A 94,680-nucleotide genomic window follows, 5' to 3' on the forward strand; every position below is an offset into this window, starting at 1 on the left:
CGGGCTTACGGCGCCGGCGCTTGCGCCGGGCGCCGCTTGCACGCCGAGCCGGGCGACCACGTCCGGGCTGCGCCGAAGGCGCCTTGATCTAGTACAGCCAGATTCGGCAACGACCAGCGCCAGACACCAGCGCCTGTCCTCTGGCCGGTCCGAGTCGACACTATTGGCGCACAAGCCGCATCGATCGAGGCAACCCTCTTCACGCCAGACGCACGATGCTGCAATGATGCGGCGAGTCGATGCAATCGACGCAGACCAACTTCAACACGACGGCGAGAATCTGTGGATCTTAGAATCGGAGTAAGTGGATCAGGGGCTGAAGTGCGCTCCCTCTATGACTGGCTGCGCCGCGAAACGGAGCTGAGAGGCTGCCGGCTCCGCGTGGAATCCGCAGCCAGCAACGATGAGCAGGCCATGGGAGCACCACTGGAGATTGTTCTTGCGGTCACAGCGGCCGTGGCGCCGGTGCTTGTACGGGTTCTTCCCGTTTGGTTTCAGAACCGCCACTCTGATGTTGAGGTGACAATTACAAACGCACAGGGCCGTGTGGTCAGCCTTTCAGGCAAGCGCCTTGCAAATCCGGAGGAGGTCGTCAATCGCGTCTTAGAGATTTCCCGTACTGAAATCGAGGATAGGAGCGGAGATCGCGGTGACGCTGCCACATCGTGACCGCTCACGAGCGATATTGATCGGATCTTCTACTTACTCTTCCCGGAAGCTGATAAACATTCCTGCGGTAACGAATAATATAACCGCTCTCGCCGCAATATTTACCGATCCCCTTCATGGACATCTTGCACACAAGAATTGCGAAGTAGTTCGCAATCCGGCAAATCCAGTGGACCTTTACAGGCAGATCAGGGAAACCGCCTCATCCGCGCTAGATACTCTCATCATATATTTTTCTGGGCATGGCCTTGTAAGCTCTAAGGGTGAGCTGTTTCTGGCACTCAAAGAGACAGACCCAAGCGACCTCCGGCATACGGCATTTACGTTTGAGGCCGTTCGGGAAATCTTGGCAGAGTGTCCCGCAGAGCGCCGCGTCGTCATTTTAGATTGCTGTTACAGTGGCCGCGCAATTGACTCATTCATGTCTGACCGCGATGGCGCCGTTGCGGGGCAGGTCCATATCGAGGGAACGTACACACTAACCTCTTCTGACGGCAATCGACTCTCGGTAGCGCCAAAAGGGGCAGAGTTTACCGCGTTTTCCGGTGAGCTAATTTCCACGTTGCGCCAGGGAATTCAGGGCGGGCCAGAGCTGATTAGATTGAGCTCGGATCTGTACCCGGTCGTTCGCGCCTCGTTGAGCGCTAAGGGACTACCGAGTCCTTTACAAGTCGGATTCCAAACGATTGGCAGCCTTGCACTCACGAAGAATCCTGCGTTCGACAGTCGAGCCACATCGCATCACAGTTCGCCAGGTCCTCGGTCTCGTCGCGATGAACCGTCGCGTACACGGCAGGCTTCCAGTGGCTCATGGCTCGACGGTATCGATACTTCGGCCGAGCTGACTTTCGTAAACCCGCCAGAGCGCACGACGACCGGAGAGGCGGGCTGCGCCGCTTTCGCTTCCACCACAATTGCCCTCTTTCTTTCTTTGTTTATCGCCTGGATTGACGGGTTTGGCAAACCCTCTACGGCCCTCTCTTTAAGTGCAATAGCGGCCTGCGTCACGGTAGCAACGGCATGGTTTTCGAGGAAACGAAAAATTGCTGGGAGCGTTCTCGCGCTTGGTACAACGGCAGGTTACATCTGGCTGTCGATCTCCAGCGGCATGTCAGACCATTGGGCGCTCATGACTCTCTCCGCAATCGAGGTTGTCGCCTTCTCCATTGCGGCAATCTTCTGTATCGCTATGGGAGCAGAAACAGAAGATGATATGCAGAGACGGGCCGTCGAACGGGAACTGGACCCCGACTCCATCATGCAAATGCGGATTGAAGCAACTCCACTAACGAACGCCATCCGCAACTCTCGCTGGTTTGGACGGCCTTCGGACCTTCCAATTTTTGACCATTTAGCCCATCTTCCTTCTGCTCGATTCATTGAAATCCCGGCCAGATTCTCACTAGCTGCTTCTCGCTCCGGAGTCTCACCTAGCAGCGGATTCGATTTTGGGGAGCAGATTGATGCTCCAGACCGTCAGATTGGACCAAGTTACGCAGTTATCTGCGGTACCAAGATTGTAATGGTATATTTGCTTCCGTGGGGCCCCGGCAGCTACCACCGGATGAACAACGCCTCGTCTGATCTCCGCTGCGATGGCGCACTCTTCGAAGCTGGCAAGCAGGACATAGAGCGCGTATCGCGGAACCTAGATGTTTGGCGTGGCCGCCTTAACGACGGAGCGGTAGTTGCTGGGCTCATGCTGGTCGTTTCGCCGCCCGAAAAGTCGAAAACAAAGCGTCGCAGTAATACGGGGGCTTACACGACGGTGGTCCGCGATGCCTCCAGCAGCGAAACTCGTCTCTCTACACCGGAGGCCGGAGGGGATGAGGTTGGCCACTTCTTGGCGACAGATGCACACTTGATTGATCTGCGAATCATGGGAAATCTATTGTCTTACGGATCATCTCGTGCCCGCTCGGTTCTAGACGCATCGACACTGGGAGCGGATTGAATTTGGATGCCGCTTCGGCCGCTTAGCTTATCAGGCGACTCGTATAGCCGGCCTTAACTAGATTGTTCAATGCAGCGCGAACCGAACTTGGCATTTCCTGCGCGACGGCGAAACCTCGGACCGCGTAGACGTCGATTCGCTGCGTATCGCCAACTATCATATCGATCACCTTGGTAGGACTTCCGATGCTCCGCACATAGTCATCCAAACACAAAGGCCGAGACGCACACACTACGTCTAAGTCGGGCCAGATCTTTTTGGCAGTCGCGTACGCTCGACGCTGCTGGTATGGCCTGGACATGACTATTGCCGATTGCACGCGGGCTCCGCGTTCGTCGAGCAGCTTGCGGGTCAGTTCGAAGTTCTGCTGTGTGTTGGCGGCGTTAGGTTCAACCAACACTGCGTTGTCGGGAACGCCGTGCTCGATGGCGTATTCGGCATAGTGGACTGCTTCGCCGCGGGGGAAGCGGTCAATCGTGGTTGGGGCGTTGGCGCCGGTGAAGACGATGCGGGGGAAGTAGCCGCGGTGGTAGAGGTCGGTGGCGATGATGGCGACGCCCAGGTCGTGGCTGCCGAGGCCGATGCCGATGTCGCAGGGGCGTAGTTCGTGGTGCATGTTGTGGTAGTCCCACAGGGTTTCGACGTCGGCGCGGTGTTCGGCGGGGATGGTGGTCGCCGGGGTGCTCTGGTCGGCATGCGTCACGCCAACACAGTAGGCGGGGACGGGCTGGCGCGCTCAGTCCATGACGTCGAGCCGGCGGGCCAGGTCGACCAGCACCGTTGAGGGCTTCGTACGCTGGTGGCGGATCCAGGAGAGAACCAGCTGGCGGCTCAGGACGTGGTAGCGGACCTGTTCGGGGGCCATCTTCTCGGCGGCGAGGACGGTGTCGAGGGCTTCGTCGGCTCGGTTCCAGGCGCTGAGGGCGCGGGCCACTTCGAGTGAGTGGCGTACGCGGCGTTCCATCGGCAGGCCAGATGTGTCGACGCGCGGGCCGAGGTCCACGGCGACCTGGATGTCGCCGAGCTCGGCGGCGGTGGCGACGCGGTGGATGGCGACATTGGTCGGGCCAAACGCGGTCCACAGGTGATTCGCGTCATGGCCGAGACGCTGGGCAGCCTCATCGGCGGCTGTCAGGAACGTGCGGGTGGCGATGGCGTCGTTGGCACGGGCGGCTGCGATCGAGCCGGCGAGGAACAGCGTCCCGTACACCGACAGCAGCTCGGGCGTCGCGTTGGACAGGTGCGGCTCCAGGTAGTTCGCCGCGTCGTTGGTGAGCTGCACGGCCTCGCGGTAGCGGCCCGTCGCCTGGAGCGCGTGAGCGACGGAGCGCAGCAGCGTCCCGGTCAGCACCACGTCGCCGGCGGCTCGGGCGGCGCCGAGACCTCGGTCGGCGGCGATCCAGGACAGGTCTGCTTCGCCGATCTTCGTCAGCTGCACGGCGGCCAGCTGGTACGCGAGGCCGAGCACCCGTCGCGCGTCGTCGAGCGCGTCACCAGACATCGCGCTTACTGCGGCTTCGGCGTGGGCGATGAGGCTCGGCAGGCGGCCGGTCACGTACCCGAACCGCGCGTCCTGGTAGGCGTCCCAGAGCGTCTTCAGCTCCTGCTGCAGAACGTCGATCGGCGGTGGCTCCACCGACGAACCCGTGCCGAACGGCGTCACCTTGCGGTAGTCCATGAGGGCGGCGCGGAGAGCGGGGACGGTGCGCATGCCGCTGTCGCTGGTCCAGGAGACGAGGGATGGTTCGGCGACCAGGTCGGCGAGGGCGACGTCGAGCACGTCGGCGAGGGATTTAATGACGGAGAGCCGGTCGAGCTGGATGCGGTTGTTCTCCACCTTGCTCAGCCAGTCCTCGGTGCGGTCGACAAGACCAGCGAGGACCTCTTGCGACATGCCGCGCCGGCGGCGGTACCAGGCGACCCGTTCGCCGATGGTCAAGGTGTTCGTCATCCCACGCATGCGGTTAGCGTCGCACCACCCTCCGAGTTGACCCCGGAACAATTTTCCGGGGTGAAGGGCGTGGATGGGTAGACGCTTCATCTATGTTTCGGGCGGTCTTGGTCCAGGGTGCCAGCGGCGGTGGCACGTGACGGTTCACCGCGCTTCGACTTCGACGTGCCGTTCGTGTGAGGGGCGCGGGGTGAAGCTGGTCAGTCGACGGGGGTCACTGACGATGGCCGAGGACGGTGTGGTGTACGCGGTGCGGCCGTGCGTCGACTGCGGCGGCGTTCCGGCTCTGGATCAGGACGGCTCTGGCCAGGAGACGGAGGCGACCGAATGAGAGCTACGACGTTCCGCGTGGCGACAGTGCCGGTGGCGCCACAGCCGGACCTCGACCTGGATGTCCGAACGCTGCGGTGCTGGGGCGCGGTCGACGAGGACGGCGACCCGGTCCTCGTGCTCAAAGACGACGACGTGACCGTGGTCATCGACTTCGGGTTTGGCGGCGCATGGGACACCGCGATCCGGGCAGCCGAACGGCTCAGTGACGAGGCATTGGCGTACGCGTCGAAGCTTCGGGAACTGATGGCCGCCCAGCAGACGCCGGCCGACAAGGAGCTGGCGCAAGAGAACAAGGAGGAACCATGCAGGTGACCAAGGACGGCGTGACCGTCGACCTGGCCGCCGCGAGCTGGGTCAAGAGCAGCAAGAGCGGTCCGTACTCCGACAACTGCGTCGAAGTGACCGGCCTCGACGGCCCGCTCGTCGCGGTACGGGACTCCAAAAGCCCGGACGGCGCGGTGCTGGCGTTCACGCCGGACGAGTGGAACGCGTTCGTCGCGGGCGCGCAGGGCGGCGAGTTCAACCGGACCCAGTAGCAGCGTGATGGCGTGGAGGCGGCCCCTCGATGCTGGTATCACCGAGGGACCGCCACCCATCGTGACACCTCCGGGCGACACCCGGAACACGTGGAAGGGCGGCGCAGCACGATCGTGCAAGACGACCTTCGCGGTGACGCGCTCCGGCTGGAGATCGCCATCGCGCTCCTGCCCCTCGTCGGCCGCGTGCAACAGGTCGACGGCAACGATCGGGTGCTCGGCAACCGGGGCAACCGGCTCACCGACCAGGAAGACCGGCGGCTCGTCATCGACGACGCGGCCCGCGGCTGGGAAGCGCTCGGCGCGACGCAGCAGCGAAGCTACGGCGCGGATCTGAGAGCGGCGCTGTACGCGTACACCTGCGACTACGTCGAAGCGGTCGAGGCCAGCGGTCCCGACCTCGACGAGGCGGATGCACGCACGTACGAGAGCGCGATGGAAACGCTGTGGCGAAGGCACGCTGACGCTCTGCGCGCAGCAAACACGAACTGATCAGGGCCTCGGCATCGTATGGTGTCGAGGCTTCACCGCGCCGCGCTCGTCCTTCCGAAGGATCGACAGCGCGGCGCTCACACAGTTAAGGTCTTGACAAGCTATGTTGTCGTCTTCGAATGGTGGGTCTCCGTGCCGATCGAGTACAGACCTCCCAAGTACATAACCATCGTCAACGCGCTCCAGGCGCGCATTGAGGACGGCACGTATGCGTCCGGCGAGATGCTGCCCAGCGAGACCGCGCTCATGAACGAGTTCGACACGTCACGGCCCACGGTCGTGCGGTCGTTGGAGATCCTCAGGCAGGCCGGCTGGATCGACACGCAGCAGGGCAAAGGCCGTTTCGTGCGGTCGAAGCCAGCTGAGCCGCGGTCGTTGCCGGCGCATGCGGCGTCGCTGCTCGCCAGTGAGGCTGAGGGCCGGCTGCGGATCCTCGACGTTGGCGAGCTGCCCGCTCCGGCGCGAGCGTCGTCGGCGCTGGATCTGGACGAGGGCGAGCTGGTCGTGGTCCGTCGTCGGCTGGTCAGCGTCGATGGGCTGGGTCCGGTTGAGTTGGGGACGGTGTACGTGCCGCTCGATCTCGCCAAAGGCACCGGCATCGGCTCGACGACGCCGCTCGCTGAAGGCGTCCTCCAGCATCTGGCGACCCGCAAGGGCATGCACTTCGATCATGTCACCGAGCGGATCTCGGCACGGCCGGCCACGGAGGAAGAGGCTGACCTGCTGGACATCGACCCGAACGGCTGGCTGCTCACGGCGCTGTTCGCCGTGTACGCCCGGGGAGGCAGGCCAGCCTTCGCGCTGGACATCGCGGTGCCGCCGGCCCGCCATGAGTTCGAGGACTCGTTCTCGATTGCTTAGGTGGATGGCTCGCATTACTCGAATGCGAGCCATCCACAAGTTTCTCAGTCCGAACACTTAACAAGCTAGGTTCCGTCGCTACACTTGAGTTGCACATAACAAGTTAAGTGGTTGTCTGAGAGGAAGTGTTGTGGCGCTCAAGGGTGGTAGTCGGTTCTCGATCCGGTTCGAGGACGTTTTCCCTGCTGGCTGCGTGCTGGTGCCGGACTCGATCGTCGAGGCGCAGGACTACAACGAGGTGACCAAGGCCCGTACGCCCGCGCTGGACAAGCTGACCGGCGCGCGGGTGTGGACGGTCCGGGTCGTGGACATGGACCCCGACCTCGCCGGCCGGTCGCGGGAGGTGGCGGTGAAGATCTCCGCCCCGGTGCAGCCGGTCCCGGCCAACGGTGCGCCGTTCGCGCCGGTGGAGTTCGAGGGGATGACGGTCACGCCGTACGTCGGTCCGACCGGTCGGCTCGCGTACTCGTACCGCGCGACGGGCTTCCGCTCGTCGGCTCAGGCGCGGAAGGCCGCCTGACAAGGAAGACAGCGCGGGGCGGTCTGTATGCCGTAGGAAGCCGGACCGCCCGCTGCCAACCAAGCCCATTGCTGAGGTGTGGAAGGCGGGTTTCATCATGCCCAGATCGGGTTGGCCGCGCAAAAGAAGCCAACCCTGCCCCGGCCAGACACAGCTGCTCATGCCTGTTGCGCGCGATGCGCGCGGTCGATTCACACGCCTGTTCGCCGGCATGCCGTTCCAGCTCCTCGCGTTCCGCCGCGATGCCCGTGGTCGGTTCGCGTGCCTGGCGGTGGCTGGTTGAGCAGCGTCTCTGGGGAGGGTCGAACCTTGAAGACAAACGTCCCGCTGGTCAACTTCCGCCGGCTGTCGCTGCCGATGCCGTGGTGGTTGGTCATGTGGTTTGTCGTGCCGTACCTGCTGTGGCAGGTCGCGAAGGCCACGGTCCGGCTGATGCCGGTCCTGTGGCGCAACCGCACCTCCGTCACCCTCGCCGCGCTGGCGGTGTGGCTATGGCACCGGCACGGCTGGGAGGTCCTGGCCTTGGTCGCTGGGGTCGCCGGTGCCACGGTCGGCGTCTGGTGGTGGCAGTGGCGGCCGTGGTGCGAGCGGTTCGTCGTGCTGCCGGCGCTCTCGTGGTGGCAGCGGCTGTTCGTGTACCAGCTGCACTGGCGCGAGGCCATGACCGTCTGCCGCCTGGCGGAACGCTTCGACGGCAAGCTCAACGTCCCGCGGCTGCTGCGGGTGCGCTGCACGTACGCCACCGATGAGGTGGTGCTGCGGATGCCGCGCGGGCAGAACCCCGACGACTACCACGCGGCGGCGGCGAACCTGGCGTACTCGTTCGGCGCGCGGATCTGCCGGGTCTACTCAGGCCGGCGAGACATGCCGCCGACTCGGCGCGGCCGGTGGGCGTGGCTGCTGCGGCTGGTTGACCGGGTCCGCTACCGGGACCGTCCGCGGGTGGTCTGGCTCGTGTTCGTCCGCCGCGACCCGCTGCGCCGCACCGTCCCGGCGTTCGACGTCCCGGAGACCACTGACCTGGAGGCGCTGCCGCTCGGGCTGCGTGAGGATCTCGTCCGGTACGTGCTGCGCCTGCTGGCAACCCACGTCCTGATCGTCGGCGCGACCAGGGCGGGCAAGGGCTCGGTGCAGTGGTCGCTGATCCGCGCGCTCGCCCCGGCGATCCGCTCCGGGCTGGTGCGGCTGTGGGGCATCGACCCCAAGGGCGGTGTGGAGCTGTCCCTTGGCCGGCAGTTGTTCAGCCGGTACGAGTACGCCACCGTCCCGCCGATGGTCGCCATGCTGGAGGAACTCGTTGCGGTGATGCGGGAGCGGCAGGCCCGCATGCAGGGCAAGACCCGCGCGCACACGCCCACCCTCGACGAACCGCTCTACGTGCTGATGGTCGACGAGATCCTCGCGCTCGTCGCGCTGCTGCAGGACGTCGACCTTCGTACCAGGGCCAAGGCCGCGCTCGCCATGCTGCTCACGCAGGGCGCCGGCCTCGGCGTGCTGGTCGTCGGCGCGACGCAGGACCCGCGCAAGGAGGTCGTCGAGCTGCGCGACTTCTTCCCGACCCGGATCGCGCTGCGGCTCAACGAACCCAACCACGTCGACCTCGTCCTCGGGCAAGGCTCCCGGGCACGCGGCGCGCTGTGCGACCAGCTCTCGGCGCGGCCGTCCATGCGGGGCATCGGGTACGTCGTCCTCGACGACCGGCCGGAACCGGAGCGGGTCCGGTTCGCGTACGTCACTGACGACGAGATCCGCGACATGGCGGTTGCCTACGCCGCACCCGAGGTCGTGAAGCCGAAACCGGCGCCGATCCCGCGGCAGGGACGCCACACCAACAAGCAGAAGCACACGGCCGGACCGCTGCTGCCCGACAGTCTCGCCGGCCTGCTCGACGAGGACCCGGCATGACCGACGACCGCCGGTTCTACCGGCTCCGCGCACCCCACATCACGGCCGGCTCGTCCGCCGTGACCGTCCGGGTCACCGACGGCGAAGACCTCTACCTCGCCGTCGGTGCGGGCCGCCGGCGGATGTACCTCACGCCCGCCGAAGCGTGGGCGCTGTGGCGGTGCCTGTCCGAAGCGGTCGCCTCCACCGGCCAACCGCCGGACTGGGTCCGCGTCCCCATCAACCCCGCCTGCCGATAACGAGAGGACCCGACCATGCGAACCCGACGTCCTCGCCCCAACCGGCGCGGCTGCCTCGACCTCTCCCACCGCTCGACGCACCTGCCCTGCCCGTACTGCACCGACGACCAGGCCGACATCGTCAACACCGCCCGGCGGCTCCACGCACGGCTCGACGCTGAGGACCGGTTCTGATGCGGCACGCCGAAAACGTCGTCCTGGTGCTGATCCTGCTCGTCGTCGCGGCCGTGGCCGGCGCGGCCTCGCTCGCCCACGTCCACGACTGGACGATGACCAACTCACCCGCCGGCACCCCGGACTGGTTCGGCTGGGCGAACGCCGTCATCTCCGAGCTCGTCCCGATCGCCTGCGCATTGGTCATCCGGCGCCGCCGCCGGACCGGGGAGTCGGTGGTGTACCCGTTCGCCGTCCTGCTGTCCGCGGTGACGCTGTCCCTGGCCGCTCAGCTCGCGGTCGCCAAGCCGGGCTTCTCCGGTGGCCTCCTCGCCGCGGTACCGGCGCTGGCGTTCATGGCGCTCGTGAAGCTCGTCCTCTCCACCAAACCGACCACCATCGCCCCGGCGCCCGTGAAGCTGCCCGGCCCGGCGCCCGTCGAGCCGGCCAGGCCGGTCGAGCACATCCCGACGCCGCTCGCCCGCGCGAACGGCGTCATCCCCTCCGGTGTCATCCGATGAAGGAGACCCAGACAACCTTGACCGTCACCACCGAAGCGCTGCCCGGCCTCGAACCAGAGGCCGGGCCACGCCCCGGCTCCCGCGCCGCCCGCATGCTGATGCCCCTCGCCGCAGACGTCGTCAAGGACATGGCCACCGAGTACGGCGTCTGCCTCCGCCCGATCGGCCTGCGCCGCACCGACCTCGCGACCGGCCAAACGGAGATCATCGACGTCCCGTGCGGCGCCACCCGCGAGGACAAGTGCGTGCCCTGCGCGAAGCGGGCTCGCAGGCTGCGCAAGACGCAGATCCGGGAGGGCTGGCACCGCGCCGACGAACCCGCCCCGGCACCGAACCCGGCCACGGAGGAGCAGCGGTCGCTGATCAGCCTTCGGGCGCACCTCGAGTACTTCCGGGATCAGGCGGTCCGGGAGTCGAAGTGGGACGAGGTCGGCGAGGTCGACGAAGCGATCCGCGAAGTGGAAGAGGCCATCGCAGCGGAAGGCCTCCGCGGCACGGTGGCGCCGGCGCACAGCAAGCACGAGGAACCGAAGCGGCAGCGCTCGACCCGCCGTCGCCAGGACGCCCCGGCACTTCCGCGGCAGAAGGTGCAGCCGCGTACGGTCGGCCGCGTCTACACCGCCCCGGACGGCACCGAGCACCGGCCGTCGATGTGGCTGACGATGACCCTCGACTCGTATGGCCCCGTACGGGAGGACGGCTCGCCGCTGGACCCGTCCCGCTACGACTACCGGCGCGCGGCCTGGGACGCGATCACGTTCCCTCGGCTGCTGGACCGGTTCTGGCAGAACCTGCGCCGCTGCGTCGGCTGGAACGTCCAGTACGCCGGCTGCGTCGAGCCACAACGCCGCCTCGCCCCGCACGCTCACTTCGCGATCCGCGGCACCATCCCGCGCACCGTCCTGCGCGAGGTCGCGGCGGCCACCTACCACCAGGTCTGGTGGCCTCGCGTGGACGCGCCCACCTGCCGGCCGGTCTGGGACGCAGACGCCGAGGTCTGGTGCGACGCGGACGGCCTGCCGCTGCAGACGTGGGACGAGGCGCTCGACGCGATCGACGCCGACCCCGACGCGGAACCGGCGCACGTGATCCGGTTCGGCAAGCACGTCGACGCCCGCGGGGTCGCGGCCGACAGCAAGGACATCGACCGCACGGTCGGCTACATCACGAAGTACATCACCAAGTCCGCCGCCGACTGCCACATCGTCACCACCGACCGGCAACGGGCGCACCTCGAACGGCTCTGGCAAGAACTGCGGGTCACGCCCTGCTCGGAACGCTGCGCGAACTGGCTCCTCTACGGCATCCAACCGAAGAAGGCGCACGGCAAGCTCCGCCCCGGCAACTGCAAAGGCAAGGTCCACCAACGCGCCACGCTCGGCATCGGCGGCCGGCGCATCCTCGTGTCCCGCGACTGGTCCGGCAAGACCCTTGCCGACCATCGCCACGACGCCCGCGCCTGGGTCAAGGCACTCCTCGGCGTCTCGGGCGGCGTCGACCAGGTCCCGGTCACCGAATCCGACGACGGAACACCGGCACCAGTGGCGTGGGAGCTGGCGAAACCGAACGACCCGGACATGCCGCCGATGCGGCATCGCCTCCTGCGCGCACTGGCGCAACGCATGCAGTGGCGCAACGCGCTCAACGCTGCCCGCGATCGGGCTGCCCAGTACGACGGAGTTCTTTCGGCAACGCACAACAACGGGGAGGAAGTGCAGCGTGGATGACCGTCCGTTCGCTCCTAAATGGCTGTCGCCGGCGCAGGTGGCGCTCCTGCTGGGGTTCGGGTTGTCCAAGGTCAAGATGAAGATCGCAACGGGTGAGCTGCGGTCGGTGAAGGACGGCAAGTACCGGCGCGTCCTGCCGGAATGGGTCGACGACTACATCCGCGAACAGGTCGAACGGCAGGAGGCCGCCTGATGCCCGCCCGTGCCCGCGCCAACGGAGAGGGCTCGATCTACCCGCACCGCAACGGCTTCGCCGCGTACGTGTGGGTGACGAAGCCCGACGGCAAGCGCACCCGCAAGTACGTCTACGGCAAGACCCGCGAAGACGTCCACGAGAAGTGGGTCAAGCTCCACGCGGAGGCCGCGAAAGGTCCGGTCGCCACGAAGACCCCGACGATCGCCTCGTACGCCGCGTACTGGCTGGAGGAGATCGTCAAGCCCAACCTGTCGCCGGGGACGTACGTCGCGTACGAGGTGGCGTGCCGCCTGTACATCGTCCCGGGCCTCGGCAAGAAGAAGCTGAACCTCCCGGCCCGCGACGCACAGACCTGGATCAACGAGGTCGCCCGGACCTGCCAGTGCTGCGCCCAGGGCCGCGACGAGCGCCGGCCGAAGGGCAAACGCCGCTGCTGCGCGGTCCGCCGCTGCTGCAAGTCGACGCTGTCCCCTTCGACGCTCGGCCACATCCGTCGGACACTCCGGTCGATGCTCGGCCAGGCGATGGTAGAGGAGACCGCCTCGCGCAACGTGGCGAAGCACCTGCGGCTACCGGTGCAGCGTGCTGCCCGGCGCAAGTCATGGGACACGGACGATGCACGGAAGTTCCTGGAGTCGGCTCGCGCTGACGGCGACCCGCTGTACGCCGCGTACGTCCTGGTCCTCGTGCTCGGCCTCCGCAAGGGCGAGATGCTGGGCTTGACCGATGATGCGATCGACTGGGCGGGCTGGGACAGGCGTTGCAAGGAACACCGAGAGACCTTCTGCGTGGACTGCGTCGCCGAGTACGACGTCACGCTCCAAATCGATCGGCAACTCCAGCGCATCGGCACGGAGCTGCTTCACCGCGAGACGAAGACTCCGACGTCCGACGCCGGCCTCCCACTTCCACCGATCTGCGCCGTAGCCGTTCGGCAACGCCACCTCGACACCGAACGCGACAGCGCAGAGGCCGGCCCGCTCTGGCACGGTCTGAGCCTGCTCTTCACGACGCGGTTCGGCACGCCGATCGAGCCGAGGAACTTCAACCGCTACTGGGACCGGCGATGCCTCGCAGCTGGCGTTCCGCGTATCACTGTCCGAGATGCTCGACGGACATGCGGCTCGCTGCTGGCGGATCTGGACGTTCACCCGAGGGTGGCGATGCAAATCCTGCGTCACGCAAAGTTTTCGATCACGATGGAGATCTACACGCAGGTCTCATCGAAGAAGACCCGGGACGCCTTGAAGCGTCTCGGCGCAAGTCTTGGTTAGCTCGGTCAGGTCAATGACCAGTAATGGTGCTCCGAATCGGGTCGACAACCTGCTCGTGGTAGGTACGGCGATCGTCTATCCAGCGCTCGACACGTCTGTTGGCTGGCGACGGAGGGTTGGCGGCCAACTCCAGCGCGCCAAGGGCGACCACCAGAGCCTTCCGGCTCTCCTGACCGTTGAAATGAGCCATCTCAGCACTAGTGTTGAGGCCAGCAGGGTGGACTTCGGTCGGCGCCATTTCGCTGTACGGATGCAGCCCTTCGTTACGTCGTTCGAAGAGCCACGTCAGGTTGTCGAGCAGCTGATCGTGCTCGGTCCGAGGAAGGCCGAACGCCTCGCTCAAGCAATCCGTGATGCGTTCGGCCGCATCGTCGATGCGGCGCCGATCGTCAATCAGGTATTTGACGTCCTCATAGAGCGCTTCGACAGCGCATGCAGCTGCCGTAATCGCCACAAGAGACTGCCGCAACTCTTCGGCCAGTTGCGGCTCACCAGCGCGTGCCGCATCCAGTGCTTTCATCGCATCGCGCTCATGCGAAGCAGCAATCTCGATCCAACGCGCCCACATGATCTGCTGAGTCTGAAGGTGAAACCCAGGCAGTCGCTTACCGCGACGGATGTCCTCCTCGCGGTGCCGAGTACGAAACTCCGCGAACTCCCTCATCAGGGTGTCGCGTTCCTCGGGCGAAGTCGCCGCAGCCTTGCGGCGCTCGTACTCCTCGCCGGCGTCCTTGAGGATGTGGATGCGCTCCACGGTCTCGCGACGGAGACGATCTCGGTCTCGGCGACTCACAGGAGGCATAGATGAATTGTTCATTGTCCGGTGTGCTCGCGCGAACGGGTTTCGAGCCGGACAACCCCGCGCCGCCTGTCAGTCGGATCATGCGACAGGACGCGGCGGCCTGCTGCTGTACTTTGCTGCTGTACGAGGCCTCAAACGGCAGAGCCGGCGCTCGTCGCACCGGCTCTGACCTGCACTTCGTGTGGGCCGCCAGGGACTCGAACCCTGAACCTACGGATTAAAAGTCCGCAGCTCTGCCATTGAGCTAGCAGCCCGCGCCTTGACAGGGTACCTGTGCGCGGTCAGCCGTTCCACGCGATACTCGATCCCCAGCATTCTCGCAGGTAAAGCCGGGTAAGGGCCCTAGAGGAATCAACCGCGCAGGCCGGCCTCGTGGGCGACGACGATCGCCTGGGCGCGGTCGCGGACGTCGAGCTTGGCCAGGATGTGCCGGACGTGGGTCTTCACGGTGGCCATGCTGATGAACAGGTCGGCGGCGATCTCGGCGTTCGACAGGCCGGCGCCGATGCGGGTCAGGACCTCCAGCTCCCGCTCGCTGAGGTCCGCGACGCCGGCGGGTGGTGCCGGTGGCCGGGGTGGGCGGGCCGCGAAGTGGTCCATCAGCCGGGCCAGCACGCTCGGCGCCATGACCGGCTCGCCGGCCGCCGCGCGGCGGACCGCGTCGGCGAGGCTCTCCGACGTCACGTCCTTGAGCAGGAAACCGACGGCGCCGGCGCGCAGGGCGTTGACGACGTGCTCGTCGGCGTCGAACGTGGTGAGCGCGATGACCCGGGTGCGGGCGGCGATGCGCCGGGTCGCCTCGACGCCGTCCAGCACCGGCATGCGCAGGTCCATGAGGACGACGTCGGGCGGCTGCTCGTCGACGGCCGTGACCGCGGCGGCGCCGTCGCCCGCCTCTGTCACGTCGAACCCGGCCAGTTCGAGCATCAGCCGCAGGCCCTGCCGCACCAGGGCGTGGTCGTCGACGACCAGGACGCGGGTCATCGCGAGCCACCGGCGGGCAGCTGCACCTGTACCTCGAACGCGCCGTCGCGGATGAAAGCGGTGAACGTGCCGCCGAGCAGCTCGGCCCGGTGGCGCATGCCGAGCAGGCCGCGGCCCGGCACCGGCTGCGCCCGGCCGCCGTCCACCGGGTTGGCCGCGGTGACGGTGACGGTGTCCGGCGCCCAGTGCACGCCGACGGTGACCGGGCGGCCGGGGGCGTGCCGGCCGGCGTTGGTCAGGCACTCCCGCACGATGCGGTGCACCGCCAGCCAGACCGGGGTCTCGCCCGGCCGCGGCACGCCGGTGAGGGACAGGGAGTTGGCCACCCCGGCCGCGTCCGCCCGGCGGGCCAGCTCGGCGAGGCCTTCGGCGGTCGCGTCGGTCGGGTCGGTCGGCGGTGCCACGACGTCGAGGGCCGAGCGGATCTGGCGCAGGGTCCGGTGCGAGGTCTCGCGGATCGCCTCGACGGGTGCGGCGGCCCGGTCCGGGGCGAGCCGCAGCGCCGCGGCCGCCGCCTCGGCCTGCACGGCGATGAGGGTCAGCTCGTGGCCGAGGACGTCGTGCAGCTCCTGGGCGATCCGGGCCCGCTCCTCGCTGACCGCGGCCTCGCGTACCTTGCGCTTCTCGGCCTCCAGCTCGGCGGCCAGCTGCAGCAGTACCCGGTGCTGCTGGCGCTGGTGGGCGACGAGCTGCCCGGCCGCCACCGGCGCCACGACGGACAGCACCGCGCCGATCACGGCCACCGGCAGCTCCGGGCCGAGCAGCGTGCCGGCGGCCCCGGCGACACAGCCCCACGCGGTGACCGCCCACACGGCGGCGCGCGGTGCGCCGTAGGCGCCGACGGCGAAGAACTGCAGCACGACGGCGACGAATCCCAGCACGGGATAGCCGTCGAGCGGGATGAGCCAGAACGCGCTCGACACGGCGGCGGACTCCAGCGGGTACCGCCGGCGCCAGGCCAGCGGCACGATCGACCCGAGCACGTAGAGCTCGCCGATGCCCCGGTGGGCGATCGGGAACGCGAGCGTCTGGGCGAGCGCGACCGCGGTCAGCACGGCGGCCAGGACGGCGTCCGACCGTGCCACCCGTAGCCGGGCCACCCACGCGTTCACGACGGCGAGCGTAGGACACCGCCGTCACGCGCCGCCTCATCCCACGGGCTGAGCTGCGAAGCCGCCCGCGGGTCGATGCCGCCCAGGTGCCCGCGTCCGTACGTTGCTCACACCCATCACCGTTGAGAGGAACCTCGATGACTTCGTCCGTGACGCTGCCCGCCGCCGACATCACCGCCGGGCCGGTGCGCAACAGCACCCGCTTCGGGCTCGCCTTCACCGTCTGCCAGCTGCTCGTGATGATCGCGATGGCGGTCTTCGTCCTGCCGCACGCGGGCTCGCCGTCCGACCCCGCCCTGGAGCGCGGGCAGGGCGTGCAGGAGGCGGCCGAGCTGTACCGCGTCGGCAACTTCGTCTTCATGGCCGCCGGGTCGCTGCTGCTGGGCTTCCTCGGCGCCGTCTGGGCGCGGCTGCGCCGGGCCGACAGCAGCGGCGTCCTCGCCACCGTCGCGGTCGGGTCGGGCATCCTCCTCGCACTGATCTGGCCGATGGCCGCCATGCTGCACGAGGTCGCCCTGGAGACCGCGGCCGCCGGCACCGATCTGCGCATCCTCGCCGGCTGGGACTCCGTGGCGCCGTTCAGCCTGGCGTTCTCGGTGTTCGCCCGGGTGTTCTTCATCGGCGCGATCGCGCTGGGCCTGCGCGCCACCGGCACCGCTCCGTGGCTGGTCCGCTCGGCGGGCGTGCTCATCCTGCTCAGCCTGTTCGGCAGCGCGACCGTCGTGTCCGGGGCGATGTTCCCGCTGCTGGCGCTGAGCACGCTGGGCTACGAGCTGTGGGTCGGCGCGTTGGCCTGGCACTGGCTGCGGGACGGCCGGTGAGCGCCGGGGCCTGGGCCGGGCCGGCCTGACCGGGACGGGACCGCCGCCCTGCGCCGCGTCGCGCAGGGCGGCGGACGCGTATCAGAGCGGGATCTGGTACAGGATGAAGCCGCGGTTGACGCCGACCTGGTCGTACAGGCGCCGGGCGGTCGCGTTGCTCTCGTGCGTCGACCAGTACACGCGGTTGCAGCGCCGGGCACGGGCCCAGTCGGCGACCGCGGCGATCAGCGCCGACGCCACGCCCTTGCCCCGCGCCGACGGTGCGGTGAACAGGTCCTGCAGGTAGCAGACGTCGTCCGTGGTGGTGCTGGCATGGGTGAGGAAGTGGGCGATGCCGACCAGTTCGCCGTCGAGCTTGGCACCGAACGCGTGGATGCGGGTGTCGTCCTGGAAGCCGGACCACGCGGTGTCGAAGCGGTCGGCGGGCAGGACCCGCTCGTAGAACGTGTTGTAGCCCGTGAACAGGACCTCCCAGGCGGGACGGTCCTCGGGGGAGAGCTTGGCCACGGGGATCATGGTCCGACCATAGCGGTGGATGAGAAGCTGTCCGGCGTGGCGGTGACGGAGGATGCCGAGGAGACGATCACCGGGGAGCTCCGGCTGCTGGCGATGCTGCTCGGGGCGGTGCTCGGCACGTGGATCGCGTGGACCAGCCCGCAGCACGGGCACGAGCCGCGATGGGTGCTGTTCGCGGTGCTGGCGGCGGTGCTCGGGGCGGCCAGCGGCGAGGCGTTCGGGTTCGGGGCGGCGCGGTGGCGGGACCTCGGCACGGTGCACCGGGTCCGGCTCTTCCACGTGCTGCACCTGGTGCTCGCGTCGGTGGCGGTGGCGATCGGGCTGGTGGCGGCCACCCCGTTCGTGCTGGGTGAGCAGGGGCTCACCAGCCGCGGGCTGGCGTTGTCCACGATCGCGATCTGCGGGGCGCTGCCGTCGGCGGCGACGTTGGGTGCGGTACAGCGGGTGGCGCGGCGCAGGATCGACGGCTCGCCCGGGCAGCAGCTCAACACGCTGCTCAGCCTGCGCAGGCTGGTGAGCCGGCTGCTCAACCAGCTCGGGCTCCTCGTGCTGCTCGTCACGCTGGTCAACGGGGCCGCGACCGGCTGGGGCGCGGAGCTGCCGAAGGCGGCGGTGCTGTTCTCCGGCGCGGTCGCGTCGTTCGTCGTCGGCGTCATGTACGTCCCGGCGAGCACCACCCTGCGCCGGCGCTGCGCGCTGTTCGTGGACCGGCACTTCCCGCTGACGGACGTGGCCCTCGACGACCTGGTCGACAAGGCGGAGGAGCGCTCGCGGCTGGAGAAGCTGCTCGGCATCGACCAGACGACGTTCGGTGAGCTGCGCTCCGGGCTGGTGATCATCAGCCCGTTCGTGGTGAGCGCGCTCGCCGCGATCATCCCGGCGAAGTTCTGACCGAACGACGAAAAGGGGCCCCGGAGGGCCCCCTTGGCTTTCAAGCTCAGTTCGAGGCGTACGTGCCCTCGGCGAACCCGGCGTCGAAGCGCGCCTGCAGCGCCTCCAGCTCGTGGAACTGGCTGGCGTCGTAGGACTCGGAGCCCTCGGCGGCGAACACGCTGTCGGTCTCGGCGGCCGAGTGGTCGTAGGAGGTGAAGTCCTGCTCGGCGTAGTGCGAGCCGTCCGCGCCGGTGAACTCGACGCTGTGGCCCTGGTCGAAGGACGTCGACTCGGCGGCCGCGTGGTCCTGCTGGAACACGCCGAACTGCGAGTCGTAGTTCTCCTGGCCCGCGTCGACCTGGTGCAGCTCGTCCAGGGCCTCGTGCTGCTCGCCCATCGAGAAGTCGCCGTACTCGCTCATGTCAGTTCCCCTTGTTGTGAAAGCTAGGTTTTATGTGGTGTGCGGTGCGTTCTTGCGATGTGCTGAACACTACGGACCCCGCAGGAGGGTCAAATCCCGAAAACGTGCCACGAGGAGAAGTGCCGATGCGGGTGGGCGAACTGCTGGTCGAAGGCTTCGGGCGGCTGCCGGATCTGGTGCGGGGCGCGGTCGAAGGGCTCAGCGCGCAGCAGCTGACCTGGGCCCCGGCGCCCGGCGCGAACACGGTCGGCTGGCTGGTCTGGCACCTCACGCGGGTCCAGGACGGGCACGTCGCGGAGCTGATCGACGGCGCCGAGCAGCTGTGGGTGACCGGCGACTGGGCGGGGCGCTTCGGGCTGGACCCGGACCCGGACAACACCGGCTACGGGCACACCGCGGCGCAGGTCCAGGCGGTGCGGCCGGACGGCCCCGAGGCGCTCATCGGGTACTTCGAGGCGGTGTCGGCGCGCACGGTCGAGTGGCTCGCGACGCTCACGGAGCAGGACCTGGACCGGGTCGTCGACGAGGCCTGGGACCCGCCGGTGACGCTCGGGGTGCGGCTGGTCAGCGTCCTGGACGACGACACGCAGCACGCCGGACAGGCGGCATATGTACGGGGACTCATTCCCTGACGTCATCGGCGGAAACGTCATGGACGACACACGGCCGGCGGCGCGATCCGGTGGTGTACTTGATCTGCACGATCCACACCCTGATCGGGAGACTTAGATGGACGAGCGTGCACAAGGACGTCATCGCGTCGTGGTCGTCGGCGCCGGGTTCGGCGGGTTGTTCGCGACGAAGGCGCTGAAGAACGCGCCGGTCGAGGTGACCCTCATCAACGGCACCGCCCACCACCTGTTCCAGCCGCTGCTCTACCAGGTGGCGACGGGCATCCTGTCCGAAGGGGAGATCGCACCGCCGATCCGGGAGATCCTCAAGCGGCAGAAGAACGCGAAGGTGCTGCTGGGCACGGTCACCGAGGTCGACCCGGAGGCGAGGACCGTCACCGCGGTCGCGCCCGGCGCCTCCTACACCGTGGAGTACGACTCGCTGATCGTCGCCGCCGGCGCGTCGCAGTCGTACTTCGGCAACGACCGGTTCGCCGAGCACGCGCCGGGCATGAAGAGCATCGACGACGCGCTGGAGCTGCGCGGGCGGATCTTCGGCGCGTTCGAGCTGGCGGAGCTGGAGACCGACCCGGCCGCGATCGAGCGGTGGCTGACGTTCGTCGTGGTCGGCGCGGGCCCCACGGGGGTCGAGATGGCCGGCCAGATCGCCGAGCTGGCGCACCGGCACCTGCCCGGGCAGTACCGCAACATCGACCCCAAGCAGGCGCGCATCATCCTGATCGACGCGCTCGACACGGTGCTGTCCAGCTTCGGCGACCACCTGTCGACGAAGGCGCTGCGCCAGCTGCACACCATGGGCGTCGAGGTCGAGCTGGGCACGAAGGTGGTCGACGTCGACGAGACCGGCATCGAGGTCGAGACCCGCAACGGTCACCAGCGCATCGAGTCGATGACGAAGATCTGGGCCGCGGGCGTCGCGGCGCCGTCGCTGTCGACGCAGCTGGCGAAGGCGACGGGCGCGAGCACCGACCGCGCCGGGCGGCTGGAGGTCAACCCCGACTGCACCGTCCCGGGCCACCCGGAGATCTTCGCCATCGGCGACATGATGTCGCTCGACCGGCTGCCGGGCGTCGCGCAGGTCGCGATCCAGAGCGGCCGGCACGCCGCCGGGCAGATCAAGCAGCGGCTCGCCGGGCAGCCGACGGGGCAGCCGTTCAAGTACTTCGACAAGGGCAGCATGGCGACGATCTCCCGCTTCTCGGCGGTGGCGAGCGTCGGCAAGCTGCACTTCTCCGGCGTCATCGGCTGGCTCATGTGGCTCGCCGTGCACCTGCTGTACCTGGTCGGCTTCAAGAACCGGGTCACCGCGGTCCTGCACTGGTTCGTCAGCTTCATCGGCCGCGGCCGCTCGGAGCGGGTCGCCACCTTCCAGCAGGTGTTCGCCCGACGCGCGCTGCAGGAGTACCGGCAGCACCTGCCGTGACGGCTATCGTGACCGGGTGGCAGCGTGTCCCGAGCAGACCAGCGATGGTCGCTCCGGGGTAACCCCGGGGACGCAGGATTGAGCACGGCAGCACATCGCCGGCGCGCCTCCGCGCTTCGCGCGACTCTGCGCAGGCACGACCGGGATTCGTCGGGGCACGCTGCCCGCGCCGTCGCCGGCGCGCTCGCCGACGCGTTCCTGACCGTCGACTGGGCGCGCGGGCCGCTGCTCGAGGTGGGCCGGGAGGTGCTGGGCCGCCGGCCGCGGTGGCTCGGCCCGGTCGTCACCGCCGTCCTGCGCGCCTACCGGGAGGCACCCGCCGACCGGCCCCGCGAGCTGGCCGAGCTGATCAGCGCGCCGGGGCGCCAGCCGATCCGCGTGCGCCGGGCGACCGCGACCCGCACCGTCCGGCAGCGGTGGGACTCCCCGCGCGTCGACGACCTGGCCGCGCTCGCGGAATTCCTGGCCGTGACCCCGGACGAGCTGGACTGGTTCGCCGACCGTCGCGGGCTCAACCGCAGGCACCCGGACCCGAGGGTGCGGCACTACGCGTACACCTGGATCGGCGACAGGCTCATCGAGGCGCCCAAATCCCGGCTCAAGGCGCTGCAGCGCCGCGTGCTGGACGAGCTGCTCGGGCCGTTGCCGGTGCACCCGTTTGCGCACGGGTTCGTCCCCGGGCGGTCGGTGCACACGTTCGCGGCCCCGCACGCCGGGCAGGTGACCGTGGTCCGGATCGACCTGCGCGGCTACTTCTCCAGCGTCACCGCCGGCCGCGTGTACGGGCTGTGGCGCACCGCCGGCTACCCGGAGCCGGTCGCGCACGCCCTGACCGCGCTGTGCACCACCGCCACGCCGCACGCCGTGTCGCGCCGCGTCGAGCACCGCACGCCGCACCTGCCGCAGGGCGCGCCGACGTCGCCCGCCCTGGCGAACCTGGTCACGTTCCGGCTGGACCGGCGGCTGGCCGGCCTCGCCGCCCGGTTCGGCGCCACGTACAGCCGCTACGCCGACGACCTCGCGTTCTCCGGCCCGCTGCGGCAGCCGGCGCGGCTGGTCGCGGCCGTGACCGCGGTCGCCGCCGAGGAGGGGTTCCGGGTCAACCCGGCGAAGACCCGGGTCCGCGGCCGCGGCGACCAGCAACGGCTCGCGGGCCTCGTGGTCAACGACCGTCCGGCGGTCCCGCGCGCCGACTACGACCGGCTCCGCGCGGTCCTGCACCACGCCGCCCGCGACGGCCTCGACGCCGCGAACCGCGACGGCCACCCGGACTTCGCCGCCCACCTCACCGGCCTGGTGGCGTGGGCGGCACACGGGCACCCGACCCGGGCGGCGCGCCTGCACGGCCTGCTACGGGCGGCCGGCATCAACCGGCGAACCGCGACACCGCCCTGATCTGCTCCGCCCGCAGCGGCGCGAGCGCGAGGAGCAGCGCACCGACGGCCCGCAGGCCCGGTATCTGATCGCGCACCCAGTCACCCGGCGGCGGTCCCGGCGTCTCCCGGGCGACCATCGCCTCGACGTCATCGGCCCGCAGGCACAGCAGCGCGGCCATGAGCTCGTACCGCTCCCGGCTCAGCACGCCGCCGCCCCGGGCCTTGGCCACCGTGCTCATGGCCGATCCGGTCGCGTACGCCATGCCCTTGACGGTGAGGTTCCGCAGCTGCATCAGCCGGCTGAACACGCCTCCGAACGTCACCGGCTCCAGCGGCGGCAGGTCGTCCGGCCCGCCGGCCGCCGGGAGGGCCAGAGCGTGGTCCCGGACGGCGGTGAGGTCCGCGCGGTGCAGCTGGTTGCGCAACAGCGACTCGACGACGTCCTTCGCGTCAGGGTCGGCGGGGACGAACTCGGCTGGTACGGAACCGCCGGCGATGGCCAGCAGGTCGGCGGGTCGCATCCGCAGGACCGGGGCGAGGGCGAGCAGCTGACCGTCGCCGGGCAGCGCGACCCCACGATGCGCGCACAGCCGCGCCAGGGGCGTGTCCGTCATCGACGCCTCCACCTGTGGGTACCGGTCCCGACGAGTACATCGCACGGTGGCGCCGGGTGCACCACCGGTTGTCCGCGCACGGCTCCGCCGCGCTCCCCGGCGGGGAAGCCGCGCTCCACCCACACCCCCTCAGCCCCGTAGCCACCCGGACGGGTCACCCCAACTCCACGATCTCGGCGTCGAGCGCGACACGATGTTCCTCGACCCAGCGGTCAAGCGGGGCCTCAGCGAACAATGCCGACACCTGACGCACGTCATCCGGAGGCATGGTGCCAACCAGCCATGCCTCGTCCCAGTCCCGTGGTAGACGTCTGAACAGCGCCGCGGCCGGAGCCTGGAATGCGTCCGTCACCCCGAAGCGGATCAGCGCTTTCATCAAGTCGCCGGTGTCCTGGGCGCAGGCCACGACCGCTTGACGCTGTTCGCTGAGGAACAGGTCGCTGCCCTCGGATGGGACCAGGTCTGCGCTTGTGTGCGCGGTCGCGGCCCGTAGCTCTGAGAGGGTCGCCTGCCCCCGCGTGCTCGGCGTCCGGGCCGCGTCGACGAGGCCCTCGGCATCGTGCCCGCTGCCGGGAAGACGGCTCTTGGAGGGTCCGCTGCTACATGATCAGCCGCCAGCTGATCGATGCGCCGCGACCAGGTCCCGGCCCGGGGTGCCGCGGAGCTGCTGCGGCTTGACGATGCCCTGATGCCGGATGTCCTCGATCAGGGGCATTCACCTCGCCGCCGCCCGTCTCGTGCCGGAGCGGGTGACGGCGCCCGAGGTCCCGAAGGCTGGGGGTGGAGGCGGTCCGCCAGCCAGGAGTGCAGCAGGGCGACCTGGTCGCGGCTCAGCACGCGCACGACGGCTGCCAGCACGAACATCATGGCGGCCAGGCCCAGTGCGGCGCCCGCGCCCACCGCCGCGTTCCCCGCGGCGTCGAGGTGGCCCTTGGCGAGCTGCCGAGCGGCCGTGACCGCCGCGAGCAGGAAGACGAGGGTGAGCGCGCCGAGGATGACGCCGGCGAAGAGTTGGACGTGGCGGGGCCAGGTCAGGGTGTAGCGGACCTGGCAGCCGGTGGCCGTGGCGGTGAGCCGGCCGCGCAGGACGGTGGGGGAGCCGGAGCCGAGGCCGGCGTGCATGGCGACCAGCTTGACGGTGTCACCGCGGAGGTCGCCCCGCACGACGCCGGCCGGGCCGAGGGCGGCGCCGAACGAACGCCCGGCGAGGCCGTCGTGCAGCCGGCCGCGCGCCTCGTCCACCGGCAGCGGCGAGGAAAGCAGGTAGGCAGCCACGAAGCCCAGTGTGGCAGGGCTCAGGCGGAGGGCGGTGCGGAGAAGATCAGCCGGACCTCCGTGGTGTGGTAGCCGCACCGGTCGAAGGCCGCGGCCATCGGGTGGTTGCCCAGGTCGGTGGTGGCGGTCACGCGGTCGGCGCCCGCGGCGGCGTGGAAGCGGGTCAGGTAGGACAGGATCTCGGAGACGTGGCCGCGGCCCCGCAGCTCCGGGACGACGCCGAGGTAGCCGATGTTGCGGTGGTACGGGGTCGCCGACGGGATCGCGAGGCCGGCGAGTGCGCCGTCGGCGGTGTGCGCCAGCCGCCACCAGTCGCGTTCGCCGGGGCGGTCGCGGTAGAAGGCGAGCGCCTCGCGGGCCGCGGTGACCGGGCCGTGCGCCGCGTGGCTCTCCTGGGTCTGCGCGTCGAGGGTGGACTCGGCGACCCGGACCATCGCGGCCAGGAACGTTTCGTCGTCCGGCTCGGGGGTGAACACCAACCGTGACGGGGCGGCGGGGAGGCCGGCGGCGGGGGTCCACTCGTACTGGAGCCGCTCCACCTCGCTGGTCAGGCCGGCCCGGTGGGCGGCCTCCCGGCGCCAGGCGACCCCGGCGGCGACGGCCGGGTCGGTGCGCCAGGAGCGGGGCAGCCCCATCAGGTTGTACAGCGGCGGGTGGGGTGCCTGGATGGCGGCGTGGCCGGCGTCCAGCAGCGCGGCGGCGAGGGCGGCCCGCTCGGCGGCGGGCACCTCGTCCGCGGTGAGCAGGCAGTCCAGCGCCAGCGGGAACGTGCTGTCCCGCTGGCCCCACCACAGAGCACGGGCGAGCACGCGGCCGCCGTCGTCCTCGGCGATCCACGTCCACTCGGAGCGGTACTGCCCGGCGGCTGCCTCCGCGCGGTACCGGTCCGCGGGCAGCGACCAGACCGGCTCGACCGAGGTGAGGGCGAGCACCCGGTCCAGATCGGCCCCGAACGGCGCGACGGGTCGGAACCTCATCCAACTCCTTCTGTCAAAAGTTTCCGCAAGCACGCCGGGAAACAGGCAAATAGTACCATTACAGGGATCGAAATTCTTGACTTCAATGGGGCGTTCTGTTCAATATTTGCGGAACATGGGGGATTCAGTCCAGCGCCCGCCAGCGCTTCACCATCGGAGCCGCACCGATGCACACCACAGCCAAGCGACTCGCCGCCCTCACCGCCGCCGCCCTCCTCGCGACCACCCTCGTGCCCGACCCGGCCGCCGCCGCGATCCCCGACTACAGCACCGCCGAGGCGGGCAACCCGTTCGTCGACGGGTGGTACGCCGATCCTGACGTCGCGGTCTACAACAACACGTTCTGGGTATACCCGACCACGTCGAAGGGGTACTCGGAGCAGACCTACCTCGACGCGTTCTCCTCCACGGACCTGGTCACCTGGACGAAGCATCCCAATGTGCTCACCAAGGCCGACGTGGCATGGGCCGGCTACGCGATGTGGGCGCCGGCGCCCGTCCAGCGCGACGGCAGGTACTACCTGTACTTCGCCGCGAACGACATCCAGAGCAACAGCGCGCTCGGCGGGATCGGGGTGGCCGTCGCCGACAACCCGGCGGGGCCGTTCCGGGACGCGATCGGGCGGCCGCTGATCGGGCAGTTCTTCAACGGGGCGCAGCCGATCGACCAGGACGTGTTCATCGACGACGACGGGCAGGCCTACATCTACTACGGCGGCTGGGGGCACGCGAACGTGGCCAAGCTCAACGCCGACATGGTCAGCCTGGGGACGTTCAGCGACGGCAGCACGTTCAAGGAGATCACGCCGGCGGGGTACGTCGAAGGCCCGCAGATGTTCAAGCGCAACGGCAGGTACTACCTGATGTGGTCCGAGGGCGGCTGGACCGGGCCGGACTACTCGGTGTCCTACGCCATGTCGAGCTCGCCCACCGGGCCGTTCACCAAGCTGGACAAGGTCCTCGCGCAGGACCCGGCGGTCGCCAAGGGATCCGGGCACAACTCGGTGATCAACGTGCCGGGCACCGACACCTGGTACATCCTCTACCACCGGCGGCCGCTGTCGGAGACCGACGGCAACCACCGGCAGCTCGCCTACGACCGGATGACGTTCAACGCCGACGGCACGATCCAGCGCATCGTCATGCGGGTCAAGGACAACTTCGCCGACGGCAACGCGCTGGGCTGGCGCACGTTCGGCGGCTCGTGGGGCACCGCCAACGGCAGGTACACCGCCGGCAGCTCCCTGGGCGGCAAGGCGCAGCTGGACACGAACTTCGGCGACTTCTCCTACGACGCCGACGTCAGCGTCACCTCGGGCGGCGGCGACGCGGGCCTCACGTTCCGCGTGACGAACCCGACCACCGGCACCGACGGCTACAACGGCTACTACGCGGGCATCAGCCCGGCCGGCCGGGTCGTGCTGGGCCGCGCCGCCAACAACTGGACCCAGCTCGGCGCCGCGAACCTGACCGTCACCACCGGGACCAGCTACCACCTGCGGGTCACCGCGATCGGCTCGTCGATCAAGGTGTACGTCGACGACCTGGCCACCCCGAAGATCAACGTTACCGACGGCACGTACGCCTCCGGCAGCGACGGCGTGCGCGTCTTCAACGCTGCGGCTACCTTCGACAACGTGGTGGTGGGGGCGCCGGTCGGCGCGGGGGTCAACGTCGCGCAGGGCAGGCCCGCCACGGGCACGACGCCCTGCGCCGCGTCGGAAGGGCCGGAGAAGGCGGTCAACGGCAGCGTGAGCGGCGGCAACGCCGACAAGTTCTGCTCGTCGGTCGCCGGTGCCTGGCTGCAGGTCGACCTGGGCGGCGCCAGGAGCATCAGCCGGTTCGAGCTGGCGCACGCGCAGGCCGGCGGCGAGGCGGCGAGCATGAACACCAGGGCGTTCACGATCTCGGTGTCCAACGACGGCGCGAGCTGGACCCAGGTGGTGAACGTCACCGGCAACACCGCGGCGAACACCACCCACCCGGTCAGCGGCGTCACCGGCCGCTACGTGCGCCTCAACGTGGGTACCCCGACCCAGACCACCGAGATCGCCACCCGCATCTACGAGCTGCGCGTGTTCAGCTGACACCCGGAAGGGTCCCGCATGTCTGTGCGTCGCCGTGCCTCGGTCTGGATGACCGCGGCCGTCCTCGCCGCGAGCTCCGTCACCGTCATCCCCGCCCCGGCGGCGGCAGCGGGCGACTTCAGCTCCGGCTTCGAGGCCGGCGACGCCCAGCCCACCTGGACCAACACGGCCGAGCGCGGTGCCGGCGCCGGCGGGTACTGCTGCGGCCTCACGAGCATGGAGAGCGGGGTCCGGGCCGAGGCCGCGCACACCGGCAGCGCCGCGCTCATGTACTCCGGCGCCGGCGCCACCTCCTACAACCGGGTCTTCGACGTCGACATCCCGGTCGGCGCCGCCTCCACCCTGTCGTACTGGGTGTTCCCGCAGTCCGGCGGGAACCTCGACGTGGCCGTCGACCTCGCGTTCACCGACGGCACGTACCTGCGCGACTCCGGCGCCGTCGACCAGCACGGCGTCGGGACCGGCCCGCGCGAGCAGGGCAGCGGCGGGGTCCTGTCGTTCGACACGTGGAACTACGTGACGTCGGCCATCGGCGCCAAGGTCGCCGGCAAGACGATCGACCGGATCCTCATCGGGTATGACAACCCGGACGGGACCGCCAGGTTCCGCGGCTACTTCGACGACATCCGCATCAGCGCCGGTACCGCCGGCGGGCTGTCCGACCTCGTCGACACCCGGCGCGGCTCGAACTCCGACTTCGCGTACTCGCGCGGCAACACGTTCCCCGCCGCGGCGGTCCCGCACGGGTTCAACTTCTGGACCCCGGTGACCAACGGCAACCACGACGGTTGGCTGTACCAGTACCAGGACACCACCGTTCAGGGCTTCGCCGTCAGCCACCAGCCCAGCCCGTGGCTCGGCGACTACGGCCAGCTGCAGGTCATGCCGATGAACGGCGGCGTCAGGACGAGCCCCGACACGCGGCGGTCGTCGTTCAGCCACGCCGCCGAGATCGCGAGGCCGCACTACTACCGCACGCGCCTGGACACGTACGGCATCACCGCGGAGCTCGCGCCGACCGACCACGCGGGCGTCATGCGGTTCACGTTCCCCGCGGCGTCATCATCCACATCCGCCCCGACGATCCTGTTCGACACCGTCGACAGCGCCGGGGGCGAGATCGGCGTCGACGCCGCCGCGCGGACGATCTCCGGTTACGCCGATCACCGCGGGCAGAAGCTGTACTTCTCCGCGACGGTCGACGCCGGGATCGCCGCGTCCGGCGCGGTCACCGGCGAGGGCGCGACGAGCTGGATCCGGGTCGCGACCCCGGTCAGCCGGCAGGTCACCCTGCGGATCGGCACGTCGTGGATCAGCGTCGCGCAGGCCGCGGCGAACCGGGACCAGGAGGTCGGCGCCAAGAGCCTGGACACCGTGCGGGACGAGGCCGCCGCCCAGTGGGACGCGGTGCTGGGCAAGGTCAGGGTCGAGGGCGCCTCCGCCGACCAGCTCGTCACGTTCTACTCGAACCTGTACCGGGCCTTCATGTACCCGAACAACCGCGCGGAGATCGTCGGCGGGGTGCGCCGGTACCGCAGCCCGTACGACGGCCTCCTGCACGACGGCCAGATGTACGTGAACAACGGGTTCTGGGACACCGCCCGCGCCGAGTGGCCGCTGCTGGCGCTGCTGGAGCCGGGGCGCACCGGTGAGATGCTGGACGGCTTCGTCAACGCGTACAAGACCGTGGGCTGGACGCCGAGCTGGTCGGGGCCGTGGAACCGGGCCGTGATGCCCGGCACCAACCAGGACCTCGCCTTCGCCGACGCCTACGTCAAGGGCGTGCGCAACTTCGACTACCGGGCCGCCTACGCCTCGATGGTCCGCAACGCCACCGTGTACTCACCCGCGGTCGACGGCCGCCCCGGGCTGGACGTGTCGACGTTCAAGGGTTACCTGCCCTCGGACGTGCGCGGGGACTCGGCCTCGTGGACCCTTGAGGACGCCACGAGCGACTTCGGCATCGCGCAGCTGGCCGAGGCGCTCGGCTACCCGGAGGACGCCGCGTACTTCCGCAACCGGGCCCTCAACTACGCGAACCTCTTCTCGCCGTCGGTGGGCTTCTTCCGGGGCCGGCGCGGCGACGGCGCGTGGCGCACCAGCGACGCCGACTTCAGACCCAACCTGTGGGGCTGCGAGTTCGTGGAGGGCGCCGCGTGGCACTACGCGACGCCGGCGCCGCAGGACCCGCAGGGGATGGCCAACCTGTACGGCGGCCGGGCGGGTCTGGCGGCGAAGCTCGACGCGATGTTCGCCGCGCCCCGCGACTACCTGCCCGGCTGTTACAGCGACCCGATCCACGAGATGCGCGAGGTGTACGCCAGCGACATGGGCCAGTTCGCGCACGCCAACGAGCAGACCCACCACATGCTGTACATGTACAACTACGCCGGCGTCCCCGCGAAGACCCAGGACCGCGTCCGGCGGGTGCTCACCACGCTGTACGACTCGGGCGCCGGCACCGGCAACGGGTACTTCGGCGACGAGGACAACGGTGAGATGTCGGCGTGGTACGTGTTCTCCGCGCTCGGCTTCTACCCGGCACGGATGGGCTCGACCGACTACGCGATCGGCGCGCCGCTGCACCCGAAGGCGACCCTGACCCTGGAGAACGGCCGGACGTTCACGGTCACCGCGCCTGGTGTCAGCGACGTCAACCGGTACATCCAGCGCGCCACGCTCAACGGTGCGCCGTACCCGAAGAACTACCTGACGCACGCGGACCTGACCAAGGGCGGCACGCTCGACCTCGTGATGGGCCCGGACCCGTCCGGCTGGGGGACCGGGGCGGCGGACGTCCCCGGCTCGATCACCACCGGCACCGCCCCGCCGCGGCAGCTGGTCGACCGGGCCACCGGCGCCCCGCCCGCACTGGTCGACGACACGTCCATGACGAAGTGGGTGACGGAGGGCGCCACCGCCACGATCACCTGCCGGCTCGCCGCGCCGGTGGCGGTGCGGCAGTACACGCTGACCTCCGCCGACGACCTGCCCGGCGGGGACCCGCGCAGCTGGGTGCTGCAGGGCTCCGCCGACGGGGTCACCTGGACGACCGTCGACGCCCGCACGGACGTCGACTTCGCCGACCGGCGGCAGACCAGGGCGTTCGGCGTGGCGGGCGGCGAGACCTACGCGTGGGTGCGGCTGCAGGTGACCGCCAACCACGGCGCGGGGCAGCTGCAGCTCGCGGAGCTGCAGCTGCTCGGCTGACCGTGGTGTCTAGCGGGTCGCGTTGTCGTCGCGGTCGCGCGTGTAGTAGTCCACCGCGTCCGTGTCCTCCGGCTCGGGGAGGTGTACGCCGGCGAGCTCGTGCTGGAGGGCGGTGAGGTCGGTCGGCGGGGTGAAGTACTTCAGCTCCCGGGCGATCCGCGTCTGCTTGGCCTTGGCCCGTCCACGTCCCATGTCGGCTCCCCGTCTCGCGCGCGCCGAGGGGCGGTGGCAGTGCCGCGCCCGGCGTCGTGACAACTCGATTTCATCCTCGTGCCCGACACGGTACATCCCCTTCGCAGCTGTCGTCTGCCGGCGATGGGACAAGAGTCCGACGCCACTGTTTCGCGGTCGGGTTTCGCGGGTCCGGGTGGCTTTCCGGGCGGCTCCCGGCCGTTGCTATGCGGCGCCGCCGTTGACGTAGATCGTCTGGCCGTTGACCCAGCGGGCCGGCCCGGCCAGCGACGAGACGACCTCGGCGATGTCCTCCGGGGTGCCCAGGCGCTCCATCGGGTTCATCTTCGCCATGCGCTCGACCGTGGCCTCGTCCTTGCCGTCGAGGAACAGGTCGGTGGCGGTCGGCCCGGGCGCGACGGCGTTGACGGTGACGTCCCGGCCGCGCAGCTCCTTGGCGAGGATCGGGCTGATCGCCTCCACGGCCGCCTTGCTCGCCGCGTATCCGGCGTACGTCGGCAGCGACAGGCGGGTGACCGAGGTGGAGAAGTTGACGATCGCGCCGCCGCGGCGGACCCGGCGGGCGGCCTCGCGGCCGACGACGAACGTGCCGCGCACGTTGGTGCGGTGCATCCGATCGAGGGCGTCGAGGTCGAGCTCGGCGACCGGGGCGAGCACCATGACGCCGGCCGCGTGCACGACCACGTCGACCCCGCCGAAGCGCTGCTCGGCGGTGTCGAAGAGGGTGGCGACGGCGGCCTCGTCGGCGACGTCGGCGCGCACCGCGACCGCCTGGCCGCCCTTGCCCTCGATCTCGGCCACCACGGCTTCGGCGGCGTCCGAGGCGTGGGCGTACGCGATGACCACGGCCTGCCCGTCCGCCGCCAGCCGCAGCGCCACGGCCCGCCCGATCCCGCGCGACCCACCGGTGACGACAGCAACCCGGTTCATGACTACCTCCTGCGTGTTAGCGCCGATAACAATTCGACGTTAGCACTAACTCGCTAACGTGCAAGTGTTAACGTTGTTACCGTGACCGCTACCCGCGACCGGATCGTCGAAGCCGCCGCGACCCTGCTGAACGAGGGTGGTCGCGAGGCGATCTCCACCCGGGCCGTCAGCGCCGCCGCCGGCGTGCAGGCGCCGACCATCTACCGGCTCTTCGGCGACAAGCAGGGGCTCCTCGACGCCGTCGCGAGCCACGGGTTCGTGTCGTACCTGAGTGGCAAGATGTCGCTGGAGCACAGTGAGGACGCGGTCGAGGACCTGCGGCGGGGCTGGGACCTGCACGTGGCGTTCGGGTTGGCGCACCCCGCCGTCTACACGCTGATCTACGGCGAGCCCCGCCCGGGGGTCGAGTCGCCGGCGGCGCGGGCCGCGGCCGAGATCCTGGCCGGGCAGGTCCGGCGGATCGCGGCGGCCGGGCGGCTGCGGGTGAGCGAGGAGCGCGCGGCGCACCTGATCCACGCGGCGGGGTGCGGGCTGACCTTGACGCTGATCGCGCTGCCCCCGCAGCGCCGCGACCCGGCGCTGTCGGTGCTGGCCCGCGAGTCGGTCCTGGCGGCCGTGACCAGCGACCCGCCGCCGGCCGCGGATGCGCCGGCGGCGGCCTCGGCGGGTCCGGCGGAGGCACTGCGGGCGGTGTTGCCCGAGGTGACGGTGCTGAGTGACGCCGAGCGGGCCCTGCTCGACGAGTGGCTGACGAGGATCGCCAGGGGCTGAACACTCGGGACCGCTCTTGCCTGCCTCGCGGTGGAGGTCGCGGTGTCCGTGCCTTCGACCGTCCACGCCTCGGCTGGCCCGCCGTGGGTCGGCCGGAAGCGTCGCAATGATGGCGGCAGTTTTGTGCAACAAACCGACAAGGCGACGACAATTCCGTCCCGTTCGTTGCGTAAATATTTCGCAAGACCTTGTGGAGCGGGGGACGGGGGTCCTAATGTCACCTCACCCTCACCTCATGGCGCCGCCCCGCCGTAGAGCGTCTCGGGCGTCCGCCCCCCTCCCGAGAGAATCGAGTCATCGATGTCACGGAGCACAGGACCCTTACCGCGGTGGTCCAGCGGACCGCCGCGGTGGGCCGCGGCGGCGACGGCCGCAGCCGTCGGTCTCGGCGTCGTGGTCACCGGTGCCGCACCGGCCGCCGCGGCCGGGGCATCACCAGCGGTGACCCGCGCCGCCCTCGACCCAGCGCTGACCGCGGGCCGCGGCGCCGCCGTCGCGTTCGTCGAGCAGGAGGCCGAGAAGGCCAAGACGAACGGCACCGTCATCGGCCCGGACCGCACCGCGTACACGCTGCCGGCGGAGGCGTCCGGGCGCAGCGCGGTCAAGCTGACGCCGGGGCAGTACGTGGAGTTCACGCTGCCGAAGTCGGCCAATGCCATCAACGTCCGGTACAGCATTCCCGACGCACCCAACGGCGGTGGCATCACGTCGCCGCTGGATGTGACGGTCAACGGTGGCAAGAAGACCACGATGACGCTCACGTCGCAGTACTCGTGGCTGTACAACCAGTACCCGTTCTCGAACGACCCGAACGCGGGCCTGCTGCACCCCGACTGGTGGATCACCGAGTGCGCGTGCGTGCCGGCCGTCACGACGCCCGCGCCGACGATCACCACGCCGTTCCGGCCGAACCACTTCTACGACGAGCAGCGGCTGCTGCTGGGGCGTACGTATCAGGCCGGGGACAAGGTGCGGCTGACGGCGCCGGCGAACAGCGCCGCGTGGACCGTCATCGACCTGCTCGACTCCGAGCTGGTCGGCCCGCCGAAGATCAGCATCATCGCGGCGAACGTGCTGCTGTTCGGGGCGGACCCGACGGGGCGCCGGGACTCGGCCGACGCGATCGACAAGGCCGTCGCCTTCGCGAAGAAGACGCACCTGAAGGTCTACATCCCGCCGGGCACGTACCAGGTCAACCGCCACATCATCGTCGACAACGTCACGATCGAGGGCGCCGGGTCCTGGTACACCGTCATCAAGGGCAAGGAGGTCGCGCTCAGCGAGCCGGCCCCCGACAACTCGATCCACACCGGCGTCGGGTTCTACGGCAGGTACGCCCAGGACGGCGGCAGCAGCAACGTGCACCTGTCCGGCTTCTCGATCATCGGTGACGTGCGTGAGCGCATCGACACCGACCAGGTCAACGGCATCGGCGGCGCGCTGAGCAACTCGACCGTCGACGGGCTGTACATCCAGCACACCAAGGTCGGCCTGTGGTTCGACGGCCCGATGACCAACACGAAGATCACCAACAACGTGATCGTCGACCAGATCGCCGACGGGCTCAACTTCCACACCGGCGTGACCAACTCGACCGTGTCGAACAACTTCGTGCGCAACTCGGGCGACGACGGTCTGGCCATGTGGTCGGAGAAGACGGCGAACGCCGGCAACACGTTCGACCACAACACGGTGCAGACGCCGGTCCTCGCCAACGGCATCGCGATCTACGGCGGCAAGGACACCACGGTGTCCAACAACCTGATCGCCGACCCGATCCGTGAGGGCAGCGCGATCCACATCGGCTCCCGCTTCGGCGCCGAGCCGTTCACCGGCTACGTGAAGGTCACGGACAACACCACGGTCCGCGCCGGCACGTACGAGCTGAACTGGAACATCGGCCTCGGCGCGATCTGGTTCCTCGCGCTGGAGAAGAACATCGACGCCGACATCCAGGTCGTCGGGGACCACTTCCTCGACAACACCTACAACGCGATCATGCTGGTCGCCGACTGGCCGGTGAAGGACCTGTACTCCATCACCAACGTCCACTTCAAGGACATCCGGGTCGACGGCACCGGCACCTCGGTGCTCAGCGCCCGGGCCGCGGGCTCCGCCACGTTCCAGAACGTGGACGCCCGCAACGTCGGCGCCGTCGGCATCAACAACTGCGGCACGTTCCACTTCACCCCGGCCGGCTCCGAGTTCTCGGTCGTCGACCTGGGTGGCAACGACGGCGGCGGCACCACGGGTCCGTGGCTCGCCCCGTGGGAGCTGCCGAACACCATCACCTGCGACGACCGCCCGCCGGTCGTCGTGCCCCCGGCGCCCGCGCCGTGGTGACGGAGCGAGAGTAAGCGAGGGGCGGGCGTCCGGAGGGCGCCCGCCCCTCCTTGTCCGGTGGGGTTTTCACCACCGGCAACCGGCCCGCTGGCGGCAGTGACCCGCGCCCGCCGATGGCGAAGAGTCGACGCCATGGACATCACCGTTTCCCGTCGCGCGGTCCTCGGCACCGGCGTCGGTCTCAGTGCCGGCCTCGTCGTCGGCGCACCCGCCGGAGCCGCCGCACCCGCAGCCGCCGGTACGAATGCCGCGGGCGCCACACCCGAGGCCGTCGCGATCGTCGGCTGCACCGTCATCGACGTGACCGGCGGGCCGCCCCGCCAGGACATGACGGTCCTCGCCCGCGGCGACCGGATCACCGCGCTCGGCCCGTCGCGCGGCGTCCGCGTCCCCACCGGCGCCGCGGTCGTCGACGGCCGGGGCCGCTATGTGATCCCCGGCCTCACCGACATGCACGTGCACAGCAGCGGCGTCGACACGCTCGACCCCCCGCTGTACGTCGTCAACGGCGTCACCACGGTCCGGGAGATGTCGGGGTACCCGACACTGCACGAGTGGCGGCAGCGGGTCACCGACGGCACGCTGCTCGGGCCGCGGTCGGTGATCGCCAGCCCGCTCATCGACGGCTCGCCGTCGCTGTGGACGGGGCTCGGCGCGCCGTACGTCGAGGTCGCCGACGCCGCGCAGGCCAGGGCGGCGGTGCGGCAGGTCGCGGCCGACGGCGCCGACTTCGTCAAGGTGTACAGCCGGCTGTCGCGGGAGTCGTTCGCCGCGATCGCGGACGAGTCGGCCCGGCTGGGGCTGGAGTTCGCCGGGCACTGCCCCGACGACGTGCCGGTCACCGTCGCCGCCGAGCACGGGCAGCGCAGCTTCGAGCACGTCTTCACCACCTGGTACGCCACCTCCCGGCACGAGGACGAGATCCGCCGCGAGCTGTCCCGGCTCACCGTCGAGGCCGGCGACTACAACGGCTGGCTGCACCGCGTGCACCCGCTGGAGCTGGCCGCCGCCCGCGGCTACGACCCGCGGCGCGCGGCGCGGGTCTTCGCCCGGCTGCGGGCCGCCGACGCCCACCAGACGCCGACGCTGGCCATGCACCGCGTGCTGGACCTGCCGGGCAGCGTCGACCAGGACGACCCGCGGCTGCGGTACATCCCGGCCGAGGTCCGCGCCGTCTGGGACTTCGCGATGCGGGAGATCTACCTCGACGGGCGCACGCCGCGGGAGCAGGCCGAGCACCAGGAGCTGTTCGGGCACCGGGGCCGTTTCGTCGGCGCGCTGCACCGCGCCGGGGTGCCGCTGCTGGCCGGCACCGACACCGGCACCTCGTACGTGTACCCCGGCTTCAGCCTGCACGACGAGCTCGAGCTGCTGGTGCGGGCCGGGCTGCCGCCGCTGCGCGCGCTGCAGGCGGCGACCCGGGACCCGGCCCGGTTCCTGGGCCTCGGCTCCGGCACCGTCCGCCAGGGCGCGGCCGCCGACCTCGTGGTCCTGGACGCCGACCCGCTCGCCGACATCCGCAACACCCGGCACATCCACGCCGTCGTCGTGCGGGGGCAGCTGATCACCGCCGAACGCCGCGACGCGATCCTCGACGCGGTGGCCGCGGCGGCCGGCACGGCGACGCCGGTCCCGGTCCGCGCCGCGTGCCGTTGCTAGAAGTCCTGCAGCACCGGCGGCTGCTCCGGCGCCGGCGGCGGGGGCAGGAACAGCAGGCGGTCGGACGGCAGCACATCGGCAGCGGCACCGCAGTGGGAACCGGCAGCATTCCGGCAGTCGGGACGGGCCGGCGACGCAACGGGGGGTCGCCGTCCCGCTCACCGGCGGCGCCGGCGCGTCAGCGGGCGCGGGCCCGGGTCAGCGGGCGGAGGCCCGGGTCAGGCGGTCGCGCACGGCCAGCCAGTCGTCGCCCTCGGGCGGGGCCTGCGCGAGGATCGTCGTCACGCCGGCGTCGTCGAGGCGGTGCAGGGCGGCGTACAGGTCGGCGGCGTACTCGAGCGGATCCGCGGACAGCAGCTCCACGTGCGCCCCGGGCGGCGCCGCCGGCAGGTGGGTGAGGACGCCCAGGGTGCCCGGGTCGGCGTCCTCGGCCCGCTCGGCCAGCACGGCCGGGTCGTCCACCAGGTGCAGCCGGGCCCGGGGCGCGTAGTGGCGGTGGGCGAGCCCGGGCGAGCGGACCCCGGAGGTCGGGTCGGCACCTGGCCCGGGGTCGCCGGGCAGCGCCAGCGCGCCGACCACGTCGCGGATCGCCCGCAGGCTCAGCGCGCCGGGGCGCAGCAGGCGCGGCGGCGACACGGTCACGTCGACGACCGTGGACTCGATGCCGAGCCGGCACGGGCCGCCGTCGAGGACCAGCGGCACGTCGGGCAGGCTGCGGATCACGTGCTCGGCGGTGGTCGGGGAGATGCTCTCGGACCGGTTCGCGCTCGGCGCGGCGAGCGGCAGCCCGCACTCCTCCAGCAGCGCGAGCGCGACCGGGTGCGCGGGGACCCGGACCGCGACCGTCGACGGGCCGCCGTTGGCCGGCAGGTGGTGGGCCCGCTCCACGACGAGGCTGAGCGGGCCGGGCCAGAACCGGGCCGCCAGCCGCCGCGCCGCCTCCGGCCACTCGTGCGCGAGCGCCTCGGCGTCGGCCGCCGACGCCACGTGCACGATCAGCGGGTTCCACGAGGGGCGGCGCTTCAGCCGGTACACCTCCGCGACGGCCTTGGCGGAGAAGGCGTGCGCGCCGAGCCCGTACACGGTCTCGGTGGGGAACACGCAGACGGACTCCTGCCGCAGCAGCTCGGCGGCCCGGCGCAGCCCGGCGGCGTCGGCGGCGACCACCCCGTCAGTCATGTGCGCAAGGTTAGAGGGTGGCCGGGGCCACCGGCGGGCGCAGGTCGACCCCGTTGAGCATGGCGGCCGGGCCTCCCCCGAACGAGGTGAGCTTCCGCTGCAGGAACCCGGGCAGCCGGGGCAGCAGGCGCATCGCCTGGGCCATCGTCCACACCTGCAGCTCGCTGCGCGGGATCAGGGTCGCCAGCACCGACGGCCCGATGGTCCGGCTGGCCGCGACCGCGTCGGCCATGGCGCGCTCGTACGCCGGGAACGCCACCGCGTGGTCGTCACCGGCGGCGGCCAGCTCCGAGGCGAGCACGTACGCCCCGACGACCGCGAGGCTGCTGCCGCCGCCGACCGCCGGCCCGGGCCCGTAGCCGGCGTCGCCGGCGAGCGTGACCCGGCCGCGCGACCAGGACGGCAGCCGGATCTGGCTGATCCCGTCGAGGTAGAAGTCGTCGGCGGCGTCGAGGTGCTCCAGCAGTCGCGGCACCTGCCAGCCGAGCCCGGCGCAGACCTCGCGCAGCAGGCGCCGCTGCGCGGCCGGGTCGCGGTGGTCGGGCCGCGGGCCGCGGAAGAGGATCACGACGCGGACCCGGCCGGGCGTGCGGGTCGGGTAGAGGGCGACGGCCCGGTCGACGGTGTGGTAGCCGAGGACCCGCCCGGCGAGCCCGACGAAGTCCGGCACGCTGAACACGGCGAGGCCGCCGCCGAGGAAGTGGCTGTAGGCCTCCTCCGGGCCGAACACCAGCCGGCGCACCCCGGAGTGCAGCCCGTCGGCGCCGACGACCAGGTCGTAGGTGCCCCGGGTCCCGTCGGAGAAGGTCGCGTCCACCCCGCCGTCGTGCTCGCGCAGCCCTTCGATGGTGGTGCCGAAGGTGTACGTGACGTGCTCGCGGGTCGCCTCGTAAAGGATCTTCGCCAGGTCGCCGCGCATGATCTCGACGTGCCGGTCGGAGACCCCGGCGAGGAGCTGGGCGGCCTCGATCGTGACGTCCGGGCGGCCCGGCCGGATCAGCGTCATCGTGTCGGTGCTGGTCCGGGCTGCCTCGAGCTGCGGCAGCAGGCCCATCCGGTCGATGACCTCGACGGCCGGGCCGAGGATGTCGACCGCCTGCCCGCCGTCGCCGACCCGCAGCTCAGGGGTGCGTTCCACGACGGTGACCCGGTGCCCGTTGCGGCGCAGCCAGTAGGCGAGGACGGGGCCGGCGACGCTCGCACCGCAGATGAGCACGTGCATGACTCCCCCTACGTTGGTTTACTTACCGATAGGTAAAGGGAATCACTTACCTTCCGGTAAGTAAAGTAGAATGTGACGCGTGCCAAGGGTGAGGACCACAGAGACCGCCGACCGCATCCGCGCCGTCGCGATGGAGCTGATCGCCGAGAAGGGCGTCGCGCAGGCCAGCCTGCGCGAGATCGCCGAGCGCGTCGGCATCAGCAAGCCCGCGCTGTACTACCACTTCGCCTCGCGCGAGGACCTGGTCCGCAGCCTGTTCCAGCCGCTGGTCGACGACGTGTCCGCGCTGCTCGACGACCTGGAGTCGGGGCGCTGGCCGGGAGACCTCACCGACCGCCGCGCGGTGCTCGGCGCCTACTTCGACGTCACGTACGCCCACCGCGACATCACGAAGATGGTCATGCAGGACCCGAGCGTCCTGGCCGACCTGAACCTCGCCGCGGCCGTCACCGACTGGGGCCGCCGCCTCACCACCCTGCTGTTCGGCCCGGCGCCGACCCTCGCCCAGCAGACCAGAGCCAGGGTGGCCGTCGGCGGCCTGGGTGACTGCACGGTGATGTTCACCGGCGTGCCGAAGGAGGAGCTCAAGACGGCCGTCCTCGACGCCGTCTGCGCCACCCTCGGCTAGCGCTGGACGATGTTGACCATCCACGGGATGCCGAACTGGTCGGTGCAGGCGCCGAACTCGTCGCCCCACATCTGCTTCTCCAGCGGCACGCTCACCTTGCCGCTCGCGGACAGCTTGTCCCAGTACCGGCGAAGCTCCAGGCCGTCGTCGCCGCTGAGGCTGACGGTGATCGTGTCGCCCAGGTTGTGCGCCATCTCCGGCGGCGTGTCGGCGCCCATGATCGTGTAGCCGCTGGGGGTCTCCAGCAGGCCGTGCATGATCTTGTCGGCGATCGGGCCGGCCTCCGGGTCGAACTCGCCGAACGTGTTCAGCCGCAGGGTGCCGCCGAAGACGCCCTGGTAGAACTCCATCGCCTGGCGGGCGTTGCCCTGGAAGTTCAGGTACGGGTTGAGCCGAGACGCCATCACAAACTCCCCTTGGCTGCGAGGTCCGACCGCCCGACACTATTCGCCGACCAACCGGCGCGAAGCCGAATCGGCGAGCCTGGTCCGGCAGGGTCGGCCCGCCGCCACTCTTCTAGGGTAGGGCGATGCGACGGTTGTCATCCCTCCGTTCGGCCGGTCGCCTGCTCGTGGCGGCGCTGTGCGCGCTGGCGCTGCTGCAGGCGATGCGCCCCGCGGTCTACTCGACCAGGGTCGGCATCGACACCGTGCGGACCGCCGGGGAGCAGCACCCGGCCCGGCAGTACCGCGAGAAGCTGGAGTACCTGAGCCGCGAGCTGCACCGCCAGGTCCCCGCCGGCACCCGGGTCCTGATCGTGGAGGAGGTCCCCGACCTGCAGCTGAGCCTGGTCGAGTTCGCCTCCATGCACGGCATCGTCGTCGTCGACCGCACCGGCCGCGCCGACCTCGAGGTGTACCTGCATCCCGACCCCGCGGCCCCGCACGGCGTGCGGTTGCTGACCCGGAAGCCGGCCGCGTGACCCAGACCCTGCTCGCCGTGCTCGTCCTGCTCGTGGCCGGCCTGCCGCTCGGCTACGCCTTCACCCGCGCCGTGCCGCTCGCGCTCGTCCTGGCGCCCGTCGCCGGCGCCGCCGTCGCCACCGCCGCGGTGCTGCTCATGCTGGCCTTCACCGGCCCGCTGCTGCTGTGGTTCGTACCGGTGTACCTGGCGACCGGGTACCTCGCCTGGCGCCTGCGCGACCGCCCCCGCCTGCCGGTCAGCCGCTGGCGCGACGCGGCGCTCACCGCCCTGCCGCTGGTGCCGCCGTTGCTGCGGCTCGGCACCGAGCCCGTCAACTGGGACACGCACCTCATCTGGTGGCTGCACGCCGGGTACTTCACCCAGGGCGGCGACTTCGCCCGCGAATCCATCGGCAACCCGGTCCTCGTCTTCAGCCACCCCGACTACCCGCCGCTGGCGTCCGCGCCGGTCGCACTGGTGTGGCAGCTGCTCGGCATCCGCGACTTCTACCCCGCCGGGTTCGTCACCGGGTTCCTGAACTGGTCGGCGATCGCGATGCTCGTGTACGCCGTCCGCGTCGCGACCGTGCGCGGCCGGCCGCTGCTGTCCTGGCCCGCCGCCATCGCCACCGGCTACGCCGCCTGGACCCCGCTGTGGGTCATCCCGACCGCCGGCTTCAGCGACGCCATGTGCGCCTGCGCCTTCGCCGCCGGGGCGGTGCTCGTGCTCTTCGCCCGCCCGTGGCCCGGCACGCTGCCGCTCGCGCTGCTGCTGCTGTCCGCGTCCGCGCTCATGAAGAACGAGGGCCTCAGCCTGGTCGTCGCCCTCGCGCTGGTCGGCACCGTCAGGTGGTGGCGCGACCGGCGCCGCGCCGCCCTGCTCTGGCTGCCCGTCGGCGTCGCCGGGATCTGGTCGGTCACCGCCCGCCTGCTCGGCGCGGAGACCGACGTGCTGGCCGGCGGCCGCTTCTCCGCCCTGCTGCACGGCGATGCCGACACCCTCGGCCGGCTGCCGATGATCATCGAGTTCATGGCCGGCCGGGTCGGCTGGATCCTCCTGCTCACCCTCGCCGCCGCGCTGCTCGGGCACCTGCTGCTGCGCCGGGCCCGGGCGGGCCTGGAGCTCGGCGCCGACGGCTGGCTGTGGGCCGTCACCGCCGTGCACACCGCCGGGCTGATCTTCATCTACCTGATCACGCCGTACGACATCCACTGGCACCTGAGCACCTCCGTCGACCGGGTCGTGATCGCCGTGGCCGTGCTGGCCTGCGCGAGCGCCGCCTGCTGGGGCGTCACCGCGCTGACCCCCGACCCCGTCGCCGGACCCGACCCCGAACCTGCCGGACCCGACCCGCTGCCCGCCCGCGAGCCCGCCGGGGAACCGGCCTGACCGTCGTGTCGTACGGTCGGCGGCATGATCCTGCGCTTCGCCACCCTGGACGACGTGCCGGCCGTGCTCGCCTTCTGGAAGCTCGCCGCCGAGGACACCAACCGGGGCGGTGACGACACCGCCGCCGTGCGGGCGCTGATCGAGCGGGACCCGGCGGCGCTGCGGCTCGCGGTCGACGGCGGCGACATCGTCGGCTCGCTCATCGCCGGGTTCGACGGGTGGCGGTGCCACCTGTACCGCTTCGCCGTGCACCCCGACCGGCGCCGGCAGGGGATCGGCGCGATGCTGCTCGCCGACGCGGAGGACCGCTTCCGCGGCTTCGGCGGCCGCCGCGCCGACGCCATGGTCCTCGACGACAACGGCCTCGCCCACCGCGCGTGGGCCGCCGCCGGATACGCGCCGCAGGACGAGTGGCGGCGCTGGGTGAAGAGCCTCTGACCGCCGATTGGCACTCGACCCGCGACCCGCCGGCTGGCAGCCTCGGCACCGTGATCACGTTCGGGGCGGCGGCAGGGGTGGCGCTCGTGGCGTTGGGCATGGTGCTCACGCCCGGGCCGAACATGATGTACCTGGTCTCGCGCAGCATCTCGCAGGGCCGGCGGGCCGGGCTGATCTCCCTCGGCGGGGTCGCCGCCGGGTTCCTCGCCTACCTGGCGCTCGCCGCCGCCGGCCTGTCGGTGGTCTTCGCGACCGTCCCGGCCCTGTACGTCACCGTGAAGCTCGCCGGCGCCGCCTACCTCGCCTACCTGGCCTGGCAGGCGGTCCGCCCCGGCGGCACGTCGGTGTTCACGCACCAGGAGCTGCCGCCGGACTCGACCCGCAGGCTGCTCACCATGGGCCTGATGACCAACCTGCTCAACCCGAAGGCCGCGATCATGTACGCGTCGCTGATCCCCCAGTTCGTCGACCCCGCCGCCGGCCACCTCATGGCGCAGAGCTTCCTGCTCGGCGGGGTGCAGATCGCGGTGAGCCTGCTGGTCAACACGGGCATCGTGCTGGCCGCCGGCACGATCGCCGTCTTCCTCGCGAAGCGGCCCGCGTGGCTGCGGGTGCAGCGGTATGTGACGGGCACGCTGCTCGGCATGATCGCCGTGCGGCTCGCGACCGACAAGGCGCGGCCGTTGCCGGTGCACTGAGGTCAGCTTCGCAGCGCCGCCGCCTTGGACAGCAGGTAACGCTGCTCGGGGAGGCTGGTCGTGCGGCGGGCGGCCAGCTCGTACGCCGACCGGGCCGCCGCGGCGTCGCCGGACATCTCCAGCAGGTGGGCGCGGACCGCGGCGAGCCGGTGGTGCCGGGCCAGCCGGTCGTCGCCGTCCAGCGTCGACAGCAGCCGCAGGCCGGCCGCCGGGCCCTGCGCCATCGCCACGGCCACCGCCTGGTTGAGCGTCACCATCGGGTTCGGGGCGACCCGTTGCAGCAGCTGGTACAGCGCGACGATCTGCGGCCAGTCGGTGCCGGCCGCCGAGGGCGCCTCCGCGTGGATCGCGGCGATCGCGGCCTGCAGCTGGTATGGCCCGGGCGGCCCCTTCGGCAGCGTCCGCGTGATGAGGTCGACCCCTTCGGCGATCATCGCCCGGTGCCACCGCGAGCGGTCCTGCTCGGCGAGCGGGACCAGCGTGCCGTCGGGCCGGGTGCGGGCCGCCCGGCGGGCGTCGGTCAGCAGCATCAGCGCGAGCAGCCCGGCGACCTCCCCGTCGTCGGGCAGCAGCCGGTGCACCTCACGGACCAGGCGGGTCGCCTCGGTGGTCAGCTCGGGCCGGTGCAGGTCCTCGCCCGACGACGCCGTGTAGCCCTCGTTGAAGATCAGGTACAGCACCTGCAGGACCACCTGCAGCCGGCCGGCCCGCTCGTCCGCCGGCGGCAACGTGAACTGCGCGCCGGCCGCCCTGATCTTCTGCTTCGCCCGGCTGATGCGCTGCGCTACGGTCGCCTCCGGCGCCATGAACGCGTGCGCGATCTGCGCGGTGGTGAGCCCGCCCACGGCCCGCAACGTCAACGCGAGCTGCGACGCGCTCGACAGCGCGGGGTGGCAGCACAGGAACAACAGCAGCAAGGTGTCGTCTTTGTCTGAGATGTCCGGCGGTTCCGATGTTTCATGTGAAACCTCGTGGGCAACGGCGAGCTCGCGCCGCCGCCGCGCGTCCTCGCTGCGGAACTGATCCGTCAGCCGCCGCCCGGCCACGGTGATCAGCCAGCCGCGCGGGTTGTCCGGCATCCCTTCGGCCGGCCACTGCACGGCCGCCGCGAGCAGCGCCTCCTGCACCGCGTCCTCGCAGGCGTCGAACTGTCCGTGCCGGCGCACCAGCACCCCGAGCACCTGCGGCGCGAGCCGGCGCAGCTCCTCCTCGACCCCCACGGCGTCCAAGATGCCACGCGCCGGGACCGCCGCGTCGACCTTGGCGACTTCGCCACGTCCTGGCGTGCCGAAAGTCGCCAAGGTCGACAGGGGCCCCAGCCGTCAGGGCCGCAGCGGTCAGCGCACCGTGCCGGCGGAGCCGGTGCCGCGGCGGACCGGCTCGGCGCAGGCGAGGAGCTTGCCGCGGGGCAGGAACTCGATCGCCGTCGCGGCGCCGATCTCGGCCATCGGCGTGAACGTGTGCCCGAGCGCGCCCAGCGCCGGTCCCGGGCCGGCGATGAACGCCGGCTCGGCGACCACCGCCGCGGTGTTGCGCTGGGTGGCGCGCGGGGCCGCCAGCGCCTCGGGCAGCGTCATGCCCAGGTCGATCCGGTTGATCAGGATCTGCAGGACGGTGGTGATGATGGTCGAGCCGCCGGGGGAGCCGAGGGCGAGGAACGGGTGGCCGTCGCGCAGGACGATCGTGGGGGCCATCGAGCTGCGCGGGCGCTTGCCGGGGCCCGGCAGGTTCGGGTCGTCGGCGGTGCCCTGGGTGTTGGTGAAGTTGAAGTCGGTCAGCTCGTTGTTGAGCAGGAAGCCGCGGCCCGGCACGACGATGCCGTTGCCGCCGATCTGCTCGATGGTGAGCGTGTACTCGACCACGTTGCCCCACTTGTCGGCGACGGTCAGGTTGGTCGTCGACTTGCCGTAGTCGGTGCTCGCGCCGCCGGTGGTGGTGGCGCACGTGTCGTAGCGGCCGTCCGGGTCGCCGGGCGGCACCGGCTTGGTCGCCGCGTGCAGCGGGTCGATCCGGCAGGCGCGCTCGGCCGCGAACCCGTTGGTCAGCAGCGCGTCGAGCAGCCGCCGCGGGGTGTAGTCGCCGACGTAGCGGTTGCGGTCGGCGAAGGCGAGGGCGCTCGCCTCCAGGTACCGGTGCAGCGCCTGGGTGCGATCGAGGGAGCCCAGGTCGGAGCGTTCGAGGATGTTGAGGGCCTCGCCGACGGTGGAACCGCCCGAGGACGGGGTGGCCATGCCGTAGACGTCGTAGCCGCGGTAGACCATGTGCGTCGGCGCGGGCTGGCGGACCTCGTAGGCGCGCAGGTCGGCCAGGGTCATCCCGCCGGGGCGGATCTCGTACTGCCACGGCCGGGAAGGCGCGGCGGCGACCGGCGGGTGCTGCACGGCCTGGACGATGTCGCGGCCCACCTCACCGCCGTAGAACGCGTCGATGCCGCGGCGCGCGACCAGGTCGTAGGTCGCGGCCAGGTCGGGGTTGCGCAGCGTGCTGCCGACCGCCGGCGGCTGCCCGCCCGGCAGGAACAGCGCCGCCGTGGGCGTGAACTGCGCGAACGCGGCCGCGTTGTCGTTGACCTGGGTCGCGAACGTCTGGTCGACGGTGAACCCGCGCCGGGCCACGTCCGTCGCGGGCGCCAGGTTCGTGGCGAGGGACCGCTTGCCCCAGCGGCGCACCGCGGTGTCCCAGGTGGCGAGGCTCCCCGGTACACCGGCGGACAGGCCGCTGACCCGGGCCTCCTGGAACGCGTACGGCTGGCCGGTCGCGGGGTTCACGAACGCGGTCTGCGTCATCGACCGGGGCGCGGTCTCGCGGCCGTCGAGGGTGGACACCCTGCCGCTGCGGGCGTCGTAGTAGACGAAGAAGCCGCCGCCGCCGATGCCGGCCGAGAACGGCTCGGTCACGCCGAGCGTGGCGGCGACCGCCACGGCGGCGTCGACCGCGTTGCCGCCGCGACGCAGCACCTCCAGGCCGACCGCGGTGGCCGTCGGATCGACAGAGCTCACCGCGCCGCCGTAGCCGCTCGCGGTGGGTCCGGTGGCCGGTGGCGCGCCGGCCTGCGCGGGCGCGGCGGGCACGAGCAGGACGGGGATCAGGACGAGCGGGACGAGCCTGCGCACGGTGCCTCCCGAGGATCGACGGTGATCGCTCCTCCTGCCTACCGCCCCGGCGCGTCCGGCACAACCCGGAACGTGCGGCGGTACGCGCTCGGCGCGACCCCGATCGTGGTCTGCAGGTGCTGACGCAGCGACGCGGCGGTGCCGAGCCCCGCGCGGCGGGCGATCTGCTCGACCGCCAGGTCGGTGCTCTCCAGCAGGCCGCGGGCGTGGTCGACCCGCTGCTGCAGCAACCACCGGGCCGGGCTCACCCCGGTCTCCTCACGGAAACGCCGGGTGAACGTCCGCACACTCATCGTGGCGTACGCGGCCATGTCCTGCAGGGTCAACGGCTCGCTCAGCCGCTGCAGCGCCCACGCGCGGGTCGGTGCGGTGGTGGTGTCGGTGACCCGCGGCAGCGGCCGCTCGATGTACTGCGCCTGGCCGCCCTCCCGCCACGGCGGCACCACGCTGCGGCGGGCCGCCCGGTTGGCGACCTCGCTGCCGAAGTCGGTGCGCACCACGTGCAGGCACAGGTCGACCCCGGCGCCGACGCCGGCGGAGGTGAGCACGTCGCCGTCGTCGATGAACAGCACGTCCGGGTCGAGCTTGACCCGCGGGTACAGCGCCCGGAACTGCTCGACCCAGCCCCAGTGCGTGGTCGCCGGGCGGTCGTCGAGCAGGCCGGCCGCGGCGAGGACGAACGCGCCCGTGCAGATCGACATGACCCGGGCGCCGCGGGCCTGGGCGGCGCGCAGCGCCGCGGCGACCTCGGGCTCGATGCTCGCGTCCTCGACCGGCCCGCCGCGGTGGATACCGGCCACGACCACCGTGTCGGCCACCTCGGTGATCTCCAGGCCGTGGTCCGGCAGCACCTGGAAGCCGGCCGCGCTGCGGACCGGGCGGCCACCGGGGGTGCAGACCTGGACGCGGTACCTGCGGCGGCCGTCGTCACCGCGGGCCGCCCCGAAGATCTGCGGCGGGGTGCCCAGGTCGAACGCCACGACGCCGTCCAGCGCGAGCACGGCCACCAGATGCTTCTCCATGGCCCAATTCTTGCGCACTATGGCTGTCGGGCCACTCGTCCGGCCGTACCGAGTCCAACATCATGGTCTCGTGAAACGAATCCATCCGGCCTGGCTGGTCGCCGCCGTCGCGTTCGTCGCGCTGGTCGGCGCGGCCGGCTTCCGCGCGACCCCCGGCGTGATGCTGCACCCGCTGCACGAGGAGTTCGGCTGGTCGCTGGGGACCATCTCCCTCGCCGTGTCGATCAACCTGCTGCTGTTCGGGCTCACCGCGCCCTTCGCCGCCGCGCTCATGGAGCGCTTCGGCATCCGGCGGGTGGTGGCCTACGCGCTGCTGCTCGTCTCCGCGGGCAGCGGCCTGACGGTGTTCATGCGGCACAGCTGGGAGCTCATCGCGCTCTGGGGGGTCCTGGTCGGCCTCGGTACCGGCTCCATGGCCCTCGCGTTCGTCGCCACCATCACCGGCCGCTGGTTCGTCAAGCGGCGCGGCCTGGTCACCGGCGTCCTCACCGCCGGCGGCGCCGCCGGGCAGCTGGTGTTCCTGCCGCTGCTGGCGCTGCTCGTCGACGCCCGGGGCTGGCGGGCCGCCGCGCTGACCGTCGCCGCCGCCGCGCTGGTCGTGGTGCCGCTGGTCCTGTGGCGGCTCCGCGACCACCCGTCCGAGCTGGGCGTGACCGCCTACGGCGCCGACAGCGACCTGCCGCCCGCGCCGGTCGCGCCCGGCGGCGCGGCCCGGCGGGCGCTCGGCGCGCTGCGCGACGCGTCCCGCGTGCCGGCGTTCTGGCTGCTCGCCGGCGGGTTCGCGATCTGCGGCGCGACCACCAACGGCCTCATCGGCACCCACTTCATCCCCGCCGCGCACGACCACGGCATGACCGAGCCGGTGGCCGCGTCACTGCTCGCGCTCATCGGCCTGTTCGACATCGTCGGCACCATCGCGTCGGGCTGGCTCACCGACCGGATGGACAGCCGCATCCTGCTCGGCTGGTACTACGCGCTGCGCGGCGCGTCGCTGCTCGTGCTGCCGGCCCTGTTCGCCGCGACCGTCCGGCCGAGCATGGTGGTGTTCATCCTCTTCTACGGCCTGGACTGGGTGGCGACGGTGCCGCCGACGGTCGCGCTGTGCCGGGAGTACTTCGGGGCCAGCGGCCCGGTCGTCTTCGGCTGGGTGTTCGCCTCGCACCAGTTCGGCGCGGCGATCGCCGCCACCACCACCGGCCTGCTGCGCGACCGGCTCGGCAACTACGACCTCGCCTGGTACGTCGCCGGCGGCCTGTCGATCTCGGCGGCCGCGCTGTCGCTGCTGCTCTTCCGGGCCCGGCGCGGCCTGCCGGTCCCCGCGCCGGTGGCCGTCGCCGCCGCCTGACCACCCACGAGGACGCCGGCCGAGCACGATCGGCCGGCGTCTCGTGCGTTACTGGCTGAGCCGATACTCCAGGTCCGGCGTGATCTCCAGGGTGTCCATCTGGGCGCGCTGCAGGCGGCCGGAGTAGTCCCAGTTCATCGACTGCCAGCGGGTGAACTGGTCGAGCACCCACACGCCGGACTGGCGGCTGCCGTTGCCCGACTTGCCGTTACCGCCGAACGGCAGGTGCGCCTCGGCGCCGGAGGTGGAGTTGTTGACGCTCACCATGCCGGCCCGGGTGCGGCGCCGGAACGTGAACGCCTTGCGCGGGTCGGTCGTGTAGATCGCCGCGGACAGCCCGTACCCGGGGGCGTCGGCCAGCTCGATCGCCTCGTCCAGCGTGGTGTAGCCGGTCACGCCGACCAGCGGGCCGAAGGTCTCCTGCTGGAAGATCTTGTCCTCCGGTCGTACGCCGTGGACCAGGACGGGGTGGTAGAAGAGCCCGTTTTCGGGGTCGCCGACGAACCCCTCCCGCGGGCTGGCGGCGCTGATCCGGCCGGTCGGGCCCGGCACCCGGTGGTGGTCCTCGACCCAGCCGAGGTAGTCCTCGAACCGGGCGGCGAACCGCTCCGTCATCAGCGGGCCGTAGAGCACCGACGGGTCGGTGGGGTCGCCGATGGGCGCGCGGCGTACCGCCTCCTCGAGCCGGGCGGTGAAGTCGGCCAGGACGCTGTCGTGCACGATCAGGGTGCCGAGCGACGTGCACCGCTGGCCCGCCGTGCCGAACCCGGCGAACAGCGCCCCGTGCACGGCGAGGTCGAGGTCGGCGTCCTCGGTGACGATCATCGGGTTCTTCCCGCCGAGCTCCAGGCAGGCGCTCTGCAGGTGCCGGCCGGCGAGCTCACCGATGCGCGCGCCGACCTCCGACGAGCCGGTGAACCCGATCTTGTCGACCAGGCCGGCGTCCAGGGCCCGCTCGAGGCCGGCGTACGTGGTCGCACCGTCGGCGTACACCACGTCGAACACCCCGTCGGGCACCCCCGCCCGCCGGATCAGCTGGGCGAACGCGTCGGCGCAGGCGGCGGAGTACTCGGCCGGCTTCCACACCACCGCGTTGCCGCACAGCAGCGCGGGCACCAGGTACCAGCTCGGCACCGCGACCGGGAAGTTGCCGGCCGTGATGATTGCCGCCACTCCGACCGGCACCCGGAACGTGAACAGCTGCTTGTCCGGCATCTCGCTGGGCACGGTCTGCCCGTACATGCGGCGGCCCTCACCGAGGAAGAAGTCGCAGGTGTCGACGATCTCCTGCACCTCGCCCCGGGCCTCGGCGGCCGTCTTGCCGACCTCGCGGGTGACCAGCGCCGCGAGGGCCTCGAAGTTCGCCTCGACGAGGCGGCCCAGGTTGGCGATCACCCGGCCGCGGACGGGCGCCGGTACGTCGGCCCAGTCCCGCTGCGCGCGGCGGGCGGAGCGGCACGCGGCCACGAACGTGTCGGCGTCGGCCAGTGCGACCTCGGCGACGACCTGATCGAGGCGGGCCGGGTCGGTGGAGACGAAACGGGCTTCGCCGGGCGCGTCGACGGATCTGCCGCCGACGGTGGAGACGAGGAGGGTGCTCATGCCTCCATCTTGCCGTGGGGCGTGTCCGCCGGGTGCTGCGACGCCGGCGGCGGCGTGAACGCCAGCTCGCCGCCGAACTGCTCACGCAGCCGCACGTCGTAGTAGTCGGCGGCGTCGGCGACCCAGTCGCAGGCGTTGCTCAGCTCGACCGCGTCGAGCGTCTCGGCCATCAGCTCGTAGGAGGCGATGACGGAGTCGTCGCGCCAGAACAGCCGGACGAAGTTGAGCCGGCCGTTGAGGTCGTTGAGCTCGCGCAGCAGCTGCGGGGAGCACTCGAGGTGGCGCAGCAGCGGCGAGAAGACCCGCACGAACGGCGGATCGTTGGCCACCAGGCGCAGGTAGACCACGGCGGTGCCGCTGCGGATCGCGGCCGGGGTGGCGCTGAGGTCGGCGGGCACCGACTGCCCGCCGAGGTAGTCGGTGAGCAGGCGGTGCACCCGGGCGCGCACAGCGGCGTCGATCGACACGCCGCCACCCTATCGAACCGCCGCACGCCCGCCGGCTCCCCGCCGATCGGCCGGGTCTTCGCAACCGCGTGGCCGCCAGCCGATCGGCCGGGTCTTCGCAACCGCGTGGTCGTCAGCCGCTCTTGCCGGGGCGGCCCGGTGGCAGGAACCCGCGCCGGCGGGCCTCCTTCACCCACCGGTGCGCGGTGCTGACCGGCACGCCGTGCTGGTCGGCGAGGTCGCAGGCGGGCCGCGGCGAGTCCTGCGCGAAGTCGAGATAGACGTCGGCGACCTCGCGGTAGAACACGTCGGGCCGCCCCCGGGACCTGGTGCCGGCGGTCGTCGCCGCGCGCGGCACCGCCAGGGCCGGCTCGATCATGTCCCAGCCGCCGGCGGTGACCGGCGGTGCGACGGGCCGTGCCCGCGGGTTGAGCACCGGCGGCGTGTCGATCGCCTCGTGCGCCACGGCGAGCTGCGCGTTGGCGGTGGCCTCGATGCGCCCGACCGGGATGGCCCGCAGCAGCTCCGCGCTCGGGCTGCCGTCGATGCGCAGCCCGGTCAGCACCAGGCGGCCACCCGCCGCGACGCCGACCCGCACCTGCACGCTCTGCGCCAGGGGCGGCTCCTGGCGCCATTCATACCAGCCGTCAGCGACTGGAAGGAGCCGGCCACGCACCTGGCAAATCTAGACCACCGTTCCGCAAATCAACAATTGCGCGAACCTAGACGTCTAGATACGCTGATCTGGACCCGCCGGCCAGACGGCTTCAACGGGGGGTGTTCGGAGTGGACGATGCATGGCCGTGCATCGTCCAGCTCCGGCCGAAGCCATCGGCACGTCCGCGTTCACATGGGGGACAGGGGGAGGACGCGGACGGGCGGTCGCCGGGCGGATCGCGCCGCAGTGCGCGTCCCGCCCGGCGGCGTCGGTGACGAGCCGCGGTCGCGGGGTCTCGCCGGGCCCCGCGGCCGTTCGCCCGCACGGGTGAACAGGCCGGAGCCGACGTCTGCGCAGGTGTGCCGGATGCGTGACGACGACGCCGTGGTCAACGGCCGGTGCGGCGGTCTGCGGCGGTCAGCGGCGGTCAGCGGCCGGTGAAGAAGAGGAACGCGGCCGCCAGGACGACACCGACGCACAGCAGTGAGACGGTCGAAGCCGTGATCAGGACCCAGATGAGGGCGCCCACCTTGCGACCCGCGGTGATCTCGATCGGCGGCGGGTCGGCCGGCGGCGGGTCGAACGCACCGGCCTCCAGGTCGGCGGCGACGTCCGCCGGGTCGCCGAGCAGGTCCAGGACCGAACGCACCTCGGCCTCGGCCACCTCGGGCGGGGCAGGCGAGGCCACGGCTCGGGTCTCGGCCAGCTTGGCGGCGATGTGGTCGCTCAGGTCGGCGAGCAGCTCGTCGCGACGGCTGGCGGGCACACCGTCCAGCGCCTGCTCGACAGCGCGCAGATAGTCGTTGACCAGGTCATCGTAGGTGTTCACGGGCTCCCCGTCCGGAAAAGCTGGCACTCTCCAACATGATCAGTAAGACTTTTCGCGCAACGCCGTGGTGCGCGCCGCGCACTCGTGGAGGGAGTGACGTGAGCCCACCGACCCGCTGGCTCGACGCCGACGAGCAACGTGCCTGGCGTGCTTTCTACACCGCCGCGACCCAGCTTCTCGACCGGCTCGACCGGGAGCTGCAACACGACGCGGGCATGCCGCACGCGTACTACGAGATCCTCGTCGTGCTGTCGGAGTCGCCGGGGCGCACCCGGCGGATGAGTGAGCTCGCCGACCTCACCAGGTCCTCCCGCAGCCGGCTCAGCCACGCCGTCACCAAGCTCGAAGGCCGCGGCTGGGTGCGCCGGCGCGACTGTGACGACGACAAGCGGGGACAGTTCGCCGACCTGACCGAGGCCGGGTTCGCCGCGCTCGAGGCCGCCGCGCCCGGGCACGTCGAGACGGTGCGCACGCACCTGTTCGACCCGCTGACCCCGGAGCAGATCGAGCAGCTGCGCGCCATCAGCGAGGCCATCACCGCGACGCTGCGACGGGACTGACCGATCCCGGCAAGCCTTGTGTCGATCATTGTGTGTCGATACGTTCACGGCCTGCCGCGAGATGATGAGGCCCCGCCATGAAGCGTCTGAAACTCACGCAAACTGTTGCCGCCGCGGCCTTCGCCGTGGCCGTGCTCGCCGCGGTGCCGGGGAGCGTCCCCACGCTGCCCGACCAGGCGAAGGCGCCGAGCGGTTACGCCGGCGGCATACCCCAGTGGGAGGGCGAGCCGTCGATCGCGAGCCTGCTCGCCGGCAGCACCGCCCAGCACGCCGAGCAGTTCTACTTCGTGCTGCCGGACCGCTTCGCCGACGGCGACCCGGCCAACAACACCGGCGGCCTGCCGGGGGACCGGCTCAGCACCGGCTACGACCCGGCGGACAAGGGCTTCTACCACGGCGGCGACCTCAAGGGCGTCATCGACCGGCTCGACTACATCGAAGGGCTCGGCACCACCGCGATCTGGCTCGCGCCGGTGCTGAAGAACCGCCCCGTGCAGGGCAGCGGCGCCGACATCTCGGCCGGCTACCACGGGTACTGGACGACCGACTTCACCCAGATCGACCCGCACTTCGGCACCCGGGACGACCTGCGGCGGCTGGTCCGGCTGGCGCACGGGCGCGGCATCAAGGTCTACCTCGACGTCATCACCAACCACACCGCCGACGTCATCCGGTACGCGCAGGACCAGTACTCGTACCGGAACAAGACCGACTACCCGTACAAGGACGCGGCCGGCAACAAGTTCGACGACCGGGCCTTCGCCGACGGCCGGCACGGCTTCCCGCCCGTCAACACGCAGTCGTTCCCCTACACGCCGGTGTTCGCGAACGAGGCGGACAAGACCGCCAAGAAGCCGGCCTGGCTCAACGACCCGCTCATGTACCACAACCGCGGCGACTCCACGTTCAGCGGCGAGAACAGCGAGTACGGCGACTTCTTCGGCCTCGACGACCTGTGGACCGAGCGTCCCGAGGTGGTCCGGGGCATGACGAAGATCTACGCCGACTGGGTCAGGGACACCGGCATCGACGGCTACCGCATCGACACCACCAAGCACGTCAACCTGGACTTCTGGCCGCAGTTCGTCGACGGCATCGACAAGGTCGCCAAGCCCGACTTCTTCATGTTCGGCGAGGTGTACGACGCCGACCCCGAGTTCGACTCGGTCTACGTGCGCAAGGGGCGGCTCCCGGCGACCCTGGACTTCCCGTTCCAGCAGGCGGCGACGGACTACGTGGCGCGGGGCGGCTCCGCCGCCGGCCTGGCGAACGTGTACGCCAAGGACGACCTGTACACCTCGGCCGGCACCAGCGCCGGCACCCTGCCGACGTTCCTGGGCAACCACGACATGGGCCGCATCGGCATGTTCGTCGCCGGCGGCGGCACCGACCCCGCCACCCACCTGCGCCGCGACCTGCTCGGCCACGAGCTGATGTTCCTGACCCGCGGGCAGCCGGTCGTCTACTCCGGCGACGAGCAGGGCTTCACCGGCGCCGGCGGCGACAAGGACGCCCGGCAGGACATGTTCCCGAGCGTGTCGCCGGACTACCTCGACGACGACCTGCTCGGCACCGACACGACCCACGCCACCGCGCACTACGACCAGACCCACCCCATCTACCGCACCATCGCCGACCTGGCCAGGCTGCGGCAGGCGCACCCGGCGCTCAAGCAGGGCATCCAGGTGACCCGGTACGCGGCGCAGGGCGCGGGCGTGTTCGCGTTCTCCCGCATCGACCCGAAGCAGCGCGTCGAGTACCTGGTCGCGACGAACAACGCCACCACGACGCAGACCGTCACCGTGCCGACGGCCATGGCGAGCACCACGTTCGACCGGATCTACCCGGCCGGCGGCGGCATCGCCGCGTCCGCCGGTGACGGCCGGCTGCGGCTGGACGTCCCGCCGCTGAGCACGGTGGTGTTCAAGGCCCGCGGCGCGATCGCCAAGCCGGCCGGCAAACCGACCGTCACGCTGGTCGCGCCCACCGCCGGGCAGAGCGTCCCGGCCCGCGCCGAGGTCAGGGCCGAGGTCACCGGCGACCCCCTGGCCACCGTCACGTTCGCCGCGAAGGTCGGCGACGGCCCGTGGAAGCTGCTCGGCACCGACACCGCCGCGCCGTACGCCGTCTACCACGACCTCGACGGGCTGCCCGCCGGCACGCCGCTGGAGTACAAGGCGGTCGTCCGGGACGGCTCCGGCCGCGCCGCTGAGACGAGGGTCACGGCGAAGGTCGGCACACCGCCGAGCGCGGCGGCGCCCGACTACGCGGTCGTGCACTACCAGCGCCCGACCGGCGGCTACGACCCGTGGAGCCTCTACGCGTGGGGCGACATCGAGACCCCGATGACGTGGCCGGCCGGTGCCCCGTTCGCCGGCGAGGATTCCTACGGGCGCTTCGCATGGGTCAAGCTGAAACCGGGAGCGACGAACGTCGGCTTCCTCGTGGTCGACTCGGGCGGGGTGAAGGACGTCGCCGTCGACCGCTCGCTCGACCCGACGAAGACGCCGGAGATCTGGCTCAAGCAAGGAGACGCGACCATCTACACCTCACAGGCCGCGGCCACCGGCACCGTCGCCGTGCACTACGGGCGACCCGACGGCGACTACACCGGCTGGGGCCTGCACCTGTGGGGCGACGGTCTGGCGCCCGGCACGGCGACCGAATGGACCGCGCCCCGCCAGCCGGACGGCACCGACGCGTTCGGCGCGTTCTGGCACGTACCAGTGAGCGACCCCGGCAAACCGGTCAACTTCATCGTGCACAAGGGCGACGTGAAGGACCCGGGCGTCGACCAGTCGGTCCTGCCGGGCCGGCAGGGTGCCGCGTGGATCCGCTCCGGCGAGGCGACCGTCCACCCGACCCGGGCCGCCGCCGAGCACACCGCCGTGCTGCACTACCGCCGCCCGGCCGGCGACTACGCCGGGTGGGGCCTGCACGTGTGGACCGGCGCGGCGACGCCGACACAGTGGGCGAGCCCGCTGCCGCCGGAGGGCACCGACGCGTTCGGCGCCACGTTCCGCGTGCCGCTCGCCGACAACGCGACGACGCTCAACTACATCGTGCACAACGGCGACACCAAGGACCTGCCCGCCGACCAGGCACTCGACCTCGTCACCGTCGGCCACGAGGTGTGGATCCTCTCCGGCCGGGAGCGGTACCTGCTGCCGGTCCCGCCGCAGGGCACCCCGGACACCGACCTGACCAAGGCCAAGGCGGTCTGGGTCGACCGGGACACGGTCGCCTGGCGGGCCGGGCCGACCGACGGGCACACCTACGAGCTGCTGTCCGCGCCCGCCGGCGGGCTGTCCGTCGTCGACGGGCAGGTCGTCGGGGCGGCGACGGCGCTGCCGATGCGGGCGACCGGCAGCCTGACCGAGCCGCAGCGGGCGAAGTACCCGCACCTGTGGGCCTACCAGGCGTTCCACGTCACCGGCGACCGGGCGGCGATCGCCGCGGCGCTGCGCGGGCAGGTCGTCGTGGTCGAACGCGACGCCGCCGGCACCGTCACCGAGGCCAGCGCCGTGCAGCTCGCCGGGGCGCTCGACGACCTGTACGTCGGCGCGGTCGGCGCGAAGCTCGGGCCGCACTTCGAGGGTGGCCGGGTCGCGGTCAGCGTGTGGGCGCCGACGGCGCAGAACGTCGCGCTGGAGCTGTTCGACGACCCGGGCGCGCAGCCGGTGCTGAAGCCGATGAAACGCGACGAGCACACCGGAGTGTGGACGGCGACCGGCGACCGCGGCTGGAAGGGGCGCTACTACCGCTTCCGGGTCACCGCCTGGCAGCCCGCGGTGCGGGGCGTGACGACGGCGTCGGTGACGGACCCGTACTCGGTGTCGCTCGCCGCCGACTCCACCCACAGCCAGATCGCCGACCTGTCCGACGCCGCGCTGCAGCCACCCGGCTGGTCCGCGGTGAGGAAGCCGCCGGCGCCGGCCCGGCCGCAGATCCAGGAGCTGCACGTCCGGGACTTCTCCATCGCCGACACCACGGTGCCGCAGGAGCAGCGCGGCACGTACCTCGCGTTCACGCAGGCGCAGTCGGCGGGCATGACCCACCTGCGGGACCTCGCCCGCGCCGGCACGTCCTACGTGCACCTGCTGCCGGTCTTCGACATCTCCTCGATCCCCGAGCGGCGGGCCGACCAGCAGCAGCCGCCGTGCGACCTGGCCACGCTGCCGCCGGACTCCAGCCAGCAGCAGGCGTGCATCGCGCAGATCGCCGAGCGGGACGGCTACAACTGGGGGTACGACCCGTTCCACTACTCGACCCCGGAAGGCTCCTACGCCACCGACCCGCAGGGCACCGCGCGGATCAACCAGTTCCGCCAGATGGTCGCCGGGCTCAACGGCGCCGGGCTGCGGGTCGTCGTGGACGTGGTCTACAACCACACCACCGCCGCCGGCACCGACCCGCACTCGGTCCTCGACCAGATCGTGCCCGGCTACTACCACCGGCTCCTCGACGACGGCACCGTGGCCAACTCGACCTGCTGCGCCAACACCGCGCCGGAGAACGCGATGATGGGCAAGCTCGTCGTGGACTCGGTGGTGCTGTGGGCCAAGCAGTACAAGGTCGACGGGTTCCGCTTCGACCTGATGGGCCACCACCCGAAGGCCAACATCCTCGCCGTGCGGGCCGCCCTCGACCAGCTCACCATCGGCAAGGACGGCGTCGACGGCAAGAAGATCCTGATCTACGGCGAGGGCTGGAACTTCGGCGAGGTCGCCAACGACGCCCGGTTCGTCCAGGCCACCCAGGCCAACATGGCCGGCACCGGGATCGGCACCTTCAACGACCGGCTCCGCGACGCGGTCCGCGGCGGCGGCACGTTCGACGGCGACCCGCGCATCCAGGGCTTCGCGTCCGGCCTGTACACCGCGCCGAACGGCGACCCGGCCAACGGCACCGCCGCGGAGCAGCGGGCCAGGCTGCTGCACTACCAGGACCTGATCCAGGTCGGGCTCACCGGCAACCTCGCCGCCTACGAGTTCGTGGACTCCACCGGCCGGCACGTCACCGGCGCGCAGGTCGACTACAACGGCTCACCCGCCGGGTACACGAGACTGCCCGCCGAGGGGGTCACGTACGTCGACGCGCACGACAACGAGATCCTGTACGACGCCCTCGCCTACAAGCTGCCGACCGGCACGACCGCCGAGCAGCGGGCCAGGCTGCAGGTGCTCGCGCTGTCCACGACGGTGTTCGGGCAGGGGACCGGGTTCGTCACCACCGGCTCCGACCGGCTGCGCTCCAAGTCGCTGGACCGCAACTCGTTCAACTCCGGCGACTGGTTCAACCAGATCCGGTGGGACTGCACGATGGGCAACGGCTTCGGCGCCGGCCTGCCACCCGCCGCCGACAACCAGGACAAGTGGCCCTACGCGCGGCCGCTGCTGGCCGACCCGGCCCTGGTGCCGGACTGCGCCGCGGTCGACCTCGCCGCGGCCCGCTTCCAGGAGCTGCTGCGGATCCGGGCGAGCTCGCCGGTGTTCGCCCTCGGCACCGCCGCGCAGGTCCAGCAGCGGGTCGCGTTCCCGCTGTCGGGCCCGTCGGCGACGCCCGGCGTGATCACGATGACGTTGGATGCCCGCGGCCTCGACCAGCGCTACCGCACGATCGTCGTGGTCTTCAACGCCGGCCCGGCGGCCGCCACCCAGACGGTCGCCGGTCTGGCGGGCGCCGGGTTCGTCCTGCACCCCGTCCAGGCCGCCTCGGCGGACCCGCTGGCGCGGCAGGCGACGTTCGACCCGGCCGGCGGCACGTTCACCGTCCCGGCCAGGACCGTCTCGGTGTTCGTCCAGCCCGCGTAGCCACCGCACCACCGACGGCACCGGCCGCCCAGAAGTTCTCAGGAACGGGCGGTCGGTGCCGTTTCGTCCGGTGTGAAGGCGTTCACTGTCGCGGGGGTGCTGCTCGTCGCGCTGCTCACCGGCGCGAGCGGCAAACCGTCGCCGCCGCCCGGGCCGCCGCTGCCCGGGCCGCCGGCCGTCATCGAGCCCGGCGCGCCGCCCTCCACGCTGCCGACGCTCAACGACCTGCCGTCGCTGCGCGAGCCGTCCGGGCGGTCCGTCGCGCCGTCCGGCTCGGCCGCGGCGCCGCCCCCGGCCGGCGGCCCGGACGTTAAGACAACCTCAACGCCGGGCCCCGCGGAGACGACCAGGACCAGCCGCCGCTCGTCGGGGTGGATCGGCCTCGGCGTCGTCATCGTGATCGCCGCGACCGTCGCCTTGCTGGTTCTGCGACGGCGCCGTCACACGTAGTCGCATTTCGCGGGCCGTTTGGCTTGTGCCGGGCGCCGTTCGGCGAATGAAGTCTTATCGGGGAAGCACTCTTCCAGTAGCGTGCCCTTTCGTGCTCCTTAACAACCTTTCCCGCTCCAGTGGGCTGGGGGAGCACGCTCGTCTTCACTCTCCGCATCCGTGTGCGGACATCGCGTGTCCTCTGTGACAGGTAGGGGATGACGGTGGCAGGCAACAGCTCCCCCCGAACAACCGGAGCCGACACGCCCCGGGCGATCGGCGCCGGCGGCAAGCGGCGGTCGGGCCCGCCTGACACGTCGGTCGCCGGTCACCGCCGCGGCGGCGCCGCCCGCCCCAGCCGCCTGCGCTCCGTCCGTACCCAGCTGCTCGCCCCCATCGCCGTGGCCATGATCGGTCTTGCCGTGCTCAGCACCGCGCAGGCCACGACCGCCACGTCCGCCGCGCAGGACGCGGTGCGCGCCCGCACCCTCGCCTCCACCGCGACCAGCGCCGTCGGCTTCGTCTACGAGCTGGAACGCGAGGTCGCCGAGACCGCCGCGCTGCGGCAGCGCGGCGGCAAGTCCGGCGTCTCCCTCGTCGTCGCCCAGCGGCAGCGCACCGACGCGGCCGCCGCCCGCTACCTCAACGACAGCCGCGCCGCCGTGAAGGCCGTACCCGCCCTCGAGCTCGCCGTCCGCGCCGTCAGCGACATCTACAGCCGGCTCGGCGCCACCCGCGAGGCCGCCGACACCAACCCGGCGGTCACGCTCATGACCGACCCCGTGTACCGGCCGCTCGCCGAGGCCCTGCTCGCCATCGCCGACGCCGTGCCGGCGCAGATCGCCGACATCGAGCTGGCCAACGCCGCCCGCGCGGTCGCGTCCGTCGGCGCAATCGAGCACTTCGCCGCCCTCGAACGTGACCTGCTGCGCGCCGTGTTCTCCCGGGGCGCCGTCGACCCCGGCGACCTCGGCGCCATGTCGGAGCTGCGCGGCGCCCGCGACCAGCGGCTCGCGGAGTTCCAGCGGGCCGCGACGCTCGCCGGGCGCACCGTGTACGACGACGAGATCCGCGGCATGGACGTCGACCGGGCCGAAAAGCTCAGCGCCGCCGCCCGCAACGCCGAGAAGGAACCGGAAGGGCTGAAGGTCGACGCCGACACCTGGTTCGTCGCGCAGTCCGGCTTCATCCGCCGGCTCAACACCGTCAGCCTCGACCTGTCCGACCGGCTCGACGGGCGGGCCGAGCAGATCGCCGTCACCGCGCAGCGGCGCGCCTGGGCCACCATCATCGGCACCGCCCTCATCGGGCTCGCCGCGCTCGCCATCGCGATCACCCTCGCCGTGCGGACCGCTCGCCGGCTGCGCCGCCTGCGCGCCGCCGCCCTCACCGTCGCCCGGCAGGAACTGCCCGACGTCATCCACTCCGTGACCACCGGCGCGGCGATGCCGACCGGCACCGCCGCCGCGGCCGCCACCCGCAGCATCGCCGCCACCAACGACGAGATCGGCCAGGTCGCCGACGCCTTCGCCACCGTCCACCGCACCGCGCTGCGGCTCGCCGGCGAACAGGCCGAGCTGCGCGTCGACGTGTCACGCATGGCCGAGGTCCTCGCCCGCCGCATCCGTACCCTCATCACCCGGCAGCTGCGCCTGCTGGACGAGTTCGAACGCGACGAGACCGACCCCGACGTCCTGGCCCGCCTCTTCGCGCTCGACCACATCGCGGCCCGCCTGCGCCGCAACGGCGAGAACCTGCTGGTCCTCTCCGGCGGCGAGCCGGGCCGGCCGGCGACCCAGGCCGTCGGTATCGGCGCCGTCATCACCGCCGCCGCCTCCGAGATCGAGGACTTCCAGCGCGTCGAGGTCCAGCCCGCCGACCTGGCGATCGCCGGGCCGGTCGTCGGTGACCTCGTCCACCTGCTGGCCGAGCTGCTGGAGAACGCCACCGCCTTCTCCCCGCCGACGCAGCAGGTCCGCGTCGACGCCCGGCCGACCGTCGACGGCGCGATCATCCGGGTCCACGACAGCGGGATCGGCATCGCACCCCGGCGGCTCGCCGAGATCAACTCGCGGCTCGCCACGCCGACGACGCTGAGCAGCGCCGCAGCCGGCACGATGGGGCTGCACGTGGTGTCGCACCTCGCCGCCCGGCACCGGATCCGGGTCGAGCTGCACGCCACCGGCACCGGGACCGTCGCGTACGTGGCGCTGCCGCACCGGGCCCTGGAGCGGGTCAGCGCGCTGCCGCCGTCGACCGTGACCTCCGCGCCGGTGACCTCGCTGGCCGCCGCCCCGGTGTCCTCCGCCCCCGTTTCGTCGGCGCCGGTTTCCGGGGTGCCCGTCTCCGCCGCGCCGGTGTCGTCGGCGCCGATCTCGGCCGTGCCGGTGTCCGCCTCGCCGCGGCCCGGGCCGCCGCCGGTGGTCGTGCCGTCGACGGTCGGTGCGCCGCTCGGACGGCCCCGCGTGCCGCAGCCGGCCGTGCCCGCGCCGGCCGCGGCGTCGTCCGCGTTCGTCCCGCCGCCGCCGGCGCCGCCCGCCCCCGCGCCGCCGGCACGTCCCGCGCCGTCGACCCGTCCGGCGCCGTTGACCCGTCCGGCGTCGTCCGCTTCGCCGCCTTCGACGTTTTCCGCGCCGCCGGCTGTTCCTGGGCCGCCGGCGTCGTCCGGGCCGCCAGCACCCTGGTTCCGCCCGTACCTCAGCGGTGGCGAGACCCCACAGCCACCCGCCTCCGCCGCGCTCCTTCCGCCTGCCCCCGGCGCCTGGCCGCCACGGTCCGGGGTCCTGTCCAGTGCCGGAGGTGCCGCGATGACCGAGGGCGACCTACCCCGCCGCCGCCCCGGAGCGCAGCTCGCACCCGGAGCCACCGAACCGCAGCCACCGCCCACCCGCAGCACCGCGGTCGACCCCGAGACCGTCCGGTCCCGGTTGTCCGCGTTCGCGGAGGGCGTGTCGGCCGCCGCGCGCCGCAGGAACAGCACCACCCCAGGACAGAAGGACCAGTGATCGCGATGCAAGACGCTCAGAACCCGACCGGCGCGGGCCAGCTCGACTGGCTGATGGCGAGCTTCGCCCGGCAGGTCCCCGATGTCGCGCACGCGATCACCGTCTCCGGCGACGGGCTGCGCCTGGCCTGCTCCGCCGACCTGCCGGTGGACCAGGCCGACCAGCTCTCCGCCGTGATCAGCGGCCTGGCCAGCCTCACCTTCGGCGCCGCCCGCGTCATGCAGGCGGGCCAGGTGCGCCAGACCATCGTCGACATGGACGGCGGCGTCATGATCGTCATGGCGGTCGGCGACCGCGCGCTGCTCGGCGTCCTCGCCGCGCCCGGCTGCGACCTCGGCCAGGTCGGCTACGAGACCGCCATGCTCGTCCACCGGGTCGCCGACGCGCTCGACCCCCTGCCGCGGGATGCGATGCTGCGGTGAGGCGGCTCGCGCTCGTACTGGCGGTCGTGGCCGTGCTCGCGGGCTGCGGCGCCACGGCACCACCCCGGGCCGGCGCCGGCCTGTGGCACGGCGGGCGGATCTACATCGCCACCGGCAACACCACCGGCGTGTACTACCAGATCGGCGGCGGCTACGCCGACCTGATCACCAAGTACGTGCCCGGCTACGAGGCGCGCGCCGAGGCGACCGGCGCCTCCGGCGAGAACATCCAGCGCGTCGCGACCGGCGACATGGACGTCGCGTTCAGCATCGCCGACACCGCCGCCGACGCCGTCGCCGGCAAGGGCGCCTTCGACGGCGGACCGCGGAAGGTCGTCGCCCTGGCCAAGGTGTACCGCAGCTACGCCCAGGTCGTCGTGCGCAACAGCGCGCGCATCACCAAGTTCGCCGACCTGCGCGGCAAACGGGTCTCCACCGGCTCGGCCGGCTCCGGCGCCGACGTGTTCGCGGGCCGGCTGCTCGCCGCCGGCGGCCTCAACCCGGACACCGACATCGTCCGGGAGCGGCTGTCGCTGCCCGAGACGACCAAGGGCATGCAGGCCGGCACCCTCGACGCGCTCATCTTCACCGGCGGCCTGCCCACACCCGGCATCGCCGACCTGCTGGCCAGCGCGCCCGGGCAGTACTCCCTGCTGCCGCTCGGCGAGGTCTACCGGGCGCTCACCTCCCGGCACGGCGCGGTCTACGGCAGCGGCAAGCTGCCCAGGTCCGCCTACCAGACCCCGACCGACATCGACACGATCGTGATCGGCAACCTGGTGCTGGTCTCCCCGGACATGCCCGAGCAGCTCGCGTACGACCTGACGAAGATCCTGTTCGAGCACCAGGTCGAGCTCAGCCGCGTACACCCGGAAGGCGCCAACTACGACAAGGAGGGCGCATCCGGCACCGACCCGGTGCCCCTGCACCCGGGCGCCGCGAGGTTCTACAGCGGCGGCTGACAACTGACGTTATGGATCTCTCATTCAGCCGATGCGAGAAGGGTGATCAAGCCCGTGGGCTGTCAAGATGACCTCGTGACCGCCACCGCACAGGACCTTGTCCGCCTGGACGACATCCGCGACGCCGCCGCGCGGATCTCCGGGCTCGTGGTCCGCACCCCGCTGCTGCCGTGTCCCTGGGCCGACGAGCTCTGGCTGAAACCCGAAAGCCTCCAGCCGATCGGCGCCTTCAAGCTCCGCGGCGCCACGAACGCCCTGCACCGCCTCGACCTCGACCAGCGCCGCGCCGGCGTGGTCACGCACTCCTCCGGCAACCACGGCCAGGCCCTCGCCTACGCCGGCCGCGCCCTCGGCGTCCCCGTCGCCGTCGTCATGCCCGACGTGTCCACCCCGCTGAAGATCGAGGCCACCCGCGGCTACGGCGCCGAGGTCATCCTCGTGCCGCAGGCCGAGCGCGAGACCGTCGCCAAGCAGCTCGTCGCCGAACGCGGCATGACCCTCATCCCGCCGTACGACCACCCCGACATCATCGCCGGCCAGGGCACCGTCGGCCTGGAGATCTTCGAGGACCTCTCCAACGTCGACGTCGTCGTCGTCCCCGTCGGCGGCGGCGGCCTCTCTTCCGGCGTCGCGACCGCCGTCAAGGCCCTCGCCCCGCACGTCGCCGTGATCGGCGTCGAACCGGCCGTCGCCGCCGACGCCGCCGAGAGCCTCGCCGCCGGGGTCGTGCGCATCTGGCCCGAGCAGCGGATGCTCAGCACGGTCGCCGACGGCCTGCGCACCCCGCTGTCGGAGCTGACCCTCGCGCACCTGAGCGCCCATCTCGACGCGATCGTCACCGTCGCCGAGGACGAGATCCTCGACGCGGTCAAGGTCCTCGCCCGCCGCGGCCGCCTCATCGCCGAACCCAGCGGCGCCGCCGCCACCGCCGCCGTCCTGCACCACCGCGACGAGCTCCCCGCGGGCCGCACCGTCGCCGTCGTCAGCGGCGGCAACATCGACCCCCGCCTGGCCGCCACCCTCTTCACCACCTGACAGTTATCCACAGGCTGTGGGTAACCCCTGTGGGCATCGCCACCCCCAGCGCCCGCCGACCCGGTGACCACCAGGCAACACGCAGGCGGATCCCAGGCGTACCCCACGTGGTTATCCACAGGCGTGCACACATCCATCCACAGGCCCGCGCGGAGTTATCCACAGCTGGGGACAGATCGCTGTGGAAACCGGTCCGGGTTATCCCCACCCTTTCGGGTGTCACCCCGCCGTGTGGAAGGCCTTGCCGGACGCGGGCCCCGGGCCGGCGGCGCGTGCGTTCAGGTGTCCCACGGCCGGCCTGAGGCAGCCTGCCGTTCGTCCTCCTCGGCCGGGCGTCAGCGGCCGTCCTGCTCGGCTGGCGTCCGCGCCCACCCTGCCTCGACCAGGGCAGGCGTCCTCGCCGGCGAGCCGGGTCCGGCACCCGTCAGCCGCGCCGCGCGCGACGGTACGAGCGCCGGACCCCAGCGCCTCAGCGAGCCGGCACCGACCCGGTCAGGCGAGCCCGACCCGGTCCAGGACCCACGCGGTGATGAAGGCCTCCTCGCGCCAGGCGTCGTACCGCCCGCTCGGGCCGCCGTGGCCGGCGCCCATCTCCGTCTTCAGCAGCACGTCCGACTCCGGGGACAGGGCACGCAGGCGGGCGACCCACTTGGCCGGCTCGTGATACAGGACCCGGGTGTCGTTCAGGCTGGTCACGGCCAGGATCGCCGGATACGGGCGGGCCGAGAGGTTCTCATACGGCGTGTACGACTTCATGTACGCGTACACCTCGGGGTCCTCGAGCGGGTTGCCCCACTCCTCCCACTCGGTGACCGTCAGCGGCAGCGACGGGTCGAGGATGGTGTTGAGGGCGTCGACGAACGGGACCTGGGCCACGATGCCGGCGAAGGCTTCCGGGGCGAGGTTGGCCACGGCGCCCATGAGCAGCCCGCCGGCCGAGCCGCCGCGGGCGACGAGCTTGTCCGACGACGTCCAGCCGGCCTTGACCAGGTGCTCGGCGCAGGCCACGAAGTCGGTGAACGTGTTCTTCTTCGCCAGCAGCTTGCCCTGGTCATACCAGCGGCGGCCCATCTCGCCGCCGCCGCGGATGTGGGCGACGGCGAAGACGACGCCGCGGTCGAGCAGCGTCAGGCGCGGGATGGAGAACCACGGGTCCATCGAGGCCTCGTAGGAGCCGTAGCCGTAGAGGACGGCGGGGGCGGAGCCGTCACGGGGGGTGCCGGCGCGGGCCACGATCGAGATCGGGACGCGGGTGCCGTCCTCGGCGAGGGCCCACTCGCGGTGCTGCTCGTAGCGGGCGGGGTCGAAGTCGCCCAGGACCGGCTTCTGCTTGCGCAGGGTCAGCTCGCCGCTGTCGAGGTTGCAGTCGAACACCGAGTCGGGCGTGACGAGCGAGACGTAGTGCAGGCGGAACGAGGTGGTGTCGTATTCGAGGTTGGCCTCGGGGCCGACGGCGTAGATCGGCTCGGGGAACGCGATGTCATACGGCGCGGCGCCCTGCAGCGGCACGACCCGGATGCCGGTGAGCCCGTCGCGGCGCAGCGAGACGACCAGGTGGCCGGAGAACGCGTCGACGCCGAGCAGCCGGGTGCCGGGCTCGTGCTCGATGAGCGTGGTCCAGGCGCCGGGCGCGTCGGCGGAGGTGTAGGACAGCGCGAAGTCCTCGGCGCCGTCGTTGTGCAGGATCAGGAACCGGTGGCCGTGGTGCTCCACCGAATACTCGATGCCCTGGCGGCGGGGCGAGATCGACAGTGGCGGGCTGGTCGGCGCGTCGGCCGGGACGGCCAGGACCTCGCTGGTGATCTTGCTGTGGATGTCGATGAGGATGAACCGCTCGGAACGGGTCAGCTCGACACCCACCCAGAACCGCTCGTCGGTCTCCTCGTGGACGATGACGTCCTCGCCGGCGGCGGTGCCCATGGTGTGCCGCCAGACCCGGTAGGGCCGCCACGCCTCGTCGACGGTGATGTAGAACAGCGTCGAGCCGTCGGCGGACCACGCGGAGCCGTAGAACGCGTCCTCGACGGTGTCGGGCAGCAGCTCCCCGGTGTCGAGGTCCTTCACGCGCAGGGTGAACCGCTCGTCGCCGGCGAAGTCGGTGCTGTAGGCCAGGCGGCGGCTGTCGGGGCTGATGTCGAACGTGCCGAGCGCGAAGAACTCGGAGTCGCCGGCCAGCTCGTTGCCGTCGAGGAGCACCTGCTCGCCGGGGAGGGCGCCGCCGTCGCCGAGGTCGGGCGGGGTCGTCTGGCCCGCGGCGGCCGGGACCCGGCAGTGGATCCCGTACTGCTTGCCCTCTTCGGTGCGCGTGTAATACCAGTAGGCGCCCTTGCGGGTGGGCACCGACAGGTCGGTCTCCTTGGTGCGGGACTTGATCTCGTTGAACGCCGTCTCGCGCAGGCTCTCCAGGTGCGCGGTCGCCGCCGTGGTGAACGCGTTCTCCGCCTCCAGATAGGCGACCGTGTCTGGGTCTTCCTTGTCCTGCAGCCAGAAATACTCGTCGACCACGGTGTCGCCGTGGTGCGTCCGCTCGTGCGGAACCTGCTTCGCCGTCGGCGGCTGAACGCCCGTCACACCTGAAGTCACGCTCCAAGACGTTACCCGCAACCCCTGACACTTTCCGCCGCGTCGGGGCCCCCGACGGCACCCCACGGGAAAACAAAAAGGCAACCAGGGGGGTACCTCGCCGGTCTGTCCTGTAGGAGAAAGCGACGCCGGTACCGTCATGGTCTCGAAGTTCGGGCGAGCCCATGGAGGAGCGCGGTGCGGCGTCGCGGGGTGTTGCAGATTGGGGTGGCGGGACTGGCAGCGATGCTGGTCCAAGCGTGCGCCGAGGAGTCGAACGCACCTGACGTGAAGGGCGGCGCGGCGCCGGGCTCCTCCGGCGCGGTCCAACCGGCCTCCACGTTCGACCCTTCGGCGTACGTGCCCGCCCCGGTGCCGATCGCCGAGCTCAAGAAGCTGTACAACTACGACGCCAAGGCCACGCTCAACGCCCAGCTGACCGACAAACGGACCGGCGACGGCGTGATCCTCGAGGACATCACGTACTCCGACACCAGGGGGCGCGAGGAGATCCCGGCGTACGTGGTCGGCCCGGAGAAGTTCACCGGCCGGCTGCCCGCGATCGTCTACGCGCACGGCAGCGACGGCAACCGTGACACCCTGCTGGCCGAGGCGATGGCGGTCGCCCGGCTGGGCGCGCTGGTCTGCGTGCCGGAGCTGCCGCTCAAGCCGTCCGGCGACCCGGTCGCCGACAGCAAGGTGGTCGCGGACTCGGTGGTCGCCCTGCGCCGCGCCTTCGACCTGCTGATCCGCCGCTCGGACTGTGACGGCTCCAGGGCCGGGTTCGCCGGGCACAGCTGGGGCGCCGTCCAGGGCGCCGTCCTCTACGGCATCGACTCCCGCATCACGGCGAGCGTCCTCGCGTCGGGGACCAGCCGGATCTCCCGGTGGATGGTCCGGCATCCGGTGCCGAAGGACTGGCACGCCTACCTTGACGCATTGTCGAGGTTCGACGCGCCGCCGTACGTGGCGGTGACCGGCCGCAAACCCGTCCTGCTGCAGTTCGGCAAGCAGGACACGGTGGTGCCGGAGGCCGAGCGCGCCGAGCTGGCGAACGGTGTCGCCGGCCCGAAGGAACGCAAGGACTATGACACCGGCCATGATCTGGTCGCGTTCGAGGCGGCGCGCACCGACCGGGTGGCGTTCCTCCGCAAGCAGTTGCGGCTGAAGTAACGACCCGTTACGCTTTCGAACACATGTTCGATGTCGCTTGGTGCACCATGTGCATGGTTCCGGCGCTCGATCATATTTGAACGCGTCGTTGGGAAAGCCTGGATCAAGCCTGCACCGGCTGGCCCTGGCTGCCGCGAATCCCGCCGGCGAGCACTTCCCCGTGTGGTCGTCTCGTCGGACGGTCCAGCTGGTGCCGGACCGTGAGCAGGGAAGCGTGGGCTGCGGTGAGCGTGATCGAAGTGTTGGCGGAGGCGTGCGGGCCGGAGCACGTGTGGGAGGCCGGCCCGGGCGACCGGGTGGACGGTGTGCCGGCCGGCTGGGTCGTCGCGCCCGGCACCGCGGAAGAGGTCTCCGGCGTGCTGCGCGCCGCGGCCGCCGCGGGCCTGTCGATCGTGCCGTCGGGCGCCGGCACCAAGCTCGACTGGGGGCTCCCACCCGCCCACGTCGACATCCTCATGGACCTCGGCCGCATGTCGGGCGTGCTCGACCACGAGCCCGACGAGCTGACCGCCACCGTCGCCGCCGGCACCCCCATGCGGGCGCTGCGCGCCCACCTGCTGCGCAAGGGCCAGCGGATCCCGCTCGACGTCGCCTCACCCGGCGCGACCCTCGGCGGGGTCCTCGCCACCAACGAGGCGGGCCCGCTGCGCCACCGGTTCGGCACCCCACGCGACCTGGTCGCCGGCGTGCGGGTGGCGCTCGACGAAGGCAGCCTCGAACGCCAGCTGGACGGCCACGACCTGGCCCGGCACATCTGCGGATCGTTCGGCACCCTCGGCGTGATCACCGAGGCCACGGTCCGGCTGGAGCCGATGCCGTCCGCCCGCGCCTGGGTCGTGCGCCCCGTGTCGACCCCGCGGGAGGTCCAGCAGCTCACCGAGGCGCTCGTCGGCTCCTCGCTCGGCGCCGCCGCGATCGAGGCCGACCTGCCCGGCGGCACCGGCCGCCCCGCGGAGCTCGCCGCCCTGTTCGAAGGCAGCCGGGCCGGCAGCGCCGCCCGTGCCGAGGGAGCCGCCCACCTGCTCGGCGGCGGCGCCTCCGTCGAGCACACCCCACCGGACTGGTGGGGGCGCTACCCGTTCGACGCCGACGACGTGGCGCTGAAGATCTGGGGTCAGCCGAGTGAACTCTTCGCCGTCGTCTACGCGCTGCGCGACGCCGCCGGCATCCCCGTGCCGGTCCGCGGCTCGGTCGGCGCCGGCATCGCCCACGTCGCGCTGCCCGCCACGGTCCCGCCGGAGCGGCTCGCGGGCATGCTGACCGCCGCCCGGACCGTCCTCTTGGCCCGCGGCGGCGGTGGCTGCACCCTGCTGCGCGCCCCCGCCGACCTGCGCGAGCTCGTGGAGACCTACGGCCCCGGCCGGCTGTCCGACGCGACCGTCCGCCTGAAGCTCGCCCTCGACCCCGAGGAGCGCATGGCCCCCGGCCGGCTGCCCACCTGCTAGCGGGTCTTCTCCGTCCAGACCACCAGCTGCTCCACGCCGTCGATCTCGGTCGTGTACTGCCGCGACGGCACCTCCACGAAGCCGAACCGGCGGTGTAGGGCGATCACCTGCTTGTTCCAGGCCAGGGTCCGGCCGCCGACGGACGTGAGCTTCATCTCGTCGAAGGCATACGCGACCGCGGCCTTCTCCAGCTCCATCCACGCGGGCAGCAGCTCGCCGCGCTCCTCCAGCCCGTCGACGTCGAGGAAGAACCCCCACTCGGCAGTGCCGGCGACCTCGTCGTGGTCGTTGAACGTGACAACACCGCAGTCATTGCCCTTGTACGCGAAGATGAGCACCCGCCGGGACGGGTCCGCCTGGACCTTCGCCCACCACTGAGCGTGACCCTCCGGGGTGATGAACGCGGTGTAGATGCTGGCACCGCGGGTCTTCGGGTGATTGCGCCAGCGGCGGATGGTTTCGACGTCCGATTCGTCGGCTTCGCGCAGCACCTGGAAACCTCCCGTGGGGCAGGCGTGAGTCATTGAAAGACCGGCCAACGGTACACTCGCTCGCGGATGCCAGCCCGCTTTCCCGATCGAACAGGACCCTGAGCTGATGAGCAACCTCGATCGTCTTCGTGTCGCCTTCCGCACCGCGCTGGCGCTGCCCGAGGACTATGACGTCGACAAGCTCGAATACCGGGGCATCGAAAAATGGGACTCACTGGCCCACCTTTCCCTGGTCGGAGAGATCGAGGACACGTTCGACGTGATGATCGACACCGATGAGGTGATCGACCTCAGCTCGTTCGACAAGGCCGTCGAGATCCTCGGAAAGCACGACGTTGACTTCTCCGGCTGACGCCAGGGTCGCGCTCGTCACGGGATCCTCGCGGGGGATCGGCCGGGCCGTCGCGCGCAAACTCGCTACCGAGGGTTACCAACTGGTCCTCCACGGCATGCGGGAAGGCTCCGCGAAGGCCACCGCCGACGAGCTGACCGCCGACTTCGGCGTCGAGCCGCTCGTCGTGCACGGCGACGTCAGCGACGTCGCCGAGGTCAAGACGATGCTGCGGCTCGTCTTCGAGCGGCACCGCCGCCTCGACGCCCTCGTCGTCAACGCCGGCGTGCACGAGGCCGGCCTGCTCGGCATGATGGGCGACACCGCCGTCGAGCGGCTGTTCGCGGTCAACGCCGTCGGCGCCACCCACACCGTCAACGGCGCCGTCAAGCTGCTGCGCCGCGGCAAGTCGCCCTCGGTCGTCCTGCTCTCCTCCGTCATGGGCACCTCCGGCGCCGCCGGCCAGGCCGTCTACGGCGCGACCAAGGCCGCCGTGGCCGGGCTCGCCCGCGCCGCGGCCAAGGAGCTCGGCCCGGCCGGCATCCGGGTCAACGCGGTCGCGCCCGGGTTCATCGCCACCGAGATGCTCGACTCCCTCGACGAGGCCGGCCGCGCCGAGCGGGTCGCGTCGACCGCCCTGCGCCGCCTCGGCGAGCCCGAGGACGTCGCCGACGTGATCGCGTTCCTGCTCTCCGACGCGGCGAGGTTCGTCACCGGCCAGGTGATCGAGGTCGACGGCGGTCTGGTCGTATGACGGTCCGCGGCGAAGCGGCGCACGCGGTCCCGTCGGCGCCGCATCTGGAACGCTGCGTGATTGGTCATGTACGGAACTCGGGCCGATTTTTTTGGGTGGAGTACGGTGAGGAGCATCCGTGTCCGCCTCGACGGTCCGGGACTGCGGAGGTGACAGCGTGACGCTGTTGCACCCCGATGCCAGGTTGATCGACGCCGCGACCGGCGCCGAGCTCAGTGGCGTGCCGCTCCGCGACGCCGTCCACGCCGCCGTCGCCGGCTACGCCGAGCTCACCCCCGGCGTGCTGTTCCTCAGGACACCGACCACCGTCGAGGCGATCGTCCGCTACATCGGCGCCTTCGAGGCGGGACGCCCCTTGGCGCTGCTCGACCCGGGGCTGCCCGCCGAGACCCTCGCCGACTTCGTGGAGCGCTTCGAGCCCGCCGCCGTCTGCGGCCCGCTCCCGTCGGACGTGCACAAGGGGTACACGCGCCGCAACGACGAACTGTGGGAGCGTGACACGCCGTCGGCGACCGTCGCGCACCCCGACCTCGCCACGCTGCTCGCGACGTCCGGCTCCACCGGCAACCCGAAGCTCGTCCGGCTCTCGCGCGGCGCGATCCTGGCCAACACCACCTCGATCATCGAGGCGCTCGGCATCACCGGCGCCGACGTCGCGGTCAGCAGCCTGCCGTTCTACTACAGCTTCGGCATGTCGGTGCTCAACACGCACCTCGCCGCCGGCGCGACCGTCGTCGTGGAGTCCGAGGGCCTGGTCGCCCGGTCGTTCTGGCCGGCGATCACGAAGCACGAGGTGACCTCGCTCGCGCTGGTGCCGTCGCAGTACGAGATGCTGCGCCGCCTGCGCTTCGACCCCCGGCGCTACCCGAGCCTGCGCACCCTGACCCAGGCCGGCGGCCGGCTGCGGGCCGAGCTCGTCCAGGACTTCCACGAGCGCATGGCAACCGTCGGCGGGCGGCTGTTCGTCATGTACGGCCAGACCGAGGCCGCTCCGCGGCTCACCACCCTGCCCGCCGACCGGCTCGCGGAGAAGCTCGGCTCGGTCGGGCCCGCGGTGCCCGGCGGCCGGCTCACCGTGCGGCTCGAGGACGGCACCGAGACCACCGCGCCCGGCGTCGTCGGCGAGGTGCTCTACCGCGGCCCCAACGTGATGATGGGCTACGCGGAGACCGCCGCCGACCTCGCCCGCGGCGACGAGCAGGGCGGGCTGCTGGAGACCGGCGACCTGGGCCACCTCGACGAGGAGGGCTACCTCTTCATCGACGGCCGGCTCAAGCGCTTCGGCAAGGTGTTCGGCGTCCGGCTCAACCTCGACGACATCGAGCAGCTGGCCGCCGCGACGGGCCCGGGCGCGGTCGCCGCCGTCGCCGGCGACGACAAGGTCATCGTCTTCGTCGAGGGCGCCACCGCCGAGGACCTCGCACCGCGGGTCAACGAGCTCGCCGACCGGCTGAAACTGCACTGGTCGGGCTTCGAGATGCGCGGCGTCCCCGCCCTGCCGCTGCTGAGCAACGGCAAGGTCGACTACCGAGCGTTGGAGTCCGCACGATGAGCGTGTTCACCCTGCCGCAGCCGGACCGCGAGGCGCAGCTGCTGCCCCGCCTGGTCGAGCTGACCGAGCAGCACCGGGCGCGGAGCGCGGCGTACGCCAACATCCTCGCCGCCACCGGGCACGACCCCGGCCGCTCCTACGAGCGGATCAGCGACCTGCCCTGGCTGCCGGTCCGCCTGTTCAAGACCCACCAGCTCAAGAGCATCCCCGACGACGAGGTCTTCAAGGTCCTGACCTCCAGCGGCACCACCGGCGACGTCAGCCGCATCTACCTCGACAAGGCGGCCGCGGCGGCGCAGACCAGGATGCTCGGCCAGACCCTGCAGGCCGTCCTCGGCCCGAAGCGGCTGCCGATGCTGATCGTCGACACCACCGCGATCATCAAGAACCGCCGCTCGTTCAGCGCCCGCGGCGCCGGCGTCCTCGGCATGATCACGTTCGGCCGCGACCACGTCTGGGCCCTCGACGAGGACAGCAAGCCCGACCTCGAGGCCGTGCGCGGCTTCCTCGCCAAGCACGGCGACAAGCCGTTCCTGGTCTTCGGCTTCACGTTCATGGTGTGGCTCTACCTGTACGAGCTGGCCCGCGACAACGATCTCGACCTGAGCAACGGGATCCTGGTCCACTCCGGCGGTTGGAAGAAGCTGGTCGACCAGCAGGTGGACAACGCCGAGTTCCGCCGCGCGTTCCAGGCCGACACCGGGCTGACCCGCATCCACAACTTCTACGGCATGGTCGAGCAGATCGGCGTCGTGTACCTCGAAGGCCCCGACGGCAACTCGCTGTACTGCCCCGACTTCGCCGACGTCGTGATCCGCGACCCGGAGACGTGGGAGCCGCTGCCGCCGGGCAGGCCGGGGCTCGTCGAGGTGATCAGCACGCTGCCGGAGTCGTACCCCGGCCACCTGCTGCTGACCGAGGACATGGGCGTCATCAACGGCATCGACGACGGCGCCTGGCCCGGCAAGCGCTTCTCCATCCTGGGCCGGCTGCCCCGCGCGGAGGCCCGGGGCTGCAGCGACACGTTTGTGAGTGCGTCATGAAAAGCGTCTTCCCGGTCGCCGCCGATCTCGGCGTCGAGCGGCTCCTGGCCGAGATCACCGACGAGCCGGCCGACGGCCGGCTCACCGTCGGCGACGAACGGGTCCGCGAGTTCCTGATCGCGTTCTCCCGGCGGCTGCTCAAGCCCGACCTGGCCCGCCGGCACCCGGAGCTCGGCTCGCTCGGCTTCTTCCTGCGCAAGGGCGAGCTGGCCCGGGCCGTCGAACGCCTCGGCGACGGCGTCGCCGGCCAGCGCCGCGCGCCGCGGGGCCTCGTCCTGCACTTCCCGCCGGCGAACGTCGATACGATCTTCGTCTACTCGTGGGCGCTGTCCGCGCTCGCCGGCAACCACAACATCGTGCGGGTCTCGGCCCGGGCGGCCGGCGCCGCGCAGACCGTCCTCGAGGCGCTCAACGACGTGCTCGCCGACGCCCACCCGGCCATCGCGCAGACCCAGCGCATGGTCACGTACGACCGCGACGACGCGATCACCGGCGCGCTGATCGGCGCCTGCGACCTGCGCGTGCTGTGGGGCGGCGACCAGTCCGTCAACGAGCTGCGCAAACACCCGATCCGGCCGCTGGCGCGGGACCTCGCGTTCCCCGACCGTTCCTCGTTCGCCGCGATCTCCGTCGCCGGCTGGCAGGCGTCCACGCCGGAGCAGCGGCGGGCGGCGGCCGACGGGTTCGCCAACGACCTGTACTGGTTCGACCAGGCCGCCTGCTCCTCGCCCCGCGACCTGTTCTGGATCGGCTCCGGCGACGCGGTGGCGGCCGCCCGGGCCGAGTTCGACGAGCTGCTCGCCGAGGTCGTCGCCCGCCGCGGCTGGGGCGTCGACCCGGCCATGGCCGTCGAGAAGTACGTCGCGACCTACGGCCTCGCCGCGACCGGCGCCGCCACCCAGGTCACGTTCAACGGCAACGCCGTCGCCAACGTGTCCCTCGCCGGCCTCGACGACGTGCAGCGGCACTGGCTCGGCGCCGGCACCATCTGTCACGTCACCATCGGCTCCCTCGCCGAGCTCGCCCCGGCGATCCAGCGCAAGGACCAGACGCTCAGCCAGTACGGCTTCACCATGTCGGAGCTCGACGACTTCGTCACCACCCTGGCCGGCCGCGGCATCGACCGGATCGTGCCGTTCGGTCAGGCGTTGACCTTCGCGGGTACCTGGGACGGGTTCAACCTGCTCCACGAGTTCACGCGCATCATCACGATCCAGGCCTGACGGAGTACTCTCGCCGTACACGTTTCTGTGAGGAGCTCCACAACGTGTCATTGTCCGTCGTCGTTCCGTGCTATCGCTCCGCGCGTATCCTTCCGACGCTGGTGGAGCGGCTCAACGGCGTGCTGCCCGGCATCACCCCCGACCACGAGGTGATCCTGGTCGTCGACAGCACCGACAACACCTGGGACGTCGCCAGCCAGCTCGCCGGCAAGTACGAGCACGTCCAGGCCATCCGCATGGCCCGCAACTACGGGCAGCACAACGCCCTCATCGCCGGCATCCGCGCCGCCTCGTTCGAGCGCATCATCACCATGGACGACGACCTCCAGCACCCGCCGGAGGAGCTGCCCAAGCTCGTCGACGCGCTCACCGACGACCTCGACGTCGTCTACGCGGTCTCCGAGCAGGAAGAGCACGGCGTCTTCCGCAACATCACCTCCTGGGGCGCGAAGACCCTCGTCATGGGCCGCACGATGGGCATCCCCAACGCCGACGTGCTCGGCGCGCTGCGCATCTTCCGCACCTTCCTGCGCGCCGGCTTCGACCAGGTCAGCGGCCCCCACGTGTCCGTCGACATCGTCCTGTCCTGGACCACGACCCGCGTCGGCTCCACGACGGTCCGCATGGACCAGCGCACCGAGGGCCGGTCAGGGTTCACGTTCCGGTCGCTGATGAAGCACGCCGTGAACATGATCCTCGGGTACTCGACGAAGCCGCTGCGCCTGGTCACGTACCTGGGGTTCCTGATCGGCATCTGCGGTCTCGTGCTGACGATCCGCCTCATCTACCTGTACTTCAGCGGCGACACGACAGTGGCCGGCTTCACGACGGTCGCGTCGCTGGTGACGGTGTTCTCGTCGGCGCAGCTGATCGGGATCGGGGTGCTGGGGGAGTACCTGGGCCGGGTCCACGCGCACGGTATGGGCCGGCCCACGTACGTGATCCGCGAACACGTGAACGGCAACGACCGGGTCGGGGCGGACCGGGTCGGGGCCGACCGGGTCGGGGCCGACCGGGTCCAGGGCTGACCGAGGTTCGGGACTGACCGAGGTTCGGGACTGACCGAGGTTCGGGACTGACCGAATCCGGGCTAGCTTCAGGCAGGGCTGCGATCGCGGTTGCCGTCCACCAAACGGCGATCGTGGTTGCCGCCCACCAAAACGGCGATCACGGTTGCCGGCTGCCAACGTGTGATCGCGGTTGCCGGCCGCCGAACAGCGATCTCGGTTGGTGACGGCGATTTCAGGTGCCCAACCGGCAGGCCAGCGGTGAATCTTCCGGAACTGCGGTCGGTCGACCGGGGTGGCCAGGCGACCGGGGTGGCCAGGCGACCGGGGTGGCCAGGCGACCGGGGTGGCCAGGCGACCGGGGTGGCCAGGCGACAGGGGTGGCCAGGCGCGGGACACGGCAGCGACCGCGCGGGCGATGGGCCTGGACAGCGTGTCCGGACAGTCGTGGGCCCGAGCAGCACAGACAGTCGTGGGCCCGAGCAGCACATAAGACCATGCGGCGTAGGCGTGCGGCGCGGTCGTGCGGTGTGGGCCGTGGGCCGGAGCCGAGCAGTGTGGGCGGCGTAGGCGTGCGGCGCGGTCGTGGGCCGGAGCCGAGCAGTGCGGGCGGCATGGCCGCGAACATCACGCTCGACCGTGATCAGACGCCGACTCCCGCCCCGGACAGCGATCTCCGACCGCCCAGCCGCCCCGGACAGCGATCTCCGACCGCCCAGCCGGCCAGGCAGCGATCCCGGCCAGGCAGCGGTCCCGGCCAGGCAGCGGTCCCGGCCAGGCAGCGGTCCCGGCCAGGCAGCGGTCCCGGCCAGGCAGCGGTCCCGGCCAGGCGCGATCCCGGCTACAAACGGCGGTCGCCAGCCGCCAGGAGCGACCTCGTGCCGCTGGCCGTGACCAAGTACCGGATCTGGCCGTCAGGAACAGCCGGGTCCGGCCGCCGGACAAGAGCGAAACTCAGCGCCGGAAGGCCCACAGCTTGCTGAGCTGGTAGTTGATCACGGGGGCGACCACGATCAGGATCGCCTGGGCGATCAGGACCGGCACGTGGAACACCTCGACCAGCAGCGGCAGCCCGAGCAGCGTGAACGCGAGCGCCCACAGGCAGATCACGTAGAACTTCAGGAACCCGGCGATGATCGGGCCCTTCGACTGGAAGACGAAGTGGCGCTGCAGCGGGTACGTGACCACGGCGCAGAAGAAGTTCGCGATGATCGTGGGGATGAGGTAGTGCAGGTGGTCGCGGGTGAGCAGGTACACGGCGGCGAAGAAGCCGTAGTAGGAGACCGCGGACACGCCGCCGACGGCGAGATACCGCACGCGCCGGTCGTTGTACAGCATGACCACGGTGCGCACCGGCCACGACCGGGACGGTCCGGCAGCCGAAGCGGCCGCAGGAGAATCGGCCGCAGGAGAAGCGGCGTCCATGGTCTCCGTCATCCGCGGGGCTGGAAGGACTCGACGGCGCTGATGACCAGGTCGATGTCGGCTTCGGTCATGCCGCCGTAGAGGGGCAGGCGCAGCAGCCGGTCGGCGACGTCCTCGGTGACCGGGCACCCGTCGGGACCGGTGCGGCCGAACTTGACGCCGGCGGGCGCGACGTGCAGCGGCTGGTAGTGGAATGTGCCGAGGACGCCGTGGCCGAGGAGGTGCTTGAGCATGCCCTGCCGGCTGTCGAGGTCGGGCAGGAGCAGGTAGTAGAGGTGCGCGGGGTGCTCCCGGTCGTCGGGGACCGTGGGCTGGGCGACCTCGTGCTCGACGGCCCAGGTGGCGAGGCGCTGGTGGTAGCTGTCCCAGATGTGCATCCGGCGGCGCTGGATGTCGGTGAAGTGCTCCAGCTGCGCGGTGAGGAACGCGGCGAGCAGGTCCGAGGGCAGGTAGGACGAGCCGATGTCGATCCAGCGGTACTTGTCGACCATGCCGCGGAAGAACTGGCCGCGGTTGGTGCCCTTCTCGCGGATGATCTCGGCGCGCTCGAAGTACGTGTCGTCGTTGAAGATGAGGGCGCCGCCCTCGCCGCACTGGACGTTCTTCGTCTCGTGGAAGCTCTGGGTGGCCATCGCGCCGATGGAGCCGAGCTTGCGGCCGCGGTAGGTGCCGCCGATGCCGTGCGCGTTGTCCTCGATGACGACGAGGTCGTGCTTGCGGGCGATCGCCTCGATCGCGTCCATCTCGACGGCGACGCCGGCGTAGTGCACGACCACGATCGCCTTGGTGCGGGGGGTGACGGCGGCCTCGACCTGGCGCTCGTCGAGGTTGAGCGTGTCGGGGCGGCAGTCGACGAAGACTGGCACGGCGCCGCGCAGGGCATAGGCGTTGGCCGTCGAGCAGAAGGTGAACGACGGGACGATGACCTCGTCGCCGGGCTCGAGGTCGAGCAGCAGCGCGGTCATGTCCAGCGCGTGCGTGCACGACGTGGTGAGCAGCGAGTGCTGCGCCCCCAGGATCTCGGTGAGCAGGGCGCTCGCGCGCTTGGTGAACGGCCCGTCCCCGGTGAGCGGTCCACTCGTCATCGCCTGCTGCATATAGCCGGTCTCGTCGCCGGTCAGATAGGCCCTGTTGAATGGAACTGCAAGCTGGTTCGTGGGGGTCACTGCTGGAGCCTACCTAACGGTGTGCGGTCATGCCGACGGCAGTTCATACACCACAGCGACCCCCGACCGATAACGTTCGGTAGCGAAGGCCGCCAACTGCGGTGAAACGTTGTCCTGGCTTTCGTCAACGAACAGCCAGCGTACCCCGTAGCGGTCGCGGAGCAGACCTACCGTTTGGGGTGATGGGTTGCTGAACGCTGCGTCATTGTCGGCCAGGATCTCGGGGCGCCAGTAGGGCACGTAGCCGACCCAGGTGTCGAGCCTCGCGGCCTCGACGTGCGCGGTCGTGGTGAAGCCCCAGCCCTCAACGAGCATGCGCCGTTCGCTGTACGCGGTCATCGAGAAGTGAAGATCCGTGCAGTCCTTGTTCCACCGCTGGCAGTGCGCGTTGGTGGCGACGAGGTCGTCGGGGTCGGAGTGGTCGCGCAGCCACCGGCCGGCCTCCAGGACACCCTCGGAGACGATCTTCTCGCCCTTGACCACGTTCTTCCAGCCGACGTGTGTCGAGTCCCACAGAATCTTGTAGTAGTTCTGGAAGCTGGTGTTGATGCCATACCCGGCGAGCAGCGCCACGACCAGCGCCAGCACCATGCCGCGGACGGCCGGCACCCGGCGCCGGGCCAGCAGCAGCGCGGCGGCGACCGCGACCGCGGCCACGGCGAGCGCCGCGTAGGGCAGCACGATCGCGCGGGTCAGCGCCGCATACGAGCCGGTGTTGCCGATGTTGGGCACGTCGCCGCGGCCCATGACCTGGACCGCCTGCGTGATCACCAGGCCGAGCACGACGAAGCCGGCGAGGGCCCACGCCCGCCGCGCGGCCAGCCGGCCGGCCGGCAGCAGCGAATACAGTCCGACGACCGCGGCGACCGACAGGTACGGCCGGGCCGCCTCGATGAAGAACCGCTGGCTGTCACCGGACTGGCCGGTCAGGATCGTGGCGCCGGCCCCGGCGACCCCGATGCCGATCATGGTCAGCACCGCCGGCTCCGGCAGGCGGCGGCGCAGCAGGCCGGCCAGGCCGGCCCAGATGCACACCCAGCAGAACAGCAGCAGGACGGTCAGCACGAGCAGCCGGCTGGTGACCTCGCCGGCGGCGTAGCCGGTGGTGGTGCCCAGCGCGCCGGTGACGAGCGTGGTCAGCGGCTTGAGCGCCGTGCCTTGGCTGGTGCCGCCGAACAGCACGACCTGGGAGAAGACCAACCCGGCGAAGGTGATGCCGAGCCCGATCAGCGCGCCGCGGTGCAGCGTGCGGTGCAGCAGCAGCTCGGCGGCGACGACCAGCAGCAGGCCGCAGAACAGCAGCGGCAGGTAGGTGGCCTTGGCGCCCATCACCCCGGCGAGCAGCACCGTGAACAGCGCCCACCCGCGGCCGTCGCGCCATTCCCGCAGCCGGTCGACCAGCACGATCATCAGCGGCACCATGAGCAGCGCGCCGAACGTCTGCGTCGGGCCGCTCCACACGGTGAGCCGCAGCGACGAGCCGTCCTCCAGGGTGCTGAACGCGAGGTTCGTGTAGAACTCCCAGCTCACCCACTGGTACGGGTTGGGTGACAGCACGAACAGGGTCAGCACGCTCGCCGCGACGCCGCTCCACCAGCCGCCGGTGACCTTGCGGGCCAGGACGGCGACGAGCACCGCGAACGCCATCAGCATCGGCAGCATCGACAGGCGCAGCAGCAGCACCTGCGGCTCGATCCCGGTGACCCAGCTGGACGCGGCCATCTGCGGGTAGACGAACCAGTGGTAATACAGCGGCTCGTCGGTGATCCACGGGACCACCATCGGCATGTGGTGCTTCGCTTCGCCGACCAGCGCCAGATGGAAGGTCGAGTCGGTGTCCGGCGTCGAGTTGTACGGGTACCGCAACCCGTACAGCCGGTAGAACTTGAAGCTCCACAGCATCGTCATGCCGGCGATCAGCGTCAGGCACCAGCGCCACAGCAGCGGCGGGACCGGCGCGTCGGCGGCGCCGCGCCAGTAGCGGCGCAGCGACGGCACCAGCAGGAACACCGCGACCGTGCCGGCCGGCCAGGCGAGCACGAGCAGCGGCAGGCCGAGCAGCCGGGCGCCGATGTAGACGAAGACCTCGCCGACGTAGCCGAGGGCGAGGCCGGCCGCGACGTCGGCGACGAAGAAGCCCTTCGACCGGCTGAGCAGCCGCCACCACAGGGTGCCCGGCAGCGTGACACCGAGCGCCAGGTACACGGTGAAGACGACCGTGGTGAGCGGGGAGACCTCGAAGAACCACAGCGCGGCCGTGGTCGCCGCCCACAGCAGCGACACCGGCAGCCAGCCGGAGGTGAGCACGGCGCGGACGCCCCGTGGGCGCGCGACCGCCGGCTCCTGGACGGTGTCCGTCACGTCGGGGTCGGCGGCTTCGGTCGGCGTCTGCACGTGTGGCCCCCCGAAACTCTGGCTGTGGCGCTGAGCAGGTTACCTGACAGCTCCCGACAGATGCGGTCTGCCGGAACGCTCATCATGCACCCCGAAATCCCAGCCGTCGCCGTGCGTGACGGCGCTGAAGCCGACCGTCGCCGGCAGCAGGACCGGCAGCTTGAAGGCGACGTCGACGGTGTACGTGCCGGGCAGCCGACCCTCCAGCGCGGCGAGGCAGCGGGCCTTCGTCCACATGCCGTGCGCGATCGTGCGGGGGAAGCCGAACACCTTCGCCAGCAGCCGCGAGGTGTGGATCGGGTTGCGGTCGCCGGACACGGCCGCGTAGTCGGGACCGACCCGCCGCGGCACCCGCCACACGGCGTTCGGCGCCGGCGCGGGAGCCGCGGCGGATCCACCGGAGGAGGATCCGCCCGAGGAGCCGCCGGACGCGGTGCGGCGCAGATACGTGGACGTGTCGCGCCACACCACCTCCCCGTCGACCGCCGCGGTCGTCACCACGTCCAGCTGCGTCCCGCGGTCGTGCGGTCGCAGCGCCTCGGCCCGTACCGCGAACGACAACGACGACGACAGGAGCAGCAGCGGGCGCAGGACCTCGATCCGGTTCGCCACGTGGATCAGTCCCAGCAGCGGAAACGGGAAGTCCGGCGCCGTCATCAACGTCATGGCCAGGGGAAACGCGACGACGTGCGGATAGGTGGCGGGCAGCTCGTCGCGGAGCCGGAAGCCGCAGACCCGGTTGTAGGCGGCCAGGTGCCCCCGGTCGACGGTGACGCCGCCGAGGGCCACCTCACGCGCCGGCAGTGCGGGGTCCGCCGCGACCCCGCGCCGCAGCGCCGCCGCCCGGTACAGCGGCCCGAGGCTCGGCATCCGGTCCAGGTCAGGCACGGTCAGGCACCCAGCAGGCTCTGCCCGCAGACCCGGATGACGTTGCCGTTGACGCCGCCGGAGGCCGGGTGGGCCAGCCACGCGATCGTCTCGGCCACGTCGACCGGCAGGCCGCCCTGCGACATGCTGTTCATGCGCCGGCCCGCCTCGCGGATGAACATGGGCATCGCGGCGGTCATCTTCGTCTCGATGAAGCCGGGGGCGACCGCGTTGAGCGTCAGGCCGGCCGCGGCGAACGCCGGCGCGTGCGCCTGGACGAGCCCGATGACGCCCGCCTTCGACGTGGCGTAGTTGGTCTGACCGCGGTTGCCGGCGATGCCGGACACGGAGGAGACCGCGACGATGCGGCCGTTGCCGCCGAGCAGGTTCTCCGCGAGCAGCACCTCGTTGATCCGTTCCTGGCTGCCGAGGTTGACGTCCAGCACCGACTGCCACTGGGCGGCGTCCATCCGGCCGAGCGTCTTGTCCCGGGTGATCCCCGCGTTGTGCACGAAGATGTCGGCGTGCACGTGCCGGGTGGCGATGAAGTCCGCGAGCCGGCGCGGGGCGTCCTCGGCGGTCAGGTCCAGCTGCAGCGCGGTGCCCTTGAGCGCGTTGGCGACGCGGGTCAGGTCCTCCCCGGCGGCCGGTACGTCCAGGCAGACCACGTGCGCGCCGTCGCGGGTGAGCACCTCGGCGATGGCGGCGCCGATGCCGCGGGCCGCGCCGGTCACGATCGCGGTCCGGCCGACGAGCGGCTGGTCCCAGTCCTCGGGGACGTCGACGGCGGCCGGCCCGACCCGGATGACCTGGCCCGACACGTACGCCGAACGGCCCGACAGCAGGAACCGCGCCGTCGACTCGATCGCCTCCTCGGCGCCGGGGGAGACGTACACCAGCTGCGCGGTGCCGCCCCGGCCGAGCTCCTTGCCCACGGAACGCACGAAGCCCTCCAGGGCCCGCTGCGCGGTGGCCTCGCGGGCGTCGGCGCACAGCTCCGGCGGGGTGCCCAGGACGATCACCCGGCCGGAGGAGCGCAGGGTGCGGATCAGCGGGTGGAAGAAGTCGTACAGGCCGCGCAGACCCCCGGTGTCGACGATGGCGGTCGCGTCGAAGACCAGGGCGGCGGTCGGCCCTTCGAGGGGGGCGCCGAGCTTCTCCAGCAGCTTGCGGACCGGTTCGACGAGGCGGCCGCCGCCGTTGACGACGACCTGCCCGTCGATGAGCGGGCCGTCCGGGTCGTGGCGGCGCAACTTCGGCGGGTCGGGCAGGCCGAGCCGCCGGACGAAGAACTTCCCGGCTCCCGAATGCGCGAAGTTGGCGTAGCGATCGGTCATTGCAGTGCCTCCCCAGTCACAACAAACGCGCTAACCTACTCACCAGTAGGGTAGCGCCAGGCTGCCCTGTCGCACTGAAGGAGACTCCGATGGCCCCGAAACGAGTGGCGATCGTCGGCGGTAATCGCATCCCCTTCGCGCGCTCGGGCAGTGTCTACGCCACTGCATCAAACCAGGACATGCTGACGGCCGCTATAGATGGACTGGTGGCGCGGTTCGGCCTCGCCGGGGAGCGGCTCGGCGAGGTCGCGGCCGGTGCGGTGCTCAAGCACAGCCGCGATTTCAACCTCACGCGTGAATCCGTGCTCGGCTCCCGCCTCGACCCGCGGACTCCCGCGTACGACGTCCAGCAGGCCTGCGGAACCGGTCTGGAGGCCGCCATCCTCGTCGCCAACAAGATCGCCCTCGGGCAGATCGAGTCGGGCATCGCCGGCGGCGTCGACACCACCTCCGACGCACCCCTCGGCGTCAACGAGGACATGCGGCGGGTCCTCATGGAGCTCAACCGGGCCCGGTCGCTCGGCGCCCGCCTGCGCGCCGTGGGCAAGCTGCGCCCCACCCAGCTCAAACCGGACATCCCGCGCAACAGCGAGCCCCGCACCGGGCTGTCCATGGGCGACTCCGCCGCGATCACCGCCCTGGAGTTCGGCATCACCCGCGCCGCGCAGGACGAGCTGGCCCTCGCCTCCCACCAGCGGCTCGCCGCGGCGTACGAGCGCGGGTTCTTCGACGACCTCGTCACCCCGTACCTCGGCCTGCAACGCGACCAGAACCTGCGCCCCGACACCACACTGGAGCGCCTCGCCACGCTCAAGCCCGCCTTCGGCCGGGGGGCGTCGGCCACGATGACCGCCGGCAACTCCTCGCCCCTGACCGACGGCGCCGCCGTGGTGCTGCTGGCCAGCGAGGAATGGGCCGCGGCGCGCAACCTGCCGGTGCTGGCGTACTTCGACACCGCCGAGACGGCCGCGGTCGACTTCGTCCACGGCGGCGACGGGCTGCTCATGGCTCCCGTGTACGCGGTGCCGCGGATGCTCGCCCGCGCCGGGCTCAAGCTGCAGGACTTCGACTTCTACGAGATCCACGAGGCGTTCGCCTCGCAGGTGCTCGCCACGCTGAAGGCCTGGGAGGACCCGGCGTTCTGCAAGGAGCGCCTCGGCCTGGACGAGCCCCTCGGCGCCGTCGACCGCACCCGGCTCAACGTCAACGGCTCCTCCCTGGCGGCGGGGCACCCGTTCGCGGCGACCGGCGGCCGGATCGTGGCGACCCTGGCGAAGCTGCTCGCCGAGCGGGGCTCCGGCCGCGGCCTCATCTCCATCTGTGCCGCAGGTGGGCAAGGGGTGACCGCGATCCTGTCCAGGTGAGCGCGGCGCTCGATCCACCCATATCGTTGACGCATGACGATCCAGCCGACGATGCTCCGGCCGCCACCGTCCCGACCCGGCTGGCAGGTCGCCGTCGGTCTGATCCTCGTCCTGCCCGCGCTGGTACTGCTGCTGACGTCCTACGTCGAGCCGCTGTACTGGACCGTCACGTCCAGCTTCCGCCAGTTCAGCGGGCTGCGGCTGACCGAGGGCAGCAAGAGCGTCGGCTGGGACAACTACGACACCGCGTACGCGAAGGGTGACCTCGCCGGCGCGCACTGGTACGCGCTGAGCCTCGCCGTCGTGCCGGTCCTGCTGGTCCTGCTGCTCGCCCCCGCCATCGCCTGGGCCGCGCACGCCGGCGGGACCTGGGCCCGGTGGGTCACCCGGGTCGCCCTCGCGCTGCCGCTGGCCGCCTTCGCCCCGGTGGCGATCGCCGTCGGGCTGCGCGAGTCGTCCACCCGGACCGCGTACTGGCTCGGCACCCTCGGCCTGATCGTCGCCCTCGCCGCGACCGCCTACCTGGCCGCGCTGCGCCGCCGCACCCTGGACTCCACCCGAAGCCCCGTGCCCGCCGTCCTCGTCGTCGGCGGCCTGGCCGTGCTCACCGTCGTCGCCGTCGCGCTGCAGGACTTCACGTTCGCGTTCATCGGCGGCTTCGGCACCAGGGACGACGTCACCCCGGCCCGCCTCATGTACGAGACGTCCTTCCGCACGATGAGCTTCGGGGTCGGCGCGGCCACCTCGGTGACCCTCCTCGTGCCGCTCATCCTGCTCGGCCTGATCGCCACGCTCCTGGTGATCCTGCCCGGCACCCGCCTCGAGGTCGACCCGAGACTGCCCGCCGCCACGAAGGGCCAGCCGATCGTCGCCTGGATCGTCGCCGGCGTCCTGCTGGTGTTCACCCTCGGCGCCGTCATCTCCGGCCTCGGCCCATGGCTGTCGAACATCACCGAGACCGGCCGCGGCGACGCCCCCTCCACCTGGGTCAACACCTGGGTCCCCCCGATGATCTCCACGCTCGTCGGGGTCACCGTCGCCGCCCTCGCCGCGTTCGGCATCAGCGGCCTGCGCCCCTTCGGCCGGCACAGCGAGTGGCTGCTGCTGCCCTTCGGGCTCTTCCTCTTCGTCGGCTCCGCACCGCTCGCGCTGCGCAACTTCGCCGCCGGCGTCACCGCCGACCGGCTCGACTCCTTCATCGGCCTCATCCCGCCGTCGCGGGTCGCCATCCCGGCCCTGTTCCTGCTCGCGCTGCTGTTCCGCGGCCAGGCCCAGCGCCGCGAGGTGCTGCTGCAGGAGGGCCACCGCGCCTCCTGGGCCGGCGTGCTGCTGCCGGCCCTGCCGATGCTGGCGCTGGCGTACCTGGCCACCTGGCTGGTCCAGGCCCAGGACCTGATCTGGCCGCTCATCAGCGCCGCCGGCGACCATCCGACCGCGCAGAACCAGCTCGTGCAGGCGCTGTTCGTGCGGGGCCGCACCGCGGACATGTCGCTGCCGTACGCGCCGCTGCTGCCGCTGTGGCTGCTCGTGCTGCTCTTCCTGGTCGTGATCGCCGCGCAGTTGCTGTACGTGGAGCGGGTCGCCCTGCGCGTCGGCCTCCCCGAGCGCGACCACCCGCCACGCACCTGACGCGGGAACTTGCACACCCTGTTGCGGTCGCCGTTCCAGGGTGAGCTGCTGGCGTGGCTCTGCCTGCACCCCGGGGCCGAGTATCCGTTGATCGAGCTGGCCCGCCGGCTCGGGGTATCCCACGCGACCGCGAGCCGGGAGGCCGACCGTCTCGCGGCCGCCGGCCTCGTGCTGGAGCGCCGCTTCGGCAACGTCCGGCTCACCCAGCAGAACCCAGGCCGACGCGATGCTGGACCAGGCCCGCCCCCACCTCGCGGCACGCAGGTCCTGGACCGGATGCGTCCCTACTGGGCGGCGGACCGCTTTTCCGGCGGACGGGCGGCCGGGGGAGAATCAGCTCGTGATTCCTAATGTGCTTGCTGGTCGGTACGCGTCGCCTGAGCTCGTGGCGATCTGGTCGCCCGAGGAGAAGGTCCGGTTGGAGCGGCGGCTGTGGCTCGCCGTGCTCACCGCGCAGCGGGACCTCGGGGTGGCGGTGCCCGACGGGGTGGTCGAGGACTACCGGCGGGTGCTCGACGACGTCGACCTGACCAGCATCGCCGAGCGGGAGCGGGTCACCCGGCACGACGTGAAGGCGCGCATCGAGGAGTTCTCCGAGCTCGCCGGGCACGAGCACATCCACAAGGGCATGACGTCGCGGGACCTGACGGAGAACGTCGAACAGCTGCAGATCCGCAGGTCGCTGGAGCTGGTCCGGGACCGGATGGTGGCCGCCCTCGCGCGGCTCGCGGCGCGGGCCCGGCAGCACGACGAGCTGGTCATGGTCGGGCGGTCGCACAACGTACCGGCGCAGGCCACCACCCTCGGCAAGCGGTTCGCCAGCGCGGCGGAGGAGCTGCTCATCGCGTACCAGCGCATCGACGACCTGCTCGGGCGCTACCCGCTGCGCGGGATCAAGGGGCCGGTCGGCACCGCGGCCGACCAGCTGGACCTGCTCGGCGGGGACGCGGACAAGGCCGCCGAGCTGGAGCGGCGGGTCGCCGAGCACCTCGGCTTCGCCAACGTGCTGACCAGCGTCGGCCAGGTGTACCCGCGCTCGCTGGACTTCGACGTGGTGTCGGCGCTCGCCCAGGCGGTCGCCGGGCCGTCCAGCCTGGCGACCACGATCCGGCTGATGGCCGGGTACGAGCTGGCGACCGAGGGGTTCAAGAAGGGGCAGGTCGGCTCCTCGGCGATGCCGCACAAGATGAACACCCGCTCCTGCGAGCGGGTCAACGGGCTCGCCGTGATCACCCGCGGCTACCTGTCGATGGTGGGCGAGCTCGCCGGCGACCAGTGGAACGAGGGCGACGTGTCCTGCTCCGTGGTGCGCCGGGTGGCGCTGCCCGACGCGTTCTTCGCCGTCGACGGGCTGTTCGCCACCTTCCTCACCGTGCTGGACGAGTTCGGGGCGTACCCGGCGGTGGTGGCCCGGGAGCTCGACCGGTACCTGCCCTTCCTGGCGACGACCCGGGTACTGGTCGCCGCCGTCGGACGGGGCGTCGGCCGTGAGGATGCTCACGAAGCGATCAAGGAGCACGCCGTCGCAGTGGCGCTCGCCATGCGCGAAAAGGGCATCCAGGACAACGATCTGCTGCAGCGGCTCGCCGACGACGGGCGGCTGCGGCTGTCCCGGGAGGAGATCGACGCCCTGGTCGCGGACCCGAAGGAGTTCGTCGGGGCAGCATCCGCGCAGGTCAGCGCCGTGGTGGGCAAGATCGCCGAGATCGTCGCGAAGCACCCGGAGGCAGGTGGCTATGTGCCGCCGCCCATCCTGTGAGCCGCTCCGTCGCTTGGATCTTGGCGCCGGCGGGGGCCGCTAAGATGCGTCTCGGGCGATGTTTTCGGGCCGCGCCGCATGATCGACCGAACCGTGACACGGGCGGTGATCTGCGGCGTTGCCCCGCCCGGTAGGCTCGTGTCGCTCGCCCTCGAGCGCCCGACTCAACTGTCAGGAGTGCCCCGTGGCCCGCGTCGTGGTGGACGTCATGCTCAAACCCGAGATCCTGGACCCCCAGGGTCAGGCGGTCGCGAACGCGCTGCCACGCCTCGGCGTCGCCGACGTGGCATCCGTGCGCATCGGCAAGCGGATCGAGATCGAGTTCGCCGGCGCCGCCGACCTCGACCGGGCCCGCGAGATCGCCGACAAGCTCCTCGCCAACCCGGTGATCGAAGACTTCACCCTGCGGGTCGAGGAGACGCCGGCCGAGGGCGAGGGCCAGTGACCGCCCGGATCGGTGTCGTCACCTTCCCCGGCTCGCTCGACGACCGCGACGCCGCCCGTGCCGTCCACCTGACCGGCGCCGCGCCGATCTCACTGTGGCACGCCGACTCCGAGCTGTACGGGGTGGACGCGGTCATCCTGCCGGGTGGTTTCTCCTACGGGGACTACCTGCGCGCCGGCGCCATCGCCCGGTTCTCCGCGGTCATGGAGTCGATCATCAAGGCGGCCGGCGACGGCCTGCCCGTGCTGGGCATCTGCAACGGCTTCCAGGTGCTGTGCGAGGCCCACCTGCTACCGGGTGCGCTGACCCGCAACCAGCACCTGCACTTCCGCAACCGTGACCAGGCGCTGCGCGTGGAGAGCACCGCGACCGCGTGGACGGGCGGCTTCCAGCACGGCCAGGAGATCGTCATCCCGGTCAAGAACGGCGAAGGCTGCTACATGGCCGACGAGCGCACGCTCGAAGAGCTCGAAGGCGAGGGACGGGTCGTCGCCCGGTACATCCGCGGCAACCCCAACGGCTCGCTGCACGACATCGCCGCCATCACCAACGCTGCCGGCAACGTCGTCGGGATCATGCCCCACCCGGAGCACGCCGTCGAGGTGCTGACCGGTCCGTCGATCGACGGGCTGGGCATCTTCACGTCCGTGCTCGCACACCTGGGAGCTCGTGTATGACCGCCACAACGGGTTTCGACACCGTCTCGCACGCCGCCGAGACCCCTGACGAAGAGCAGCCCTACGAGGAGCTCGGCCTCCGCGACGACGAGTACGAGCGGATCCGGCAGATCCTCGGCCGCCGGCCCACCTCGTCCGAGCTGGCCATGTACTCGATCATGTGGAGCGAGCACTGCTCGTACAAGAGCAGCAAGGTCCACCTGCGCCAGTTCAGCGAGAAGGCGCCGAAGTCGGACCTGATGCTCGCCGGCATCGGCGAGAACGCCGGCGTGATCCGGATCTCCGACGACATCGCCGTCACGTTCAAGGTCGAGTCGCACAACCACCCGAGCTTCGTCGAGCCCTACCAGGGCGCGGCGACCGGCGTCGGCGGCATCGTCCGCGACATCCTCGCCATGGGCGCCCGCCCGGTCGCGGTGATGGACCCGCTGCGCTTCGGCGCCGCCGACCACGAGGACACCAAGCGCGTCCTGCCCGGCGTCGTCGCCGGCGTCGGCGGCTACGGCAACTGCCTCGGCCTGCCCAACATCGGCGGCGAGGTCGTCTTCGACCCCTGCTACCAGGGCAACCCGCTGGTCAACGCGCTGTGCGTCGGCGTGCTGCCGGTCAACCGCCTGCAGAACAAGGAGGCACACGGCCCCGGCAACGTGGTCGTCCTCCTCGGCGCCAAGACCGGCCGCGACGGCATCGGCGGCGTGTCGGTCCTGGCCAGCGCCACCTTCAACAGCGACGGCCCGGCCCGCCGCCCGTCGGTGCAGGTCGGCGACCCGTTCATCGAGAAGCTGCTCATCGAGAGCTGCCTCGAGCTGTACGAGCGGGAGCTCATCGTCGGTGTCCAGGACCTCGGCGGCGCCGGGCTCACCTGCGCGCTGACCGAGACCAGCGCGTCGGCCGGCACCGGCATGGACATCAACCTCAACCTGGTGCCGCTGCGCGAGGCGTCGATGGACCCGCAGGAGGTCCTGGCCAGCGAGTCGCAGGAGCGCATGCTGCTCATCGTCGAGCCGGGCAAGCTCGACGAGGTGCTCCGCGTCGCCGAGCGCTGGGGCGTCATCGCCACCGCGATCGGCCAGGTCACCGAGGGTGGCCGGCTGGTCATCAGCTGGCACGGCGAGGTCGTCGTCGACGTCCCGCCCGGCTCGCTCGTCGACGACGGCCCGGTGTATGCCCGGCCGATGCGCGAGCCCGCCGACCTGATCCTGCTGCAGGCCGACCGCGCCGAGACGCTGCCCCGGCCGCGCAGCGGCGTGGAGCTGCGCGAGACGCTGCTGCGCCTGGCCGCCAGCCCCAACCTGTGCGACAAGAGCTGGGTCACCGAGCAGTACGACCGCTACGTGCAGGGCAACACGATCCTCGCCCAGCCGGAGAACTCCGGCGTGATCCGCATCGACGAGCAGACCGGCCTCGGCATCGCCCTGTCCGTCGACGGCAACGCCCGGTACGCGCGGCTCGACCCGTACAACGGCGCGAAGCTCGCCCTCGCGGAGTCCTACCGCAACGTCGCCGCCTCCGGCGCCACGCCCCTCGCGGTCACCAACTGCCTCAACTTCGGCTCGCCGGAGGACCCCCAGGTCATGTGGCAGTTCGCCGAAGCGGTCCGGGGTCTCGCCGACGGCTGCGCCGAGCTGGGCATCCCGGTCACCGGCGGCAACGTCAGCTTCTACAACTCCACCGGCCCGCAGGCCATCCACCCGACCCCGGTCGTCGGCGTCCTCGGCGTGATCTCCAACGTGGGCACCCGCGTCCCGATGGGCTTCGGCGGCGACAGCGACGTCATCGTCCTGCTCGGCGAGACCGGCGAGGAGCTGTCCGGCTCCGAGTGGGCCTGGGTGACGCACAACCACCTCGGCGGCCAGCCGCCGCGGGTCAACCTGGTCCGCGAGCGCATCCTCGCCTCGGTCCTCACCGAGGCGTGCGAGCGCGGCCACCTGTCCTCCGCGCACGACCTCTCCGACGGCGGCCTCGCCCAGGCCCTCGTCGAGGCGACGCTGCGCTACGACCACGGCGCCAACATCACGCTGCCGGAGGGGCTCAACCCGTTCGTCGCGCTCTTCTCCGAGTCGACGGCCCGGGCCTTGGTCTCGGTGCCGCGCGGCCACGAGAAGGCGTTCACCGCCCTGTGCGCCCAGCACGGCCTGCCGGCCACGGTCATCGGCACCGTCGACGGGCGCAGCCGGGCCCTGGACGTGCGGGGGCAGTTCACGATCTCGCTGGACGAGCTGCGGTCGGCGTGGAAGGGCACGCTGCCGGCCCTGTTCGGCGACGTGTCGACGGAGGCGCCGTCGTACGCCGCTCCTGAGGCCGCGGCTGCGTCCGGAGTTGAGGACATTTCGGACAAACCGGTCTCGGGTGGTGGCATCTTCGAGCCGGTCGCGGCGCCGGAGGTGCCCGAGGTGCCGTCGACGCCTTCCCTGTCGAAGGCCACGGACGCCGGTACCGACGCCGACGCCGACGGCCCGGAGGACTCCGCGCCGCCCGCCGATCCCGACGCCTGACGATGACCGAAGGCGTCTTCAGCCAGCCCGGCTCCGGCGCCCGTTTCGACTGGGGACCAGCAGGCGCCGCCGAACTGGCGCGCGTCTGCTCGGTCCTCGTCGTCGTCGACGTCCTGTCCTTCTCCACCGCGGTCGACATCGCCGTCGGCCGCGGCATGCGCGTCCACCCGTTCCCGTGGAGCGACCAGGCCCGCGCGTACGCCGACAGGATCGGCGCCGCGGTCGCCGTGGGCCGCAAACAGGCCTCGGACGCCTCACCGTGGTCCCTGTCCCCGGCCGCGCTGCAGAACGCCCCCTTCGTGGCCGAACTGGTCCTGCCGTCCCCGAACGGCGCGTCGATCTGCTCAGCGGCCGCCTCGACGGGCGTGCCGGTGGTCGCCGCCTGCCTCCGCAACGCCCCCGCCGTCGCCCGCTGGCTGCACGCCCAGGCCTTCGGCACACCGACCCGCCCGGTCGGCGTGGTGGCCGCCGGCGAGCTCTGGCCGGACGGCACTCTCCGCCCGTGTGTCGAGGACCTGTTGGGCGCCGCGGCGGTCCTGGACGGCCTGTCGATGCTCGGGGTCCCGCTGTCCGTGGAGGCCGCGGTCAGCCTGGCGGCGCTCGCCTCGGTCCGCAACGTGCCGGCCGCGGTGCGACGGTGCGTGAGCGGCCAGGAGCTGATCCAGCGCGGCTTCGCCGACGACGTGAAGCTCGCCGTCCAGGTAGGCACCTCACACACGGTGCCGGTGCTGACGGGGCAGTCCTTCGCCCCTGCCTGAACGGGCCGGACAGCAGCGGTCTGCTGAGGAGACACTGCGGAGGGCGTGGGATTCGAACCCACGATGAGTTTCCTCATACCGGTTTTCAAGACCAGCGCCATCGGCCACTAGGCGAGCCCTCCAGTGGAACGCGGACCAGTCTGCCAGATCGCTTCGCCGCGTCGGTGGTCACCCGTGTGAGGGAGGCCGGACGTCAGGCGGGCGGTGGCGGACTGGGCGACCGCGACCAGATGACATCTTGACACTCCGCTGCAAATGCCGCGCGGCATAAAGGTGACCTGCGCAGACTCAGGGCTGCAGGTGGGAGCTACAGGCGGGGGCCAAGGTCATGCACGTGTTCTTCAACGATCCTCGGGTCGCGTACGTCACCCGGCACCGGCGCGTCGTGCGGCATCCGTTGCTGGCGCTGATCGCCGGCGGGGTGGGGGTGGCGGCGTTGGGGGTGGCGATCGGCTCGGCCGGGTGGGAGCCGCCGCGGCACGGCGGCGGGGCGGGGGCGCAGGGGGAGGTGCCGCGGGGGATGGTGACGCCCGACCCGGTGCGGGAGATCCACCTGTACGACGTGCCCGCCGCGCCCCAGCCCGTCCTGGGTCCCACCGGCTCGCCGGCCCGGGTGCTGGCCGGGCCGCGGGCGCCGGGACCGGTCAAGGCGCCGGTGCGGCGGATCGAGAAGACCACGACAGGCCCCGTGAGCCGGCCGGCGACCGCACAGCCGCCCACGGAGCCCACCACAAGCCCGACACCAGAGCCGACAGCCAGCCCGACAGGTAGCCCGACAGATAGCCCGACAGCAAGCCCGACAGTCGAGCCGACCGTAGACCCGACACAGGAGCCGACAGCAGGCCCGGCGAGCGAAGCGCCCGTCATGGAGCCGACCGCCTGGCGCCCGGGGTGGCATCACCACGAAGGCCGGGGGCATTGGCCGTGGGAGCGGACCCCGCCCACGCCCTAGTACGGGAGCACGGCCCGCGACCATGGTCCAAAATGGTCCGCATGCGCGCGATCACGATCGAGCAGCCGGGTGGTCCTGAGGTACTGCGGTGGACCGAGGTGCCGGATCCGGTGCCGGGGCAGGACGAGGTGCTGATCGAGGTCCACGCGGCCGGGGTGAACCGGGCCGACGTGCTGCAGCGGCAGGGGTTCTACCCGCCGCCGGAGGGGGCGCCGCCGTATCCGGGCATGGAGGTGTCCGGTCGCATCGTCGGGGCCGGCGCCGGTACCCACCACTGGCACGCCGGGCAGGAGGTCTGCGCGCTGATCCCGGGTGGGGGGTACGCCGAGCTGGCGGTGGCGCACGTCGGGCAGCTGCTGCCGGTGCCGCGGAATGTGACGCTGGAGGACGCGGCGGCGCTGCCGGAGGTGGCGGCGACGGTGTTCTCCAACGTGGTGGACGTGGCGGGGATCAAGCCGGGGGAGACGCTGCTGGTGCACGGCGGCGGCAGCGGCATCGGGACGTTCGCGGTGCAGCTGGGCAAGGCACTCGGCGCGCACGTGGTCACGACGGCGCGCAAGACCAAGCACGACGCGCTGACCGCGCTCGGGGCGGACCGGGTGATCGACTACACGGCCGAGGACTTCAGCGCGACGGTGAAGGCCGACGTCATCCTCGACATCATCGGCGGGGCGTACCTCGGGGCCAACGTGAAGGCACTCAACGAGGGCGGCCGGCTCGTGGTGATCGGGATGCAGGGCGGCCGGAAGGCCGAGCTGGACCTGGCGGCGCTGCTGGCAAAGCGGGGCAGTGTGTTCGCCACGGCGCTGCGGTCACGGTCGATCGCGCAGAAGACGGCCATCATCCGGGGCGTCCGCGAGGAGGTCTGGCCCCTGATCGACGAAGGGCTGATCGGTCCGGTCGTGGACAGCCGGGTGCCGCTGCCGGACGCCGCCGAGGCGCACCGCCTGATGGAGTCGAGCGGGCACTTCGGAAAGATCATCCTCACCCGTCCGTGACGGGCGCGGCCGCAGAACGGGAAGGTGCCGCGGGCGAAGGCGACGGCCCGACCCCGAAGACGACCGGCACCGGCGTCGAGGGCGCAGGCGAAGGCGCAGGAGCGGGCGAGGAAGCCAGGATCACCGGCCCGGGCCCGCGGGCCGCCAGCCGGTCCTCCGGGTTCGCCAGCTGGCAGTGCGTCAGCGACAGGCACCCGCACCCGATGCACCCCGTCAACGTGTCCCGCAGCCGCTCGAGCAGCGCGATCTGCTCGTCCAGGTGCACCCGCCAGTTGCGCGACAGCCGGGCCCAGTCCCCCCGGGTCGGGGTGCGGTTGGCCGGCAGGGAGGCCAGGGCGTCCTTGATGGTCTCCAAGGGGATGCCGACCTGCGCGGAGATCCTGATGAACGCGACCCGCCGCAGCGCGGAGCGCTCATACCGTCGCTGGTTGCCGCCGGTGCGGGTCGAGTGGATCAGGCCGAGCTTCTCGTAGAAGCGCAGCGCCGACGGGGCGACCCCGCTGCGCGCCGAGAGTTCACCGATCGTGAGGAGCTCAGCCATACGGTCAGCGCTTGGTCGAGGGCTTACGGACGCGCTCGCGGGACAGGATCCAGAGGGCTTCGACGCCGTCTTTCCAGGTGATCTTCTTGCCTTCTTCGCGGGTGCGGGCGCGGTAGCTGATCGGCACCTCGTAGGGGCGGTGCAGCTTGAAGCAGGTCTCCAGGTCGCCGAGGTAGCAGTTGTACAGCATGTTCGCGGCGGTGGTGACGGCCTTGTTGCCCATCACGTACCAGAAGGAGAAGGAG

The 94,680-nt window shown here is 71.4% G+C and carries 85 protein-coding genes, 2 tRNA genes and 2 pseudogenes; 54 read left to right on the forward strand and 35 right to left on the reverse strand.

From position 1 onward, the window contains the following. Positions 1-282: 282 nt before the first annotated feature. Entirely contained in the window at positions 283-669 is a 387-nt protein-coding gene (locus OP18_RS57785) for an effector-associated constant component EACC1 (protein ID WP_483782923.1), read from the forward strand. Continuing rightward, positions 650-2,623 carry a caspase family protein gene (locus OP18_RS57790; protein WP_162189863.1) on the forward strand — a complete coding sequence of 658 codons (1,974 nt, stop codon included), beginning with the start codon at positions 650-652 and terminating at the stop codon, positions 2,621-2,623. The genes OP18_RS57785 and OP18_RS57790 overlap by 20 nt, the downstream gene beginning before the upstream one ends. A 22-nt stretch (positions 2,624-2,645) precedes the next feature. Here OP18_RS57790 and OP18_RS31260 read toward each other — a convergent pair whose 3' ends face one another. Further along, positions 2,646-3,326, reverse strand: coding sequence for a YdcF family protein (locus tag OP18_RS31260; protein ID WP_052387611.1), 681 nt, complete (start codon positions 3,324-3,326; stop codon positions 2,646-2,648). A 33-nt stretch (positions 3,327-3,359) separates the two neighbouring features. Next, positions 3,360-4,574 (reverse strand): helix-turn-helix domain-containing protein, encoded by a 1,215-nt coding sequence (locus tag OP18_RS31265; RefSeq protein ID WP_033362711.1) that lies wholly within the window; start codon positions 4,572-4,574, stop codon positions 3,360-3,362. 348 nt (positions 4,575-4,922) lie between these two features. Between OP18_RS31265 and OP18_RS31270 the strand changes: the two genes are divergently transcribed. The 12 genes from OP18_RS31270 (at position 4,923) to OP18_RS31320 (ending at position 13,331) form a co-directional block, all read left to right on the forward strand. Further along, the gene (locus OP18_RS31270; RefSeq protein WP_156089927.1) at positions 4,923-5,219 is read left to right on the forward strand and encodes a hypothetical protein; all 297 of its coding nucleotides are present in this window, start codon (positions 4,923-4,925) and stop codon (positions 5,217-5,219) included. After that, the gene (locus tag OP18_RS31275) at positions 5,210-5,443 is read left to right on the forward strand and encodes a DUF397 domain-containing protein (protein ID WP_033362713.1); all 234 of its coding nucleotides are present in this window, start codon (positions 5,210-5,212) and stop codon (positions 5,441-5,443) included. The genes OP18_RS31270 and OP18_RS31275 overlap by 10 nt, the downstream gene beginning before the upstream one ends. A gap of 114 nt (positions 5,444-5,557) precedes the next feature. Further along, on the forward strand, positions 5,558-5,935 hold the full coding sequence (locus tag OP18_RS31280; protein ID WP_156089928.1) for a hypothetical protein: 378 nt from the start codon (positions 5,558-5,560) through the stop codon (positions 5,933-5,935). 132 nt (positions 5,936-6,067) lie between these two features. Continuing rightward, positions 6,068-6,796 (forward strand): GntR family transcriptional regulator, encoded by a 729-nt coding sequence (locus OP18_RS31285; protein WP_033362775.1) that lies wholly within the window; start codon positions 6,068-6,070, stop codon positions 6,794-6,796. Between the two features lie 130 nt (positions 6,797-6,926). After that, positions 6,927-7,316 carry a hypothetical protein gene (locus tag OP18_RS31290; protein ID WP_033362715.1) on the forward strand — a complete coding sequence of 130 codons (390 nt, stop codon included), beginning with the start codon at positions 6,927-6,929 and terminating at the stop codon, positions 7,314-7,316. A gap of 309 nt (positions 7,317-7,625) precedes the next feature. Beyond that, positions 7,626-9,221, forward strand: coding sequence for an FtsK/SpoIIIE domain-containing protein (locus tag OP18_RS31295; RefSeq protein ID WP_033362716.1), 1,596 nt, complete (start codon positions 7,626-7,628; stop codon positions 9,219-9,221). Next, on the forward strand, positions 9,218-9,460 hold the full coding sequence (locus OP18_RS31300) for a hypothetical protein (protein ID WP_033362717.1): 243 nt from the start codon (positions 9,218-9,220) through the stop codon (positions 9,458-9,460). Before OP18_RS31295 ends, OP18_RS31300 begins: the two co-directional genes overlap by 4 nt. 15 nt (positions 9,461-9,475) lie before the next feature. Next, the gene (locus OP18_RS59215; RefSeq protein WP_169788974.1) at positions 9,476-9,634 is read left to right on the forward strand and encodes a hypothetical protein; all 159 of its coding nucleotides are present in this window, start codon (positions 9,476-9,478) and stop codon (positions 9,632-9,634) included. After that, the gene (locus tag OP18_RS59890) at positions 9,634-10,134 is read left to right on the forward strand and encodes a hypothetical protein (RefSeq protein WP_052387612.1); all 501 of its coding nucleotides are present in this window, start codon (positions 9,634-9,636) and stop codon (positions 10,132-10,134) included. The genes OP18_RS59215 and OP18_RS59890 overlap by 1 nt, the downstream gene beginning before the upstream one ends. Then, complete coding sequence (locus tag OP18_RS31310; RefSeq protein WP_033362718.1) at positions 10,131-11,861, forward strand: replication initiator; 1,731 nt, start codon at positions 10,131-10,133, stop codon at positions 11,859-11,861. Before OP18_RS59890 ends, OP18_RS31310 begins: the two co-directional genes overlap by 4 nt. Next, a complete protein-coding gene (locus tag OP18_RS31315; protein WP_033362719.1) occupies positions 11,854-12,054 on the forward strand; it encodes an excisionase family DNA-binding protein in 201 nt (66 codons plus the stop codon). The genes OP18_RS31310 and OP18_RS31315 overlap by 8 nt, the downstream gene beginning before the upstream one ends. Next, positions 12,054-13,331: a tyrosine-type recombinase/integrase gene (locus OP18_RS31320; RefSeq protein ID WP_033362720.1), complete on the forward strand. Its 1,278-nt coding sequence runs from the start codon at positions 12,054-12,056 to the stop codon at positions 13,329-13,331. Before OP18_RS31315 ends, OP18_RS31320 begins: the two co-directional genes overlap by 1 nt. A gap of 10 nt (positions 13,332-13,341) precedes the next feature. On the opposite strand, the gene OP18_RS31325 is transcribed toward OP18_RS31320, so the two are convergent. From OP18_RS31325 to OP18_RS31340, 4 genes are all read right to left on the reverse strand, one after another. Further along, positions 13,342-14,085 carry a hypothetical protein gene (locus OP18_RS31325; protein ID WP_033362721.1) on the reverse strand — a complete coding sequence of 248 codons (744 nt, stop codon included), beginning with the start codon at positions 14,083-14,085 and terminating at the stop codon, positions 13,342-13,344. 230 nt (positions 14,086-14,315) lie between these two features. Then, positions 14,316-14,387, reverse strand: a tRNA-Lys gene (locus OP18_RS31330). Between the two features lie 97 nt (positions 14,388-14,484). Continuing rightward, positions 14,485-15,117, reverse strand: coding sequence for a response regulator (locus tag OP18_RS31335; RefSeq protein ID WP_033362722.1), 633 nt, complete (start codon positions 15,115-15,117; stop codon positions 14,485-14,487). Further along, the gene (locus OP18_RS31340; RefSeq protein WP_081971272.1) at positions 15,114-16,229 is read right to left on the reverse strand and encodes a sensor histidine kinase; all 1,116 of its coding nucleotides are present in this window, start codon (positions 16,227-16,229) and stop codon (positions 15,114-15,116) included. The genes OP18_RS31335 and OP18_RS31340 overlap by 4 nt, the downstream gene beginning before the upstream one ends. Positions 16,230-16,366: 137 nt before the next feature. Here OP18_RS31340 and OP18_RS31345 point away from each other — a divergent pair, with 137 nt between their 5' ends. After that, positions 16,367-17,050 carry a hypothetical protein gene (locus tag OP18_RS31345; protein ID WP_156089929.1) on the forward strand — a complete coding sequence of 228 codons (684 nt, stop codon included), beginning with the start codon at positions 16,367-16,369 and terminating at the stop codon, positions 17,048-17,050. 81 nt (positions 17,051-17,131) lie between these two features. Here the strand turns inward: OP18_RS31345 and OP18_RS31350 are convergent, their stop codons facing one another. Next, a complete protein-coding gene (locus OP18_RS31350) occupies positions 17,132-17,566 on the reverse strand; it encodes a GNAT family N-acetyltransferase (protein WP_033362725.1) in 435 nt (144 codons plus the stop codon). A gap of 15 nt (positions 17,567-17,581) precedes the next feature. Between OP18_RS31350 and OP18_RS31355 the strand changes: the two genes are divergently transcribed. After that, positions 17,582-18,457 (forward strand): hypothetical protein, encoded by an 876-nt coding sequence (locus OP18_RS31355; protein ID WP_033362726.1) that lies wholly within the window; start codon positions 17,582-17,584, stop codon positions 18,455-18,457. Between the two features lie 46 nt (positions 18,458-18,503). Here the strand turns inward: OP18_RS31355 and OP18_RS31360 are convergent, their stop codons facing one another. Continuing rightward, positions 18,504-18,860 (reverse strand): hypothetical protein, encoded by a 357-nt coding sequence (locus OP18_RS31360; protein WP_033362727.1) that lies wholly within the window; start codon positions 18,858-18,860, stop codon positions 18,504-18,506. Positions 18,861-18,985: 125 nt separating this feature from the next. On the opposite strand from OP18_RS31360, the gene OP18_RS31365 reads away from it, so the two are divergent. The 3 genes from OP18_RS31365 to OP18_RS31375 all read left to right on the forward strand — a co-directional run bounded on the left by OP18_RS31365 (position 18,986) and on the right by OP18_RS31375 (position 22,310). Then, the gene (locus OP18_RS31365; RefSeq protein ID WP_033362777.1) at positions 18,986-19,492 is read left to right on the forward strand and encodes a mycothiol transferase; all 507 of its coding nucleotides are present in this window, start codon (positions 18,986-18,988) and stop codon (positions 19,490-19,492) included. Positions 19,493-19,589: 97 nt separating this feature from the next. Then, positions 19,590-20,915 (forward strand): NAD(P)/FAD-dependent oxidoreductase, encoded by a 1,326-nt coding sequence (locus OP18_RS31370; RefSeq protein ID WP_033362728.1) that lies wholly within the window; start codon positions 19,590-19,592, stop codon positions 20,913-20,915. 78 nt (positions 20,916-20,993) lie between these two features. Then, positions 20,994-22,310 (forward strand): reverse transcriptase family protein, encoded by a 1,317-nt coding sequence (locus OP18_RS31375; protein ID WP_211273731.1) that lies wholly within the window; start codon positions 20,994-20,996, stop codon positions 22,308-22,310. On the opposite strand, the gene OP18_RS31380 is transcribed toward OP18_RS31375, so the two are convergent. From OP18_RS31380 to OP18_RS31395, 4 genes are all read right to left on the reverse strand, one after another. Then, a complete protein-coding gene (locus OP18_RS31380; RefSeq protein WP_156089930.1) occupies positions 22,282-22,905 on the reverse strand; it encodes a hypothetical protein in 624 nt (207 codons plus the stop codon). The genes OP18_RS31375 and OP18_RS31380 overlap by 29 nt on opposite strands. Positions 22,906-23,059: 154 nt before the next feature. Further along, complete coding sequence (locus tag OP18_RS31385; protein ID WP_156089931.1) at positions 23,060-23,281, reverse strand: hypothetical protein; 222 nt, start codon at positions 23,279-23,281, stop codon at positions 23,060-23,062. Between the two features lie 329 nt (positions 23,282-23,610). After that, the gene (locus OP18_RS31390; RefSeq protein ID WP_033362731.1) at positions 23,611-24,180 is read right to left on the reverse strand and encodes a hypothetical protein; all 570 of its coding nucleotides are present in this window, start codon (positions 24,178-24,180) and stop codon (positions 23,611-23,613) included. Between the two features lie 20 nt (positions 24,181-24,200). Continuing rightward, positions 24,201-25,157 carry a GNAT family N-acetyltransferase gene (locus OP18_RS31395; RefSeq protein ID WP_033362732.1) on the reverse strand — a complete coding sequence of 319 codons (957 nt, stop codon included), beginning with the start codon at positions 25,155-25,157 and terminating at the stop codon, positions 24,201-24,203. Positions 25,158-25,324: 167 nt separating this feature from the next. Here OP18_RS31395 and OP18_RS31400 point away from each other — a divergent pair, with 167 nt between their 5' ends. Together OP18_RS31400 and OP18_RS51505 are read left to right on the forward strand one after the other, a co-directional pair. Continuing rightward, positions 25,325-27,244 carry a family 43 glycosylhydrolase gene (locus tag OP18_RS31400; protein ID WP_162189864.1) on the forward strand — a complete coding sequence of 640 codons (1,920 nt, stop codon included), beginning with the start codon at positions 25,325-25,327 and terminating at the stop codon, positions 27,242-27,244. 18 nt (positions 27,245-27,262) lie between these two features. Further along, complete coding sequence (locus tag OP18_RS51505) at positions 27,263-30,454, forward strand: GH92 family glycosyl hydrolase (RefSeq protein WP_245635590.1); 3,192 nt, start codon at positions 27,263-27,265, stop codon at positions 30,452-30,454. Between the two features lie 9 nt (positions 30,455-30,463). Here the strand turns inward: OP18_RS51505 and OP18_RS31410 are convergent, their stop codons facing one another. Together OP18_RS31410 and OP18_RS31415 are read right to left on the reverse strand one after the other, a co-directional pair. Next, a complete protein-coding gene (locus tag OP18_RS31410) occupies positions 30,464-30,646 on the reverse strand; it encodes a DUF3073 domain-containing protein (RefSeq protein WP_033362733.1) in 183 nt (60 codons plus the stop codon). Between the two features lie 204 nt (positions 30,647-30,850). Continuing rightward, complete coding sequence (locus OP18_RS31415; RefSeq protein ID WP_389252903.1) at positions 30,851-31,603, reverse strand: SDR family oxidoreductase; 753 nt, start codon at positions 31,601-31,603, stop codon at positions 30,851-30,853. Positions 31,604-31,657: 54 nt separating this feature from the next. Here OP18_RS31415 and OP18_RS31420 point away from each other — a divergent pair, with 54 nt between their 5' ends. From OP18_RS31420 to OP18_RS31430, 3 genes are all read left to right on the forward strand, one after another. Next, positions 31,658-32,347, forward strand: coding sequence for a TetR/AcrR family transcriptional regulator (locus tag OP18_RS31420; protein ID WP_033362735.1), 690 nt, complete (start codon positions 31,658-31,660; stop codon positions 32,345-32,347). Positions 32,348-32,647: 300 nt separating this feature from the next. Further along, the gene (locus tag OP18_RS31425) at positions 32,648-34,690 is read left to right on the forward strand and encodes a glycosyl hydrolase family 28-related protein (protein WP_033362736.1); all 2,043 of its coding nucleotides are present in this window, start codon (positions 32,648-32,650) and stop codon (positions 34,688-34,690) included. Positions 34,691-34,822: 132 nt separating this feature from the next. Further along, the gene (locus tag OP18_RS31430; RefSeq protein ID WP_081971273.1) at positions 34,823-36,349 is read left to right on the forward strand and encodes an amidohydrolase family protein; all 1,527 of its coding nucleotides are present in this window, start codon (positions 34,823-34,825) and stop codon (positions 36,347-36,349) included. A gap of 198 nt (positions 36,350-36,547) precedes the next feature. Here OP18_RS31430 and OP18_RS31435 read toward each other — a convergent pair whose 3' ends face one another. Together OP18_RS31435 and OP18_RS31440 are read right to left on the reverse strand one after the other, a co-directional pair. Beyond that, positions 36,548-37,528 (reverse strand): L-threonylcarbamoyladenylate synthase, encoded by a 981-nt coding sequence (locus OP18_RS31435; protein ID WP_033362737.1) that lies wholly within the window; start codon positions 37,526-37,528, stop codon positions 36,548-36,550. Between the two features lie 10 nt (positions 37,529-37,538). Beyond that, complete coding sequence (locus OP18_RS31440; RefSeq protein WP_033362738.1) at positions 37,539-38,750, reverse strand: FAD-dependent monooxygenase; 1,212 nt, start codon at positions 38,748-38,750, stop codon at positions 37,539-37,541. 79 nt (positions 38,751-38,829) lie between these two features. On the opposite strand from OP18_RS31440, the gene OP18_RS31445 reads away from it, so the two are divergent. Continuing rightward, a complete protein-coding gene (locus OP18_RS31445) occupies positions 38,830-39,378 on the forward strand; it encodes a TetR/AcrR family transcriptional regulator (RefSeq protein ID WP_033362739.1) in 549 nt (182 codons plus the stop codon). On the opposite strand, the gene OP18_RS31450 is transcribed toward OP18_RS31445, so the two are convergent. Further along, complete coding sequence (locus OP18_RS31450) at positions 39,375-39,782, reverse strand: VOC family protein (protein WP_033362740.1); 408 nt, start codon at positions 39,780-39,782, stop codon at positions 39,375-39,377. The genes OP18_RS31445 and OP18_RS31450 overlap by 4 nt on opposite strands. Positions 39,783-39,907: 125 nt before the next feature. Here OP18_RS31450 and OP18_RS31455 point away from each other — a divergent pair, with 125 nt between their 5' ends. The 4 genes from OP18_RS31455 to OP18_RS31470 are packed head-to-tail and all read left to right on the forward strand — an operon-like array spanning position 39,908 to position 42,806. Beyond that, on the forward strand, positions 39,908-40,300 hold the full coding sequence (locus OP18_RS31455) for a hypothetical protein (protein ID WP_156089932.1): 393 nt from the start codon (positions 39,908-39,910) through the stop codon (positions 40,298-40,300). Further along, positions 40,297-41,670, forward strand: a complete 1,374-nt coding sequence (locus OP18_RS31460; protein ID WP_033362742.1) for a hypothetical protein — start codon at positions 40,297-40,299, stop codon at positions 41,668-41,670. Before OP18_RS31455 ends, OP18_RS31460 begins: the two co-directional genes overlap by 4 nt. 24 nt (positions 41,671-41,694) lie before the next feature. After that, on the forward strand, positions 41,695-42,108 hold the full coding sequence (locus tag OP18_RS31465) for a GNAT family N-acetyltransferase (protein ID WP_033362743.1): 414 nt from the start codon (positions 41,695-41,697) through the stop codon (positions 42,106-42,108). 50 nt (positions 42,109-42,158) lie between these two features. Then, positions 42,159-42,806, forward strand: coding sequence for a LysE family translocator (locus tag OP18_RS31470; protein ID WP_033362781.1), 648 nt, complete (start codon positions 42,159-42,161; stop codon positions 42,804-42,806). A 2-nt stretch (positions 42,807-42,808) separates the two neighbouring features. Here OP18_RS31470 and OP18_RS31475 read toward each other — a convergent pair whose 3' ends face one another. The 3 genes from OP18_RS31475 to OP18_RS31485 form a co-directional block, all read right to left on the reverse strand. After that, positions 42,809-44,035, reverse strand: coding sequence for an RNA polymerase sigma factor (locus OP18_RS31475; RefSeq protein WP_033362744.1), 1,227 nt, complete (start codon positions 44,033-44,035; stop codon positions 42,809-42,811). A gap of 108 nt (positions 44,036-44,143) precedes the next feature. Continuing rightward, the gene (gene ggt / locus OP18_RS31480) at positions 44,144-45,919 is read right to left on the reverse strand and encodes a gamma-glutamyltransferase (protein ID WP_033362745.1); all 1,776 of its coding nucleotides are present in this window, start codon (positions 45,917-45,919) and stop codon (positions 44,144-44,146) included. Positions 45,920-45,957: 38 nt separating this feature from the next. Then, positions 45,958-46,941, reverse strand: a complete 984-nt coding sequence (locus OP18_RS31485; protein ID WP_211273732.1) for a GlxA family transcriptional regulator — start codon at positions 46,939-46,941, stop codon at positions 45,958-45,960. Positions 46,942-46,960: 19 nt separating this feature from the next. Here OP18_RS31485 and OP18_RS31490 point away from each other — a divergent pair, with 19 nt between their 5' ends. Further along, a complete protein-coding gene (locus tag OP18_RS31490) occupies positions 46,961-48,286 on the forward strand; it encodes an MFS transporter (protein ID WP_052387614.1) in 1,326 nt (441 codons plus the stop codon). 48 nt (positions 48,287-48,334) lie between these two features. On the opposite strand, the gene OP18_RS31495 is transcribed toward OP18_RS31490, so the two are convergent. The 4 genes from OP18_RS31495 to OP18_RS31515 all read right to left on the reverse strand — a co-directional run bounded on the left by OP18_RS31495 (position 48,335) and on the right by OP18_RS31515 (position 51,821). Beyond that, complete coding sequence (locus OP18_RS31495) at positions 48,335-49,888, reverse strand: aldehyde dehydrogenase family protein (RefSeq protein ID WP_033362748.1); 1,554 nt, start codon at positions 49,886-49,888, stop codon at positions 48,335-48,337. Then, positions 49,885-50,355, reverse strand: a complete 471-nt coding sequence (locus OP18_RS31500) for a T3SS (YopN, CesT) and YbjN peptide-binding chaperone 1 (RefSeq protein WP_033362749.1) — start codon at positions 50,353-50,355, stop codon at positions 49,885-49,887. The genes OP18_RS31495 and OP18_RS31500 overlap by 4 nt, the downstream gene beginning before the upstream one ends. A gap of 112 nt (positions 50,356-50,467) precedes the next feature. Then, on the reverse strand, positions 50,468-51,010 hold the full coding sequence (locus OP18_RS31505) for a hypothetical protein (RefSeq protein WP_156089933.1): 543 nt from the start codon (positions 51,008-51,010) through the stop codon (positions 50,468-50,470). A 409-nt stretch (positions 51,011-51,419) separates the two neighbouring features. Next, positions 51,420-51,821 carry an HAAS signaling domain-containing protein gene (locus OP18_RS31515; protein WP_033362752.1) on the reverse strand — a complete coding sequence of 134 codons (402 nt, stop codon included), beginning with the start codon at positions 51,819-51,821 and terminating at the stop codon, positions 51,420-51,422. Between the two features lie 98 nt (positions 51,822-51,919). Here OP18_RS31515 and OP18_RS31520 point away from each other — a divergent pair, with 98 nt between their 5' ends. From OP18_RS31520 to OP18_RS31550, 7 genes are all read left to right on the forward strand, one after another. Continuing rightward, complete coding sequence (locus OP18_RS31520) at positions 51,920-52,381, forward strand: MarR family winged helix-turn-helix transcriptional regulator (protein ID WP_033362753.1); 462 nt, start codon at positions 51,920-51,922, stop codon at positions 52,379-52,381. Between the two features lie 77 nt (positions 52,382-52,458). Continuing rightward, positions 52,459-58,194 carry a pullulanase-type alpha-1,6-glucosidase gene (gene pulA, locus OP18_RS31525; protein ID WP_081971275.1) on the forward strand — a complete coding sequence of 1,912 codons (5,736 nt, stop codon included), beginning with the start codon at positions 52,459-52,461 and terminating at the stop codon, positions 58,192-58,194. A gap of 72 nt (positions 58,195-58,266) precedes the next feature. Further along, complete coding sequence (locus OP18_RS53340; RefSeq protein ID WP_052387615.1) at positions 58,267-58,644, forward strand: hypothetical protein; 378 nt, start codon at positions 58,267-58,269, stop codon at positions 58,642-58,644. 203 nt (positions 58,645-58,847) lie between these two features. Beyond that, positions 58,848-61,628 carry a sensor histidine kinase gene (locus OP18_RS31535; protein WP_245635591.1) on the forward strand — a complete coding sequence of 927 codons (2,781 nt, stop codon included), beginning with the start codon at positions 58,848-58,850 and terminating at the stop codon, positions 61,626-61,628. Between the two features lie 5 nt (positions 61,629-61,633). Beyond that, positions 61,634-62,050: a roadblock/LC7 domain-containing protein gene (locus OP18_RS31540; RefSeq protein WP_052387627.1), complete on the forward strand. Its 417-nt coding sequence runs from the start codon at positions 61,634-61,636 to the stop codon at positions 62,048-62,050. Next, positions 62,047-63,012: a TAXI family TRAP transporter solute-binding subunit gene (locus tag OP18_RS31545; protein ID WP_052387617.1), complete on the forward strand. Its 966-nt coding sequence runs from the start codon at positions 62,047-62,049 to the stop codon at positions 63,010-63,012. The genes OP18_RS31540 and OP18_RS31545 overlap by 4 nt, the downstream gene beginning before the upstream one ends. A 75-nt stretch (positions 63,013-63,087) precedes the next feature. Further along, a complete protein-coding gene (locus OP18_RS31550) occupies positions 63,088-64,047 on the forward strand; it encodes a threonine ammonia-lyase (RefSeq protein WP_033362754.1) in 960 nt (319 codons plus the stop codon). A gap of 492 nt (positions 64,048-64,539) precedes the next feature. Here the strand turns inward: OP18_RS31550 and OP18_RS31555 are convergent, their stop codons facing one another. Next, the gene (locus tag OP18_RS31555) at positions 64,540-66,618 is read right to left on the reverse strand and encodes a S9 family peptidase (protein ID WP_033362755.1); all 2,079 of its coding nucleotides are present in this window, start codon (positions 66,616-66,618) and stop codon (positions 64,540-64,542) included. A 237-nt stretch (positions 66,619-66,855) separates the two neighbouring features. Between OP18_RS31555 and OP18_RS31560 the strand changes: the two genes are divergently transcribed. Both OP18_RS31560 and OP18_RS31565 read left to right on the forward strand, forming a co-directional pair. Further along, complete coding sequence (locus OP18_RS31560; protein WP_156089934.1) at positions 66,856-67,782, forward strand: alpha/beta hydrolase family protein; 927 nt, start codon at positions 66,856-66,858, stop codon at positions 67,780-67,782. A 224-nt stretch (positions 67,783-68,006) separates the two neighbouring features. Next, entirely contained in the window at positions 68,007-69,227 is a 1,221-nt protein-coding gene (locus OP18_RS31565) for an FAD-binding oxidoreductase (RefSeq protein WP_052387618.1), read from the forward strand. Here OP18_RS31565 and OP18_RS31570 read toward each other — a convergent pair. Beyond that, positions 69,224-69,718, reverse strand: a complete 495-nt coding sequence (locus OP18_RS31570; protein ID WP_033362757.1) for a GNAT family N-acetyltransferase — start codon at positions 69,716-69,718, stop codon at positions 69,224-69,226. The genes OP18_RS31565 and OP18_RS31570 overlap by 4 nt on opposite strands. Positions 69,719-69,824: 106 nt before the next feature. On the opposite strand from OP18_RS31570, the gene OP18_RS31575 reads away from it, so the two are divergent. From OP18_RS31575 to OP18_RS31600, 6 genes are all read left to right on the forward strand, one after another. Then, complete coding sequence (locus OP18_RS31575; RefSeq protein ID WP_033362758.1) at positions 69,825-70,070, forward strand: acyl carrier protein; 246 nt, start codon at positions 69,825-69,827, stop codon at positions 70,068-70,070. Further along, positions 70,054-70,803 carry an SDR family NAD(P)-dependent oxidoreductase gene (locus OP18_RS31580; RefSeq protein ID WP_033362759.1) on the forward strand — a complete coding sequence of 250 codons (750 nt, stop codon included), beginning with the start codon at positions 70,054-70,056 and terminating at the stop codon, positions 70,801-70,803. The genes OP18_RS31575 and OP18_RS31580 overlap by 17 nt, the downstream gene beginning before the upstream one ends. 157 nt (positions 70,804-70,960) lie before the next feature. Then, positions 70,961-72,355, forward strand: a complete 1,395-nt coding sequence (locus OP18_RS31585; protein ID WP_033362788.1) for an AMP-binding protein — start codon at positions 70,961-70,963, stop codon at positions 72,353-72,355. Beyond that, positions 72,352-73,398: a LuxE/PaaK family acyltransferase gene (locus tag OP18_RS31590; RefSeq protein WP_033362760.1), complete on the forward strand. Its 1,047-nt coding sequence runs from the start codon at positions 72,352-72,354 to the stop codon at positions 73,396-73,398. Before OP18_RS31585 ends, OP18_RS31590 begins: the two co-directional genes overlap by 4 nt. Further along, complete coding sequence (locus OP18_RS31595; protein WP_033362761.1) at positions 73,395-74,621, forward strand: acyl-CoA reductase; 1,227 nt, start codon at positions 73,395-73,397, stop codon at positions 74,619-74,621. The genes OP18_RS31590 and OP18_RS31595 overlap by 4 nt, the downstream gene beginning before the upstream one ends. A gap of 44 nt (positions 74,622-74,665) precedes the next feature. Continuing rightward, positions 74,666-75,649, forward strand: coding sequence for a glycosyltransferase family 2 protein (locus OP18_RS31600; RefSeq protein WP_081971278.1), 984 nt, complete (start codon positions 74,666-74,668; stop codon positions 75,647-75,649). 933 nt (positions 75,650-76,582) lie between these two features. On the opposite strand, the gene OP18_RS31605 is transcribed toward OP18_RS31600, so the two are convergent. The 5 genes from OP18_RS31605 to OP18_RS31625 form a co-directional block, all read right to left on the reverse strand. Next, positions 76,583-76,981, reverse strand: a complete 399-nt coding sequence (locus OP18_RS31605) for a GtrA family protein (protein ID WP_033362762.1) — start codon at positions 76,979-76,981, stop codon at positions 76,583-76,585. A gap of 80 nt (positions 76,982-77,061) precedes the next feature. Beyond that, positions 77,062-78,219, reverse strand: a complete 1,158-nt coding sequence (gene rffA, locus OP18_RS31610; RefSeq protein ID WP_033362763.1) for a dTDP-4-amino-4,6-dideoxygalactose transaminase — start codon at positions 78,217-78,219, stop codon at positions 77,062-77,064. A 27-nt stretch (positions 78,220-78,246) separates the two neighbouring features. Next, positions 78,247-80,613: a hypothetical protein gene (locus OP18_RS31615; RefSeq protein WP_033362764.1), complete on the reverse strand. Its 2,367-nt coding sequence runs from the start codon at positions 80,611-80,613 to the stop codon at positions 78,247-78,249. A gap of 39 nt (positions 80,614-80,652) precedes the next feature. Then, positions 80,653-81,483 (reverse strand): MaoC/PaaZ C-terminal domain-containing protein, encoded by an 831-nt coding sequence (locus OP18_RS31620; protein ID WP_211273733.1) that lies wholly within the window; start codon positions 81,481-81,483, stop codon positions 80,653-80,655. Positions 81,484-81,503: 20 nt separating this feature from the next. Continuing rightward, positions 81,504-82,817 (reverse strand): 3-oxoacyl-ACP reductase, encoded by a 1,314-nt coding sequence (locus OP18_RS31625; RefSeq protein WP_033362765.1) that lies wholly within the window; start codon positions 82,815-82,817, stop codon positions 81,504-81,506. Positions 82,818-82,906: 89 nt separating this feature from the next. Here OP18_RS31625 and OP18_RS31630 point away from each other — a divergent pair, with 89 nt between their 5' ends. The 8 genes from OP18_RS31630 (at position 82,907) to OP18_RS31660 (ending at position 91,944) form a co-directional block, all read left to right on the forward strand. Continuing rightward, positions 82,907-84,181, forward strand: coding sequence for an acetyl-CoA C-acetyltransferase (locus tag OP18_RS31630; RefSeq protein ID WP_033362766.1), 1,275 nt, complete (start codon positions 82,907-82,909; stop codon positions 84,179-84,181). A 33-nt stretch (positions 84,182-84,214) separates the two neighbouring features. Beyond that, positions 84,215-85,810 (forward strand): hypothetical protein, encoded by a 1,596-nt coding sequence (locus OP18_RS31635; protein WP_033362767.1) that lies wholly within the window; start codon positions 84,215-84,217, stop codon positions 85,808-85,810. 21 nt (positions 85,811-85,831) lie between these two features. Further along, positions 85,832-86,161: a MarR family transcriptional regulator gene (locus tag OP18_RS62660; RefSeq protein ID WP_369335522.1), complete on the forward strand. Its 330-nt coding sequence runs from the start codon at positions 85,832-85,834 to the stop codon at positions 86,159-86,161. Next, positions 86,151-87,569: an adenylosuccinate lyase gene (purB, locus tag OP18_RS31640; protein WP_033362768.1), complete on the forward strand. Its 1,419-nt coding sequence runs from the start codon at positions 86,151-86,153 to the stop codon at positions 87,567-87,569. Before OP18_RS62660 ends, purB begins: the two co-directional genes overlap by 11 nt. 184 nt (positions 87,570-87,753) lie before the next feature. After that, a complete protein-coding gene (gene purS / locus OP18_RS31645) occupies positions 87,754-88,014 on the forward strand; it encodes a phosphoribosylformylglycinamidine synthase subunit PurS (RefSeq protein ID WP_033362769.1) in 261 nt (86 codons plus the stop codon). Continuing rightward, positions 88,011-88,691, forward strand: coding sequence for a phosphoribosylformylglycinamidine synthase subunit PurQ (gene purQ, locus OP18_RS31650; RefSeq protein ID WP_033362770.1), 681 nt, complete (start codon positions 88,011-88,013; stop codon positions 88,689-88,691). Before purS ends, purQ begins: the two co-directional genes overlap by 4 nt. Next, on the forward strand, positions 88,688-91,186 hold the full coding sequence (gene purL / locus OP18_RS31655; protein ID WP_081971281.1) for a phosphoribosylformylglycinamidine synthase subunit PurL: 2,499 nt from the start codon (positions 88,688-88,690) through the stop codon (positions 91,184-91,186). The genes purQ and purL overlap by 4 nt, the downstream gene beginning before the upstream one ends. Positions 91,187-91,188: 2 nt before the next feature. After that, positions 91,189-91,944 carry a 2-phosphosulfolactate phosphatase gene (locus OP18_RS31660; protein WP_033362771.1) on the forward strand — a complete coding sequence of 252 codons (756 nt, stop codon included), beginning with the start codon at positions 91,189-91,191 and terminating at the stop codon, positions 91,942-91,944. Between the two features lie 37 nt (positions 91,945-91,981). Here OP18_RS31660 and OP18_RS31665 read toward each other — a convergent pair. Continuing rightward, a tRNA-Ser gene (locus OP18_RS31665) sits at positions 91,982-92,066 on the reverse strand. Positions 92,067-92,232: 166 nt separating this feature from the next. Next, positions 92,233-92,622, reverse strand: coding sequence for a hypothetical protein (locus OP18_RS57795; RefSeq protein WP_156089935.1), 390 nt, complete (start codon positions 92,620-92,622; stop codon positions 92,233-92,235). Positions 92,623-92,937: 315 nt separating this feature from the next. On the opposite strand from OP18_RS57795, the gene OP18_RS31675 reads away from it, so the two are divergent. After that, a complete protein-coding gene (locus OP18_RS31675; RefSeq protein WP_033362792.1) occupies positions 92,938-93,894 on the forward strand; it encodes an NAD(P)H-quinone oxidoreductase in 957 nt (318 codons plus the stop codon). A 103-nt stretch (positions 93,895-93,997) separates the two neighbouring features. On the opposite strand, the pseudogene soxR reads toward OP18_RS31675, so the two are convergent. Beyond that, a pseudogene (gene soxR / locus OP18_RS31680) lies at positions 93,998-94,435 on the reverse strand (redox-sensitive transcriptional activator SoxR); the annotation flags it as partial. Positions 94,436-94,439: 4 nt separating this feature from the next. Beyond that, positions 94,440-94,680, reverse strand: a pseudogene (locus OP18_RS31685) (glycosyltransferase family 2 protein); the annotation flags it as partial.

Origin of the sequence: Dactylosporangium aurantiacum, from assembly GCF_000716715.1 — a bacterium.
Lineage (GTDB): Bacteria > Actinomycetota > Actinomycetes > Mycobacteriales > Micromonosporaceae > Dactylosporangium > Dactylosporangium aurantiacum.

Excerpts from the sequence above, each read along its gene's own strand:
- OP18_RS31435 (WP_033362737.1), bottom strand. The coding sequence starts at position 37,528 with ATGACTGACGGGGTGGTCGCCGCCGACGCCGCCGGGCTGCGCCGGGCC.
- OP18_RS31450 (WP_033362740.1), bottom strand. The coding sequence starts at position 39,782 with ATGGCGTCTCGGCTCAACCCGTACCTGAACTTCCAGGGCAACGCCCGC.
- OP18_RS31370 (WP_033362728.1), top strand. The coding sequence starts at position 19,590 with ATGGACGAGCGTGCACAAGGACGTCATCGCGTCGTGGTCGTCGGCGCC.
- purL (WP_081971281.1), top strand. The coding sequence starts at position 88,688 with ATGACCGCCACAACGGGTTTCGACACCGTCTCGCACGCCGCCGAGACC.
- OP18_RS31440 (WP_033362738.1), bottom strand. The coding sequence starts at position 38,750 with ATGCACGTGCTCATCTGCGGTGCGAGCGTCGCCGGCCCCGTCCTCGCC.
- OP18_RS31265 (WP_033362711.1), bottom strand. The coding sequence starts at position 4,574 with ATGACGAACACCTTGACCATCGGCGAACGGGTCGCCTGGTACCGCCGC.
- OP18_RS31335 (WP_033362722.1), bottom strand. The coding sequence starts at position 15,117 with ATGACCCGCGTCCTGGTCGTCGACGACCACGCCCTGGTGCGGCAGGGC.
- OP18_RS31465 (WP_033362743.1), top strand. The coding sequence starts at position 41,695 with ATGATCCTGCGCTTCGCCACCCTGGACGACGTGCCGGCCGTGCTCGCC.
- OP18_RS31425 (WP_033362736.1), top strand. The coding sequence starts at position 32,648 with ATGTCACGGAGCACAGGACCCTTACCGCGGTGGTCCAGCGGACCGCCG.
- OP18_RS31630 (WP_033362766.1), top strand. The coding sequence starts at position 82,907 with ATGGCCCCGAAACGAGTGGCGATCGTCGGCGGTAATCGCATCCCCTTC.
- OP18_RS31540 (WP_052387627.1), top strand. The coding sequence starts at position 61,634 with ATGCAAGACGCTCAGAACCCGACCGGCGCGGGCCAGCTCGACTGGCTG.
- OP18_RS51505 (WP_245635590.1), top strand. The coding sequence starts at position 27,263 with ATGTCTGTGCGTCGCCGTGCCTCGGTCTGGATGACCGCGGCCGTCCTC.
- OP18_RS31575 (WP_033362758.1), top strand. The coding sequence starts at position 69,825 with ATGAGCAACCTCGATCGTCTTCGTGTCGCCTTCCGCACCGCGCTGGCG.
- OP18_RS31275 (WP_033362713.1), top strand. The coding sequence starts at position 5,210 with ATGCAGGTGACCAAGGACGGCGTGACCGTCGACCTGGCCGCCGCGAGC.
- OP18_RS31490 (WP_052387614.1), top strand. The coding sequence starts at position 46,961 with ATGGCTGTCGGGCCACTCGTCCGGCCGTACCGAGTCCAACATCATGGT.
- OP18_RS31365 (WP_033362777.1), top strand. The coding sequence starts at position 18,986 with ATGCGGGTGGGCGAACTGCTGGTCGAAGGCTTCGGGCGGCTGCCGGAT.
- OP18_RS31300 (WP_033362717.1), top strand. The coding sequence starts at position 9,218 with ATGACCGACGACCGCCGGTTCTACCGGCTCCGCGCACCCCACATCACG.
- OP18_RS31410 (WP_033362733.1), bottom strand. The coding sequence starts at position 30,646 with ATGGGACGTGGACGGGCCAAGGCCAAGCAGACGCGGATCGCCCGGGAG.
- OP18_RS31590 (WP_033362760.1), top strand. The coding sequence starts at position 72,352 with ATGAGCGTGTTCACCCTGCCGCAGCCGGACCGCGAGGCGCAGCTGCTG.
- OP18_RS31560 (WP_156089934.1), top strand. The coding sequence starts at position 66,856 with ATGCTGGTCCAAGCGTGCGCCGAGGAGTCGAACGCACCTGACGTGAAG.
- OP18_RS31400 (WP_162189864.1), top strand. The coding sequence starts at position 25,325 with ATGCACACCACAGCCAAGCGACTCGCCGCCCTCACCGCCGCCGCCCTC.
- OP18_RS31350 (WP_033362725.1), bottom strand. The coding sequence starts at position 17,566 with ATGATCCCCGTGGCCAAGCTCTCCCCCGAGGACCGTCCCGCCTGGGAG.
- OP18_RS31430 (WP_081971273.1), top strand. The coding sequence starts at position 34,823 with ATGGACATCACCGTTTCCCGTCGCGCGGTCCTCGGCACCGGCGTCGGT.
- OP18_RS31485 (WP_211273732.1), bottom strand. The coding sequence starts at position 46,941 with ATGGAGAAGCATCTGGTGGCCGTGCTCGCGCTGGACGGCGTCGTGGCG.
- OP18_RS31495 (WP_033362748.1), bottom strand. The coding sequence starts at position 49,888 with ATGAGCACCCTCCTCGTCTCCACCGTCGGCGGCAGATCCGTCGACGCG.
- OP18_RS31395 (WP_033362732.1), bottom strand. The coding sequence starts at position 25,157 with ATGAGGTTCCGACCCGTCGCGCCGTTCGGGGCCGATCTGGACCGGGTG.
- OP18_RS31360 (WP_033362727.1), bottom strand. The coding sequence starts at position 18,860 with ATGAGCGAGTACGGCGACTTCTCGATGGGCGAGCAGCACGAGGCCCTG.
- OP18_RS31675 (WP_033362792.1), top strand. The coding sequence starts at position 92,938 with ATGCGCGCGATCACGATCGAGCAGCCGGGTGGTCCTGAGGTACTGCGG.
- OP18_RS31625 (WP_033362765.1), bottom strand. The coding sequence starts at position 82,817 with ATGACCGATCGCTACGCCAACTTCGCGCATTCGGGAGCCGGGAAGTTC.
- pulA (WP_081971275.1), top strand. The coding sequence starts at position 52,459 with ATGAAGCGTCTGAAACTCACGCAAACTGTTGCCGCCGCGGCCTTCGCC.
- OP18_RS59890 (WP_052387612.1), top strand. The coding sequence starts at position 9,634 with ATGCGGCACGCCGAAAACGTCGTCCTGGTGCTGATCCTGCTCGTCGTC.
- OP18_RS31595 (WP_033362761.1), top strand. The coding sequence starts at position 73,395 with ATGAAAAGCGTCTTCCCGGTCGCCGCCGATCTCGGCGTCGAGCGGCTC.
- OP18_RS31635 (WP_033362767.1), top strand. The coding sequence starts at position 84,215 with ATGACGATCCAGCCGACGATGCTCCGGCCGCCACCGTCCCGACCCGGC.
- OP18_RS31455 (WP_156089932.1), top strand. The coding sequence starts at position 39,908 with ATGCGACGGTTGTCATCCCTCCGTTCGGCCGGTCGCCTGCTCGTGGCG.
- OP18_RS31660 (WP_033362771.1), top strand. The coding sequence starts at position 91,189 with ATGACCGAAGGCGTCTTCAGCCAGCCCGGCTCCGGCGCCCGTTTCGAC.
- OP18_RS31310 (WP_033362718.1), top strand. The coding sequence starts at position 10,131 with ATGAAGGAGACCCAGACAACCTTGACCGTCACCACCGAAGCGCTGCCC.
- OP18_RS31380 (WP_156089930.1), bottom strand. The coding sequence starts at position 22,905 with ATGACGGACACGCCCCTGGCGCGGCTGTGCGCGCATCGTGGGGTCGCG.
- OP18_RS59215 (WP_169788974.1), top strand. The coding sequence starts at position 9,476 with ATGCGAACCCGACGTCCTCGCCCCAACCGGCGCGGCTGCCTCGACCTC.
- OP18_RS31620 (WP_211273733.1), bottom strand. The coding sequence starts at position 81,483 with ATGCCGAGCCTCGGGCCGCTGTACCGGGCGGCGGCGCTGCGGCGCGGG.
- OP18_RS31385 (WP_156089931.1), bottom strand. The coding sequence starts at position 23,281 with ATGAAAGCGCTGATCCGCTTCGGGGTGACGGACGCATTCCAGGCTCCG.
- OP18_RS31345 (WP_156089929.1), top strand. The coding sequence starts at position 16,367 with ATGACTTCGTCCGTGACGCTGCCCGCCGCCGACATCACCGCCGGGCCG.
- OP18_RS31320 (WP_033362720.1), top strand. The coding sequence starts at position 12,054 with ATGCCCGCCCGTGCCCGCGCCAACGGAGAGGGCTCGATCTACCCGCAC.